Source organism: Amycolatopsis sp. NPDC004625 (genome assembly GCF_040609695.1).
GTDB lineage: Bacteria > Actinomycetota > Actinomycetes > Mycobacteriales > Pseudonocardiaceae > Amycolatopsis.
In genome coordinates, this window is record NZ_JBEXKX010000009.1 from 114324 (window position 1) to 229666 (window position 115343).

General features: G+C 73.4%; 75 protein-coding genes and 1 pseudogene (2 of these 76 cut by a window edge). 35 read left to right on the forward strand and 41 right to left on the reverse strand.

From position 1 onward, the window contains the following. Positions 1-289 carry the 3' end of a hypothetical protein gene (locus ABZW17_RS12830; RefSeq protein ID WP_354812716.1) on the forward strand. The gene continues 557 nt to the left of window position 1, outside the view, so the window shows 289 of its 846 coding nt (coding positions 558-846); its start codon lies off the left edge, out of view; its stop codon occupies positions 287-289. A 42-nt stretch (positions 290-331) separates the two neighbouring features. Here the strand turns inward: ABZW17_RS12830 and ABZW17_RS12835 are convergent, their stop codons facing one another. Beyond that, positions 332-3403: a glycoside hydrolase family 2 TIM barrel-domain containing protein gene (locus ABZW17_RS12835; RefSeq protein WP_354812718.1), complete on the reverse strand. Its 3072-nt coding sequence runs from the start codon at positions 3401-3403 to the stop codon at positions 332-334. 237 nt (positions 3404-3640) lie between these two features. Between ABZW17_RS12835 and ABZW17_RS12840 the strand changes: the two are divergent. From ABZW17_RS12840 to ABZW17_RS12850, 3 genes and pseudogenes are all read left to right on the forward strand, one after another. Further along, positions 3641-3715: pseudogene (locus ABZW17_RS12840) on the forward strand (hypothetical protein); the annotation flags it as partial. A gap of 113 nt (positions 3716-3828) precedes the next feature. Continuing rightward, positions 3829-4350, forward strand: a complete 522-nt coding sequence (locus tag ABZW17_RS12845) for an enoyl-CoA hydratase-related protein (protein ID WP_354812720.1) — start codon at positions 3829-3831, stop codon at positions 4348-4350. A 55-nt stretch (positions 4351-4405) separates the two neighbouring features. After that, a complete protein-coding gene (locus ABZW17_RS12850; RefSeq protein WP_354812722.1) occupies positions 4406-4918 on the forward strand; it encodes a dihydrofolate reductase family protein in 513 nt (170 codons plus the stop codon). Positions 4919-4964: 46 nt separating this feature from the next. Here ABZW17_RS12850 and ABZW17_RS12855 read toward each other — a convergent pair whose 3' ends face one another. Beyond that, positions 4965-5735 (reverse strand): SDR family oxidoreductase, encoded by a 771-nt coding sequence (locus ABZW17_RS12855; protein ID WP_354812724.1) that lies wholly within the window; start codon positions 5733-5735, stop codon positions 4965-4967. Next, the gene (locus ABZW17_RS12860; protein WP_354812726.1) at positions 5732-6484 is read right to left on the reverse strand and encodes an SDR family oxidoreductase; all 753 of its coding nucleotides are present in this window, start codon (positions 6482-6484) and stop codon (positions 5732-5734) included. The genes ABZW17_RS12855 and ABZW17_RS12860 overlap by 4 nt, the downstream gene beginning before the upstream one ends. A gap of 175 nt (positions 6485-6659) precedes the next feature. On the opposite strand from ABZW17_RS12860, the gene ABZW17_RS12865 reads away from it, so the two are divergent. Then, positions 6660-7472, forward strand: a complete 813-nt coding sequence (locus ABZW17_RS12865; protein WP_354812728.1) for a hypothetical protein — start codon at positions 6660-6662, stop codon at positions 7470-7472. 2 nt (positions 7473-7474) lie between these two features. Here ABZW17_RS12865 and ABZW17_RS12870 read toward each other — a convergent pair whose 3' ends face one another. Further along, positions 7475-8437: a zinc-binding dehydrogenase gene (locus ABZW17_RS12870; RefSeq protein ID WP_354812730.1), complete on the reverse strand. Its 963-nt coding sequence runs from the start codon at positions 8435-8437 to the stop codon at positions 7475-7477. Positions 8438-8555: 118 nt separating this feature from the next. On the opposite strand from ABZW17_RS12870, the gene ABZW17_RS12875 reads away from it, so the two are divergent. Further along, positions 8556-9164, forward strand: coding sequence for an SGNH/GDSL hydrolase family protein (locus ABZW17_RS12875; RefSeq protein ID WP_354812884.1), 609 nt, complete (start codon positions 8556-8558; stop codon positions 9162-9164). 172 nt (positions 9165-9336) lie between these two features. On the opposite strand, the gene ABZW17_RS12880 is transcribed toward ABZW17_RS12875, so the two are convergent. Genes ABZW17_RS12880 through ABZW17_RS12890 form a run of 3 tightly spaced genes read right to left on the reverse strand, consistent with a single transcriptional unit; the run spans position 9337 to position 11287 of the window. Beyond that, complete coding sequence (locus ABZW17_RS12880) at positions 9337-10068, reverse strand: metallophosphoesterase (RefSeq protein ID WP_354812732.1); 732 nt, start codon at positions 10066-10068, stop codon at positions 9337-9339. Continuing rightward, positions 10065-10874: a BON domain-containing protein gene (locus ABZW17_RS12885; protein WP_354812734.1), complete on the reverse strand. Its 810-nt coding sequence runs from the start codon at positions 10872-10874 to the stop codon at positions 10065-10067. Before ABZW17_RS12885 ends, ABZW17_RS12880 begins: the two co-directional genes overlap by 4 nt. A gap of 41 nt (positions 10875-10915) precedes the next feature. Next, a complete protein-coding gene (locus tag ABZW17_RS12890) occupies positions 10916-11287 on the reverse strand; it encodes an STAS domain-containing protein (protein ID WP_354812736.1) in 372 nt (123 codons plus the stop codon). 113 nt (positions 11288-11400) lie between these two features. Between ABZW17_RS12890 and ABZW17_RS12895 the strand changes: the two genes are divergently transcribed. The 3 genes from ABZW17_RS12895 to ABZW17_RS12905 all read left to right on the forward strand — a co-directional run bounded on the left by ABZW17_RS12895 (position 11401) and on the right by ABZW17_RS12905 (position 13683). Further along, entirely contained in the window at positions 11401-11865 is a 465-nt protein-coding gene (locus ABZW17_RS12895) for an SRPBCC family protein (protein ID WP_354812738.1), read from the forward strand. A gap of 519 nt (positions 11866-12384) precedes the next feature. After that, positions 12385-13041 carry a lytic polysaccharide monooxygenase gene (locus tag ABZW17_RS12900; RefSeq protein ID WP_354812740.1) on the forward strand — a complete coding sequence of 219 codons (657 nt, stop codon included), beginning with the start codon at positions 12385-12387 and terminating at the stop codon, positions 13039-13041. A 51-nt stretch (positions 13042-13092) separates the two neighbouring features. Beyond that, positions 13093-13683 carry an HD domain-containing protein gene (locus ABZW17_RS12905; protein WP_354812742.1) on the forward strand — a complete coding sequence of 197 codons (591 nt, stop codon included), beginning with the start codon at positions 13093-13095 and terminating at the stop codon, positions 13681-13683. 328 nt (positions 13684-14011) lie between these two features. On the opposite strand, the gene ABZW17_RS12910 is transcribed toward ABZW17_RS12905, so the two are convergent. After that, positions 14012-14752, reverse strand: a complete 741-nt coding sequence (locus ABZW17_RS12910) for a hypothetical protein (protein ID WP_354812744.1) — start codon at positions 14750-14752, stop codon at positions 14012-14014. A 100-nt stretch (positions 14753-14852) separates the two neighbouring features. Continuing rightward, the gene (locus tag ABZW17_RS12915) at positions 14853-15377 is read right to left on the reverse strand and encodes an ABATE domain-containing protein (RefSeq protein WP_354812746.1); all 525 of its coding nucleotides are present in this window, start codon (positions 15375-15377) and stop codon (positions 14853-14855) included. A gap of 67 nt (positions 15378-15444) precedes the next feature. On the opposite strand from ABZW17_RS12915, the gene ABZW17_RS12920 reads away from it, so the two are divergent. After that, positions 15445-16743, forward strand: coding sequence for an MFS transporter (locus tag ABZW17_RS12920; RefSeq protein WP_354812748.1), 1299 nt, complete (start codon positions 15445-15447; stop codon positions 16741-16743). Here ABZW17_RS12920 and ABZW17_RS12925 read toward each other — a convergent pair. The 6 genes from ABZW17_RS12925 to ABZW17_RS12950 form a co-directional block, all read right to left on the reverse strand. Further along, positions 16713-17918 carry a cytochrome P450 gene (locus ABZW17_RS12925; protein WP_354812750.1) on the reverse strand — a complete coding sequence of 402 codons (1206 nt, stop codon included), beginning with the start codon at positions 17916-17918 and terminating at the stop codon, positions 16713-16715. The genes ABZW17_RS12920 and ABZW17_RS12925 overlap by 31 nt on opposite strands. Beyond that, positions 17915-19168, reverse strand: a complete 1254-nt coding sequence (locus ABZW17_RS12930; RefSeq protein WP_354812752.1) for an MFS transporter — start codon at positions 19166-19168, stop codon at positions 17915-17917. The genes ABZW17_RS12925 and ABZW17_RS12930 overlap by 4 nt, the downstream gene beginning before the upstream one ends. After that, entirely contained in the window at positions 19165-38835 is a 19671-nt protein-coding gene (locus ABZW17_RS12935) for a non-ribosomal peptide synthase/polyketide synthase (RefSeq protein ID WP_354812754.1), read from the reverse strand. The genes ABZW17_RS12930 and ABZW17_RS12935 overlap by 4 nt, the downstream gene beginning before the upstream one ends. A gap of 104 nt (positions 38836-38939) precedes the next feature. Continuing rightward, on the reverse strand, positions 38940-40280 hold the full coding sequence (locus ABZW17_RS12940; RefSeq protein WP_354812756.1) for a serine hydrolase domain-containing protein: 1341 nt from the start codon (positions 40278-40280) through the stop codon (positions 38940-38942). A gap of 86 nt (positions 40281-40366) precedes the next feature. Beyond that, a complete protein-coding gene (locus ABZW17_RS12945) occupies positions 40367-40591 on the reverse strand; it encodes an MbtH family NRPS accessory protein (protein ID WP_091309248.1) in 225 nt (74 codons plus the stop codon). A gap of 31 nt (positions 40592-40622) precedes the next feature. Beyond that, positions 40623-58349: a non-ribosomal peptide synthase/polyketide synthase gene (locus tag ABZW17_RS12950; protein WP_354812758.1), complete on the reverse strand. Its 17727-nt coding sequence runs from the start codon at positions 58347-58349 to the stop codon at positions 40623-40625. 1052 nt (positions 58350-59401) lie between these two features. Between ABZW17_RS12950 and ABZW17_RS12955 the strand changes: the two genes are divergently transcribed. Beyond that, positions 59402-60811 carry an alpha/beta hydrolase gene (locus ABZW17_RS12955; RefSeq protein ID WP_354812760.1) on the forward strand — a complete coding sequence of 470 codons (1410 nt, stop codon included), beginning with the start codon at positions 59402-59404 and terminating at the stop codon, positions 60809-60811. Between the two features lie 9 nt (positions 60812-60820). Here the strand turns inward: ABZW17_RS12955 and ABZW17_RS12960 are convergent, their stop codons facing one another. After that, positions 60821-62860 (reverse strand): hypothetical protein, encoded by a 2040-nt coding sequence (locus tag ABZW17_RS12960; RefSeq protein ID WP_354812762.1) that lies wholly within the window; start codon positions 62858-62860, stop codon positions 60821-60823. A 573-nt stretch (positions 62861-63433) separates the two neighbouring features. Between ABZW17_RS12960 and ABZW17_RS12965 the strand changes: the two genes are divergently transcribed. Continuing rightward, the gene (locus ABZW17_RS12965) at positions 63434-65059 is read left to right on the forward strand and encodes a CotH kinase family protein (protein ID WP_354812764.1); all 1626 of its coding nucleotides are present in this window, start codon (positions 63434-63436) and stop codon (positions 65057-65059) included. Here ABZW17_RS12965 and ABZW17_RS12970 read toward each other — a convergent pair whose 3' ends face one another. Beyond that, positions 65060-65956: a DUF3616 domain-containing protein gene (locus tag ABZW17_RS12970; protein WP_354812766.1), complete on the reverse strand. Its 897-nt coding sequence runs from the start codon at positions 65954-65956 to the stop codon at positions 65060-65062. An 83-nt stretch (positions 65957-66039) separates the two neighbouring features. After that, positions 66040-66897, reverse strand: a complete 858-nt coding sequence (locus tag ABZW17_RS12975) for a helix-turn-helix domain-containing protein (protein WP_354812768.1) — start codon at positions 66895-66897, stop codon at positions 66040-66042. 154 nt (positions 66898-67051) lie between these two features. Here ABZW17_RS12975 and ABZW17_RS12980 point away from each other — a divergent pair, with 154 nt between their 5' ends. The 6 genes from ABZW17_RS12980 to ABZW17_RS13005 all read left to right on the forward strand — a co-directional run bounded on the left by ABZW17_RS12980 (position 67052) and on the right by ABZW17_RS13005 (position 74858). Continuing rightward, the gene (locus ABZW17_RS12980; protein WP_354812770.1) at positions 67052-67858 is read left to right on the forward strand and encodes an MBL fold metallo-hydrolase; all 807 of its coding nucleotides are present in this window, start codon (positions 67052-67054) and stop codon (positions 67856-67858) included. A gap of 87 nt (positions 67859-67945) precedes the next feature. Further along, positions 67946-68902: an Lrp/AsnC family transcriptional regulator gene (locus tag ABZW17_RS12985; protein ID WP_354812772.1), complete on the forward strand. Its 957-nt coding sequence runs from the start codon at positions 67946-67948 to the stop codon at positions 68900-68902. Between the two features lie 108 nt (positions 68903-69010). Then, positions 69011-69841 carry an LLM class flavin-dependent oxidoreductase gene (locus tag ABZW17_RS12990; RefSeq protein WP_354812774.1) on the forward strand — a complete coding sequence of 277 codons (831 nt, stop codon included), beginning with the start codon at positions 69011-69013 and terminating at the stop codon, positions 69839-69841. 258 nt (positions 69842-70099) lie between these two features. Next, positions 70100-71491, forward strand: a complete 1392-nt coding sequence (locus ABZW17_RS12995) for an endo-1,4-beta-xylanase (protein WP_354812776.1) — start codon at positions 70100-70102, stop codon at positions 71489-71491. Next, positions 71476-72831 (forward strand): glycoside hydrolase family 43 protein, encoded by a 1356-nt coding sequence (locus ABZW17_RS13000; RefSeq protein WP_354812778.1) that lies wholly within the window; start codon positions 71476-71478, stop codon positions 72829-72831. The genes ABZW17_RS12995 and ABZW17_RS13000 overlap by 16 nt, the downstream gene beginning before the upstream one ends. 26 nt (positions 72832-72857) lie before the next feature. Next, the gene (locus tag ABZW17_RS13005; RefSeq protein ID WP_354812886.1) at positions 72858-74858 is read left to right on the forward strand and encodes a family 43 glycosylhydrolase; all 2001 of its coding nucleotides are present in this window, start codon (positions 72858-72860) and stop codon (positions 74856-74858) included. Between the two features lie 171 nt (positions 74859-75029). On the opposite strand, the gene ABZW17_RS13010 is transcribed toward ABZW17_RS13005, so the two are convergent. The 3 genes from ABZW17_RS13010 to ABZW17_RS13020 form a co-directional block, all read right to left on the reverse strand. Then, complete coding sequence (locus ABZW17_RS13010) at positions 75030-75752, reverse strand: trypsin-like peptidase domain-containing protein (protein ID WP_354812780.1); 723 nt, start codon at positions 75750-75752, stop codon at positions 75030-75032. Positions 75753-75778: 26 nt separating this feature from the next. Then, positions 75779-77182 carry a hypothetical protein gene (locus tag ABZW17_RS13015; RefSeq protein ID WP_354812782.1) on the reverse strand — a complete coding sequence of 468 codons (1404 nt, stop codon included), beginning with the start codon at positions 77180-77182 and terminating at the stop codon, positions 75779-75781. Between the two features lie 416 nt (positions 77183-77598). After that, positions 77599-78753, reverse strand: coding sequence for a TetR/AcrR family transcriptional regulator (locus ABZW17_RS13020; RefSeq protein ID WP_354812888.1), 1155 nt, complete (start codon positions 78751-78753; stop codon positions 77599-77601). A 197-nt stretch (positions 78754-78950) separates the two neighbouring features. Between ABZW17_RS13020 and ABZW17_RS13025 the strand changes: the two genes are divergently transcribed. Next, positions 78951-80129 (forward strand): oxygenase MpaB family protein, encoded by a 1179-nt coding sequence (locus ABZW17_RS13025; protein ID WP_354812784.1) that lies wholly within the window; start codon positions 78951-78953, stop codon positions 80127-80129. A gap of 77 nt (positions 80130-80206) precedes the next feature. Beyond that, entirely contained in the window at positions 80207-81412 is a 1206-nt protein-coding gene (locus ABZW17_RS13030) for a histidine kinase (RefSeq protein ID WP_354812786.1), read from the forward strand. Here the strand turns inward: ABZW17_RS13030 and ABZW17_RS13035 are convergent. Both ABZW17_RS13035 and ABZW17_RS13040 read right to left on the reverse strand, forming a co-directional pair. Beyond that, a complete protein-coding gene (locus tag ABZW17_RS13035) occupies positions 81366-81641 on the reverse strand; it encodes an SH3 domain-containing protein (protein ID WP_354812788.1) in 276 nt (91 codons plus the stop codon). The two genes, ABZW17_RS13030 and ABZW17_RS13035, sit on opposite strands and share 47 nt — an antisense overlap. Positions 81642-81658: 17 nt before the next feature. Further along, positions 81659-82321: a hypothetical protein gene (locus ABZW17_RS13040; RefSeq protein WP_354812789.1), complete on the reverse strand. Its 663-nt coding sequence runs from the start codon at positions 82319-82321 to the stop codon at positions 81659-81661. A gap of 182 nt (positions 82322-82503) precedes the next feature. Between ABZW17_RS13040 and ABZW17_RS13045 the strand changes: the two genes are divergently transcribed. The 3 genes from ABZW17_RS13045 to ABZW17_RS13055 all read left to right on the forward strand — a co-directional run bounded on the left by ABZW17_RS13045 (position 82504) and on the right by ABZW17_RS13055 (position 84545). Next, positions 82504-83052: a helix-turn-helix transcriptional regulator gene (locus ABZW17_RS13045; RefSeq protein WP_354812790.1), complete on the forward strand. Its 549-nt coding sequence runs from the start codon at positions 82504-82506 to the stop codon at positions 83050-83052. A 135-nt stretch (positions 83053-83187) separates the two neighbouring features. Next, positions 83188-84027, forward strand: coding sequence for a hypothetical protein (locus ABZW17_RS13050; RefSeq protein WP_354812791.1), 840 nt, complete (start codon positions 83188-83190; stop codon positions 84025-84027). A gap of 14 nt (positions 84028-84041) precedes the next feature. Next, positions 84042-84545 carry a hypothetical protein gene (locus ABZW17_RS13055; RefSeq protein WP_354812793.1) on the forward strand — a complete coding sequence of 168 codons (504 nt, stop codon included), beginning with the start codon at positions 84042-84044 and terminating at the stop codon, positions 84543-84545. Here ABZW17_RS13055 and ABZW17_RS13060 read toward each other — a convergent pair. From ABZW17_RS13060 to ABZW17_RS13095, 8 genes are all read right to left on the reverse strand, one after another. Further along, on the reverse strand, positions 84524-85057 hold the full coding sequence (locus tag ABZW17_RS13060; RefSeq protein ID WP_354812795.1) for a hypothetical protein: 534 nt from the start codon (positions 85055-85057) through the stop codon (positions 84524-84526). The two genes, ABZW17_RS13055 and ABZW17_RS13060, sit on opposite strands and share 22 nt — an antisense overlap. A gap of 12 nt (positions 85058-85069) precedes the next feature. After that, positions 85070-85549 carry a TspO/MBR family protein gene (locus ABZW17_RS13065; RefSeq protein WP_354812797.1) on the reverse strand — a complete coding sequence of 160 codons (480 nt, stop codon included), beginning with the start codon at positions 85547-85549 and terminating at the stop codon, positions 85070-85072. Continuing rightward, complete coding sequence (locus ABZW17_RS13070) at positions 85546-86898, reverse strand: TIGR01777 family oxidoreductase (protein WP_354812799.1); 1353 nt, start codon at positions 86896-86898, stop codon at positions 85546-85548. The genes ABZW17_RS13065 and ABZW17_RS13070 overlap by 4 nt, the downstream gene beginning before the upstream one ends. Positions 86899-87001: 103 nt before the next feature. Next, a complete protein-coding gene (locus tag ABZW17_RS13075; protein WP_354812801.1) occupies positions 87002-88984 on the reverse strand; it encodes a hypothetical protein in 1983 nt (660 codons plus the stop codon). Next, entirely contained in the window at positions 88981-90513 is a 1533-nt protein-coding gene (locus tag ABZW17_RS13080) for a hypothetical protein (protein ID WP_354812803.1), read from the reverse strand. Before ABZW17_RS13080 ends, ABZW17_RS13075 begins: the two co-directional genes overlap by 4 nt. A 390-nt stretch (positions 90514-90903) precedes the next feature. Further along, entirely contained in the window at positions 90904-92697 is a 1794-nt protein-coding gene (locus ABZW17_RS13085; RefSeq protein WP_354812805.1) for an SPFH domain-containing protein, read from the reverse strand. Position 92698: 1 nt separating this feature from the next. Continuing rightward, the gene (locus tag ABZW17_RS13090; protein ID WP_354812807.1) at positions 92699-93877 is read right to left on the reverse strand and encodes a GUN4 domain-containing protein; all 1179 of its coding nucleotides are present in this window, start codon (positions 93875-93877) and stop codon (positions 92699-92701) included. Positions 93878-94111: 234 nt separating this feature from the next. After that, a complete protein-coding gene (locus tag ABZW17_RS13095; protein WP_354812809.1) occupies positions 94112-94552 on the reverse strand; it encodes a MarR family winged helix-turn-helix transcriptional regulator in 441 nt (146 codons plus the stop codon). Positions 94553-94643: 91 nt separating this feature from the next. Between ABZW17_RS13095 and ABZW17_RS13100 the strand changes: the two genes are divergently transcribed. Then, positions 94644-95861 (forward strand): amidohydrolase family protein, encoded by a 1218-nt coding sequence (locus ABZW17_RS13100; protein ID WP_354812811.1) that lies wholly within the window; start codon positions 94644-94646, stop codon positions 95859-95861. A 52-nt stretch (positions 95862-95913) separates the two neighbouring features. Here ABZW17_RS13100 and ABZW17_RS13105 read toward each other — a convergent pair whose 3' ends face one another. Beyond that, a complete protein-coding gene (locus ABZW17_RS13105) occupies positions 95914-97803 on the reverse strand; it encodes a hypothetical protein (RefSeq protein WP_354812813.1) in 1890 nt (629 codons plus the stop codon). Between the two features lie 136 nt (positions 97804-97939). Beyond that, positions 97940-98785 (reverse strand): NAD(P)H-binding protein, encoded by an 846-nt coding sequence (locus ABZW17_RS13110; protein ID WP_354812815.1) that lies wholly within the window; start codon positions 98783-98785, stop codon positions 97940-97942. A 78-nt stretch (positions 98786-98863) separates the two neighbouring features. Between ABZW17_RS13110 and ABZW17_RS13115 the strand changes: the two genes are divergently transcribed. Continuing rightward, the gene (locus ABZW17_RS13115) at positions 98864-99658 is read left to right on the forward strand and encodes a helix-turn-helix transcriptional regulator (RefSeq protein WP_354812817.1); all 795 of its coding nucleotides are present in this window, start codon (positions 98864-98866) and stop codon (positions 99656-99658) included. 70 nt (positions 99659-99728) lie between these two features. Here ABZW17_RS13115 and ABZW17_RS13120 read toward each other — a convergent pair whose 3' ends face one another. Further along, on the reverse strand, positions 99729-100253 hold the full coding sequence (locus ABZW17_RS13120; RefSeq protein ID WP_354812819.1) for a hypothetical protein: 525 nt from the start codon (positions 100251-100253) through the stop codon (positions 99729-99731). A gap of 199 nt (positions 100254-100452) precedes the next feature. On the opposite strand from ABZW17_RS13120, the gene ABZW17_RS13125 reads away from it, so the two are divergent. Together ABZW17_RS13125 and ABZW17_RS13130 are read left to right on the forward strand one after the other, a co-directional pair. Further along, a complete protein-coding gene (locus ABZW17_RS13125) occupies positions 100453-101226 on the forward strand; it encodes a polysaccharide deacetylase family protein (RefSeq protein ID WP_354812821.1) in 774 nt (257 codons plus the stop codon). A 3-nt stretch (positions 101227-101229) separates the two neighbouring features. Further along, on the forward strand, positions 101230-102432 hold the full coding sequence (locus ABZW17_RS13130; protein WP_354812823.1) for a beta-propeller fold lactonase family protein: 1203 nt from the start codon (positions 101230-101232) through the stop codon (positions 102430-102432). 57 nt (positions 102433-102489) lie between these two features. Here the strand turns inward: ABZW17_RS13130 and ABZW17_RS13135 are convergent, their stop codons facing one another. Next, entirely contained in the window at positions 102490-102651 is a 162-nt protein-coding gene (locus ABZW17_RS13135; protein WP_354812825.1) for a hypothetical protein, read from the reverse strand. A 139-nt stretch (positions 102652-102790) separates the two neighbouring features. Between ABZW17_RS13135 and ABZW17_RS13140 the strand changes: the two genes are divergently transcribed. Further along, complete coding sequence (locus ABZW17_RS13140; protein ID WP_354812827.1) at positions 102791-103369, forward strand: DUF3558 domain-containing protein; 579 nt, start codon at positions 102791-102793, stop codon at positions 103367-103369. A 29-nt stretch (positions 103370-103398) separates the two neighbouring features. Here the strand turns inward: ABZW17_RS13140 and ABZW17_RS13145 are convergent, their stop codons facing one another. Further along, positions 103399-103833 (reverse strand): MarR family winged helix-turn-helix transcriptional regulator, encoded by a 435-nt coding sequence (locus tag ABZW17_RS13145; RefSeq protein ID WP_354812829.1) that lies wholly within the window; start codon positions 103831-103833, stop codon positions 103399-103401. An 81-nt stretch (positions 103834-103914) separates the two neighbouring features. Between ABZW17_RS13145 and ABZW17_RS13150 the strand changes: the two genes are divergently transcribed. Together ABZW17_RS13150 and ABZW17_RS13155 are read left to right on the forward strand one after the other, a co-directional pair. Next, positions 103915-104694: an alpha/beta hydrolase gene (locus ABZW17_RS13150; RefSeq protein WP_354812831.1), complete on the forward strand. Its 780-nt coding sequence runs from the start codon at positions 103915-103917 to the stop codon at positions 104692-104694. Between the two features lie 25 nt (positions 104695-104719). After that, the gene (locus tag ABZW17_RS13155; RefSeq protein WP_354812833.1) at positions 104720-105475 is read left to right on the forward strand and encodes an MBL fold metallo-hydrolase; all 756 of its coding nucleotides are present in this window, start codon (positions 104720-104722) and stop codon (positions 105473-105475) included. 172 nt (positions 105476-105647) lie between these two features. On the opposite strand, the gene ABZW17_RS13160 is transcribed toward ABZW17_RS13155, so the two are convergent. Continuing rightward, positions 105648-106517, reverse strand: coding sequence for a dienelactone hydrolase family protein (locus tag ABZW17_RS13160; RefSeq protein WP_354812835.1), 870 nt, complete (start codon positions 106515-106517; stop codon positions 105648-105650). A gap of 480 nt (positions 106518-106997) precedes the next feature. On the opposite strand from ABZW17_RS13160, the gene ABZW17_RS13165 reads away from it, so the two are divergent. Both ABZW17_RS13165 and ABZW17_RS13170 read left to right on the forward strand, forming a co-directional pair. Continuing rightward, complete coding sequence (locus ABZW17_RS13165; protein WP_354812837.1) at positions 106998-107618, forward strand: TetR/AcrR family transcriptional regulator; 621 nt, start codon at positions 106998-107000, stop codon at positions 107616-107618. A gap of 68 nt (positions 107619-107686) precedes the next feature. Continuing rightward, positions 107687-108775 (forward strand): winged helix DNA-binding domain-containing protein, encoded by a 1089-nt coding sequence (locus ABZW17_RS13170; protein WP_354812839.1) that lies wholly within the window; start codon positions 107687-107689, stop codon positions 108773-108775. A 3-nt stretch (positions 108776-108778) separates the two neighbouring features. Here ABZW17_RS13170 and ABZW17_RS13175 read toward each other — a convergent pair whose 3' ends face one another. Beyond that, on the reverse strand, positions 108779-109735 hold the full coding sequence (locus ABZW17_RS13175) for a YafY family protein (RefSeq protein WP_354812841.1): 957 nt from the start codon (positions 109733-109735) through the stop codon (positions 108779-108781). A gap of 111 nt (positions 109736-109846) precedes the next feature. Between ABZW17_RS13175 and ABZW17_RS13180 the strand changes: the two genes are divergently transcribed. Next, positions 109847-110305 carry a nucleoside deaminase gene (locus tag ABZW17_RS13180; RefSeq protein WP_354812843.1) on the forward strand — a complete coding sequence of 153 codons (459 nt, stop codon included), beginning with the start codon at positions 109847-109849 and terminating at the stop codon, positions 110303-110305. A 52-nt stretch (positions 110306-110357) separates the two neighbouring features. Then, positions 110358-111320 (forward strand): 2-oxoglutarate and iron-dependent oxygenase domain-containing protein, encoded by a 963-nt coding sequence (locus ABZW17_RS13185; RefSeq protein WP_354812845.1) that lies wholly within the window; start codon positions 110358-110360, stop codon positions 111318-111320. Here ABZW17_RS13185 and ABZW17_RS13190 read toward each other — a convergent pair. Continuing rightward, positions 111307-112590 carry a GGDEF domain-containing protein gene (locus tag ABZW17_RS13190; RefSeq protein ID WP_354812847.1) on the reverse strand — a complete coding sequence of 428 codons (1284 nt, stop codon included), beginning with the start codon at positions 112588-112590 and terminating at the stop codon, positions 111307-111309. The two genes, ABZW17_RS13185 and ABZW17_RS13190, sit on opposite strands and share 14 nt — an antisense overlap. 215 nt (positions 112591-112805) lie before the next feature. Between ABZW17_RS13190 and ABZW17_RS13195 the strand changes: the two genes are divergently transcribed. Beyond that, positions 112806-113765 carry a chitinase gene (locus tag ABZW17_RS13195; protein ID WP_354812849.1) on the forward strand — a complete coding sequence of 320 codons (960 nt, stop codon included), beginning with the start codon at positions 112806-112808 and terminating at the stop codon, positions 113763-113765. A 71-nt stretch (positions 113766-113836) separates the two neighbouring features. On the opposite strand, the gene ABZW17_RS13200 is transcribed toward ABZW17_RS13195, so the two are convergent. Together ABZW17_RS13200 and murJ are read right to left on the reverse strand one after the other, a co-directional pair. After that, complete coding sequence (locus ABZW17_RS13200) at positions 113837-114331, reverse strand: hypothetical protein (protein ID WP_354812851.1); 495 nt, start codon at positions 114329-114331, stop codon at positions 113837-113839. Positions 114332-114487: 156 nt separating this feature from the next. After that, positions 114488-115343, reverse strand: the 3' end of a protein-coding gene (gene murJ, locus ABZW17_RS13205; protein WP_354812853.1) for a murein biosynthesis integral membrane protein MurJ. The gene runs 926 nt beyond the window's last position; the window shows 856 of its 1782 coding nt (coding positions 927-1782); the start codon falls outside the window, past its right edge; the stop codon is at positions 114488-114490.

A 115343-nucleotide genomic window follows, 5' to 3' on the forward strand; every position in this document is an offset into this window, starting at 1 on the left:
AGTCGGGCAGATCTCCTGCCCCGACGTGGCGAGCAAGCTCCCGGCCATCCCCGCCCAGGCCCAGGCCGAGGTCCAGCGGAACCTCGAACTGCTGAACACCCAGATCTCCGAAGCCAACAACCGCCTGCAGACGACCGTCGGGCAGGGCGGCCCCAACTTCGTGCAGAACGCCATCCTCGGCCCGCTCGAAGACAAGCGCGTCGCGACCATCAACCGGATCGCCACCGCGATCGGCCGCAACGCCGCGAAACCGCAGGGCCTCGACGCCCTCGCGCCCTGTAGCCGGTGACCACCCGGGCCCGGCGGGGGGTGCGCCCCGCCGGGCCCGTGGTCAGCGCGCCAGCAGGGAGCTGATCCGCAGGAACCCCCGCGCGGTCAGCGTCACCCGCACCTCCGTGGTGCCGACCGGATCGAAGGCGAACGTCGTCGGGTCGTCCGCCCCGGTCCCCCACGTGATCCGCAGGTTCGGCACCGGCTCGAAGCCGTGGGCCGTGCGGTAGGCGACTTCGGCGCCGGCCGGGAGCGTCAGCGTCCCGTCCACGACGAAGTTCGCCGTGACGGCCCTGATCTTCTGCGCCGACGGCCAGGCCAGGGACACCCAGTCCCGCGGCCGCGGCCGGCTCACCGCCTTCAGCGTCGCCGTCGCCTGCTTGACGTAGAAGTTCGACCAGCCGGTGGCCGGGTTGCCGTCCAGCATCGCCGACGGCACCGTGTCCGGGGCGCCGGAGTAGCTCGCGTCCGCGGCCGGGGCGGCCGGCACCACCGCCGCCTCGGTCATCCGCGCGCCCGGGCCGTTGCGCTGCCCGGGGTTCGTGCCCGGCAGGGTGAGCGTCCCCGGCGCCAGGCCCGGCGAACCCGCCGTCACGGTGACCGGGCCGCGGCCGCCGGTCGCCGCGACGACGGCGACGGCCAGGCCGTTGAACGCCGGGATGGCCGGCTGCTGGTAGCTCTGGGCGAGTTCCTGCCGCCCGTTGTCCACCCCGGCGATCCGCCCGGGTCCGCGGACACCGAACCGCAGCACCGGTCCGGCACCGGGCACGACGACCCCGTGCGCGTCCACCACGGACGCCGTCACGAACGTCATCGCCCCGGCGACCACGCCGCCGCCGGGGTGTTCGGCGGCCAGGGTGATCGCGTGCGGCGGCCCGGCGGTGACGAGCCGGTCGCGGGCCACCTCGCGGCCGCCGGACCGGGCGATCGCGGTGAGCGTGCCGGGCTCGAACGGCACGGGCCAGGTCAGGTGCAGCTTGCCGGTGCCGCCGTTCGGGCTGACGTAGCTGCCGGACGGGTCGTTCCTGTCGTCGCCGGTGGGTTCGGACGTCTCCAGGTACGGCCGGCCGTCCACAGTGGTCTTCCGGTCGAACTTCTTGATACCCAGCGACTTCCCGTTCAGAACCAGCTCGACGGTGTCCACAGTGGAGTACACCCACACCGCGACGGGCTCGCCGGGGCGGTGGTTCGTCCAGTCCATCGGCATCAGGTGCACCATCGGCGCGGTGGTCCACTGGCTGCGGAACAGGTGGAAGGCGTCCTTCGGCAGGCCCGCGCTGTCGACCGCGCCGAAGAACGACGTCTTGACCGGGAAGACGTCGTACGGCGTCGGCTCGCCGAGGTAGTCCTGGCCGGCCCAGAGGAACTGGCCCTGGCAGAACTTCCGGTCGCGGTCCTTCTTCAGCGAGTACTCGCCGCTGAACGTCCACGACGCCAGGTTGTTGTCGTACGACGAGGTCGCCCGCTTGCCGGGCGTGTGGTTCTCGCCGGTGTTGAGCAGGTCGGGATCCTGGTAGACACCGCGCGTCGAGGTCTCGGACGACGACTCGGACTCGAAGAAGAACTTGTCCGGGTACTGCCGGTGCAGCCCGTCGATCGACTGGGCGGTGTTGTAGTTGACGCCGAGGCCGTCCAGCTGCTTGAGGATGAGGTCCTGCGGCGACCCGGGCGCGGGCACGCCGCGGTAGCGGTCCGAACCCATCACGATCGGCCGGGTGCCGTCGATCGCCCGGACCGCGGCGATCAGCCCCGCCGCGATCTCCGGGCCGCCGGCCATCGACGCGTCCGGTACCTCGTTGCCGATCGACCACAGCACGACCGCGGGCGAGTTCTTGGCCGCGTGCACCATTTCGGCGATGTCGCGGCCGCTCCACTCGTCGAAGTCGCGGTGGTAGTCGTAGGCGAGCTTGCCGGTCCGCCAGCAGTCGAACGCCTCGACCATCATCACGATCCCGAGCCGTTCGCAGACCGTCACCAGCTGCGGGTCCGGCGGGTTGTGCGCGGTCCGCAGCGCGTTGACGCCCATGGCGAGCATCAGCCGCATCTGGTGCTCGAGCGCGGCCGGGTCGATCACCGCGCCGAGCGCGCCCTGGCTCGCGTGCAGGTTGACCCCGCGCAGCTTCGTCGGCACGCCGTTGAGCGAGAACCCGTTGTCCGGGTGGAATTCGGTGTAGCGGAACCCGAAGTCCGCCGTGGTCGTGTCGAGCGCGCGCCCGGCCACGACGACGTCGGTGCGCAGCCGGTAGAGCCGCGGCGCGCCGGGCGCCCACAGCTGGGGACGCTCGACCCGCAGCCCGGACGTCGCGGTCGCGGTCCGCCCGGCGGGCACCGCCACGGTGACCGAACCGTCCGCCACCACGCGGCCCGCCGGATCGGTGACCGTCGTGCGGACCAGTGCCGTCACCGCGGCACCGGAGTCGTTCGCGACGTCCGTGGCGACCCGGACCGTGCCCCGGCCGGCCGCGATGTCCGGGGTGGTGACGAACGTGCCGTGCCGGGCCACGTGCACCGGCTCGGTGACGACCAGGCGGACGCGGCGGAAGATGCCACTGCCGGCGTACCAGCGGCTGCTGGGCAGCGGGTTCGTCGCGCGCACGGCGAGGACGTTCGGGCGCCCGTCGGTGTGCAGGCGTCCGGTGAGGTCGAAGGCGAACCCGGTGTAGGCGTACGGGTGGTGGCCGAGCAGTTCGCCGTTCAGGTACACGTGGGCGTCCGAGTAGACGCCGTCGAACTCGACCGACACGCGGTTGCCGGCGACCGGGGGCGGCAGCGTGAACGTCTTGCGGTACCAGCCGAGGCCGCCGCGGAAGAAGCCGGAACCGCTGTCGGTGCCCTGGGCGGCCGGCGGGAGTTCGATGCTCCAGTCGTGCGGGACGTCGACGAGCTGCCACGCCGAGTCGTCGAAGGCGGGATCCGGGGCGTGGTCGTAGCGGCCGCCGGGGTCGGTGACGCCGTCGGGGTTCGCCAGGACGAACCGCCAGCCGGTCGTGAAATCGCTTTCCCGGGCCGCCCCCGGCGGCGCGACCGCGTCGGCGGCCCGGGCGATCGGCGCGACGGCCGTGGCGGCGACGGCGGCGCCGACCCCGCCCAGGACGACCCGTCTGGGGAGACCACTCGGCTCTCGTTCCGGCATCGGGCAGCCCCTTCCAGCGCGGCGACGTGCGGGCGGAAAGCACTATGGCACAGAGGTTTCCGGACAATCAAAGGGTTCGATAATTTCGAACCCGGCCCTCGACTTCCCGGCAAGCGACCGCTTAGTATGAGGCTCGACCCCGAGGAGGCGGCGATGTCCACTGTGGATGGTGTGCGGTACGAGGCGGCCGGCGCGGTCGCGACGTGCACGTTCGACCGGCCGGACCGCAGCAACGCGATGGACGTCCCGATGCAGGCCCGCTACGGCGCCCTGCTGCGGCAGGCGGACGCCGATCCGGCGATCCGCGCGGTCGTCGTCACGGGGGCGGGCCGGGCCTTCTGCCCCGGCGCCGACCTGGGCCTGCTGGACACACGCTCGCGGACGGCCCGCCCGCCCGGGAGGGCGGGCACGAGAACTTCCGGGACGTGCTGGCGGCGGCGTCGGCCGGCGTGCCGGTGGTCGCGGCGATCAACGGCGGCTGCGCCGGGCTGGGGTTCGTCATCGCCTGCTCGGCCGACGTCCGGTTCGCCGCCGCGGGCGCGAAGTTCACCACCGCCTTCGCCCGCCGCGGCCTGATCGCCGAGTACGGCATCGCGAAGCTGCTGCCGGAGCTGGTCGGCCAGGGCCGGGCCCGCGACCTGCTGCTGTCCGGCCGCACGTTCACCGCGGAGCAGGCGCTGGACTACGGCCTGGTCCAGGAGGTCGTCCCGGCCGGAGAGCTGCCGCTGCGGGCGCACGCGTACGCCACCGAGCTGGCGACCCACAGCGCGCCGCGGTCGATGGCGGTGATGAAGGCGCAGTTCGCGCGCGAAGCCCTGCTGCCGCTGATGGAGGCGGCGCGCGAGGCCACGGAACTGATGATCGACTCGTTCGGCCGCCCCGAGCTGGCCGAGGGCCTGGCGAGCTGGAACGAGCGCCGTCCGCCCCGGTTCCCGCCCGTGCGATGAGTTTCCGCGGTCCCGGCCGTCGGTACCTGCACCCACTGATCCGGAGGTAGGTCCCATGGCCAAACTGCTCTACGCGTTCAGCTGCTCGGTCGACGGCTTCATCGCCGGCCCCGGCGGCGACATGTCGTGGCTGACCCCGTACCTGGGGCCCGACCCGCTGGTCGAGGACCTGATCCCGCGCATCGGCGCGCTGCTGGTGGGCCGCCGCACGTTCGGCGGCGACGACCCGCACAAGGGCGGCGAGGGCGAGGGCAAGGCGTTCGGCGGCGGCTGGGACGGCCCGCAGGTCGTGCTCACCCACCACGCCCCGGCCCCGGTGCCGGGCGTGACGTTCGCCGGGGACCTGACCGAAGCCGTCACCGCGGCGAAGGCGGCGGCCGGCGAGAAGTACGTCAACGTGCTCGGCGCCGACGTCGCCCGGCAATGCCTGGAAGCCGGTGTCCTCGACGAGATCCTGGCGCTGCCGGTGCCGGTGCTGCTCGGCTCCGGGGTCCGGATGTTCGACCGGGCGGGCCCGGCCGTCAAGCTCGAACCCCTGGCCCCGCACTGGTACCGGGTGCTCGGGTAGGCCGCGGCGCCCCGCCGTCGTCGCGGCGGCGGGGCGCCCCTGGCCCTCACTGCGGCCCGAGCGCCTCTTCGACCTTGCGCTGCAGCTTGTTCATCCCGCCCAGCCACCGGTCGGTCTCCGTGGCACGCGCGGCGTAGTAGCCCGCGACCTCCGGGTGCGGCAGCACCAGGAAGCGCTTCTCGTCGATCGCCGCGAACAGCGCGTCCGCCACCTGCTCCGGCTCGATCGCCGACGCGCCCATCAGCAGCTGCCCGGCGGTGCCGGTGCTCTCCAGCATCGCCGTGCGCACGCCCTGCGGGCAGATCGCCTGCACGGTGATGCCGCGGTGCCGGTAGGTCGCCGACAGCCACTCGGCGAACGCCAGCGCGCCGTGCTTGGTCACCGAGTACGGCGCCGAACCCAGGCTCGTCAGCAGGCCGGCGGCCGACACCGTCGCGATGAAGTGCCCCCGGCCGCGCTCGAGCCACGCCGGCAGCAGGAGGTTGGCCGCCCGGACGTGCGCCATGACGTTGACGTCCCAGGTGCGCGCCCACACCTCCTCGGGGCTTTCCGCGCCGCCGAAGGGCGCGATGCCCGCGTTGGCGCAGAAGACGTCGATCCCGCCGAGGGTTTCCCGGGCGCTCTCGACCAGCTTCGCGACGCCTTCGGGGCCGGCGACGTCACCCGCGAAGGCCGTCCCGCCGACCTCCTTCGCCACTTCGGCGGCCTTGTCGCCGTCGAGGTCGGCCACCACGACCCGGGCGCCTTCGGCGGCGAAGCGGCGGGCCAGCGCGGCACCGATGCCGCCCCCGCCGCCGGTGACGACGACGCCGGTCACAGGCCACCGCCGAGGGTCACGCCGCCGTCGAGGACCACGGTCTGCCCGGTGATCCAGCCCGCGTCGTCGGACAGCAGGAAGGCGACCGCGCCCGCGATGTCGGCCGGGACGCCGAGCCGCTTCATCGGGTACGCCGCGGCGACCTCCTCCTCGCGACCCTCGTACAGCGCCGTCGCGAACTTCGTCTTGACCACGGCCGGGGCGACGGCGTTGACGCGGATCTTCGGCCCGAGCTCGGCACCGAGTTCGACGGTCAGCCGGATCAGCGCGGCCTTGCTGACGCCGTACATGCCGATGCCCGGCGAAGCGCCGAGGCCGGCGACGGAAGCGACGTTGACGACGGCGCCGCCGTGCTCCCCCATCCACGCGTCGCGGGCGCGCTTGGTCCAGCCCAGCGGCGCGAGCACGTTGACGCCGAGGATCTTCGCCGCGGCGGCGGGGTCGATGTCCAGCGTGGGGCCGTAGGCGGGGTTGATGCCGGTGTTGTTGACCAGGTAGTCCAGCCGCCCGAAGGTCTCGATCGTCTTGGCGACCGTCTCGTCCTGGTGGTCGGTGTCGTCGGCCTTGCCGGCCACGAACATCGCGACGTCCGGGCCGCCGAGCGAGCTGACGGCCTCCTCCAGGGCCTCCGGCTTGCGCGCGGTGAGGCACACCTTGGCGCCCCGCTCGACGAGCGTCTTCGCGATCCCGAGGCCGATGCCCCGGCTGGCCCCGGTGACGATCGCGACGCGATCCTTGAACGAGTTCACGGGTCTCCTTCGGCTGTGGTGCCCGGCACATACCAAGCAGTCGGTCAGGGGTCATTATGCGCGATGCGCCCCGGGTCTCAAGGCGGACACACGTCACACCCGCCGCCGCGACGATGTCCGGAACGTGACCTTCTTCCGATAACTTCCGCGGATCACCCGACACCGAGGGGGCGCCGTGCGCAAGGCCGGCTTGTCGATCGCCACCGCCGCGCTGGTCCTGGCCGCCTGTGACCCCGGCCCGGTCCCGCCGCCGGTTCCCTCGGCGCTCACGGCTCCGGTCACCGACGTCGCCCAGCTCGTCGCGGCCGCGCGCGCCGGCATCGCCGAAGCGCCGTCCGCGGCCTTCGGCATGGCCGCCGTGCTCGGCACGGACACGACGGAGTCGACCGGCTCGCTGAGCTTCGACGGCAGCACGAGCAGCCTGACGATGGTGCTCGACGGCCACGAGGTTCGCGTCATCGGCCGGAAGACCTTCACCCACTCGCCGGCGGGGCTGCCGGGCAAGGAGTGGATCGGCACCGATCCGGACAGCGCCGACCCGGTCCTGCGGGCGGCCGGCGGGGCGGTGCCGGTGATCGTGAAGCTGCCCGACCTCGGCCGGGCACTGGCCGAGATCGAGCGGACCGGCCGGCTCGTCTCGGCGGAGCCGACGCGGCTCGAAGCCGGGCCGGTCAACCACTACGTCCTGGAGCTCGACACCGCCAAGGCACCGGAGTTGTTCCCCGAGCTCGCGGCGCCGTCGCCGGACGGCAAGCCGGTCCGGACAGCGATCGCCAAGGTGCCGGCCGAGCTGTGGCTCGACGCGGCGCGGCGGCCCGTGCGGTTCGCCGTCGACTTCACGGCCGGGGCCCCGGCGGGGGCGCACGGGGACCCGACTCTGCGCGCCACCACCGACTACCGCGACTGGGGCAAGCCGGTGGACATCCGGCAACCGCCCGCCGACCAGGTCGTCGACCTCGGCGAGCTGATGAAGAAGATGGGGACCTGAGGTCACCGCACGCGGAGCACGAGCTTCCCCGTCGTCGAGCCCGATTCGAGGCGGCGGTGCGCCACCACGGCGTCGGCCAGCGGCAGCGGTTCGACGTCGACGCGCAGGGTGCCGTCCGCGACGGCCGCCACGGCGCGCCGCAGGGCCCGGCCCACGGTTTCCGGCGCGACGGCGGACAGCGCGGCGAGGTTGAAGCCGGCCACGGTCCTGTTCGTGAACCACAGTTCGTTGGCCGAGATGCCGGCGTCTTCGGCGCCCGAGGCGTTGCCCATGACCACCAGGCGGCCCAGCGGGGCCAGCCGGTCGAGGCTCGCGCGGCGCATGGGGCCGCCGACCATGTCCACCACGACGTCGAACTCGCCGGTGCCGCCCACCTCGTCGCGCAGGACGACCTCGTCGTAGCCGTAGGCCCGCGCCGCGGCGATCTTCGCCGCGCTGCCGACGGTGCCCACCACCCGGCCGGCGCCGAGCAGCCGGGCGACCTGCCCGAGCTGGCTGCCCACCCCGCCGGCGGCGGCGTGCACCAGCACGCGCTCGCCGCGCTTCAGCCCGGCCACGAGCTCCAGCACGAGGAAGGCGGTGGTGCTGTTGGACGGCACCGCCGCCGCCACGACCGGATCGGTCCCGCCCAGCGGGGCGACGAGCCCGGCGGCGGTGGTGACGACCTCGGCGTAGCCACCGCCCGCCACGATCGTCAGCGCGGCCACCGGCTCGCCCACGGCCAGGCCGGTCACGCCTTCGCCGAGCGCACGGATCCGCCCGGAGACCTCGATGCCGGGAACGAACGGGAGCGGGACGTCGACGACGCCCTGCCGGTAGAGGATCTCGGCGAAGTTGGCGCCGGCGTGGGCGACGTCGATCGAGACCTCGCCCGGTCCGGGCTCCGGGACGGGCACGGACGCGAGCCGCAGGACCTCGGCCGCGCCGAACTCGGGGATGGTGACCGCCTTCATGCTGTTCGTCATGCGGCCCAGCCTGCGGCGCCCGCGGGGGCCGGGCCAGGCCCGGCTCGACCTGGGTCCGCCAGGACCAGGCTCGGGGCACCCGGGAAACAACCGAGGCCGGGCCACGTTGTACCCGGTGATGACCGCACCCTTGAGATTCTGCGTCCTCGGCGACTCCCTGGCCGCGGGCGTCGGCTGCACCCGCGAGGACGACACCCTCGGCCACCGCCTCACCCGGCGGCTGCGCGACGCGGGCCACACCGTCCGCCTGCGGGGTCTCGGCGTGCCCGGCGCCCGCTCGGCCGACCTCGCACGCCAGGTCGGCGTCGCCCTCGCGCAGGGCGTGGACCTGGCGCTGATCGTGATCGGCGCGAACGACCTCGCCGGCTTCGTCTCCCCGGCGGTCGGCGCGGGCCAGCTGCACGACGCCGTGACGCGGCTGGTCCGCGCGGGCGCCCGGGTGATCGTGGTGCCGGCGCCGGACCTGGGCATCGTGGCCCGCGTGCCAGGCCCGTACCGGGCACTGGTCTCCGCGGCCAGCGGCCACTACGCCCAGGCCCAGGCGGAAGCGGCCATCCGGGCCGGCGGCGCGGTGGCCACCGCGGGGCCCGAGCTCGCCGCGCGCTTCGCCGCGGACCCCGCGCTGTTTTCGGCCGACCGGTTCCACCCGTCGTCCGCCGGGTACGCGGTGATCGCGGACGGGCTGGCGCCCCACGTGCTGGCCGCGGCCGAGCAGCTCGCCGCCTGAGGTCGGCGGCGCGCGGGTTTCCCCGGTGTTCGGCGGCTCCCGGACCGTCACGGGTGGCAGACAGGACTTTCGGCCGCCGGAACGCTCGCCGGCGCGGCACCGCGCACGCCCAGTCCTCTCTCGCGCCCCGCCGTCCGGGGAGGCGGCCGCACGGTGGACAGGAGCAGGCGGGTCAGCGGCGCGCGGACAGCTCCGCCGGGTGCAGCTCGTACAGCGCGTACGCCTTCCGGATCACCGGCTGGGCCACGTTCCGCACCCGCACCCCGCCCGGGGTCACGCCCTGCTCGCAGCCGAAGTGGGCGTGGCCGTGCAGGGCCAGGTCCGCGCCGGCCTCGTCGATCGGCTCGCACAGCAGGTACGACCCGAGGAACGGGTGGATCTCCGGGGGCTCGCCGTGCAGCGTGCCGGGGATCGGTGCGTAGTGCGTCAACGCGACGACGACGTCCGTCTCCAGGCTTTGCAACGCTTTGCGCAACGAATTGGCCGACGCCATCGTGTGCTCGACGAAGTCCTTCATCTCGCGCTCGCCGAACCGGCTGGCGCACTTGCCGGCGAACCCGCCGCCGAAGCCCTTGACGCCCGCGACGCCCAGGGAGCCGTCGGGCAGGTCGAACCGGACCGCGTCGCCTTCGAGGACCGCCACCCCCGTTTCGCGCAGGAGGTTCGAGATCGGTTCGGCGGCGTCGCTGTGGTGGTCGTGGTTGCCGAGCACCGCGGCGACCGGCACGCCGAGGCCGGCGACCTCCTCCGCCACCACGCGGGCTTCCTCGAGGGTGCCGTGCCGGGTGAGGTCCCCGGCCAGCAGCAGGACGTCGGCCGTGCCCGCGAGGTGTTCCAGGGCCGGCCGGAGCAGGCCGCGGGAGTCCTCGCCCAGGTGCACGTCCCCGACCGCGGCGATCCTCATCGGCCGATCTCCTCCGCGCTCGCCGGTTCGCGGACGTCCGCCACGCGGATGTCGTTGTGCACCAGCTCTCCGGTCAGGTACTCGCCGACCACGGCGTCCACCTCCGCCTTCCGCGCGGGGCAGGTCACCTCGCCGGTCAGGTGGACGTGCTCGCCCCGCACGGTCACGTGCACGCCGAGTTCGGCGGTGCGGGGGTCTTCGGCGAGGGCCCGGCTGAGCCGGGCGACGAGGTACTGCGGTGCTTCGGGCACGAGAGCCTCCTTCGGGTCGATCACGGCCAGGTCGCCGAGCAGCGCCAGGAACGCCCGGGCGTAGGGGGACGCCGACACCTGCACGGCGACGTCGGTCCAGCCGACCTGTTCGCGCAGGTCGCGGGCGATCCGCAGGAGCGGCGCGAAGTCGCAGCGGTGCGCGCTCAGCACGAGCAGCTTGTCCACCAGCAGGTCGGTGCCGCAGACGACCGGCGCCGCGGTCGACCCGATCCGCATCAGCGCGGCGCGGTCGAGCAGCTCGTCGGTCACCGGCCGGTGGTTGGGGCCGTGGATCAGGTCGACCAGGATTTCGCCGTCGTAGACCTTCGTCAGCCAGTCCTCCGGCGGGTGCACGCGGCGCAGGCCCGCGGCGGTGAGCGCCTCCGCGGCCCGGTCCGCGTCGCCGGGTTTGAGGAACAGGTCGACGTCGTGGTCCGACGGCGGGCCACCCCTGGCGTACACGGCCAGGCCACCGGCCACGGCGAACCGGATGCCGGTGCCGTCGAGCGCGGTCACCACGCGGGTCAGGCTCTGCAGCAGCGCCTCCGCTTCCATGGCGGAGGACTACCCGCGCGTGCGCCGGCCCTAACCGTCGGTCACGCGGCCAGCTCCCGGATCCACGCGCGGGCCTCCTCGACCGTCGGGTGCAGCGCCAGTGTCTCGTCCAGCCGGGTGACCTGCAGGGACCGCAGCACCGGGCGGCCGTCGGCGACCACCGCGAACGGCAGCCGCCCGGCCTCGGCCGTCGAGACGAGCTCGGCGATGACCTGCAGGCCCGCGGAGCCGCAGAAGGTGACCGCGCCGAGGTCCACGATGAGCGCCGGGGGTCGTCCCGCCAGCGCCTCCCGCGCACCCGCCCGCAGCGCCGGTGCGGAGCCGAGGTCCAGGTCGCCGCCCACCGCGACGACGACGGCTTCGGGCACGGTGCGGATGCGCACCGTCAGCGCGGGCGCCGGATCGTCGGGCACGCTGCCTCCTCTTCGTCGGATGCCCGAACCCTAGAACGGTTGCATCGTTTTGTCATCGATTTGCCGGGTAACCGGACCGGACGATCCCGACCCCGGCGAAAGGACAGGCCAGGATGAGCACCGTCACCGAATCCGTCGACGTCGAGACCGACGTCACCACCGTCTACAACCAGTGGACGCAGTTCGAGTCGTTCCCGCGGTTCATGGAGGGCGTCGACGAGATCCGGCAGCTCGACGACACCCACACCCACTGGCGGATCAGCGTCGGCGGGCAGACCCGGGAGTTCGACGCCACGATCACCGAGCAGCACCCCGACGAGCGCGTCGCCTGGAAGTCGGTCTCCGGGCCGACGCACGCCGGCGTCGTCACGTTCCACCGCCTCGACGACCGGCGCACCCGGGTCACCGCCCAGCTCGACATCGACCCGGACGGCTTCGTCGAGAACGTCGCCGACAAGCTGGGCATCCTCGACCGCCGCGTCAAGGGCGACCTCGGCCGGTTCAAGACGTTCATCGAGGACCGCGACGGCCGGGAGACCGGCGCCTGGCGCGGCGACGTCGACCGCCCGGGGAACTGATTCCAGCGTGCGACCGCCCCCGCCGTCACCGGACGGCGGGGGCGGTCGCGCGAATGCCGGGGCGGCGAGGTCGCGCAGACAGCCGGTTGTTCCGCGGCCGACGCTGTCGGCGACGCACTGGCTTGGCGCGCAGGGCAACCCGCTGGCCTGATCGCCTTCGGCTGGCTCGTGTCGTCCCTGCTGCCCGGCCGAGGTTTCCCGATGACCTCGTTCGTCCCGACGCTACGACGACGAGCTGAATTCCTGTCGCCGTGACTCGCTAGTGGGAATTTTTCCGGATGCACCCGGGCGGAGCAACCAGCCGGGCCCGCGTTCACCGGGCGTTCGCCGACCCGGGACCGATCGGGCGGCCCGGCGGCCGCGGGTTTCCGCCGTTCAGGAACCGTTCAGTCCGCCTCCGTGCCGGAAACCACTGCGCCGCAAGGGTTTCCGGAGTTCGGGTGGTGGCCGGTGGGGGCGTCGCCACGTAGGGTCGCCCCGGGAGCGCTCCCCTATCCGGCCCCGACGAAGGAGGACAGCGTGGTTCCCCGGACAACCTTGCTCTCCCTGGTGGTCACCGTGGTGACCGCCGTACTGCTGGGCGGCGTGCTCACCGGCGTCGCCGACGCGCACGGGTCCGCCACCGACCCGCCGTCGCGCAACTACGGCTGCTGGAACCGCTGGGGCAGCGACTTCCAGAACCCCACGATGGCGCAGAAGGACCCGATGTGCTGGCAGGCCTGGCAGGCCGACCCGAACGCGATGTGGAACTGGAACGGGCTCTACCGCGAAGGCGTCAAGGGCAACCACCAGGGCGCGATCCCGGACGGCACGCTGTGCAGCGGCGGCCGCACGCAGGCGCCCCGGTACAACGCGCTCGACACGGTCGGCGCGTGGCAGATGGCGAACAAGGACAATCGGTTCACCCTCACCATCACCGACCAGGCCCACCACGGCGCCGACTACCTGCTGGTGTACATCACCAAGCAGGGCTTCGACCCCGCGACGCAGCCGCTGGGCTGGGGCAACCTCGAACTGGTCGCCCAGACGGGCCGCTACGCGCCGGCGGGGCAGTACCAGGTCGCGGTGAACGCGGGCACCCGGACGGGGCGGCACGTCGTCTACACGATCTGGCAGGCGAGCCACCTCGACCAGTCGTACTACTTCTGCAGCGACGTGAACTTCTCCGGTCGCTGACGCGGGATCCGGGCCGCGGGTTCGCCCGCGGCCCGGCCGTAGGCTGCGGGGATGGAACTCACCCTGCCGGGCGGTCCGGCGTGCGGGCACGCCACCGAAGTCGCGATGGCCTATTCGGCACCGTCGCTGTTCAACCACTCGATGCGGGTGTACGCCTGGGCGAGCGCGCTCGGTGACATCCACGACGTCCCCTTCGACGCGGAGCTGCTGTACGTCGCGGCGATGCTCCACGACCTCGGGCTGGCCGCGGAGTTCGACAGCCACACGAAGCCGTTCGAGGTGGCGGGCGGTCACGTGGCGTGGGTGTTCGCCGCCGGCGCGGGCTGGCCCCCCGAGCGCCGGGCGCGCCTGGAGGAAGTGATCGTCCGGCACATGTGGGCGGAGGTCGACCCGGCCGCGGACCCGGAGGGTTTCCTGCTCTCGAGGGCGGCGGCGGCCGACATCGCCGGACGGGACGTGGCGGACCTGCCCGCGGGGTTCCGCGCGGAGGTGCTCGGCCGTTACCCGCGGCTGGACCTGGTGGAGGAGTTCCTCCGCTGTTTTGAGGACCAGGCGGTCCGGAAGCCGGAGAGCGCGGCGGGGGCCGCGATGCGCAACGACCTCGCCGGCCGGATGGCGGCCAACCCGCTCGAGCGAGGCTGACCGGACAGGCCGGGGTGGAGGGCCCCGCCCGCCTCTGCCGCGCCGGGGCTGAGTAAGCGCTTTCCGAGGCACCGCCGACCGGCGGTGGTCGGGCCGGTTTGGGATGGACGCGGCCGACGGTTTTCCTCGCCGCGGCAAGGCAAGCGCACCGCGCACCGACATTTTCACCGGCGGGTCTTCCGAGCCGCAGCGCAGCCTCGCCGTGCACGGAGGCGGCACATCCAGGCCGACGGTCCTCCTCGCCCGCAGCCCGCAGCCCCTGCCCTCGCGCCCGGGCATGGCGGTGCCCGCACCCGTGATCACTCGGGTGCGGGCACCACGCTCCGGCCTAGTGGGTCTTGTTCTGGCCGCGGCCCGCCGGGGCCCGGCCGTTCGCGCCCTCCGGGTTGACTGCCTGCGTCGCCTTTTCGCCGGATGCCGGGGGCTTCGGTGCCGCCGGCTTCTCGCCCGGCTTCGGCGCCACGGGCTCGGCCGGCTTGACCGCGGGCTTCTCGGTGGGCAGGGTTGCCGCGTTGTCCGCCGGCTTCGGCGTGGCTTCCGGCTCCGCCAGCGGGTTCGACCGGCGGACCTTGGCCACCGCCACGACCGCCGCCGCGAGGGCGGCCGCCGCCAGGAGCCACGGCCAGCGCGTCCGCTTGGTGCGCTCGCCGCGGGCCACGCTCTTGGCTTCCTGCAGCGCCACCGCCAGGTCGCGCTTCGCCGCCGCCACCGTCTTGCGGCGGCGACGGCCGGACTCGCCGCCCGAACTCACCACCGTGGCCACCGCCTGCGCCGCCTTGCGGCCCGGGTCGCGCATCTTCGCCGCCCGGGCCAGCACCTCGTCGCGGGCGGCACCGGTGTGGGTCAGCACGTCACGGCGGGAGGACCGGGTGCTCTTGTCGAGGTCCTTCGTCGCCGCGCGGCCCACCTTCGCGAGTTCGTCCTTGCTCTCGGTCAGCTTCCGGTCGGTGATTTCGACCGCCCGCGCGGCCGCGGCCGCACCCACCCGCGCGGCCTCCGCGGCGAGATCCCGTACGCCGGCCGCCGCCGTCTTCACCGATCGCCCGACCGGGGCGTCGCCCTGGCTCATGTGATCACCTCTCACTCGTCGCAGCAGGCATGGCCTGCTCAGCTCACACCCATGGGCTACCCAGTGAAGGGCCGTCCGGAACCTCGGCCACCCGACGGCGTCACGAAGCCCCGCCGCGGCGCCGCCGGTAGTCCGCGGATTTGGCCTTCGTCCCGCAGGCGGTCATGTCGCACCACCGGCGACGGCCGGCGTGGGACGCGTCGAGGAAAAGCCGGCTGCAGTCCGGGTGCGCGCACTCGCGGATCCGGGTCGCGTGCGGGCCGGCGAGCAGGTCGATGGCGTCGCGGGCGAGGGTGGCGAGCGCCTGCCCGAGGTCGCCGCGGTACTCGACGGCCGCGCCCGTCCAGTGCGGCACCAGCGGAGGCCGCGCGGCGAAGGCGTTCAGCTCCTCCCGGTCGGTGTCACGGGCGGTTTTGCGGCACAGGCGGTCGACGGTCTCACGAAGGGCGACGGTCCGGCGGAGCCCGGCCTCGTCGACGGCGATGTCCGCGCCGAAGCCGGCCTCGGCCAGCCAGCGCGTGACGTCGGCGGGGGATTTCAGCAGCTCACGGGGGTGCTCGCGGTGCCGGACCTGCAGCGTGGTCGTCAGGTCCAGGCAGGGGCGGCCGCCGAGGAAGGGGAACACGTCACCATATTGACCGGTGACGCGGTCGCCTGCCAAGCTGGCGTCACCGGACAGTGGGGTGACGGGGGTGACGGGGGGTGCGATGGCGGGCCTGGCGCGGTACCTGACGGCGGCGGTCCTGGTCCGCGGCGCCGACAGCGGGGCAACGGTGGGCCTCCTGCTCCTGGCCGCCGACCGCCACCAGTCCGCGGCGGCGGGCGGCCTGCTGGTCGCGGCGCTCAACGCACCCCACCTGGCGGGCCCGTGGCTGGCTGCGCGCCTCGACCGGGCGGGCGACCGGCGACGCCTCCTCGCGGCGGCGTACGTGGTTTACGGCGTGGCGCTGGCCGTGGGCGCGCTGACGCTCGGCCGGCTCCCGACGGTGGTCCCGATCGCGGCGGTGGCGCTCGCCGGAGCCTGCGGACCGCTGCTGACAGGCGGGCTGAGCAGCGTCCTGGGCGACCTGGGTCCGGGCCGGGCCACGCCGGCCGGCCGCTTCGGGGCCGGCATCCGGCACTCGGCCTGCGTGTGCCACGGCACCTGCTCGCCGATCTTCGCCCCCAGCCGCACCGGCGTCCTCACCGCGAGCGCCGGCACCACCGCCGACCGGCGGCGCCGGGGGTGGGACGCGCTCACCTACGGTGTCGGCAACACCGCCGGCCCCGCCGTCGCGGCCGGTCTCACCGTGGTCTCCGGTCCCCTCGCCGCCGTCCTCGTCCTGACCGCTGCCGCCGCCGTCGCCGGGGTTCTCGTCCTCACCGTGCCCCTCGCCGGCCGAGCCGAAGCGGCCGACACCGTCAGCCTGCGGGCCGGCCTCGCGGTCCTCGTCCGCCACCCGCCCCTGCGGCGGGTCACCGTCCTCACCCTGCTCGGCGCGGTCGAACTCGGCGCCTTGCCCGTCATCGCCGTGCGGTTCGGCGAGGAACTCCACGGGAGCGCCGCCGCCGGGGCCGCCCTCACCGTCGCCTACGGGGCCGGGAGCCTCCTCGGCTCCGCCCTCGTCACCGTCCGGCCGCTCGAAGGCGAACCCGAAGTGCTCGCCGTCCGGCTCTTCGCCGCCATGGCGTTCGCCACCGCCCTCTGCGCGCTCCTCCCCCAGTACGCGATCGCCGGGTTCGGGGTGCTCGGACTGCTGAACGCCACCTCCTTCACCGCCACCCTCGCCGCCCGTGGCGCCTACGCGCCCGCCGGGGCCCAGGCGCAGGTCTTCGTCACCAGCGCCGGGCTCAAGGTCGCCATGGCGGCCGCCGGGGCCGCGCTCGCCGGGGCTCTCGGCGAAAGCGGCCCGGTCCTCCTGCTCGGCGCCGCCGCGACCACCGGACTCGCGGTGGTCGCGGCCCGGCTGGACGCCCGGCGTCAGGCCGGCCGCACGTCCAGCGGCAGGTGACGGACACTCACGATCACCGACGGGTTCTGGAACACCACCGGCGCGTCCGTCGCCACCGCCAGGTCCCGGTACCGCTCGAACAGCACCTCGAACGCGATCCGGCCCTCCAGCCGGGCCAGGGGCGCGCCGAAGCAGAAGTGGATCCCGTGCCCGAACGTCAGGTGCGGGTTCGGCGTGCGCTCCGGGTCGAACGCGTCCGGGCGGGCGAACACCGCCGGGTCGCGGTTGGCTGCCGCCAGGTCCGCCATCAGGATCGCGTTCGCGGGGATCCGGTGGCCGCCCAGCTCGACCTCCGCCGTCGTGCGGCGGCCCAGCTCCGGGAACGGCGGCAGCAGCCGCAGCACCTCCTCCAGCGCCGCCGGCAGGCCCGCCGGGGCCGCGCGCAACGCCGTCGCGATCGCCGGGTTCCGGTCGAACGTCACCACCGCGTTGCCCAGCAGCGCCGTCGTGGTGATGTGCCCGGCGATCAGCAGCAGCGCCACGAACCCGACGATCTCCTGGTCCTCGAGCCGCTCGCCGTTGAACTCGGCCTCGACCAGCCGGCTCGTCAGGCCGGGGCCGGGGTGGGCGCGGTGGTGGCGGATGTGGTCGAGGATGTAGCCGTTCATCTCGCGGATCGTCGGCGCGATCGCGTCGAGCGCGCGCTGGATGTCCTCCATGTCCGCCGTCTCGCCCAGCTGGTCGCCGCTGAACAGCACCTGGGCCCAGCGGGTGAACAGCGGGCGGTCCGCCACCGGGACGCCGAGCAGCTCCGCGATGACGATGATCGGCAGCGGGTAGGCGAGCGCGTCCACCACGTCGAAGCGGGACTGCCCGGCGACCTCGTCCAGCAGTTCACCGGCGATGACGCGGATCCGGGGTTCCAGGCCGGCCACCACGCGCGGGGTGAACGCCTGGCTGACCAGGGTCCGCAGCTTGCGGTGGTCCGGCGGGTCCATCCCGACGAAGTTGCCCTTCCGGAACGTCTCGAAGTCCTCCTGGACCGGGGTGAGCCCGCTGAAGTCCGACGAGAACGTCGCCGGGTCGGACAGCACCCGCGAGACGGACGCGTGGTCGAGCACCCGCCACAGGCCGCGCTCCTCGTCGTGGTGGACCGGACCGCGTCGGCGCAGCTCGGCCGCCCGCGCCAGCAGCTCCTCGAAAGCGAAGGAGAGGCCGGATTCCTGGGTTGTCATGGGGTTTTCTCCTCGGTCGTGGTGGGCTCGGGTGCGGGGACGAGGGTGTCGGCGCGCGGGAACCGGCGCAGGGTGGGGCTGACCGTGACGACCAGCGTCACCAGGGCGATCCCGGCGGCGCACAGCAGCACGGCGTCGGTGCCGGGGAACGCCTGCACGACCAGGCCGCCGAAGGCGGGCCCGGTCGCCGCGGACACCCCGCCGATCACGCCCATCACGCTGGTCAGCCGGCCGCGCAGCCGGTCGGGGGTGAGCAGCAGCTGGTAGGTGCCGATCGTCGTGTTGGCGGTCGGCGGGAGCAGGGCCATCGCGACGAACAGGGCGCCCAGCAGGTAGCCGTCGTGGATGGCGGCCGCCAGCGGGGTCAGCAGGGTCAGCACCCAGAACACGCTGACGATCGAGACGTAGGGCCGCAGCCGCCGCTGCAGGTACGGCGCGATCAGCGACCCCACCACCCCGCCGACGCCGAGCATCGCGGCCATCACGCCGATCTCGCCCGAGGTGACGCCGCGTTCCTTGGCCAGCACGATGATCACGATGTAGTAGGCGCTGAAGAAGAAGTTCAGGCTCACCGCGCACGTCACCGTGACGCGCACGTGCCGTTCGCTCCACACCCAGCGCAGCCCCTCGGCCATCTCCCGGCCGAGGTGCCCGCCGCCGGCCGGCGCGGCCTCGGGGCGCGGCGCCCGGACGAACAGCAGCGCCACCAGCGAAACGAGGTGGACGAGCACGTCGAAGGCGAACGGGACTGCTCGCCCGAGCCCGTAGAGGAACCCGCCCGTCGCGGTGCCCGACAGCTGGCCGAGCGCGCCGCGCGCGGAGTTCATCGCCACCGCCGTGGGCAGCTGGGCCGAGGGCACGACGCCGGCCAGCATCGCGCCTTCGGCCGGGCCGAACAGCGACCGGCAGCAGCCCATCACCGCCGCCACCGCGACGAGGTGGGGGACGCCCACGACGTCCCACCAGATCGCCGCCGCCAGGCTGCCGACCGCCAGCGCGTAGACCGCCTCGCAGCCGAGCAGGATCTTCTTGCGGTCCCAGCGGTCGGCCAGCGCGCCCGCGGGCAGCCCCGCGACCAGCTGGGCCATCGCGTCGACGCCGAGCACCAGCCCCGACAGCGCCGGCGAGCCGGTCACCGTCAGCACCAGCAGCGGCAACGCGATCATCGACGCGCTGAACCCGGCCTCCGACAGCGCCTGGCTGCCCCACAGCAGCTGGTAGTTCCGGTTCCGCGAAAGGCGCGTGGTCACCGCCGCTCCTTCCGGTGGGCCGGGGCCTGGGCGTCGGCGGCGATCCGCCGCAGGGCGGTGGCGAAGTCGCCGGCCACCGCTTCGACGGTCCGCCGGTCGTGCCGGCCGGGCTGGTAGATCAGGGAGAACACGAGTTCGCCGTCCTGCACCGCGCCGACCAGGTCGAGCAGGTGCGGGTGGTGCTCGGCCGGGTCGTGGTCGCGGCCGAGCGACCCGCTGACGGCGGCGTACAGGCTCTCGGACGCCGTCGTGACGGCCCCGGCACCGTCCCACTGGCCGAGGTAGTTGAACGAGATCTGCGGATCGGTTCCGGCGAGCCGCTCCCGCACCTCGGGGCCGGCGAGGTGGCGGAGGGCGCCGAAGCCGAACCCGTTGCCGGGCACGGCCCGCAGCTGCTTGCGGACGGACTTGACGAGCGTCCGCCAGTCCGGCCCGTCGGTGTCCGGTATGGACAGTGCGACCGGGAACAGCGTGGTGAACCAGCCGACCGTCCGGTTGAGGTCGACGCCGTCGAGGACGTCCTCGCGGCCGTGACCCTCCAGCGCGATCGCCACGTCCGGGCGCCCGGTCCACCGGGCCAGTGCCCAGGCCAGTGCGGTGAGCAGGACGTCGTTGACGCGCGTGCGGTAGGCCGCGGGCGCCGAGCGCAGCAGGGCGTTCGTGTCGTCGGCGTCGAGCGTCACGACGACCTCCGCGGTGCCGGTGACCGCGGTGTCGTGGTCCACCGGCAGCTCGCCGGCCGGTGGCAGGCCGGTCCAGTACGCCAGTTCGTCGTCGAACCCGCCGGCGCGGACGTGCTCGCGCAGCCGGTGCGCCCAGTCCCGGAACGACGTCGTCCGCGGGCCGAGGTCGACCGGGACGTCCCGGGCGGCCTGCCGGTAGGCGGTGTCGAGGTCGTCGAGCAGGATGCGCCAGGAGACGGCGTCGACCACGACGTGGTGCGCGGCCAGGAACAGCCGCGGCCGCCACGCCGGATCGGCGGTGACCAGGACGGCGGCCAGCAGCGGCCCTTCGGTGAGGTCGAAGCCGGCGTGGACGGCGTCGGCGATCCGTTCGAGCGCGCCCGCCCGGTCGGCCTCCGGCACGGCGGTCAGGTCCTCGTGCCGCAACCGGGGTCCCGGCTCGACGTCGGCGTTGTGCTGCTGCCAGCCCGCTTCCGTGCGGGTGAACCGCATGCGGAGGGCGTCGTGGTGGGTCCACACGACCGCCAGCGCCCGTTCGAGCGCGCCGGCGTCGAAGCCGTCGGCCAGCTCGAGGAGCATCGACTGGTTGAAGTGGTGCGGGTTGACGGTGTGGGTGGCGAAGAACCAGTCCTGGATCGGGGTCAGCGGCACGTCGCCGACGACCGGCCCGTCCGCCGCCGCCTCCTCGGTCACCGCGCCGGCTTCGGGAGCCAAAGCGGCAACGGTCTGGTGCAGGAAAATGTCCTTTGTGGACACCCGCAGGCCGGCCTGCCGGGCCCGGGACACGACCTGCATGCTGAGGATGGAATCCCCGCCCAGCTCGAAGAAGTTGTCCGCGGTGCCGACCCGGTCCAGGCCGAGCACCTGGGCCCAGATCTCGCACAGCACCCGCTCGGCCGGGGTCACCGGCTCGACGTGGCGGGTGGCGGGCTCGGCCGCGGCGGCGACCACGGGCAGGGCGCGGCGGTCGACCTTGCCGCTCGGGCCGAGCGGCAGCGCGGGCAGCTCCAGCAGCGCCGAGGGCACCAGGTGCCCGGGCAGCGACCGGCTCAGGAACTCGCGCAGGTCGGCGGGGCCGACCGGGTCCGTGCCCGGCGCGGTGACGAAGCAGGCGACCAGCCGCTTGTGTCCCGAGGCGTCCTGCTGGACCGCGGCGACGGCGGCGGCCACCCGCTCGTGCCGGGTCAGCGCCGCCTCCACCTCGCCGAGTTCGATCCGGAATCCGCGGACCTTGACCTGGTCGTCGGCCCGGCCGGTGAACTCCAGCTGCCCGGCCGCGGTCCACCGGACGACGTCGCCGGTGCGGTACATCCGCTCCCCCGGCGCGCCGAACGGGCTCGCGGTGAACCGGTCGGCGGTGAGGCCGGGCCGGTCGAGGTAGCCGCGGGCCAGGCTCGGCCCGGCGACGTACAGCTCGCCCGCCACGCCGATCGGCACCGGCTGGAGGGCGGCGTCGAGCACGTAGGCGCGGGTGTTCGGGATGGGCCGGCCGATCGGCGGCGGCGTCCCCGGGACCAGTGGTTCGCTCCAGGTCGCGACGACGGTCGACTCGGTGGGGCCGTACGCGTTGACCATCCGCCGTCCCGGCGCCCACCGGTCGACGAGCTCCGGCGAGCAGGCGTCCCCGCCGACGACGAGCGTGCGCAGGTCCGGCAGGTCGGCCGCCGGCACGGTGGCCAGCGCGGCGGGCGGGATCAGCGTGTGGGTGATCCGGTGGGCGGCGAGGAACTCGGCGAGGGGTTCGCCGAGCAGCGGCTCGGGCGGGACGACGACGAGCGCGGCGCCCGACGGCAACGCCAGGCACAGCTCCAGGATCGACGCGTCGAAGCTCGGCGAGGAGTAGGCCAGCACGCGATCGCCTTCGGCGACCCGGAGGTGCTCGGCTTCGGCGGCGGCGAACCCGGCCAACCCGGCGTGGGTGACGACGACGCCCTTCGGCCGGCCGGTCGAGCCGGAGGTGTAGATGACGTAGGCGGGGTGCTCCGGCCGGACCTCGACCGGCTCGGCGGGCTCGCCGTCGAACAGCGCCGGGTCGTCCAGGGTCAGCACTTCGACGCCGTCGGGCACCGGGGGCGCCAGGTCCGCCAGGGTCAGGACCAGCGCCGGGCGGGCGTCGGCCAGCATGAACGTGATGCGCTCGACCGGGTAGGTCGGGTCGACCGGGACGAACGCCGCCCCGGCCTGCCACACCGCCAGCTGCGCCACCACGATCTCCACCGACCGCGGCAACGCCAGGGCCACGATCCGCTCCGGGCCGATGCCGCGCGCCCCGAGCACCCGCGCCAGCCGGGACGCGCGGGACTGCAGTTCGGCGTAGGTCAGGGACTCGCCCGCGATCACCGCCGGCGCGTCCGGTGTCCGGCGGGCGCGGGCCGCCACCAGCTCGGGCAGCGTCTCCGGCCCGACCGGGCGGCCCGTCTCGTTCCACGTGCCCAGCACCAGGTCGCGCTCGGCCGGGCCGATCAGCGGCTGCCGCGAAACCGGCCGCTCCGGGTCGGCCGCGACACCGGCGAGCAGGACGCCCAGGTGCGCGGCCAGGCGGTCGATCGTGGCGGCGTCGAACAGGTCCGTGTTGTACGTCAGGGCCGCTCGCAGCACCCCGCCGTCCGGCTGGAACTCCAGCGTGAGGTCGAAGTTCGCCGCCGTCGCGGGCTGCGGGAGCTCCTCCGTCTCCAGACCGGGCAGGTGGGCCGCCTCGCCGGGGCTGTTCTGCAGCACCACCATCACCTGGAACAGCGGCGTGCGGCTCGGGTCGCGGCCCGGCTGGACCGCGTCGACGACCCGGTCGAACGGCAGGTCCTGGTGGTCGAACGCCTCGCGGACGCCCGCGGCGACCTCGTCGAGGAACGCCGTGAAGGCCGCCTCCGGGCGGACCCGAGACCGCAGCACCAGCGTGTTGACGAAGAACCCGACCAGACCCTCCAGTTCGGGCCGCTCCCGGCCGGAGGTGACCGTGCCGACGGCGACGTCGTCCTGGCCCGCCCAGCGGCCGAGCAGCACCTGGCAGGCGGCGACGAGCGTGGCGAACAGGGTCGTCTCGCGCTGCCGGCTCACCTGCTCGAGCCGCGCGGTCACCGCGGCCGGGACGAGAAGCTCGTGCGTCGCGCCGCGGGTGGTGCGCACCGGCGGGCGGGGCCGGTCCGTGGGCAGCTCCAGCGGGCTGAGGTCGCGCAGGCGCTCGGTCCAGTACTCGGTCTGGCCGGCCAGGACGCGCTCGGCGAGCCGGCCGCGTTGCCAGGCCGCGAAGTCCGCGTACTGGACCGGCAGCGGTGCCAGATCGGCCGCTTCGCCGCGCAGAGCCGCCGCGTAGAACGCGCCGACCTCTTCGGCGATGAGCCCGTTCGACCAGCCGTCGGTGACGATGTGGTGCACGGCCACGGTGAGCACGTGCTCCTGCGGCGCGAGCCGGATCAGCTTCGCCCGCAGCAACGGGCCTTCGCTGAGGTCGAAGGGCTGTTCGCCGTCCGCGCGCAGGATGTCGGCGAGGTCCTCCTCGCGGGCGTCGACGACCGGCAGCGGCACCGGCGATGGCGGGTGCACGACCTGGACGCCGTGGCCGTCGGCGGAGCCGAACGTGGTGCGCAGCGGTTCGTGCCGGGCGACCAGCGCGGTGAACGCCCCGGCGAGGGCGTCGACGTCGAGTTCGCCGCGCAGGCGCACGGCGGAGCTGGTGACGTACTCGGTGCCGCCCGGCTCGAACTCGTCGAGGAACCACAGCCGCTGCTGGGCGAAGGACTGCGGCAGCTCGGCGTCGCGGGGCACCGCCGGGATCGGGTCGCGGTCGGTGGTGCCGACCGTTTCGATGGCGGCGGCGAGCCGGGACACCGTCGGGTGGGCGAACACCGCCCGCGGCGACAGCGACACGCCGCATTCGGCCAGCAGCCGGGAAACCAGCCGGATGCTGAGGATCGAATCGCCGCCGAGCTCGAAGAAGTTGTCCTGCGCGCCGACCCGTTCGACACCGAGCAGCCGCTGCCAGATCCCGGCGACGGCCCGCTGGGTCGGGGTGGCCGGCTCGGCGTAGGGCCGCCGGGACGGCAGCGGGCCGTCCGGCGCGGGCAGCGCCCGGCGGTCGACCTTTCCGTTGCGGTTCAACGGAAGCTCGGGCAGCACCAGGACGACGGCGGGGACCATGTACTCGGGCAGCGCCGCCGCGGCGTGCGCGCGCAGCTCGCCGGGTTCCGCGGCGCGTTCGAGGACGACGTGGGCGAGCAGCCGCCGGGTACCGGAGGGGTCGGTGTGCACGGTCGCCACGGCCTGGGCGACCGCCGGGTGCGCGGCCAGCACGGCCTCGACCTCGGCGAGCTCGATCCGGAACCCGCGCAGCTTGACCTGGTCGTCGGAGCGGCCGAGGAACACGAGGTCCCCGCCGGGGCCGCGCCGGACGACGTCACCGGTGCGGTACATCCGCTCCCCCGGTGCGCCGAACGGGTCGGCGACGAACCGCTCGGCGGTCAGGCCGGGCCGGCCGAGGTAGCCGCGGGCCAGGCCCGCACCGGCCAGGCACAGCTCGCCGGGCGCCCCGGCGGGCAGCGGGCGCAGGTCCGCGTCCAGCACGTACGCGCGCATGCCGTCGAGCGGGCGGCCGATCGGCACCGGCTCGGGCACGGAGTCGCCGGGGATCCGGAAGGAGGTGGCGAAGGTGGTGGTTTCGGTGGGGCCGTAGCCGTCGACCACGACCAGGCCGGGGCAGGCGGCCTGGACCGCCCGCACCACGGCGGGCGGGACGACGTCGCCGCCGGTCCACACCTCGCGCAGGCCGCGCAGGGCGTCCGGGGCGTCCTGCGCGAGCAGCCGGAAGAGCCCGGCGGTCAGCCACGCCGACGTGACGTCGTGCGCGGAAACCGCGCGCCGCAGGGATTCCACCGTGAGGTCGGGCCCGCCGGGCAGGACCGTCGCGCCGCCGGTGAGCAGCGGCACCCACAGTTCGTAGGTGGAGGCGTCGAAGGCCAGCGGCGAGTGGGCCAGGACCCGCGAGTGGGCACCGCCGGCGAACCGGCCGTCCTGGGCCAGAGCGGTGATGTCGCGGTGGCGCACGGCGACGCCCTTGGGGACGCCGGTGGAGCCGGACGTGTACATCACGTAGGCGAGGTTTTCCGGTGCCACCGGGGATTCCGGCGCGGTCGTCGACCGCTGCTCGCCGACCGTCAGTACCGGTCCACTGTGGACGGCTTCGGCGGCCGGCACCCGGCTGTCGCCGGCCACCACGACCGAAACCCCGGCTTCGGCGAGCACGGCCCGCAGCCGCTCGTGCGGCGCCCGGGTGTCCAGGGGCACGTAGGCCGCGCCGGCCTTGAGCACGGCCAGTTCGGCGACGACGTGGTCCACCGACGGCTCGAGCAGCAACCCGATCCGGTCCTCGGCCGCGACACCGAGCCCGGCCAGCCGCCCGGCCAGGTGGTTCGCCCGCTCGTCCAGTTCGGTGTAGGTCAGCGTCCGGTCGCCGGCCAGCACGGCGGGGGCGTCCGGGTGCCGCCGCACCTGGTCGGCGAACAGCACGGGCACGGTGGACGGCGTCCCGGCGGCACTGCGGCCGTGCGCGTCGGCGAGCACCCGGGCCCGCTCGGCCGCGTCGGTCCACGGCACCCGCGCCAGGAGCCGCCCGGCGTCCGCGGTGACGGCGTCGAGCAGCAGCACGAGCCGGTCGGTCATGGCCGTGACGGTGGCGGCGTCGAACAGCGCCGGGTCGTAGGCGAGGTCGAGGGCCAGGCTCTCCTCCAGGGACGCCCGCAGGCACAGCGGGAAGTTCGTGGCGTCGGCCGAGGCGACCTCGACGACCCGCGGCGCGCCCGCGGTGGCGGGTTCGCTGATCGGGTAGTTCTCGAACACGACCATGCTGGCGAACAGGTTCTGCCCCGCGGCGACGTCGCTGAGGGGGCGCAGCCGGGCCAGCGAAACGAAGTCGTGGTCGCGGGCCTCGCTCTGGGCGGCCTGCAGCTGCCCGAGCCACTGCGCGACCGGCCGGCTGCCGTCGACGCGGACGCGGGTCGGGATGGTGTTGATGAACAGCCCGATCATGGTCTCGACGCCGGTCAGGTCGGCCGGGCGCCCGGAGACCGTGGTGCCGAAGACGACGTCCCGATCGCCGGAGTGCAGGGCCAGCAGCAGCGCCCAGACGCCCTGGACGACCGTGTTCACGGTGAGGCCGTGCGTCCGGGCGAACTCCCGCAGCCGCAGCGTCGCGGCGGGGGCCAGCTCGGTCCGGACCGAGTCGGTGGAGCGCGACTGGTGGGCCTCGGCCGGCGGGCGGTCGTAGGGCAGCGCCGTCGGGGCTTCGAAGCCGGCCAGGGTGTCCCGCCAGAACGCGTCCGCCGCGGCCTGGTCGCGTCCGGCCAGCCAGCCGAGGTAGTCCCGGTAGGGGCGGCGGGTGACGAGGGCGGGCTGCACGCCGGCGCTCGTGGCGGCGTACTGCTCGCAGGCTTCGGCGAAGACCTGCGCGGAGCTCCAGCCGTCGAACAGGACGTGGTGGGAGGTCCACACCAGGTCGACCTCGTCGCCGGGGAGGGCGGCGATCGTCAGCCGGGTCAGCGGCGCCCGCGTCAGGTCGAACGGGACCGCGCGGTCGGCGGCCAAGGCCTGCTCCAGGGCGGTTTCGCGGTCCGCCGGGCCCAGGTCCCGCCAGTCGTGGTGGGTGACCGGCAGGGTCGCGGTGCGCTCGACCACCTGGACCGGCTCCTCGACCCCGGTCCAGACGAGCCGGGTGCGCAGCACCGGGGTCCGGTCGACGACCCGCTGCCAGGCCGCGGCGAGCGCGGCGGGGTCGGCGACCCCGGCGAGGCGGATGCGGACCTGCTCGAAGTAGGCCGGGGAGCCGTCGTCGAGCAGCGTGTGGAACACCATCCCGGCCTGCAGCGGGGTGAGCGGGTAGACGTCCTCGACCGCGCGGCCGTCGCCGGCCACGGTGTCCAGTTCGGCCGCGCTCAGCCGGGCCAGCGGGAAGTCCGACGGCGTGCGGCCGCCGGCCCCCGGGGTGGCGCAGTGCCCGACGATCTCGCGCAGGGCCGTGAGGACCTGGTCGGCGAGCCCGCGCACGGTGTCTTCGCGGTGGATGCCGGGGGCGTAGGTCCAGGCGAGTTCGAGCTGTCCGCCGTCGACGATGCCGACGACGTCGAGCAGCGCGGTCCGCGGCCGCCGCGGGTCGACGTCGTCGCCGAGGTCGCCGCCCCAGCCGCGGTACAGGCCGTCGGCGTCGCCGCCGGTGGACCATTGTCCGTGGTAGTTCAGGGAAATCTGCGGCACCGGGTCGTCGTGCCGCCGCAGCGAGCCGTAGCCGAGGCCCTTGCCCGGGATGGCCCGCAGCTGCTCCTTGACGGCCTTCAGGGTCGGTCCCCAGTCGCCGGCCGCCGGGACGGTGAGCGCGACCGGGTACTCGGCGGTGAACCAGCCGACCGTGCGGGAGAGGTCGAGGTCGGCGAAGATCTCCTCGCGGCCGTGGCCCTCCAGCGAGATGAGCACGCGGTCGCGGCCGGTCCAGCGGGCCAGCACCCGGCCGAGGGCGCTGAGCAGGACGTCGTTGATCTGCGTGCGGTAGACCTCCGGCACCTGGCGCAGCAGGGCATCGGTTGTTTCGGGGTCCAGGCGGACGGTGACCGTGCGGGCGCTTCCGGCGGTGTTCTCCCCCGCCGCGTCCACCGGCAGGGTGGGGTCGACGCCGTCGAGTGCTCCGGTCCAGTACGGCAGCTCGGCGTCGAAGCTGTGCCCGGCGAGGCGGTCCGCCCAGCGGAGGTAGCTGACCGGCGCCGGGCCGAGGTCGACCGGCTGTCCGGCGGTGACCTGACGATAGGCGGTTTCCAGCTCTTCGAACAGGATCCGCCAGGACACGCCGTCGATGACCAGGTGGTGGACGACCAGCAGCAGCCGCGGTGGCTGTCCGGGAGTGGTGATCAGCACGGGCGCGACGAGCGGGCCGTCCGCGATCCTCAGCGTGGCGCGGGCTTCGGCCGCGACCGCGCTGACGTCCGCATCGGACACGTGCCGCAGAGCCGGAAGTGCGGCGCCGGGCCGGAAATCCTGCCGTCCGTCGCCGGTGAACCGGGTGCGCAGGGCGTCGTGGCGGGCCAGTACCACGCCCACCGCGGTTTCCAGCGCCGGGAGGTCCACGCCGGGGTCGAGTTCGGCGAGCGTGGACATGGTGAAGTGGTCGTGGGCGCCGGTCTCGAAGAACCACCGCTGGATCGGGGTGAGCGGCGCCGCGCCGGTGAACCCGGCTTCCGGCTCCGCGGCTTCCGTGCCCGCGACGAGCGCGAGCTCGGCGATGCTCTGGTGGCGGAAGACGTCCCGCGAGGTCAGCCGCAGGCCGCGGCGCCGGGCCCGGGAGACGACCTGGATGCTGAGGATGGAATCCCCGCCGAGGGCGAAGAAGTTGTCGTCCACCCCCGGCTCGCCGGTGCCGAGGACGTCGGCCCAGATCTGCGCGAGCAGCCGCTCGGTCCCGGTGCGCGGGGCGGTCCGGCCCTCGGCCGGCGTCGCCTGGACGGCGGGCGCGGGCAGCGCCCGGCGGTCGACCTTGCCGCTGGTGGCCAGCGGCAGCCGCTCCAGGGGAACGAACACCGTCGGCACCAGGTGGTCGGGCAGGGTCGCCTTGCACGCCGTCCGCAATCGTGACAGGTCCGGCGTGCCGTCCGCGGGGACGACGTAGGCGACCAGCCGGGCGTGGCCGTCGTCGTGGCGGGCGACGACGACGGTGTCGGCGACCTCGGGCAGCGCGCGCAGGGCCGCCTCGACCTCACCGGGCTCGATCCGGAAGCCGCGGATCTTGACCTGGTCGTCGACCCGGCCGAGGTACTCCAGGCGGCCTTCGGCGGTCCAGCGGACGCGGTCGCCGGTGGCGTACATCCGGCTGCCGGGCGGGCCGAAGGGGTTGGCGCGGAAGCGGTCCGCGGTCAGCCCGGGCCGGTTCAGGTAGCCGCGGGCCAGCTGGACGCCGGACAGGTGCAGTTCGCCGGGGACGCCGATCGGCGCCGGGCGCAGCCGGTCGTCGAGGACGTGGGCCCGCACGTTCCCGAGCGGACGGCCGATCGTCTCGCGCGGGCTCTCGCCGATCCGGCACAGGGTCGCGTCGACCGTGCTTTCCGTGGGGCCGTAGAGGTTGAACGCCGTGACGCCGTCGAGGCCGCCCAGCTCGCGCCACAGCGCCTCGCCGACGGCTTCGCCGCCGACCAGCAGCACGGACGGCCGGTGGTCCCCGAACCCGGCGTCCAGGAGGTGCCGGACGAACGACGGCGTCGAGTTGACCAGGTCGATCCGGTGCTCGGCGACGTAGCCGGCGAGCACGGCCGGGTCGAGCCGGGTGTCGCCGTCGATCACGTGCAGCTCGTGCCCGGCGGTGAGCATGAGCAGCACGGTTTCCCAGGACGCGTCGAAGGTGAACGCGGCGGTCAGCGCCACCCGCAGCCGGTCCTTCCCGGCGGCGGCGGTGAACTCCGCCGCGTGGTCGACGGCGAAGTTGGCCAGGGCGCGGTGGGTGACGAGGACACCCTTCGGCGTGCCGGTGGAGCCGGAGGTGTAGATCGCGTAGGCGGCGTGGCCGGGGGTGAGCGGCGCGAGCCGGTCGGCGTCGGTGAGGTTCGTGTCCGGCCCGTCGGCGGTCACCGGTTCGGTGAGCACCAGCACCGGCCGGGCGTCGGCCAGCAGCGCTTCCCGCCGCCGGGTGGGCAGCTCCGGGTCCAGGGGCAGGTGCACCGCACCCGCCTTGAGGACGGCGAGGATGGTGACCACGAATTCCGCGGACCGGGGCAGGGCGACGGCGACCGGGCGCTCAGGCCCGGCACCGCGGGCGACGAGCACCCGCGCGATCCGGTTGGCCCGGGCGTTCAGCTCCGCGAAGGTCAGCGTCGTGCCGCCGCAGACCAGGGCGGTCGCGTGCGGGGTCCGGGCGGCCAGGGCCTCGAACAGCTCGACGACCGTGGTCTCCGGCACCGGCCGGTCGGTGGCGTTCCACGTCTCCACGACGAGGTCGTGTTCGGCCGCGGGCAGCGGCAGCGTGTCGACGGCCCGGTCCGGGTCGGCGACGACGGCGGTGAGCAGGACCGTGAGGTGCTCGGCGAACCGCGCCATGGTGGCCGCGTCGAACAGGTCGGTGTTGTAGTTCAGCAGCCCGCGCAGGCCGTCCGGGCGCTCCTCGAACTCGACGCTGAGGTCGAACCCGGCGGTGGTCATCGGCAGGGTCAGTTCGCTCGCCGTGAGCCCGGCGAGGGCGGGCAGGCGGTTGCCGGCGTTCTGCAGCGTGACCAGGACCTCGAACAGCGGGGTGCGGCTGGGGTCGCGGTCGGGGCTGAGCTCGTCGACGATCCGCTCGAACGGCACCTCCTGGTGCGCGAACGCGTCCAGGACGGTCCGGCGGACGCGGCTCAGCAACTCGCCGAAGCTGCGCTGTCCGTCCACTTGGGACCGAAGCACGACGGTGTTGACGAAGAGGCCCACGAGGTCCTGGACCTCCGGGTGGTCACGTCCGGAGGTCACCGTGCCGACGGCGACGTCGTCCTGGCCGGACCAGCGCCGCAGCACCAGCTGGCAGGCGGCGGCCAGCGCCGTGAACAGGGTGGTGTCCCGGTCGCGGCTCAGCCGGCGCAGCCCGGCGAGGGCCTCGGCGCCGAGGGTGAACTCGAGCTCGGCGCCGTTCGACGTCCGGGTCGCCGGGCGCGGGCGGTCGGTCGGCAGGTCCAGCGGGCGGAGGCCGTTGAGCTCGTGGCGCCAGAAGCCGAGCTGCCCGTCGAGGAAGTCGCCGGTGAGGCGTTCGCGCTGCCACGCGGCGAAGTCCGCGTACTGGACGGGCAACGGCGGCAGCTCGGCCCGCTCGTCGCCGTAGCGGGTGGCCAGCTCGCCGACCAGGACACCCATCGACCAGCCGTCGGTGATGCTGTGGTGCAGGGCCAGGACGAGGACGTGCTCGGCCGGGGCCAGGCGGACGAGCCGGGCGCGCAGCAGCGGGCCGCGGGCGAGGTCGAACGGCCGCGCGAGGTCCTCGGCCAGCAGCCGCCGCAGGTCCTCCTCGCCGGCGACCTCGGTGACCGGCAGCGCGAGCTGCCACGGCTCCCCCACCTCCTGGCGGGGCCGTCCGTCGGTGGCCGGGAACGTGGTGCGCAACGACTCGTGCCGGGCGATCAGCGTGGTGAGGGCGCGGGCGAGCGCGTCCGGGCGCAGTTCGCCGTGCAGCCGCACGCCGAACACCGTGACGTGGTCGGTGCTGCCGGGGGCGAAGTCGTCGAGGAACCACAGGCGCTGCTGGGCGAACGACAGCGGCAGCTCGCCGTCGCGGTCCACCGGCGTGATCGCCGCGGTCACCGGGGCCGCGGACGCGGCGGGCAGGGCCGCCGCCAGGGCTTCGACCGTCGGGTGGTCGAACACCGTCCGCGGGGACACCTCGACGCCGAAGGCTTCGCGCAGCGCGGAGCTGAACCGGATGCTGAGGATGGAATCGCCGCCCAGCTCGAAGAAGTTGTCCCCGGCGCCGGCGCGCTCCAGGCCGAGCGTGGCGGCCAGGACGGCCGCGACCGTGCGTTCGGTCCCGGTGCGCGGTTCGACGAACCCGGCGCTTTCCGGGCCGGTCGCGGCGGGCGCCGGCAGGGCCCGCTGGTCGAGTTTCCCGTTGCGGGTCAACGGGAGTTCGCCGAGCAGCACGAACGCCGAGGGCACCATGTAGTCCGGCAGGGTCCGGGCCAGGTGCTCGCGCAGCCGGGCCGTGCCGGGCGGGGTGTCCGGCGTCGCGGGGACGACGTAGGCGACCAGCCGCTTGCGGCCGGGTTCGTCCTCACGGGCCAGCACCGCCGCCGAACCGACCTCCGGCAGGGTGAGCAGGGTGGCCTCGATCTCGCCCGGTTCGATCCGGAAACCGCGGATCTTGACCTGCTGGTCGGCGCGGCCGTGGTAGCGCAGGGCGCCGTCGCGGGTGCGGGACACGCGGTCGCCGGACCGGTACATGCGGGAGCCGAGCGCGCCGGACGGGTCGGCGACGAACCGGGCGGCGGTCAGCCCCGGCCGGCCGAGGTAGCCGCGGGCGAGGCCGTCGCCGGCCACGTAGAGCTCGCCGGGCACCCCGGCCGGGACCGGGTTCAGGTCCGTGTCGAGGACGTACCCGGCCAGGTCGGGCAGCACGGTGCCGACGACTCCCGGAGTGTCCCTGTCGGACGTGAGGTCGTGGTGGGTGACGTGCACGGTGGTCTCGGTGATGCCGTACATGTTCACCAGCCGCGGCGCGCGGTCGCCGTGGCGGGCGAACCAGCCGGCCAGCCGGCGCGTGTCCAGGGCCTCGCCGCCGAAGATCACGTACCGCAGCGCGAGCCGGGCGCCGGGATCGTCTTCGTCGGCCCGGATGAGCTGGTAGAACGCCGACGGCGTCTGGTTGAGCACGGTGACGCCCTCGTCGGCCAGCAGGTGCAGGAACTCCCGCGGCGACCGGGACACCGCGTGCGGCACGACGACGAGCCGGCCGCCGTGCAGCAGCGGCCCCCAGATCTCCCACACCGAGAAGTCGAACGCGTAGGAGTGGAACAGCGTCCAGACGTCGTCGGCGCCGAACCCGAACCGGGCGTCGGTCGCGGCGAACAGGCGGGTGACGTTGCGGTGCGGGATCACCACGCCCTTGGGCAGCCCGGTCGAGCCGGAGGTGTAGATGACGTAGGCGGGGTGCTCCGGCGTGCAGCGCGGCGGCGGGTCGGTGTCCGGGCCGGTCTCGACGTCGACGTCTCCGGGGGCGAGGACGGCGACCGGGGCGGTGTCGGCGAGCATCCGCTCGACGCGTTCCGCGGGCGTCGCCGGGTCGATCGGCAGGTAGGCGGCCCCGGCCTTGAGCACGGCGAGGATCGCGACGACCTGCGCCGCCGAGCGCGGCAGGCGCAGCGCGACGAACCGTTCCGGGCCGGCGCCGAGCGCGATCAGCCGGTGCGCCAGGCGGTTCGCCCGCGCGTTGAGCTCGGCGTAGGTGAGCCGGGTGCCGTCGCCGGTGAGCGCGACCGCGTCCGGGCGGGCGGCGACCTGGGCGGCGAACAGCTCGGTGAGGGTCGGCGCGGGCAGCGACGGGAGCGGCTCGTCCGTGAGCCGGGCGCGGTCGGCGGCCGACAGCCACGGCAGCCGCGCGATCGGGCGGTCCGGGTCCTCGGCCATCCCCAGCAGCAGGGTCTCCAGCCGGGCGGCCAGCGCGGCCGCGGTGTCGTCGTCGAACAAGGCCGGGTCGGTGGCGAGTTCGAAGCCCAGCTGCCGGTCGACGTAGGCGCGCAGGGTGACCGGGAACGTCGTGGCGTCGAGCGCGGTCACCTCCCGCAGGGTGACGCCCGCCTGCGCGGCGGCGTTCTCGTCGAAGGGGTAGTTCTCGAACGCGACCATGCTGTCGAACAGGTTCTCCCCCGCCGGGACGTCGCTCAGGGCGCGCAGTTTCCCGAGGGCGAGGAAGTCGTAGCGGCGGGCCTGGTTCTGCTCGTCCTGCAGCCGCTGCAGCCACGGCAGCAGCGCGTCGCCACTGTCGATCCGCGTGCGCGTCGGGACGGTGTTGATGAACATCCCGATCATGTTCTCGACGCCGGGCAGGTCGTCGGGCCGGCCGGAGACGGTGGTCCCGAACACGACGTCGGCCTCGCCGCTGGAGTGGGCCAGCAGCAGCGCCCACGCGCCCTGCACGAGTGTGTTGACGGTCAGGCCGTGGCGCCGGGCCACGTCCCGCAGCCGGGAAGTGTCCTCCGTGGACAGTGACGTCCGGACCGTGCGCGAGGAACGGGTCCGGTGGGCCTGGGCCGGGGACCGGTCCCCCGGCAGCGGGGTCGGGGCGGCGAACCCGGACAGCACCGTGCGCCAGTGGTCTTCGGCGGCGGTGACGTCCTGGGCGGCGAGCCAGCCGAGGTAGTCGCGGAACGGCCGGTGCGCGGGCACGCGCGGGATCCGGTGCTCGGTGATCGCGGCGTACTGCTCGCACACCTCGGTGAAGATCTGGGCGAGGCTCCAGCCGTCGAGCACGATGTGGTGGGACGTCCACATCAGCAGCACCCGGTCGTGGGTCAGCGCGACGATGCCCAGCCGCATCAGCGGCGCGGTGGTGAGGTCGAGCCCGGTGGCGGCGTCCTCGGCCGAGAGCCGCTCCAGCTGTCCGGCCTGCTCGGCTTCGGACAGCCCGCGCCAGTCGTGCCGGGTGACCGGCACGACGGCCCGGCGCCGCACGACCTGCAGGGGTTCCTCGACGCCGTCCCAGACCAGCTGGGTGCGCAGGACCGGGGTGCGGTCGGCGACCTGCTGCCAGGCCTGGGCGAAGGCGTCGGGGTCGCGGACGCCGTCCAGGAGCATCCGGGCCTGGTCGACGTAGGCGTCGGCGGTGGGGTCCAAGAGGCTGTGGAAGAGCATGCCCGCCTGCAGCGGGGTCAGCGGGTAGATGTCGTCGACGTCCCGGCCGTCGCCGGCCAGGCGGTCCACTGTCGACTGATCGAGGCGGGCCAGCGGGAAGTCCGACGGCGTGCGGCCGCCGCTGCCGGGCTGCGCGCAGTGGGCGACGATCTCGCGCAGGCCGGTGAGCATCGCCTCGGCCAGGTCCCGGACGGTGGCTTCGTCGTTGACCTGGTCCGAATAGGACCACGTCAGCGACAGCTCGCCGGACTCGACGACCCCGGTCACGTCCAGCTGGTAGGTGCTCGCCTCCTCGGGGGCGATGTCCTGGCCGGGGCTGTCGTGCCGGCCGCGGAACAGGCCGTCGGCACCGGCCTGGGCGTCCCAGCGGCCGTGGTAGTTGAAGCAGATCTGCGGCAGCGGGAACGCCTGCAGGGCGTGCCCCGGCGCGCCGGGGCCGCCGAGGTAGCGCAGCGCCTCGTAGCTCAGGCCGCGGCGGGGAACCGCGCGCAGCTGTTCCTTGACCGCCTTGAGCGTGGCACCCCAGTCCCCCGGCTCCGGCAGGTCCAGGGCCACCGGGAACTGCGTGGTGAACCAGCCGACCGTGCGGGACAGGTCGACGCCGTCGAGGACGTCTTCGCGGCCGTGGCCCTCCAGGGCGATGAGGACGCCGTCTTCGTGGGTGCGGTCGGCCAGGGCGCGGCCGAGGGCGCTCAGCAGCACGTCGTTGACCTGGGTCCGGTAGGTCGCGGGCACCTGGTGCAGCAGCGCGCCGGTGGCGTCGGCGTCGAGGGTCACGGTCAGCGTGCGGGTCGAGCCGGTGGTGCCCGCACCCGCGTGGTCGGACGGCAGCGCCGCCGGGACCCGCCGCGCGACCCGCGTCCAGTGCCCGAGGTCGTCGTCGAACCCGCCGGCCCGGACGTGCTGCTCCAGCAGGTGCGCCCACTGGGTGAACGGCGTGGCGGTGGCCGCGAGCCGGACCGGCGCCCCGGCGGCGACCTGGCCGTAGGCGGTTTCGAGGTCGCCGAGCAGCAGCCGCAGCGTCACGCCGTCGGCCACCAGGTGGTGCACGGCCAGGAACAGCAGCGGCGGCCGGGTGCCGCGGGCGAGCAGCGCCGCGCCGACCAGGGTGCCGGTGGCGAGGTCGAGGCCGGCGCGCACCTGCGCGGCGGCGGCCTCGATGCCCGCGCGCTGCCCGGCGTCGCCGAGCGTGGCCAGGTCCCGGATCCGCAGGATCCCGGTGGGCGGCGCCGGGGTGACCTCCTGCCGCCACTGGCCGTCGACGGTGAAGAACCGGGTCCGGAGGGCCTCGTGGTGGGCGACGACGGCGTCGAGCGCGGTCCGCAGGGCCTGCGGGTCGACGTCGGCGGGCAGCTCCAGCAGCTGCGACATGGTGAAGTGGGCCAGGGGCCCGTGCGTGGCGAAGAACCACTGCTGGATCGGGGTGAGCGGGGCCGGCCCGGCGACCGGGGCCGCCGCGGCCGGGGCGAGCGCCGTGGTGGCCTGCACCGCGGTCGCCAGCCCGGCGATGGTCTGGTGCAGGAAGATGTCGCGCGAGGTGAGCCGCAGGCCGGCCTGCCGCGCCTGGGCGACGACCTGGATGCTGAGGATCGAGTCGCCGCCGAGGCCGAAGAAGTTGTCCTCGACGCCGACGCGGTCGTTGCCGAGCACCTCGGACCAGATGGCGACCAGCTGGTGTTCGACGGCGGTCCGGGCGGGCACGTACGTCTGGCCGCCGTCGGCCGGTGCGTCGGGCGCCGGGAGGGCCCGGCGGTCGACTTTGCCCTGGGGTGTCAGCGGAATCGCGTCGATCGGGACGAACGCCGAGGGCACCAGGTAGTCGGGCAGCGTGGCCCGCAGCGCCGTGCGCAGGCCGTCCGGCGTGACCTCGCCGGTGGCGACGACGTAGGCGACCAGCCGGGCGTGCCCGCCGTCGGGCCGGTTGGCCACGACGACCGCCGCGGAGACCTCGGGCAGGCGCACCAGCGCGGCCTCGACCTCACCGGGCTCGACGCGGAACCCGCGGATCTTCACCTGGTCGTCCAGGCGGCCCAGGTACTCCAGCTGCCCGTCGGCCGTCCAGCGGACGCGGTCGCCGGTGCGGTACATCCGCTCCCCCGGCTCGCCGAACGGGTTGGCGACGAAGCTGCCGGCGGTCCGGCCCGGCCGGCCGAGGTAGCCGCGGGCGAGCTGCGCGCCGGCGAGGCAGAGTTCGCCGGGCACGCCGGCGGGCACCGGCCGCAGGTCCTGGTCGAGGACGTAGGCACGGGTGTTGGCCAGCGGGCGGCCCAGCACGGGCCGGGCCGACTCGCCGACCCGGCACGAGACGGCGTCCACTGTGTACTCGGTCGGCCCGTAGAAGTTGTGCGCCACCGTGACTTCCGCGCCGGCCAGTTCCCGCCAGAGCGTGTCGTCGAGGGCTTCACCGCCGAGCATGAGGATCTTCGGCCGGTGCCGCGGGTCGGTCAGCAGGCCGGCGGGGACCAGCCGGCGCAGGTAGGTCGGGGTGAGGTCGAGGAAGTCGATCCGGCGCTCGGCGATGTAGCCGACCAGCGCGTCCGGGTCGAGCCGGACGTCTTCGCCGATCAGGTGCAGCTCGTGGCCGTCGGCCATGAGCAGCGGGCCTTCCAGGGACGTGTCGAAGGACAGGGTCGCCGTCAGCGCCACCCGGAGCCGCCGTCCGGGGGCGGCGAAGTCGGTGCGGTGGTTGAAGAGCAGGTTCGTCAGGTTGCGGTGCGGGACGGCCACGCCCTTCGGCCGGCCGGTCGACCCGGAGGTGTAGATGACGTAGGCGGTGTTGTCCGGCCGCAGCGGCGCGACGCGGTCGGCGTCGGTGAGGTCGGTGGCGGCGTGGTCGTGCTGCGCGATGTCGGCCGGCCCGAGGACCAGTTCGGCACCGGAGTCCCGCAGCAGCAGCTCTTTCCGGTCGGCGGGCAGGGCCGGGTCGATCGGCAGGTACACCGCACCGGCCTTCAGCACGGCGAGGAAGCCGACGATCGCGTCGGCGGTGCGCGGGAGGGCGAGCGCCACGACCCGCTCGGGGCCGGCGCCCAGCGTCACGAGGTGGCGGGCCAGCCGGTTGGCCATCGCGTTGAGCTCGGCGAAGCTGAGCGCGATGTCCCCGGCCACCAGCGCGGTCTCGTCCGGGCTGCGCTGGGCCTGCGATTCGAACAGCTCGACGACGGTCGCCTGCGGGACGTCCAGCGCGGTGTCGTTCCACTCGGTGAGCAGCCGGGTTTCCTCGACGGCGGTGAGCAGCGGCAGTTCCCCGGCCGGACGCCGCGCGTCGGCGGCGATCGCGGTGAGCAGCACGGTGAGGTGCTCGCCCAGCGCGACGGCGGTCCGTTCGTCGAACAGGTCGGTGTTGTACTCCAGCGAGCCTTCGAGCGCGTCGGCGGACGGCTGGAACTCGACGGTGAGGTCGAAGTTCGCGGCGCGGCGGGCCACCTCGACCGGCTCGGCCGTCAACCCGGCGAAGTCCACCGGCCCGCCCTGGCTCCCGTGCAGCAGCACCATCGCGTCGAACAGCGGGGTGCGGCTGGGATCGCGCTCGAGCCGCAGTGCTTCGACGAGCTTTTCGAACGGCGCTTCGGCGTGCTCGAACGACTCCAGGACCGTCGTGCGGACGGCGTCGAGCAGCGCGCCGAACGGGGCCGACATGTCCACAGTGGACCGGATGACGACGGTGTCGACGAAGAACCCGACCGTCCGCTGCAGCTCGGGCCGGTTCCGGCCGGACACCACGGTGCCCACGGCGATGTCGGTGCGGCCGGTGTAGCGGGCGAAGAGGACCTGGCAGGCCGCGACCAGGACGGTGTACAGCGTGGTGTCGTGGGCCCGGGCCAGCTCGGCCAGCGCGGTGGCCGCCCCGGCCGGGACGCGGAAGTGGTGGACGGCTCCGGCGGTCGTGCGCACGGCGGGCCGCGGCCGGTCGGACGGCAGGTCGAGCGGTTCGACGCCGGCGAGCTGCGTCGTCCAGTAGGCGAGGTGCCGGTCGAGGGCGGGGCCGGCCAGGCGGTTCCGTTGCCACACGGCGAAGTCGGCGTACTGGACGGCGGGTTCGGGCAGGTCCGCGGGCTCACCGCGGACGGCGGCCGCGTAGAGCGTGCCGAGTTCGCCGACGAGGATGCCCATCGATTCGCCGTCGGTGACGATGTGGTGGGCGGTGACCAGCAGGACGTGGTGCTCGGCGGCCACCCGCACGAGCAGCACCCGCACCAGCGGCCCGCGGCGGAGGTCGAACGACCGGCTGTACTCGGTCCCGAGCACTTCGTCGAGGTCGGCGGGCCGCAGCGCGGGATCGGTGGTGAGGTCGACGGTCCGCACCGGGATCTCCGGCTCGGCGTGGACGACCTGCACCGGGGTGCCGCCGGCGTCGTCGATGGTCGTGCGCAGCGATTCGTGCCGGGCCACCAGGGTTCGCACCGCGCCGGTGAGGGCGCCCGGGTCGAGCGGCCCGGTCAGCCGCAGCGCGACGGCGCTGTTGTATTCGGCGTCCCCGGGCCGGAACTCGTCGAGGAACCACAGCCGCTGCTGGGCGAACGACAGCGGCAGGGCGGTCTCCCGCGGCGCCCGGCCGATGACGTCGGACCGCTCCGCCCGCCCGGCCAGCCGGCGCTTGAGCGTCTCCCGCAGCTCCGCGGGCAGCGCGTCGATGCGGCTCTTCCTCGAGGTGGTCATCGCTTTCGTTTCCTCACAAGCGCAGTCGGGTGGTCCGGGGGTCGTGAGTGGTAAGGCGCGTTAGAACTCGCCTCGCCACTCACGACGAGGTGCGGCGGCAGGGGTCAGGAGGCGCGGCGGCGGCGCCGGGCGACGCGGCCGCCGGCCTGCATCGCGCTGACCGTTCCGGTGGCCGGGTCGGTCAGGAACCGGCCGCCGATGATCCGGCGGCCGGTGGCCGGCTCGCGGACCGAGAACGAGCCGTCGCGCAGCAACGCCAGCTCCGGGTACACCTCGCCGTCGACGACGAGGACCGCGCCGCCGTCCGCGCGCACGTCCACCTGGTACTCCAGGTCGCCGTTGGTGTAGTGCCCCGTCAGGTCGGCGGCCGGGCGCGCGGCCCGGTCGAGGCCGCTCGGCAGTTCGTAGTCCCCCACCGGCAGGCCCTCGGCGCGCAGCGCCGCGACCAGGTCCGTCCACAGGGCCGCACCCGTGTTCCCGGTGGTGGTCAGCGCGACGACCCGGCCGTGCCCGGCGTCGATCCGCAGGTGGCAGGACGTGCCGTCCGCGGTGCCGTCGTGGCCGGTCCAGTCCGCGTCCGCGCCGCGGTAGCCCGCGAGCCCGAGCCCCCAGCTGTCGGCCAGGCCGAACGGTTCCGCGCCCGGGACCGGGCGGCCCATGCGCTCGGCCAGGTCCGCCGGCAGCGGGCCGTCGCCGCCGCAGAACATGCTCCCGAACGCGGCCAGGTCCTCGGCGCTCAGCGCGAGCGCCCCGGCCGCGGCTTCGGCGGCCGTGAGGGTTTGCGCGACCGGCCGGGCGCGGCCGGTCGCCGCGTGCACAGCGTGCCCGCTGACGTGCGCGCCGGCCCGGCGCCGCGCTCCCGGCTCCACGACGAACGCGGCGTCGATGCCGAGCTCGTCGAGCAGCAGCGTCTCCACCGCCTCCCACCAGCTCATCCCGGTGATGGCCTCGACCACGTACCCGGTCAGCACGTACCCGACGTTGGAGTACGAAAAGCCCACGCCGGGCGGCTGGACGAGCCCGGCGTCGCGGCACGCCCGCAGGTAGCGGCGGGCCGACCCGCCGTCGGCGGCGGCGCCGAGCGCGGCCGGCAGCCCGCCGGTGTGGCTGAGCACCTGCGCCACGGTCGGTCTGCCGACCTGCGGGCCGAGGCCGTCCAGGTGCTCGCCGAGCGGGTCGTCCGGGTCGAGGTCGCCGTCGGCGACGAGCAGCATCGCCACGGCCGCGGTGAACGCCTTGGTGATGGAGCCGGCCGGGACCTTCGCGGCGGCGGTGATCTCACCGGCGGTGACGGAGTCCGTCCGGCCGCCGTCGGTGACGACCAGCTGGGCGGCCGGTACGCCGTGCTGGTGGACCAGGCCGGCGAGCAGCCGCTGCAACCGCCCGTCGGCCGCGGGTATGGGAACCCGCAGGGTGGACTGGGTGAGCGTGGTGGGAGTGGGCATGGGGTGGAGACCTTCCGCGTCGGGTCGAGGCCACGGCACCTGCCGCAGCCGGTCGTGAGTGAAAAGGCGAGTTCTAACCCGCCTTCTCACTCACGACGAGCCGCGGCGGGCTCGGCGTCGGCGGCCATCTGCCGCTGCAGGCTCAGCGGCCGCATGTCGGTCCAGACCTCGTCGACGTGGTCCATGCACTCCTGCCGGCCGCCGCGGAAGCCGTCGGCGCGCCAGCCCGCGGGTACCTCGTTCGCCACCGGCCACAGCGAGTACTGGCCCTCGTCGTTGACCAGTACCTGGAACTCGGCGTCGTCCTGCATCGGTTTCACCTTTCCTGTAAGGGGTTTTCGGTCAGTTCTCGTGGCCGGCGGCGAGCCGCTCGAGGTCGGCCAGCACCCGTTCTTCGACGAGCTCGGCCAGCGCCAGCACCGTGCCGGCGGTGAGCACGTCCTTCGGCGTGAGCTCGACGTCGAAGGCGGACTTCGTCATCGAGGTGATCCGCAGGCTGCGCAGCGAATCGCCGCCGAGGGCGTAGAAGTTGTCCTCGACGCCGACCCGGTCGAGGCCGAGTGCCTCGGCCCAGATCGCGGCGAGCACCTCTTCGGTCTCGGTTTCCGGGGCCGCGTACTCCGCGCTTTCGGCCGGCGCGGCCGGCGCCGGCAGCGCCCGCCGGTCGAGCTTTCCGTTGGCGGTCAACGGGAGCGCGTCGAGCCGGACGAACGCGGCGGGTACGAAGTGGGCGGGCAGGGTCGCGGCGACGTGCTCCCGCAGCCCGGTCTCGGCACCCGGATCGGCCACCACGTAGGCGATCAGCCGCTGGTCGGCGGCCACGACGGCGGCGTCGCGGATTCCCGGGTGCTTGCGCAGCACCGCCACGATCTCGCCGGGCTCGATCCGGAACCCGCGGATCTTGACCTGGTCGTCGGCGCGGCCGAGGAAGTCCAGGGTGCCGTCGGCCGTCCACCGCACCAGGTCGCCGGTGCGGTACATCCGCTCCCCCGGCGCCCCGAACGGGTCGGCGAGGAACCGGGTGGCGGTCAGCCCCGGCCGGTCGAGGTAGCCGCGGGCGAGCCCGGCCCCGGAGACGTACAGCTCCCCCGCGACGCCGATCGGCACCGGCCGCAGGGCGCTGTCGAGGACGCGGGCGCGGGTGTTGCGGATCGGGCGGCCGATCGGCGGCGTGACCCCGGGTTCGAGCGGGTCGCTCCAGGTGGCCACGACGGTGGTTTCGGTGGGCCCGTAGGCGTTGATCATCCGGCGGCCCGGCGCCCAGCGGGCCACCAGGTCGGCCGGGCACGCCTCGCCGCCGACCACCAGCGTGCGGAACGCGGGCAGCTCGACGTCCGGCACGCTCGCCATCGCCACCGGCGGGACCAGCGCGTGCGTGACGCGTTCGTCGCGCAGCACGGCGGCCAGGTGCTCGCCGAGCAGCGGCCCGGGCGGCGGCACGACCAGCGCGGCCCCCGCCGGCAGCGACATGCACAGCTCCAGCACCGAAGCGTCGAAACTCGGCGAAGAGAACTGCAGCACGCGGTCGCCCGGCCGGACGTCGAAGTGGGCGATCTCGGCGCTCGCGAAGCTCGCCAGGCCGGCGTGGGTGACGACGACGCCCTTGGGCGTGCCGGTCGAGCCCGAGGTGTAGATGACGTACGCGGGCGCGGTCAGGGCCACCGTGCGGCCGAGCGGACCGGCCGGGCCGCGGGCCTCCGAGCCGTCGAGGACGAGCACGTCGGCCACCGGCAGCGGCGTTCCCGGTTTCGTCACCACGACGACGGGTTTCGCGTCGGCGAGCATGAAGGCGATCCGCTCGGCCGGGTAGTCCGGGTCGACCGGCAGGTAGGCGGCGCCGGTCTTCAGCACGGCCAGCTGCGCCACGACGATCTCCACCGACCGCGGCAGGGCGAGCGCGACGATCCGCTCCGGCCCGGCCCCGCGGGCGGCCAGCAGCCGGGCCAGCCGGTCGGCGCGCGTGTCGAGCTCGGCGAAGGTGAGCTGTTCTTCGCGCGAGACGACGGCGACGGCGTCGGGGGTGCGGGCCGCCTGGGCCTCGATCAGCTCGGTGAGGGTGACCGGCGGGACCTCGTGCCGCGTGTCGTTGAACGCCACCAGGACCCGGTCGCGTTCGGCGGCGGTGAGGACGTCGATGGCCCGCAGCGGCCGGGCCGGGTCCCCGGCGATCTCGTCGAGGAGGTGTTCGAGCTGCCCGGCCAGCCGCTCGATCGTCGGCTCGTCGAACAGCGCCGGGTCGTAGCCCAGGCCGAGCGACAGACGCGGGCCGGGGGCGGCCACGACGCTGAGCGGGTAGTTGGTCGTCTCCATCGCCTGCAGGTCGCGCAGCCGCACGCCGTGTGAAGCGACGTCATCGGCGGTCACCGGGTAGTTCTCGAACACGACGAGGCTGTCGAACAGGTTCCGGCCGCCGCCGACCCCGCTCCACGCCTGCACCGCGGTCAGCGGGACGTGCTCGAACCGGCGCGATTCCGCCTGCGCGGCCTGCAGGTCGCGCAGCCAGCCGGCGACCGGGGCCGCCGGGTCGGCGGTGACCCGCACCGGCAGGGTGTTGATGAAGATGCCGGTGATGTCGTCGACGCCGGCCAGCCCGGCCGGGCGGCCGGAGACGGTGGCGCCGAAGCAGACGTCGGTCTCGCCGCTGTGCCGGGCCAGCAGCAGCGCCCAGGCGCCCTGCACGACGGCGTTGAGGGTGAGCCGCTCGCGGCGGGCGAACGCGGCCAGCCGGCCGGTCGCCGCCTCGCCGAGGTCGCGGCTGACCCACGTCGACGAGCTCGAATCGTGCGCCCCGGCCGGGATCCGGTCGTAGGGCAGCGGTGTCGGCTCGGTGACGTCGCCGAGTTCGCGGCGCCAGTACTCCTCGGCGCCCTCGGCGCTCTGGTGGCGCAGCCAGGTGACGTAGTCGGCGAACGGACGGCGGTGCGGCAGCGCGGGTGCGGAGCCGTCGCGCAGGGCCGCGTACGCGGTGCAGACGTCGGAAAGCACCTGGAAGACGCTCCAGCCGTCCAGCAGGACGTGGTGGAAGGTCCAGAGCAGCTGGACGGCCTCGCCCGGCAGGCGGGCGAGGGTGACCCGCAGCAGCGGCGCGGCCGTCAGGTCGAACGGCACGTCGCGGTCGCGGGCGAGCAGCTCGCGCAGGGCCTCTTCGCGGTCGCGGTGCCGCCAGTCGAGCTCGGTGACCGGCACCCGCGCCTCGCGGTGGACCACCAGCAGCGGCTCGGGGACGTCCTCCCACACGACGCTGCCGCGCAGCACCGGCGTCCGGTCGACCACGTGCTGCCAGGCTTCGGCCAGCAGCCGCGGCTCGGCGACGCCGTCCAGGACGGCGGTGACCTGTTCGAAGTAGACGCCCTGGGCCTCCTGGGACAGGCCGTGGAAGACCATGCCGGCCTGCATCGGGGTCAGCGGGTGGACGTCGGTGACCGCGCGGCCGTCGCCGGCGATCCGGTCGACCTGCCGCTGGTCCAGCCCGGCCAGCGGGAAGTCGCTCGGGGTGCGGCCGCCCGCGCCCGGCTCCGCGCAGTGCGCGACGGCTTCGCGCAGGGCGGCCACCAGGTCCGCGGCCAGCTTTTCGACCGTGGCGCCGGTGTGCGTGTCGCGGTAGTAGGACCAGGTCAGTTCCAGGGCATCCCGGTCCACCCGGCCGACGACGTCGAGCAGGTGCGCCCGGCCGGCGCCCTCGCCGACCGCCGAGTCCAGGCTGCCGGCCGCGCCGTCGAGCCGGCCCAGGTAGTTGAAGCTGATCTGCGGCGCGAGCGCGGGCGCGGTCCCGGTCAGGTACCGCAGGGCGCCGTAGCCGACGCCCCGGCGGGGCACCGCGCGCAGCTGTTCCTTCACCGACTTGAGCAGGGCACCCCAGTCGCCGCCGATCCGCAGCGCGACCGGGTACAGCGAGGTGAACCAGCCGACCGTGCGGGACAGGTCGACGTCGTCGAACAGGTCCTCGCGGCCGTGGCCCTCCAGGTCGACCAGCACGCCGTCGCGGCCGGTCCAGCGGGCCAGCACCCGGCCCAGCGCGGCCAGCAGCACGTCGTTGACCTGCGTCCGGTAGGCGCCGGGGACGTCCTGGAGCAGCGCCCGGGTCAGCTCGGGATCGAGCCGCGTGGTGACCGTGCCGGTGCCTTCCCCGGCCGCGTTCCCGTCGACCGGCAGGGTCGCGTCGACGGCGAGGGCTTCGCGCCAGTACGGCAGTTCGTCGTCGAACCCGCCTGCCCCGGCGTGCGCGGCGAGCCGGTTGGCCCAGTCTCGGAACGCCGTCGTCTTCGGCGGCAGCGGGCCGCCGCGGTAGGCGGTTTCCAGGTCCTCCAGCAGGATCCGCCACGAGACGCCGTCGACGACGAGGTGGTGGACCGTCAGCCGCAGGACCGCGGGCTCGAGGAGTTCGGCGGTGAGCAGCGGCCCGTGGGTCACGTCGATGGCCGCACCGAAGAGCTCGGCCGGTTCGACGGCGGCGTTCTCCTGGCCGCCGCCGGTGAACCGCATCCGCAGGGCGTCGTGGTGCCCGGTCAGGGTGACCAGCGCGGCGCGCAGGGCTTCGGCGTCGAACGGTTCACCCCGCTCGATCCGCACCGACTGCGTGAACCCGTCCGGGTCGCCGAAGTCACCGGCGAAGAACCAGTGCTGGATCGGCGTCAGCGCGGCGGGACCGGTGACCGGCCCCTGCTCGGCCACGGTGACCGCGGCCGAGCCGGCCGCGACGGCCAGCGCGGCGACGGTCTGGTGGGCGAACAGGTCCCGCGGGGTGAGCGCGAGGCCGTGGCGCCGGGCCCGGGACACGACCTGGATGGACAGGATCGAATCCCCGCCGAGCTCGAAGAAGTTGTCCTCGACCCCGACGCCGGGCACGCCGAGCACCTCGGCCCAGACCTCGGCGAGCACGCGTTCGGTCTCCGTGCGCGGCGGCACGTACCCGGCCATCGGCGCCGCGGCGGGTTCCGGGAGCGCCCTGCGGTCGACCTTCCCGTTGGCGCTCAACGGAAGCGCGTCGAGCGTCACGAAGGCCGACGGCACCATGTAGTCGGGCAGGTCCTGCTGCAGCCACGCGCGCAGGTCCGGCTTCCCGGTGGTGACGACGTAGGCGACCAGCCGCCGGTCGCGGGCGATGACGACGGCCTCGGTGACGTCCGGGTGGGCGGCCAGTGCGGTCTCGATCTCGCCCAGCTCGATCCGGAAGCCGCGGATCTTGACCTGGTCGTCGGCGCGGCCGACGAACTCCAGCACGCCGTCGCCGGTCCAGCGGACGACGTCACCGGTGCGGTACATCCGCTCCCCCGGCGCGCCGAACGGGTCGGCCACGAACCGTTCCGCGGTCAGGCCCGGCCGGCCGAGGTAGCCGCGGGACACGCCGGTCCCGGCGATGAACAGCTCGCCGGTCACGCCCGGCGGGACCGGCCGCAGCCCTTCGTCCAGGACGTAGGTGGCCATGTTGTCCAGGGGCTGCCCGATCGGCATCGCGTCCGGCACGGCGGCTTCGGGCGCCAGGAAGTACCGGCTGGCGAAGGTGGTCGTCTCGGTGGGGCCGTAGCCGTCGACGACGGTCAGCCCGGGGCAGGCGGCCCGCACCTGGCGGACGGCGGCGGCCGGGACGACGTCGCCGCCGGTCCACACCTCGCCGGCCCCGCGCAGGCACGCGGGATCCTCCTGCGCCAGCAGGCGGAACAGGCCGGCGGTCAGCCACAGCGCGGTGACGCCCTGCCGCGTGACGACGTCCCGCAGCACCTCGGCGTCGACGTCGCCGGGCGGGGCGACGACCACTCGGCCGCCGTTGAGCAGCGGCACCCACACTTCGTACGTCGAGGCGTCGAACGCCTGCGGCGAGTGCAGCAGCACGGTCCGGTGCGCTTCGCCCGCGAACGAGCGGTCCGAGGCCAGCCCGACGATGTCGCGGTGGGTCACCGCCACGCCCTTCGGCTGGCCCGTCGACCCGGACGTGTACATCACGTACGCCAGGTTTCCCGGCTGGACGGCGACATCCGGCCCGCCCTCCGGCCCGGTCTCGTCCACCCCGACCACCGGTCCATTGTGGACGTCCTGATAGGACTCCCCGGCGATGACCACGGAGACACCCGCCTCGGCCAGGACGAGGCGCATCCGGCTCGCCGGGGCCCGGAGGTCGACCGGAACGTAGGCGGCACCGGCCTTGAGCACGGCCAGTTCGGCTACGACGAGCTCCGGAGAGCGCTCCAGCAGCAGCCCGACGCGGTCCTCGACCCCGACGCCGAGTTCGAGCAACCGGGACGCGAGCCGAGCGGCGCGCGTGTCGAGTTCGGCGTAGGTCAGGCCGTCGACCGCCGGGGCGTCCGGCGTCCGGCGGACCTGCTCGGCGAACCGGCTCACCACCGTCGCCTCGGGCACCGGGCAGGCCGTGGCGTTGAACGTCCGCAGGACGAGCTCGCGGTCGGCGTCGGTCAGCAGGTCGAGCTCGCCGACCCGCCGGTCGGGGCCGGCCGCGATGCGTTCGAGGGCCAGCGCGAGGTGGGCGGCGAGCCGCTCGATCGTGGCCCGGTCGAACAGGTCCGGGTCGTGGTCGAACGACACCGACAGCTGCTCGCCCGGTGTGACGACCACGCTGAGCGGGTAGTTGGTCGGCTGCAGGTCGCCTTCCTCGTGCAGGCCGATCCCGTGCGCGGCCAGCGCGTCGGCGTCGAACGGGTAGTTCTCGAACACGAGGATGCTGTCGAACAGCGTGCTGCCGCCCGCCCAGCCCTGCAGCTGGGCCAAGGACACGAAGTCGAACTGGCGCGAGCGGGCCTGCGCCGCTTGGAGGTCCCGCAGCCACGCCGCCACGGTCTGTCCGTCGTGGACGGTGACCGGCGCGGGCAGGGTGTTGATGAACAGCCCGACCATCGATTCGACGCCCGGCAGGTCGGCGGGGCGCCCGGACACCGTGGTGCCGAAGACGACGTCGGCTTCCCCGCTGTGGCGGGACAGCACGAGCCCCCAGGCGCCCTGCACGATCGTGTTGAGCGTGAGACCGGCGCGCCGCGCCAGCTCGCGCAGCCCGCCGGCGGGCACCGACACGTGGACCGAGGCCGCGGACCGCGCGCGGTGCGCCTCCACCGGGCGGCGGTCGTACGGCAGCGGCGTCGGCGTCCGCAGCCCGGAAAGCTGCTCGCGCCAATGGATTTCGGCCGCGGTGGGGTCCTGGTCGCCGAGCCAGCGCAGGTACTCGCGGAACGGCGGGCGGTGCCCCGGCGCGGAGCTGCCCGCGTACCGGGCGCAGACCTCGCCGAACACCTGCGCGGCGCTCCAGCCGTCGAGGAGCACGTGGTGGAACGTCCACACGACCAGCACGTCCCCGCCGGGCAGCCGGGCGAACGCCAGCCGCATCAGCGGCGCGGCCGCCAGGTCGAAGCCCCGCTCGCGGTCGGCCGCCAAGAACCGCTCCTGCTCGCGTTCGCGCTCGTCGCCGGCCAGGTCCGTCCAGTCGAGGTGGACGACCGGGACCCCGGCGGTGCGGTCGACGACCTGCACCGGTTCGTCGAGGCCGTCCCAGACGACGCGGCTGCGCAGCACCGGCGTGTCCGCGACGACCCGCTGCCACGCGCGGGCGAGGCGGGCGGGGTCGTCGATGCCGGACAGCCGCAGCCGCACCTGGTTGAGGTAGGTCCCGGCGGCGCCGTCGACGAGGCTGTGGAAGACCATGCCCGACTGCATCGGGGTGAGCGGGTAGATGTCCTCGACCCCGCGGCCGTCACCGGCCAGCCGGTCCACTGTGGATTGATCGAGCCGGGCCAGCGGGAAGTCCGACGGCGTGCGGCCGCCGGCGTCCGGCCGGGCACAGTGCCCGACGATCCCGGCGAGCGCCTCGAGGAAGGCGTCGGCCAGCCGGCGCACGGTGGCCCCGGTGTGCACGCCCGTCGAGTAGTGCCAGGTCAGCTCCAGCTCGTCGCCGACGACCGCGCCGACGACGTCCAGCTGGTGCGGCCGGGTCTGCGCGGGGTGCGCCGCGCCGCCGAGGCCGCCGCCGTGGTCGAAGCGGCCCAGGTAGTTGAAGCTGATCCGCGGGTCGAGCCGCGGGGCGGTGCCGGTGAGGTAGCGCAGGACGCCGTAGCCGATCCCGCGGCGCGGAACCGCGCGGAGCTGCTCCTTCGTCGCCTTGAGCGCGTCACCCCAGTCGCCGCCGGCCGCGGTCAGCGCGACCGGGAAGATCGAGGTGAACCAGCCGACCGTGCGGGAGAGGTCGATGCCCGGGTACAGGTCCTCCCGGCCGTGGCCTTCGAGGTCGACCAGCACGCGGTCGCGGCCGGTCCAGTCCCGCAGGACCCGGCCGAGCGCGGCCAGCAGGACGTCGTTGACCTGCGTCCGGTACGCCCCCGGCACGTCGTGCAGCACCGCCCGGGTCGCGTCGGCGGGCAGCCGCACGACCACGGACTCCGCCGAGCCGTAGGTGTTCTCGCCGGTCCCGTCGACCGGCAGCGCGGGGTCGGCGTCGATCGCCGCCCAGTGGGCGAGTTCGTCGTCGAACCCGCCGTCGGCCGCGTGACCGGCGAGCGTGCGGGCCCAGTCGCCGAAGGACGTCGTCCGGGGCGGGAGTTCGCCGCCGGCCAGCAGGGTGTCCAGGTCCTCCAGCAGGATCCGCCACGACACGCCGTCGACGACCAGGTGGTGCGCGGCGAGGGTCAGCGTCGTGCCGGACAGCTCCGCCCGCAGCAACGGCCCGTTTTCGAGGTCGATGGTGGCGTCGAGGACGTCCTCGACGGCCTCGGCCGCGTAGTGCTGGCCGTCGGCGGTGAACCGCAGGCGCAGGGCGTCGTGGTGGCGCTGGAGGTCCCGCAGCGCGCGGCGCAGCACGGCCGGGTCGGGCGGCTCGGGCAGTTCCACCGAGACGGACTGGGCGAACTGCTCCGGGTGCACCGGCCGCGGGTCGAGGTACCAGTGCTGCACCGGCGTCAGCGGCACCTCGCCGGTCATCGGGTCGTCGTGCGCCACAACGGGCGCGGCCGGGGTGGCGGCCAGCGCGAGCGCGGCGACGGTCGGGTGGTCGAACACCTGGCCGGGCATCAGGTCGAGCCCGGCGCGGCGGGCGCGGGAGACGACCTGGATGGACAGGATCGAGTCGCCGCCGAGCTCGAAGAAGTTGTCGTCGGCACCGACCCGCGGCAGCCGCAGGACCTCGGCCCAGATGCCGGCCAGCAGCCGCTCGGCGTCCGTGGCGGGCTCGCGGTACCCGGGCGAGGACACGAAGTCCGGCGCGGGCAGCGCCCGGCGGTCGACCTTCCCGTTTTCGTTGAGCGGCAGGGTGCCGAGCGGGACGAACACGGCCGGCACGAGGTAGTCCGGCAGCGACCGGAGCAGGAACTCGCGCAGGTCCGGCGTCCCGTCCGCGACGACGTAGGCGACGAGCCGTTTGGTCCCGGCGGTTTCCGCCGCGACGACGACGGCCTCGGCGACGTCCGGGTGCGCGGTCAGGGCGGTCTCGATCTCGCCGAGTTCGACGCGGAAACCGCGGATCTTCACCTGGTCGTCGGCACGCCCGACGAACTCCAGCACGCCGTGTTTACCGGGGCTTCGCCCCGAGCCGGGGGCTTCGCCACCCGGACCCCCTGAAAGCGGGCGGCGGGTCCAGCGGACATGGTCGCCGGTGCGGTACATCCGCTCCCCCGGCGCGCCGAACGGGTTCGCCAGGAACCGCTCGGCGGTCAGCCCCGGCTGCCCGAGGTAGCCGCGGGCCAGCCCGGTGCCGGCCAGGTACAGCTCGCCGACCGCCCCCGGCGGCACCGGCCGCAGCCCGTGGTCGAGGACGTGGGCCGCCATGTCGTCCAGGGGCCGCCCGATCGGCACCACGTCCGGCACGACGTCTTCGGGCGCCAGCACGAACCGGCTGGCGAAGGTGGTCGTCTCGGTCGGGCCGTAGCCGTCGGCGACGGTCAGGCCCGGGCAGGCGGCCCGCACCTGGCGGATCGCCTCGCCGGGGACGACGTCGCCGCCGGTCCACACCTCGGCCACCCCGGCCAGGCAGGCCGGGTCCTCCTGGGCCAGCAGGCGGAACAGCCCGGCGGTCAGCCACAACGCGGTGACGCCGTGCGCGCCGATCAGCCGGCGCAGCACGTCCGCGTCGAGGTCCCCCGGCGGCGCGACGACCACGCGGCCGCCGGTGAGCAGCGGCACCCACACCTCGTACGTCGAGGCGTCGAACGCCAGCGGGGAGTGCATGAGCACGGTCCGGTGCGCCGGGCCCGCGAAGCTGCGGTCACGCGCCAGGCCGGTGATGTCCCGGTGGCTGACGGCCACGCCCTTGGGCGTTCCGGTCGAACCCGACGTGTACATGACGTACGCCAGGTTCGCGGGCCGCACCAGCACGTCGGGGGCCTCGGCCGGGCCGTCGCCGAGGTCGCCGAACGACACGGTGTGTCCATTGTGGACGCTCTCGGCGAGCGTACGGCCGGCGTCGTCGGTCACCAGCACGCGCACGCCCTCGAGCAGCGCCGTCAGCCGCTCGCGGGGCGCGCGGGCGTCCAGCGGCAGGTACGCGCCACCGGCCTTGAGCACCGCCAGTTCGGCCACGACGACGTCGGCCGAGCGGCCGAGCAGCAGCGCGACCAGGTCGTCCCGCCGCGCCCCGAGGTCGAGCAGCCGGCGGGCCAGCCGGTTCGCCCGCGCGTCCAGTTCCGCGTAGGTCAGGGTTTCCTCGCCGGTCACGGCGATCGCGTCGGGCGTGCGCCGGACCTGCGCCGCGAACAGCTCGGGCACGGTCGCGGCCGGATGGTCCTGCGCGGTGTCGTTCCACCGCGCCAGGTCGTGCTGCTCGGCCTCGGTGAGCATGCGCAGCCGGGAGACCGGCTCGTCCGGCCGCGTCGCGAGCTCGGCCAGCAGGGTTTCCAGGTGCCCGGCGAACCCGGCGACCGTCTCGGCGTCGAAGAGCTCGGGGTCGTAGCCGAACAGGAGCTCCAGGCGGTCCTCGCCGGGGTAGGCGACGACGCTGAGCGGGTAGTTGGTCGTCTCCACGCCCCGCAGGTCGCGCAGGCCGAGTTCCGCGGTCACCGGGTAGTTCTCGAAGACCAGCAGCGTGTCGAACTCGCCTCCCCAGCTCTGCAGCCGCGCCAGGGACAGGTGGTCGAACCGGCGGGCCTCGGCCTGCGCGGTCTGGAGGTCCCGCAGCCAGTCGGCGACGCGGGCCTGCTCGCCGACGTCGGCGACGACCGGCAGGGTGGTGATGAACATGCCGGTGATCTCGTCGGCGCCGGGCAGTTCGGCGGGCCGTCCGGACACCGTGGTGCCGAAGCAGACCTCCGGCCGGCCGCCGTGGCGGGCCAGCAGCACCGCCCAGGCGCCCTGGACGAGCGTGTTGAGGGTCAGCCCGTGCCGTTGCGCGGCGCTGCGCAGCGGGCCCGCGGGCAGCTCGACCCGCAGCGACGCCGTCGACTCGACCGCGTGGCCGTCGGGGGTGCGGTCGGTGCGCAGCCGGACCGCCTCGGGCCGGCCGGTGAGCTGCCCGCGCCAGAACCGTTCCGCCGCCGCCTGGTCCTGCCCGGCCAGCCACCGGAGGTGGTCGGCGAACGGGCGGCGGGCCGGCAGCGGGCGCCCGGCGTGCGCGGCCGAGACGTCCGAGAGCACCTGGAACAGGCTCCAGCCGTCGAGCAGCAGGTGGTGGAACGTCCAGACCACGCGGACCTCGGTCGCCGAGACCTTGGCCAGCAGCAGCCGCATCAGCGGGACGGACCCGAGGTCGAGCCCGGCGGCGCGGTCGGCGGCCAGCACGGCTTCCGGGTCTTCCGGCGCGGTGGTCCAGTCGCGGTACTCGATCGGCAGGGCGACCTGCCGGTGCACCACCTGCACCGGCTGGTCGACGCCGTCCCAGACCACCTGGCTGCGCAGGACCGGCGTCCGGTCCGCCACCCGCTGCCAGGCGCGGCCCAGCGCCGCCGGGTCGGGGACGTCGCTCATCACGAACGTCACCTGCTGGAGGTAGGCGTGCCGGCCGCCGCCGGTGAGGCGGTGGAACAGCATGCCGGCCTGGGCCGGGGTGAGCGGATAGATGTCCTCGACGTCGCGGCCGTCGCCGGCCAGCCGGTCCACTCCTGCCTGGTCGAGGCCGGCCAGCGGGAAGTCCGACGGCGTGCGCCCGCCCGCGCCCGGTTCCGTGCAGTGCGCGACGATCCCGGCCAGGCCCCGGACGAGGTCGTCGGCGACCGTGCGGATGGTGGCCTCGTCGTGGAGCCGGTCCGAGTAGAACCAGGTGATCTCCAGGCGGCCTTCGCTGACCCGGGCGACGACGTCGACGGCGTGCGCGCGCTCGTCCGCCGGGTTCTGGGACAGCTCGAGGTCCCGCTCGAGGCCCCGGTACAGCTCACCCTCGGCCTCGAAGCGGCCGAGGTAGTTGAAGCTGAGCCGGGGCCTCACCGCGGGAGCGGACCCGGAGAGGTGGCGCAGCACGCCGTAGGACAGGCCGCGGGCCGGGATCGCGCGCAGCTGTTCCTTGACGGACTTGAGCAGGGTGGCGACGCCGGCGTCGGGGACGTCGAGCGCCACCGGGAACATCGACGTGAACCAGCCGACCGTGCGGGACAGGTCGACGTCGTCGAACAGGTCCTCGCGGCCGTGGCCTTCGAGGTCGATCAGGACGCGGTCGCCGCCGGTCCAGCGGCGCAGGGCCCCGCCGAGCGCGGTCAGGAGGACGTCGTTGACCTGCGTCCGGTAGGCGCCCGGGACGTCCTGCAGCAGCGCCCGGGTCAGCTCGGCGTCCAGGCGCGTGGTGACCGTGCGGGTGCTCGCCACCGGGCCGGTGCCGTCGGTGTCCTGGGGGATCTGGGCGCCCTCGACCGCCTGCCAGTACGGGAGGTCGCCGTCGAAGCCGTGCCCGGCGAGCCGGTTCGCCCACTCCTGGAAGGACGTCGTCCGGGCGCCGGGTTCGCGTCCGTGGTAGACGTGGTCGACGTCCTCCAGGAGGATCCGCCACGAGACGCCGTCCACCACCAGGTGGTGCACGGCCAGGCGCAGGGTCGTGCCGGTGAGCTCCGCGCTGACCAGCGGACCGTGCTCGATGTCGATTTCCGCGCCGAAGACGTCGACCTCGCCGGGTTCGGCGTGGTGCTGCGTCCAGCCGCCGGCCGTCCTGCGGAAGCGCAGCCGCAGGGCGTCGTGGTGGGCGGCGACGGTGTTCACCGCCGCCCGCAGCCGGTCCTCGTCGACGTCTTCGGCGAGCCGGACGCTCAGCTGCTGGACGAAGTGGTCCGGGTCGGCCGGGTCGGTGTCGAGGAACCAGTGCTGGATCGGGGTGACGAGCACCTCGCCGGTCGCCGCGGGCCGCTCGGCCACCGGCGCGGCCACCCCGGCCGCGGCGGCGAGCGCGGCGATCGTCTGGTGCCGGAAGACGTCCTTGGTGGTGATCCGCAGGCCGGCCTTGGCCGCCTCGGACACCAGGCGGATGCTCAGGATCGAGTCGCCGCCGAGTTCGAAGAAGTTGTCCTCGACGCCGACCTCGGGCAGGCCGAGGGCGTCGGCCCAGATGGCCGCGAGGAGCCGTTCGGTTTCGGTGCGCGGCGCGACGCGGGTGGCGCCGCCGGTGAAGTCGGGGGCGGGCAGGGCGCGGCGGTCGAGCTTGCCGCTCGGGTTGAGCGGCAGCTTTCCGAGGGGCACGAACGCCGACGGCACCAGGTGCGCGGGCAGCGAGGCGCCGAGGAACTCCCGCAGGTCCGCGGGCGCTTCGGGGACGACGTAGGCGACCAGGCGCTGGTGCCCGGCGTCGGTGCGCGCGACCACCACCGCCTCGGTGACGCCGGGGTGCTGCCGCAGCGCGGTCTCCACCTCGCCGGGCTCGATCCGGAAGCCGCGGATCTTCACCTGGTCGTCGGCGCGGCCCAGGTACTCCAGCTCGCCGCGGGCGGTCCAGCGCACGACGTCGCCGGTGCGGTACATCCGCATCCCCGGCTCGCCGAAGGGGTCGGCGACGAACCGGCCGGCGGTCAGGCCGGGCCGGCCGAGGTAGCCGCGGGCCACGCCGGCGCCGCCGAGGTGCAGTTCGCCGGGCACGCCGACGGGGACCGGCCGCATGCCGGGGTCGAGGACCTGCGCGCGGATGCCGGCGATCGGGCGGCCGATCGGCGGGGTGCGGTCGGTGTCGTGGTACCACGCGGTGGCGTACACAGTGGACTCGGTCGGCCCGTAGATGTTCGCGATCCGGCTGCCGGGCAACGCTTTCCGGATGTCGTGCAGCGCGTGCAGCGTCAGCGCCTCACCGGCCAGGACCACAGTGGACGGCCGGACCGACACCGCACCCTGGGCCAGCAGCTGCGCGAACGCCGAGGGCACGCCGCTGACCAGGCCGACCGGCCGGCCGGTGTCCTCGCCCTCGCCGAGCGCGAGCACGTCCCGGACGACTTCGACGGTGGCGCCGGTCATCAGCGGCGCGAAGACCTCGAACACCGAGACGTCGAAGTTCAGCGACGTCGAGGCGACCACTGTGGATCCCGGCCGGAAGACGTCCGCGAAGTCGGTTCCCGCCCAGGCCATCAGGTTCGCGGCGCTGCGGTGGGCGACCACGACGCCCTTGGGGCGGCCGGTCGAGCCGGAGGTGTGGATCACGTAGGCCGGGTGGTCGGGGTTGGTGGCGCGGCCGAGCGGCTCGCCGGAGAAGCCGTCCAGGAGGCCGGGGTCGTCGAACGCCAAGGTGGGCACGGCGCCGGGGCCGCGGCCGTCCGGTGTGAGCAGCAGGGCCGGGGCGGCGTCTTCGAGGATCAGTTCCTTGCGGTCGGCCGGGTAGGCCGGGTCGACCGGGAGGTAGGCGGCGCCGGACTTCAGGACGCCGAGCAGCGCCACCAGGATCCGTTCGGTGCGCGGCAGGGAGACGGCGACGAACCGTTCGGGGGCGGCGCCCCGGCCGGCCAGGACCCGGGCCAGCCGGTTGGCCTGCTCGTCGAGTTCGGCGTAGGTGAGCGAGCGGTCCTCGCAGACGACCGCGACCGCGTCCGGCGTGCGGGCCGCCTGGGCCTCGAACAGTTGCGGCAGCGTGGCTTCCGGCGCGTCGAGCACCGGCCCGCGCGAGAGCTCGCGGAGGTGGGCCAGCTCGGCGTCGTCCATGATCGGCAGCCCGGCCACCGGCCGGTGCGGCTCGGCGACCACGGCCGCGGCCAGCGCCCGCAGGTGCCCGGCGAGCCGGTCGATGGTCGTGGCGTCGAACAGCGCGGTGTCGTACTCGATCGCGAAGCTGCGGCCCTGCGGCCGGAACTCCAGCACCAGGTCGAACCGGGCCCGGGGGCGGGGCAGATCGTGCTCGCCCAGGTGGAGGGCGCCCGCCTCCCGGGGCCGGACGAGGTCCTGCTGCAGCACCAGCAGCACCTGCACCAGCGGGGTCCGGCTCGGGTCACGGGCCGGCCGCAGGTCGTCGACGACCTGGTCGAAGGGCACTTCCCCGGCGGCGAAGGCCGCCAGTGTCGTTTCCTTGACGCGGTCGAGAAAACTGTCGAACGGTTCTCCCCGGTCGATCGCGGACCGCAGGACGAGGGTGTTGACGAAGAACCCGGCGAGCCGTTCGAGCTGGTCGTGGTCGCGGCCGGACACCGCAGTGCCGACGGCGACGTCGTCCTGCCCGGTGTAGCGGGCCAGCAGCACTTGGACGAGCGCGGTCAGCGTGGTGAACAGCGTCGCGCCGGTGTCGTGGGCCAGCTCGGCGAGGCCGGGAGGCAGCTCGTACCGCCGGATCGCGCCCTCGGTGGCGCGGACGGGCGGGCGCGGCCGGTCGGTGGGCAGGTCCAGGGGCTCGAGCCCGGCGAGCTGCGTCCGCCAGTAGGCCAGCTGCCGGTCGCGCAGCGGGCCGGCCAGCCGCTCGTGGTGCCAGCGGGAGAAGTCGCGGTAGCCGATCTCCAGGGGGTCGAGCTTCTCCCCCGCGTACAGCGCGGCGAGCTCGTCGACGAGCAGGCCGACCGACCAGCCGTCGGTGATGATGTGGTGCTGGCTCAGCAGGAGCACGTGGTCCCGCGCGCCCCGACGGAGCAGCAGGGCCCGCGTGAGCGGCCCGGTGACCAGGTCGAACGGGCGGTCCAGTTCGGCGGCGAGCTGCGCGTCCAGGTCGGCTTCGGCGGCGGCCTCGCGCAGCGGGATCGTCCCCTCGTCGGCGATGACCTGGACGCCTTCGCCGTCGACGGTCCGGAACGTCGTCCGCAGCGACTCGTGCCGCGCGGCCAAAGCGTCGAGGGCGGCGCGCAGGGCGTCGAGGTCCAGCGGGCCGGAGAGGGTGAGGCCGACGCCGGCGTTGTATTCGGTGCTGCCGGGGCTCTGCCGGTCGAGCACCCAGAGGCGGCGCTGGACCGGCGACAGCGGCACCACGGCGTCGTGCTCCGCGGGCTCGATCCGGCCGGCGGCCGGGACGTCGCCGTCGGGCAGCAGCTCGGCGAGTTTCGCGATGGTGCGGGCGTCGAACACCACCCGCGGGGACAGGTCGGCGCCGAAGCGGGCGCGGATCCGGGCGAGCGCGCGGGCGCCGAGGATCGAGTCGCCGCCGAGCTCGAAGAAGTCCGCGTCGACGCCGATGTCCGGCACGCCCAGCACGTCGGCCCAGATTTCGGCCAGCGCCGCCTCGGCCGGGGTCCGGGGCGCGGTGTGCGCGGCGCGGACCTGGGCCTGCCAGTCGGGTTCGGGCAGCGCGTCGCGGTCGAGTTTGCCGTGGTGGGTCAGCGGCATCGCGGCCAGCACGACGAAGGCGGCCGGGACCATGTACGGCGGCAGCCGGTCGGCGGTGGCGGCGCGCAGCTCCGCCGGATCGGCGTCCCCGACGACGTAGGCGACCAGGCGCTTCACGCCGGGCTGGTCCTCGCGGGCGACGACGACCGCTTCCCGGACGTCCGCGCGGCCCAGCAGCAGCGCTTCGATCTCGCCGGGCTCGATCCGGAAGCCGCGGATCTTCACCTGGTGGTCCGCGCGGCCGACGAACTCCAGCTCGCCGGCCTCGGTGTGGCGGACGACGTCGCCGGTCCGGTACATCCGCGCACCGGGACCGCCGAACGGGTCGGCCACGAACCGGCTCGCGGTCAGCCCGGGCCGGTCGAGGTAGCCCCGGGCCAGTTTCGGGCCGGCGAGGTAGAGCTCGCCGGTGGCGGCCGGGCGCAGGGATTCGTCGAGGACGTAGGTGGTGGCGTCCGGCAGCGGGCGGCCGATCGGGGGCGGGCCGCCGGGCACGAGCGGGTCGCTCCAGGTCGCCACGACGGTGAACTCGGTGGGGCCGTAGGAGTTGATCATCCGGCGGCCGGGCGCCCAGGTCCGGACCAGTTCGGGCGGGCAGGCGTCGCCGCCGACGATCACCGTCCGGAAGTCCGGCAGCGCGGCGGCGTGCTCGGCGGTCAGCGTCGCCAGCGCGACCGGCGGGATCAGGGCGTGGGTGACGCCTTCGTCGCGCAGCACGGCGGCGAGGTGGTCGCCGAGCAGCGGGCCGGGCGGCGGCACGACCAGGGCCGCGCCCGTCGGGAGCGCCATGCACAGTTCGAGGATCGAGGCGTCGAAGCTCGGTGAGGAGAATTCGAGGACCCGGTCGCCGGGCCGCACGTCGTAGCGCTCCCGCATCGCGGCGGCGAACCCGGCCAGGCCGCGGTGGGTGACGAGGACGCCCTTGGGCACGCCGGTCGAGCCCGACGTGTAGATGAGGTACGCCGGGTGGTCGACGTGCCGGGGGCGCGTCCGGTCGGCGTCGGTGAGGTCGCTGTCCGCCAGCCCGTCGAGCAGGCCGGGTTCGGCCAGGTCCAGGGCCGGGCCGGCGGTTTCGGACGAGCGCGTCACCACCAGCACCGGCCGTGCGTCGGCCAGCACGAAGGCGATCCGCTCGGCGGGCTGGTCGGGGTCGACGGGCAGGAAGGCCACCCCGGCCTTGGCCGCCGCCAGCTGCGCCACGACGAGGTCGGCCGAGCGCGGCAGGACGAGCGCGACGACGCCTTCCGGGCCGCCGCCGCGGGCGACCAGCAGCCGGGCCAGCCGGTTCGCCCGCGCGTTGACCGCCGCGTAGCTCATGGTGCCGCCGGCACCGGCCAGCGCGGGCGCCCCGGGAGTGCGGGCGACCTGCGCCTCGAACAGCTCGGCGAGGGTGCGCACGGGCACCGGTCTGTCGTCGTCGGCAGCCGGAACCGAGACGTCGTATCGCGGCATTTTGCGGAAACCTTTCGAGCACGGGGTGACGTCAGCGCAGGGGGCCGTCCAGGCGCTGGGGAGGGCACACGCAGATCGGGCCTGCGACCAGGTGATTCACGAAATGCGCTGGTGCATCGGGCGCGTTCCGGCTACGACCCCCCGGGGTCGGCGTCGCCGGGAACCGCCCGCTTCGGTTCTTTTTGCCACTCGTTCAACAAATCGCCCCGGCGTGCCACCCGCCGGACGAACCCGCTGGAACGAGCGCAAGACACAGTGATCCTTTCCACCCGGACAGCCACGGCGAGCTCCGGAAACAGTTCCGAAATCGGCGGCCACCCCCGCGGTGCCGATGGGCACCAGCGGCCGCCGAACGCACGCGACAACCGGCGTTCTTCGTGCAACTGGTCGGTCACCCGGCCGTCAAGTACCCCCAAGACCAGCCGGATTGGCATCACGCTACCCAGAGAACGCTCTACTCGTACCGCCGAACGGAGCATTGGCGAAAATGTCCAAAAATCGCGCCGCTTAGTCCGGACTGCGCGTAGTTCGTCGTTGGTTTTTGTTCACTCTTCTGCCGGAAAATGTTACCTCGATTGGGAGGTTTGACTTTGCGGCAGTGCGCCTACCAGCAGCGATCCGGCGTCACTCGGGTGACGAGTGAGTGGATACGCCCGCAGAAGCGGGTATCAAAAGACGTGGCCCACGTTACGGGACGTCACCCGATTGGCGGGTAACACGGAGATCCGCGAAATGATCGATCGGGACGACGGCTCACCACAGATCGTCAAGCGGACAAACTTCACGCCGGAATGGTGTGGCCGCTGATTGCGGCGCCCCGGCCCCGCGGCGGACGGGGCGGCCCCGAATTGGGCGGTGCAGGCGGCCCGGGACCCCCGGCCGCGCGGTCGGCGTGCCCGGTTCGCGAGCGGCCGTGCCGGGTGATCGAAATTCGGCGGTGGGCGGACATCCTCCGGTCGTCCCCACCGCCCAGCGGCCACACCCTCCGGTCGGCGCCTTGCGGCCCGCAGCCGCGAAGCCCTACCGTCGGCGGGTCGACAAGGGGAGGCGGCGTGCGGGTGTTCGGAGCGGTCCTGGGAACCCTGCTCGTCCTGACCGGCGGCACACCCGCCGCGGCCGCGGCCGGCCCCGGGTGGGCGCCCTCGCCGATTGTCTGGACCACCTGTCCCGACGATCCCGACAGCCCCAGCCCGCCCGACGGCGAGTGCGGCACGCTGCGGGTGCCGCTGGACTGGGCGCGGCCGTCGGGGCCGTCGATCAGCCTCGCCGTGGCGCGGCACCGGGCGTCCGATCCCGCGCACCGGCTCGGCGTGCTGCTGGCCGATCTCGGCGGTCCCGGGTCGTCGAACGCGGAGTTCGCGGTGAGCCCGGGCCTTTTCAGCCCGGAAGTCCAAGCCCGGTTCGACGTCGTCGGCTTCGACGTGCGCGGCACCGGCCGCAGCGAGTTCATCAGGTGCGACAGCACCACCGCGCCGCCGGACGGCGAGCCGGCCGATCGCGCGCAGTTCGACGCCTTGCGCGAGTACAGCGAAGAATCGGTCGCTGCCTGCCGCGCGCGCAACCTGCCCGTCTTCGACCACGCCGACACCGGCGTCAACGCCGAGGACATGGACGCCGTCCGCCGGGCGCTCGGCGAAAGCCGGATCAGCTTCCTAGGCATCTCCTACGGCACGCTGCTCGGCCAGCAGTACGCCGAAAAGCACGGCGACCGGGTGCGGGCGCTGGTGCTCGACAGCTCGATCGACCACAGCGCCGGCATCGAGCGCTTCCTCGGCGACCGGGCCACCGCCGCGGACGAACTGTTCCGCCAGTTCGCCGCCTGGTGCGACCGGACGACGACCTGCGCGCTGCACGGCCGGGACGTCGTGGCGCTCTGGCCGCGTGCCCTGGCGATCGCCGACGCGCTGCCCGCGCAGCACAACCGGCTGCGCGACCGGGTCTTCAAGGACATGTACGGCCCCGACTGGGACGACGCGGCCCGGGTCATCGCCGACACCCTCGCCGGGCAGGCGCCGGTGACCGCGCAGTTCGAGTACAACTACGACTCGATCCGCCTGGCCGTCGTCTGCCAGGACTTCGACCTCCGGATCCGGGATTACGCGCGGTACCGGGCATTGCACGCCGAAGAGCTGCGCCGCGGGCCGCTCATGCGGGGCAGCATGCTGGGCCACGACGAGGCGATGGCGTGCCTGGGCGTCCCCGGCCCGCCGGCCAACCCGCCGCACCGGCTGGACCTCGCGCGGGCGCCGCAGGTCCTGCTGCTGAACTCCCGCTACGACCCGGCGACCCCGTACTCCTGGGCCCTCGCCATCCACCGCCAGGCGCCGGCGAACACCACCCTGCTGACGTACGAGGGCTCGGGCCACGGCGTCTACCCGCGCACGGCCTGCACCCGGTCGGCGGTGGACCGCTACCTGCTGACGCTGCAGCCACCGCGCCACGACGTCAGCTGCCCGGCCTGACGCACCCCGTCAGGCCGGGAACCGGCTGCGGCCGGAGACGAAAGCCGTCACCGTCCACGGAGTTCCCCGCGGCGGCAGCAGCCCGGCGTCCGACTGGTGGCAGCCCAGCAGCTCGGCGGCCGAGCACACGGCACCGAAGACGTCGAGCCCGGCCGCTTCGGCCCAGGCGGCGGTGAGCGCCTTCCGGTGCGCCGCATTCGCCCAGGCGGCCTGCCGGTCCAGCTCCGCGGCGTCGCCCGCCAGCCCGGCCGGCACCTCGGGCGGGATGTCGATCGCCCGCCCGAGGCGCCGCCGCAACAACGACCGCCGCCGTTCGAGGAGCCCGTCGACCGGGGTGCCGAGCCGGGCGAGCAGCGCGTCCACGCGCCCCCGTTCGTCGCCGGAGAGCGGCTTCCCTTCGAGGAGGCGCTCGGCCGTCCAACGGCACTCCTCCGCGAGCGGGAGGTCGGCGTGCTCCGCCAGGCCGGTGAGTTCCCGGGTCAGGCTCGCCCGGCGGCTTTCCCATTCCTGCCGCACGGGAGCCCGCTGCACCCACCAAGCCAGCTCCCGGGCGGCCTCTTCGCGCCGCCGCGCCTCCGCCAGCGCGTCCCGCAGCTGGCCGAGGTCCGGCTGCAGCGCGGACTTCACCCGCCGCAGGAGTTCGTACACCCCGGCGCCGCGGCCCAGCTCGACCACGACCACCCGCCGGGCCGCGGTGCACACCACGGCCAGGCAGGGCAGCATCGGCTCGCCGATGCCGAAGTGCTCCTGCAGTTCCGAAGCCACCAGGGAAACCGCGTCCGCGTGCCGGTCGAGCGACAGCGGCAGCCGGGGTGCGTAGTTCGGCTGGAGCCGCCGCCAGTCGGCGACGTCGATGAGGCGGGCGCCGGAATCACCGGCGAGCCGGAAGCCGCGGATGCCCGCCGAAGCCTGGTCGTCGACGGTCTCCCAGTGGCGGGGATCGGGGGTGATCACCGCGAGGTGACGGCCGGTGACGTCGTGGACGCTCGCCCAGTCGGCCAGGTGCCCGGTGTGCACCTCCGCCGAGGCCCCGGCCCGGCTCACGACGAAGGCCAAGGCCGCGTACCCACCCCGGTCCGGCGGCAGGGGCACCTCCAGCAACGCCCGCACCGGAACGTCCACCACGTACCCCATCCCGTTCCCCCTCCTGCCTGGCGGGCCGGCCCCCGGCGTCCGCGGACGTGGTCGATCACCTGCCACGAGATGCGCGGATCGACCGCCGGCTGCCGCCGGGCGTGGACGAGGCTGTCGATCCCGCCCGCCTCGTGCGTCAACGCCCGCGGGGCCGGCCTCGTCCAGGCCGTTGCCGAACGACTCGGTCAGCGTCGCGTACCAGTACAACAGGCCCGCGGCCTCCCAGCGGAACCGGTGCAGCCCCTCCGGGCGGACACCCGCGTCCGGCGGGGCCAGTTTCCGGCTCAGCTCGAGCAGCGCCCCCGGGCGGACGTCCCGGCCCGCCCAGGACAGCAGCTCCCCGCGGACCAGCTGCTCCACCACCACCGCCAGGCTCGGCGGCCCGGAGGCGGGCGAGCGGGCGATGTCGTACATCCGGATCGCGACGCGCTCCAGGTCGCGGGGCAGGCCGGCCGAAAGGCAGTGGCACAGGCAGACGAACGGCTCGGGGATCCCGATCGTCCGGCGCGCGAGCCACTGCCGGGACTCGTCGAGGGTGAACGGGTCGATCGGCACCACCGTCGTGAACGCCGAGTCGAACGCGTCCCGCACCGGGACACCGCTGCGGTGGAAGGAAACCAGCGCGTCTTCGGACACCGAGACGAGGAAGCGGCAGCCGGCGACCCCGCCGATGTCCGCCGGGCGCAGCACCGCCGGCACCCGCTCCACGAACCGGCGGTAGTCGTCGACGATCTCCGGGTGGGTGACCGGCCGTTCGGCCGGCGCGACCGACCGGGCCGGGGCGAACTCGAACAGGCTGCCGCCGCTGATCTTGCCCGACCAGGTGCTCCTGCGCGCCGCAGCGTGCCGAGGCCGGAGGCGTCGCGCAACTTCAGCACCGTCGAGTACGACGGTTTCGCGTGCCGGTTGATCCATTCCCGGACGTAGGAGTGCACGACCTCGTCGCGGTTGGTGCGCCGCCACGCGACCAGCTGGTCCACCCGCCGGTAGGACATGCGCACGCCGGCGGCCCACCACGCGCACCGGGCCGCCACCATCGGCGGCAGGCCCGCCCGGACGGCCACGACCACCCCGGCGAGGACGAGGGCGAACGCCAGCACGGCAACGGCGGCCGCGCTGTCGCCGAAGGTGCCGGGCGAAGTCAGGGCCCAGCCGCAGACGGCCACGGTGAGCACCAAACCCAGCCACGACAACGCGGCGGCGTACCCGGGCGCCAGGCCCGGTCCCACCAGGCCGGCCGCTGCAACCGGTGCGCCTCCTGCCGCCGCCGGACGCTCAGCACGGTCTTGTACTCGGCCATCGCCCGGTCGATCAGGCTGCGGTCGGCGGCCACACAGACGCCACCCGGGTGAACGCCGTTACACCCCGGCGCTCCCCCACCGCCCGTTCCGGCAATGGGTGAAACACCAACGGAAACGAGATCCGCGCCGGGATTTTCGCCGCAATTCCGTCGCCGGTTCCGCGCGAATTCCGCCGTACAATGTCCGGATGAGCAGTCAGGAACAGCACGCCCTCGATGCGCTCTACGACGTCGACAACGTGCTCACGATCGATATCGTGCTGCCGCAGGCGGACTGGGACGCCGTGCGCACCGAGCAGCCCGCCGGCGGGGTGTGCAACTTCGACTGGGCCGGCGGAAGCCGTTACACCTGGCGGAAGGCGACGTCGGTCGAGATCTCCGGGACGAAGTTCCCGGCGCGGACGTCGTTCGCCGACGTCGGGATCAAGAAGAAATCCTTCTGCGGTTCGATCGACAGCGACAAACCGTGCCTGCACATCGACTTTGGCAAGTTCCTCGACGCGAACAAGGCGCCCGTCCAGCAGCTGATCGGCTCGCGGTACCTGACGCTCAACAACTCCGTCCAGGACCTCTCCTACACGCGGCAGCTGCTCGGGTACAAACTGTTCGAACTCGCCGGTCTCCCCCATTCACGGGCCAACTACGCGCGGGTGCTCGTGAACGGCACGCCGATCGGGCAGGGCGTGGCCCGGGTCGACAGCCCCGGGGTGTTCGTCAACGTCGAGCCGGTCATGCCCCGGTACATCGAGCGCAACTTCGGCACCCACAAGGGGAACCTGTACGAGATCGAGCACAAGGACGACTTCGTCGACGGCCGGTTCGCCTTCGTCGGCGTGGAACCGCTGTCGAAGTTCGACGACAAGGCCGACCTGCGGTTCGCCATCGACCACCTCGCCGCGCACGGGCTCGCCGGGGCGGCCGACGTCTTCGACCTCGACCAGTTCGCCCGGCTGTACGCGATGGAGTTCTTCCTCAAGCACTGGGACGGCTATTCGCGCAACACCAACAACACCTACGTGTACAACGACGTGGAGGCCGTCGCCCAGCCGGGCGTCGACGACATCGACTTCAAGCTGATCCCGTGGGGCCTCGACCAGACCCTCCAGCCCGCCCGCCACTTCCGGCTCGACACGGCCGGGTTGCTCGCCAAGCTGGTGCGCGACGACCCCGGGCGGCGCGCGCAGGTGCTCGACCGGATCCGCGAGTACCGCGAGACCGTGTTCGGCTACCGGACCCAGCAGGAGGTGCTCCGGCCGCTGCTCGACCGGATGGCGGCGGCCCTGACCGGGCTCGGCGTCCCCGGCGTGCCCGCCCAGCTCACGATCGTGCGCAAGCAGCTGCGGCTGGCCACGTCCGCCGGCTACCTCTGCGGCGGCCTGCCGGGCGCCGAGGGCGCGTACGTCCGCGAAGACGTCACCAACGAATGCATGCACGCCAGCGCCTCCGAAGCCGTCGCGGACGGGTTCGAGGTCACCCACCGGCTCCGGCCGGCGAACGTGGACGACGCGGATCTGTGGTGCTTCGCCGCTTCGGGCGGCGGGCAGTCGGTGCGCAGCAAGGCCTCCGGCCGGTTCCTCCACGCGACCGCGACGACGTCGGCCCAGGGGCACCAGCTGCTCGCCACGGAGGCCGCGGAAGACGCCTTCTCGGTCGTCCCGGTCGACCCGCCGGACGACGAATTCACCTACAGCGGCCATTTCACGCTGACGAACACCGGCACCGGGTTGGGCGCGGCGTTCGGCGCCGACCCGACACCGGCCGGGAAACCCCGCGTGTACCAGGATCCCGCGCCCGCGCAGCTGTACTTCTCCTGATCAGAGCACCGCGTACCCACCGGCGTCGTCGACGACGAGGATCCGCTCCTCGCCGTCGGCCGAGAAGGCCGTGACGCCTTCCGGCTTCGCGCTCCGGTGGAAGGTGACGTCGAACAGCTCGACCCGGCCGCGGCCGCGGTGCCAGGTGCCGAGCCGGAACGGCGCGTCCCCGTCGCCGGCCGACCGCCCGAGCAGCACCAGCAGGTCCCCGGACCCGGACAGGTCCCGGATCCCCCAGGGCACGGCCGGGTCCGGCAGGGCGACCGGAACCACCTCGGGCGCCCCGAGGACGGCGGTCGTCCACCGCGCCGCCCCGACGTCGGCCGGGATCCGGAGGACCGTGGCCACGCCGGGCGCGGCCGGCCCCCGCAGGCCGAACAGCAGGGCGCCGGCGTCCCAGGCGAGGCCCTCGACGTTCAGCCCGCCCGCGTCCGGCTCCAGCCGGGCGGCCGCGGCGAACTCCGGGAGGCGCTCGAGGAGCCAGCCGCGGAAACCGGCCATCGGCTCGGCGGGCAGGTCGCCGTCGCGCCGGTAGCGGACGCGCACGAGGCCGTCGCTGACCCGGTGCCCGCCCTCGACGCACAGGGACGACGTCACGACGAGGAAGGTTTCCCCGGCCACGTCCGCGCGCGTGAGCCCTTCGGGATCACGGAGGGCGTCCTTGCCCAGCCCGGCCAGCCGCCGCCGGTGGATCCGCTCGACGGTCGTGACGTGGGCGTCGAAGGCCAGCTCGAAGAGGGCGGAAGGATCCTTGTTGTCGACGAAGACGAAGTGCCGCGTGCCGACCCGGACCACGCCGGAGGCGTTGAACGGCACGGTGCCGTTCTGCTCGGGGAAGGGAATCGGCCTGACCTTCACGACGGCCCCGGTCAGGAACGTCCGAGCCGGGTGCCGCACCAGCGGCCGAACGATCGTGCGGCCATCGCACCTCCCCGGACCGGCGTCCGACACCAGCTGAGTCGCGGGCCCCGGCCGGGCCGTTACGGCTGCCGCACGCGCTCGCGGAAGGCGGCCGGGGTCGTTCCGGTGCGCTGGCGGAAGTACTTGGAGAAGTTGGACGCGTCGTCGAAGCCGAGGTCGGCGGCGATCCGGGCCACCGGGTCGCCGCCGTGGGCCAGGCGGCGCCGGGCCTCCAGCACGATGCGTTCGTCGATGAGCTGCTTGGCGCTCAGGCCAGTGTTCTCGCGGGCCAGCCGGTTGAGGGTGCGCGCCGAGTAGCCCAGCCGGGCCGCGTAGGCGGCGACCTGGTGGCGGGTGGCGAAGCGCTGCTCGAGCTCCTCGCGGAACCAGACGAACGCCTGGTGCGTCGGCGGACGGCGGCCGCTGCCCTCCGGGACGGCCAGCACGAGCAGCAGCAGCGCCGCGGCCAGGGCGCGGGCGAGCGCGGCGTCCCGGAGGGTCGCGCCCGGGGCCGCGGCGGTGGCGTGCGCGGCGGCCAGGGCGGCCGCCGCGGGGGTGCCCGCGACCGTCCCGGCGGCCCAGTGGCCGGGGGTGGCCACCCCCGCGGCGCCGATCAGCTCCCAGGTGGCGTCGTCGATCGCGGACGGCGTGAAAAGCACCACCGGCCCTTCGATGGCCTCGACGGCACCCCACTGCTGCACCTGACCGGCGCGCACCCAGAGCAGGTCGCCGGGCCCGAGCGGGTGGCCGGTGAAGTCGACGGTGTGCACGGCGTGGCCGGACTCGATCGCGATCAGCAGGTCGAAGCCGAGCCGCTGCGGGGCGACGAACTCCGCCGGCCCGCCGCGCGCCCGCATGCGCGCCAGCGACGTGAGCTCGATCTCGCCGGTCACCCCGGGCGGCGGCTCGTAGCGGACCGGCCGGATGCGTTGTCCCATTTTCACCATGGTAGGTCCCGTTCACACCGTGAAAAGCCCAGGTCGGGTTCCTAGCCTGGGGTCGTACCCGGGAAATTGACCCAGGTGCGGGGCCGGTCGCCCGGCCGACCGGTGCCTCGCTCCCGTTTCCGCCCGACCCCGAAAGGAAAACCCCGTGAGCACCCTCGACTACCGGATCATCGACGCGGCTGACAGCTCGCTGAACAAGACCAGCGTGCTGGTGACCGGCGAAACCGAGGCCGTCGTCGTCGACGCGGCCTTCACCCGGGCCGACGGGCACCGGATCGTCGCCGAAGTCCTCGACGCCGGCCGGCGCCTCACCACCGTGCTGGTCACGGCGGGCGACCCCGACTTCTACTTCGGCGCGGAGGTCGTCGCGGACGCCTTCCCCGAGGCGCGGTTCCTGGCGCCGGCCGACGTCATCGAGCACATCCGCGAGACCTACGAAGGAAAGCTGGCCGCGTGGGCGCACCTGGGCGCCAACCTGCCCACCCGGCTGGTGGACCTCGCGCCGCTGACCACGCCTTCGGTCGCGGTGGACGGGGTCGCGCTCGAAGTCCGCCGCGGCAGCACGGTGCTGGGCGACCGCGCCTGGTACGTCTTCGAACCGGCCGGGCGCGCCCTGCTCGGCGGGGTGCTCCTGTTCGAGGGCCTGCACGTCTGGACCGCCGACAGCGCGACCACCGAGCTGCGCACCGAGTGGCTCCGCGTCCTCGACGACCTCGAAGCGCTCGAACCGGCCTTCGTGGTGGCCGGGCACCGCGTCGCCGGCGCGCCCACCGACCGGACGGCGATCCGCCACACCGCCGAGTACCTGCGGTTCTTCGAGAAGACCGTCGCCGAGTCCGCCGACGCGGCCGCGGCCGAGGAGCGGTTGCTGGCCGCCTGGCCCGACGCCGGGCTGAAGATCGCCGCGTCGCTCGGCACCCAGGTCGCCAAGGGGGAACTTACGTGGGGCTGACCTGAGCCACGCCGGCCGCCCCGCGACAGCAATCGATTTCGGCGCCAACCGGCCCCGGACGCGGTGATCGCCGATTATCGTTCCGGGGTGGACCGAGTGGAACTGGGATTGCTGCAGGCGCTGCAGATCTACGGGCGGGTGCCGTTCAGCCAGGTCGCCGAGGTGCTCGGCGTGTCGGATCAGACCGTCGCCCGGCGGTACCAGGCGTTGCGCGCCGCCGGCGCCGTCCGGGTCGTGGGGCTGACCCCGCCGGAGGCCGTCGGGGAGGAGTCCTGGCTGGTCCGGGTCGCCTGCACGCCGGGCGCGGCCGACGGGCTCGCCCGGGCGCTGGCCACCCGGCCGGAGACGTCGTGGGTGCACATCGCCTCCGGCGGCTCGGAGATCGTCTGCATGGTGCGCACCCCGGCCCGGGCGGCGACGTCGTCGGTGCTCGCCCGGCTGCCCCGCACGCCGCCGGTGACCCAGGTCAGCGCGCACTGCGTCGTGCACGTCTTCTTCGGCGGCCCCACCAGCATGCTGACCAAGGCCGGTCCGCTGTCGCCGGGCCAGATCGAGCAGTTCCGGCCGCCGGCCGCCGATCCGGTGTCGCCGGACGAGCCGGTCGAGCTGACCGACGGCGACCGGGCGCTGCTGGCGGAGCTGCGCCGCGACGGCCGCACCGGCTTCCGCGAGCTCGCCACGGCCACGGGCTGGTCGCAGACGACGGTCCGGCGGCGGCTCGGCGAGCTGCGGGACGTGGGGGCGCTGTACTTCGACGTCGATTTCGCGCCGGCCCTGCTGGGGTTGCGGACCGCCGCGTCGCTGTGGCTTTCGGTGGCTCCCCGGCACCTCGAGGCCGCCGGCGCCGCCCTCGCCGGGCACGCCGAGGTGGGCTTCGCCGCGGCCACGACCGGGCCGGCGAACCTGTACGTCAGCGTCCTGTGCCGCCACCCCGGCGCGCTCTACGGCTACCTCACCGGGCCGCTGGCCGCCCTGCCCGGTGTGTCCGCCGTGGAGACCGCACCGGTCATGCGCACGGTCAAACAGTCGGAAATCGCCGGTTGATCGTTCTGCTTGGAAGTTAACACCGAAGTCGGCCTCCTTTCTGGGGTTGACCCGGGTACGGCGGTGACAGTGGGGCCGTCCTGGTTCCCCCTCCGATCGGAGACCCCCATGTCACTCGGCCTCGGCCTGCCCGTCGCCCGCCCCGAACGGCTGCTCGACTGGGCGAAGCGCGCCGACGACGGCCCGTTCCGCAGCCTCGGCCTGGCGGACCGGCTCCTCTGGGACAACCCCGAGCCGCTGGTCACCCTGGCCGCGCTGGCCGGCGCGACGAGCCGGATCCGGCTGCAGACCGAAGTCCTGCTCGCCCCGCTGCGCGAACCGGCGTTGCTGGCGAAGCAGGCGGCGACCCTGGACCGGCTCTCCGGCGGCCGGTTCACCCTCGGCCTCGGCGTGGGCGGCCGCGCGGACGAGTTCGACCTCGTCGGCGTGGACCTGCGCACCCGCGGCCGCCGGTTCGACGAGCAGCTGAAGCTCATGCGCGACATCTGGTCCGGCGGCCCGATCGGCCCGGCCCCGGCCCGACCCGGCGGGCCCGAGGTGCTGATCGGCGGCTTCGCCGAACCGGCCCTCGACCGCGTGGCCCGGTTCGCCGACGGGTTGCTGTGCGCCACCGCGCTTTCGGCGGCGGGCCGGCAGTTCGAGTACGTCGAAGCATCCTGGACCCGCGCCGGACGGCCGGGACGCCCGCGGCTGGTGGGGCAGGTGACCGTCGCACTGGGCCCGGAGTCCACTGTGGAGGAAGCGCGGCAGCAGATCCTGGCTTACTACGCCTTCGACCCGCAGCTGGCGGCCGCGACGGCCGGCCGCCTGCTGACCACCCCGGCGACGATCCGGGCCGCGGTCGCGGAGTTCACCGCCCTCGGCGCCGACGAAGTCGTGTGCTACTGCTGGTCACCGGACACCGACCAGGTGGACCGCCTGGCCGACGTCCTCGGCTGAGGACGGGTGCGGCCCGGTGACCGGGCGCCGATTCCGCATTCCCCGTGAAATTTTCATTCGGGTACCCGGCCTTTCGGCCGCACGGTTCCGCGGATCCGGGCCGCCCCTTGTGAGCGTGAACATCCGATGCGACACTGCGTTCACCGTGACCCAGGAAAGGCGGCTCCCGGAAGTTCCGTGCCGAATGGTGCACCGGCTCTCGGAATGCATTCACCGGGCCTCAGCCCGCACCCGTACCCACGAAACGAAGGTGTGACCATGAAGAAGAAAGCGCGGTCGTTCTCCCGAGCCGCGGCGGCTTCCGCTTTCCTGGCGACGTCGCTCGGGGTCTCGCTGGTGCTCGCCTCCACGGCCGCCGGCTCGGCCGCCACGCTCGGGGCCGCGGCCGCCCAGACCGGCCGGTACTTCGGCACCGCCGTTTCGGCCGGGAAACTCGGCGACTCCACCTACGTGAACATCCTGAACCGCGAGTTCAGCATGATCACCCCGGAAAACGAAATGAAGTGGGACGCCACCGAACCCAACCGGGGGCAGTTCAACTACAGCGGCGGCGACCGGATCCTCAACCAGGCGGTCAGCACCGGCAAGCGCGTGCGCGGGCACGCGCTGCTGTGGTACCAGCAGGAACCGGGCTGGGCGCAGCGCATGGAAGGCTCCGACCTGCGCTCCGCCATGATGAACCACGTCACCCAGGTCGCCACCCACTACAAGGGCAAGGTCTACGCCTGGGACGTCGTCAACGAGGCGTTCGCCGACGGCGGCAGCGGCGGCCGGCGCGACTCCAACCTGCAGCGCACCGGCAACGACTGGATCGAAGCGGCCTTCCGCGCCGCGCGCGCCGCCGACCCGGGCGCGAAGCTCTGCTACAACGACTACAACACCGACGGCGTCAACGCCAAGAGCACCGGCATCTACAACATGGTGCGCGACTTCAAGTCCCGCGGCGTCCCGATCGACTGCGTCGGCTTCCAGTCGCACCTGTCCGGCAACCCGCCCGGTGACTACCAGGCCAACCTGCAGCGCTTCGCCGACCTCGGCGTCGAAGTCCAGATCACCGAACTCGACATCGCCGGGTCGAGCCAGGCCGCGGCCTACAGCACCGTCACCCGCGCCTGCCTGGCCGTCGCCCGGTGCGCCGGGATCACCGTGTGGGGCATCCGCGACAGCGACTCCTGGCGCACCGGCCAGAACCCGCTGCTGTTCGACAACAACGGGAACAAGAAGGCCGCGTACAACAGCGTCCTCGACGCGTTGAACGCCGGTGGCCCGACCGTGCCCACCACCCCGACCACGCCGACGACGCCCACCACCCCGACGACCCCGACCACGCCCACCACGACGACGACCACTCCGGTCCCGGGCGGCTGCAGCGCGTCGGTCTCCCTGAACCAGTGGAACGGCGGGTTCGTCGCGACCGTCAAGGTCACCGCGGGCGAAGCGGGCCTCACCGGCTGGCGCGTGACGACGAACCTGCCCGCCGGCGCGGCCGTCACCAGCTCCTGGAGCGCCGGCAACACCGGCACCACGGGCAGCGTCACGTGGGCCAACGTCAGCTACAACGGCACCGTCGCGGCCGGGCAGTCCACGGAATTCGGTTTCCAGGGCACCGGAAGCGCCGAAGGGGTGACGGCTTCGTGCGCCGCAAACTGACCTGCCTGCTCGCCGCCGTCGTGGCCGCGCTCGCCGTCGTGCCCGGCAGCGCGCACGCCGACAACCCGATCGTGCAGCACATCTACACCGCGGACCCGGCTCCGCTGGTGCACGACGGCCGGGTCTACCTCTACACCGGACACGACGAAGACGGCTCGACCTACTTCACCATGAAGGAGTGGCGCGTCTGGTCCTCTTCGGACATGGTCAACTGGACCGACCACGGCTCGCCGATGAGCCTTTCGACGTTCAGCTGGGCCAAGCAGGACGCCTGGGCCGGGCAGGCGATCGAGCGCAACGGGAAGTTCTACTGGTACGTCCCGGTGGTCAACCGCGCCACCGGCCGGATGGCCATCGGCGTCGGTGTCGCGGACAGCCCCACCGGGCCGTTCCACGACGCCATCGGCCGCCCGCTCGTCGAGAACGGCGAAATCGACCCCACGGTGTTCATCGACGACAACGGCCAGGCGTACCTCTACTGGGGCAATCCGAACCTCTGGTACGTGCGGCTGAACGCCGACATGACGTCGTTCTCGGGCGGGGTCAACCAGATCCCGCTCACCACGGCCGGGTTCGGCACCCGCCCGAACGGGGGCAGCCGCCCGACGATGTACGAGGAAGGCCCCTGGGTCTACAAGCGCAACGGCACGTACTACAACGTGTTCGCGGCCAAGTGCTGTTCGGAGTTCATCGGCTACTCCACCGCGCCCGGCCCGACCGGCCCGTGGACCTACCGCGGCACGGTGATGCCCACGCAGGGCAGCAGTTTCACCAACCACCCGGGCCTCGTGGACTTCAAGGGCGGCTCGTACTTCTTCTACCACAACGGCGCGCTGCCCGGCGGGGGCGGCTACACGCGCTCGGTGGCGGTGGAGAAGTTCGCCTACAACGCCGACGGAAGCATTCCCACCATCAACATGACCACCGGCGGCGCCCCGCCGGCCGACACGCTCAACCCGTTCACCCGGCAGGAAGCGGAAACGATCGCCTGGGGCTCCGGCATCGAAACCGAACCCGCTTCCGAAGGCGGCATGAACGTCGGGTGGATCGAGAACGGCGACAGCATCAAGGTCCGCAACGTCGCCTTCGGCGCGGGCGCGAAGTCGTTCACCGCCCGGGTCGCCTCCGCGGCCGCCGGCGGGACGATCGAGCTGCGCCTGGGCAGCGCCACCGGCACCGTCGTCGGCCGCTGCACGGTGGCCGGCACCGGCGGCTGGCAGACGTGGACGTCGGTGTCCTGCCCGGTCACCGGGGCCACCGGCACCCAGGACCTGGTCCTGCGCTTCACCGGCGGCAGCGGCTACCTGTTCAACGTCAACTGGTGGCAGTTCGCCGCCTGATCCGCCTCCTCCAGCGAAGGAAGATCATGTCGTTGCGTTCGTCGGCCCTCCGGCCGGTCCTGGCGGCGGCCACCGCGGTCGTCGCCGGGACGGCCGCGGCCCTGCTCGCGGTGTCCGTCCCGGCGGTGGCCGCTTCCGGCTGCTCGGTCAGCTACACGAAGACGTCGGAGTGGCAGGGCGGCTTCGGCGCGTCCGTCTCGGTCACCAACCTCGGCGACGCGGTCGACGGGTGGACGCTCGAGTGGTCGTTCGCCGCCGGCCAGCAGGTGGGCCAGTACTGGAACGCCACGATCACCCAGAGCGGCACGCAGGTCGCCGCGAAGAACGTCGCCTACAACGCCGCCATCCCCACCGGCGGCAAGGCGGAGTTCGGGTTCAACGGCACCTTCTCGTCGGCCGACCCGGTTCCGGCGTCGTTCCGGCTCAACGGCGTCACGTGCACCGGCGGCGTCGACACGCCCACGACGACACCGACGACACCGACCACCCCCAGCACCCCGACCACCACGACGACGCCACCGAACCAGCCGGGAACCTTCACTAACCCGGTGGTGTGGCAGGACTTCGCGGACGGCGACATCATCCGCGTCGGCGACACCTACTACTACTCGGCCTCCACGATGCACTACTCGCCGGGCGCGCCGATCCTGCGCTCCTACGACCTGGTGAACTGGGAGTACGCCGGGCATTCGGTGCCGAAGCTGGACTTCGGCGCCAAGTACGACCTGAACGGCGGACGCGGCTACGTCCGCGGTATCTGGGCGTCGTTCCTGAACCACCGGGCCAGCAACAACACCTTCTACTGGGGCGGCTGCATCGACTTCGCCAAAACCTACATCTACACCGCCACCGCGGTGGACGGCACGTGGTCGAAGCACACGACGATCGACAAGTGCTACTACGACGCCGGGATGCTCATCGACGACAACGACACGATGTACGTCGCCTACGGCAACACCACCCTCAGCGTCGCCCAGCTGTCCCCCGACGGGAAGACGGAAGTGCGCTCGCAGCAGGTGTTCCAGACGCCGTCGAACATCGGCACCCTGGAGGGTTCGCGGTTCTACAAGCGCAACGGCAGCTACTACATCTTCGCCACGCGCCCGGCCAACGGCCAGTACGTCCTGAAGGCCAGCAACCCGTTCGGCCCCTACACCGTGCAGCAGGTGCTGCTGGACCTGCCGGGCCCGATCCAGGGCGGCGGCGTGCCGCACCAGGGCGGGCTGGTGCAGACCCAGAACGGCGACTGGTACTACATGGCGTTCGTCGACGCCTACCCCGGCGGGCGCGTCCCGGTGCTGGCGCCGATCACCTGGACGGCCGACGGCTGGCCGCGGCTGCAGACGGTCAACGGGCGCTGGGGCGTCACGTACCCGAAGCCGAACCTGCCGCCGCCACCCCGCCAGGTCGAACCGATGACCGGCACGGACACCTTCCAGGGGACCACGCTCGGGCCGCAGTGGGAGTGGAACCACAATCCCGACACGACGAAGTTCTCCGTCGGCAACGGGCTGAAGCTGTCCACCGCCACGGTCACGAACGACCTGTATTCCGCCCGCAACACGCTGACCCGCCGCATCCAGGGCCCGACCTCCACGGCGACGGCCACGCTGGACCTGACGTCGATGCGGGACGGCGACCGGACCGGGCTGGCGATGCTGCGCGACTCGTCGGCGTGGATCGGCGTCAAACGCGACGGCGGCCGCAACCGCGTCGTCATGGTCACCGGCCTGACCATGGACGGGAACTGGAACACGACCGGCACCGGGACCGAGGTCGCGGCCGCGGACCTGCCGGGCACGAAGATCTGGCTGCGCGCCAACGCCGACATCCGCCCCGGCACCGGACGGCAGGCCCGGTTCTCCTACAGCACCGACGGAACGACGTTCACGCCGCTGGGCAGCGCGTTCACGCTGAACAACGCGTGGCAGTTCTTCATGGGCTACCGGTTCGCCGTCTTCGACTACGCGAGCCAGTCCCTCGGCGGCGCGGTCACCCTGCAGCGGTTCGACCTGACCACGCCGTAACCCGTTCGGCGGTAAACCGGACGCCCCGGGATTTCCACCGGCCTGCACCACGGACCCGCCGCCCGCGCGGTGGTTCACTGGTCACCGGAGCCGACCCCCAGGGCTCCCGGCCGCCGGGCCGCACGCCACGAAGGTGGCCGCCGCACCGGTCCGGCGGCCACCCCCGGCGGGCTACTTCCAGGACTCGATCTCGGCGATCACCTCCCGGGTCAGCCGCACCGCTTCGTTGGACTTCTTGTCCGGCGCCACCCCGACGTGGATGCCCACGGCGGCCGGCGAGCGCTCCTCGAGGTACGGCGACACCGGGGCCCCGCTCTCCCCGCCGGAGGTGGAGATCCGGTAGTTCAGGATGCGGGTGCCCGGCGGGCTGAGCAGCTTGCCGCTGTCGTACCACATCGAGTACTCCGGCGCCTTGTCCTCCGGGTAGCCGGCGACCTGCCAGGTCGTGCCTTCCAGCGCGGCGTCCGAGGCCGGGAGCAGCTGGTACAGCGTCACCTCCGGCGGCAGCGGCGTCCCCAGCCGGAGCAGGCAGTAGTCGTACGGCCGGCCGCCGGACGGGTACTGCCCCGGGTAGTTCCACGCGGTCGCCTTGACCACGCCGAACGGCGTCCGGGTGGCGTCCCGGGCGGCCTGGAACGTGACCGCGACGGCCCGGCCGCCGTGGTCCTGCTTGAAGACGGCGTGGGCCGCGGTCACCACGTACTGCGGGGCGATGGCGAACCCGGTCGACTCCAGCACTTCGCCGTCGGGCATCGTCGCCGACACCAGGCCGAGGCCCGACCAGGGCGGCTGGGTGGTCTGCTGCACCCGCTCCCGGCCGTCGGGGTGGAACGGGATGCCGACCTGGGCGTGGGCGCGGACCGGCTGGTGGAACACGGGCAGGGTGGTCGTCATGGCAGTCCTCCTGTGGGGTTTCGCGGTCAGACCTTGACTCGCCGCGGTGCGGCCGAACGGCTCACGCGCGGGGCCGGCACCAGGCCGCCGGTCACCGCTTCCTCGACGCGCGCCAGCACGCGGTCGACCTCTTCCGGCGACGCCGCGGTGATCTCCGGGCTGCCGTCTTCGCGGATCGCGCCCACCGACGCGAATTCGGTGAGCGTCTGGGTGTTCAGGTACGCGACCATCGTCGAGTACTGCTGCGGCGTCCACTCCCCGGATTCGACCTTGGCCATGTAGAGGAGCAGTTTCTGCCGCTTGGCCTCCTTTTCGGTGGCGATCCGCTGCTGCAGCCCGTCGTGCTTGGCCGGGGTGACACAGCCCTCCTTCATCAGCTGGAGGTCGTAGAAGCGGCCCTGGGTCGTCGCCGAGCACGGCACCGCGAGCGCCATCGAGCTGTTGAACCGGACCGGCATCATCCCCTCGAACGTCACCGTCTGGTCGAAGGTGATTTCCTGGTTGAAGAAGTTGCTGACGTACCCGACGTTGATCGACGTGGTGAACGGCAGCAGTTTCGACGCCCACTTCTCGTCTTTCGTGGGTTCCTGCGGGGTCGGGTTCGGTTCGAACTTGAACATCCCTTCGCCGGCCGTGATCTGCTTGTTGATCGCCTCGAACAGCGTTTTCGTGCTGTTGAGCATCTGCCAGCCGAACTCGTTGCCGCCGCCGCCCTGGACGTACCGGATGTCGACGATGTTGTTCGTGATCAGGTCCTGGGTGATCTTGTCGATGCTGGTGCCGAGGTTGAACCAGCCGATGTTCAGCCCGACGTCGACCTTCGTGCGCGTGTACTCCCAGACCCGCCGGAGGTCGGCGTGGATCTCCGCCACCCACGGGTCGGCGTACAGCTCGGCCTCGCCGGAAAGGTTGATCGCGAAGTCCGGCCGCGGTTCCGAATTGTCCTGCTCGCTGCCCACCAGTTCGGCGAACAGGCTGTTGCCGCTGCCGATCTGGTAGCCGGTACTGGCGCCCAGCGACATCTCGTTGGGGAAGGTGGCCGAGCCACCGGTGCCCATGTCCACGATGTGCTTGGCGAAGATCGGCTGCACGGTGACGTTGTTCAGCACCAGCGGCACCAGGTTCGGCTTCTTGACGCCGTAGACGTCGCCGATCACCTTGGTGATGTTGGCCCGCTGGGCCGTGGTGATCTCGGGCACGGCGGTCCCGGACAGGTTCCCGCCGACGCAGCTCTGGTAGTCACCGTTGCCCATGTCGACCCAGTAGGGCGCGGCGTTCACGCCGTAGTAGTCGACCTTGAAGCTGCGCAACGTCTCGCCGAGGACCGAGTCGATCCGCAGCGGGAAGTAGTGGAACATGTCCTGCTTGTCCTTGTCCTGGTACGCGACGACGCCATCCGCCGCGGCGGGACGGTTCAGCCTTCCGGCCATGGGAACTCCAGAAAAGGGAAGGAACAAAGGGTGGGTGGAAACGTGCTTCGGCGGCCGCCGTTATTCACGCCTTGGCCACGTTACGCAGATTCCCCGCCGATCCATCAGTCCACGAACTGATGACCTTCATTCACCGCGGGTCACAACGGCTTCCCGATCGACCCGGATTTCCCCCGGTCCGGCAGAATCGTGCCGCCAAGCGGACCGCTTTCCCGCGCCGGCCGCCGCCCGCTCCCCCGGCGCGCGACCGGAAACCCGTTGCCCTCAGCGTGAAAACGCCGAGTGAGCGCGGCTGCTCCAGCCGGGGGAAACGCTTCCCGTCGTGACGGGATCACCGGCGAAGCGGATCAGCTGTCCGCGGTCCGGTTGGGCCACCCGGAGGACCGGCCGTCGATCGAACCGGGCGGATTCCGGGTTCAGAGCCCGAGGGCGCTCGCGAACAGGGCCGCGATGGCCGCGCGGTGCTCGGGCCGGTCCGCCCACCGCAGCGACCGCCCGGCCTCGACCACCACGCCGAACCCCGCGTGCACCAGGACCCGCGCCTGCCGCGCGTCCAGCTCCGGGCGGGCCTCGCGCAGGTGCTGCTCCCACACCGCGATGTGCTCGCGCTGCGCCGCCACCACCGGGCGGCGCAGGGCCGGTGGCAGGCCCGCGATTTCGGCGTCGGCCACGCTGGTGAGCGCGTGGTGTTCGAAGCTGTAGGCCACGTACGCCGCGGTCAGGGCGGCCAGGGCGTCGTGCGGGCCGGCCGTCCCGCGCAGGTTGTGCTCGACCGCCTGGGCCAGCAGGCCCGCGGCCTGCAGGCACGCCGCGGCCAGGATGTCGGCCTTGCCGGGGAAGTACCGGTAGAGGGCGGACGGCACCAGGCCCACCGCCTCGGCGATCCGGCCGTTCGTGACCGTGGCGAAGCCGTCGCGCTCGAACAGCGGGACCGCGGCCGCGAGGATCTCCGACCGGCGGGTGCGGGGCACCGGCGCGGCCGGGAGCTCGACGACCCGGCCGTGCGCCGCCGGGGCCGTCGCGGCCACGCGCAGCGCCGCGTCCTGCAGCAGGGTTTCGGCGCGCCGCTGGGCGATCGACGTGTGGTGCATCGTGACGGACCCGATCGCCCCGAGCGCGGCCACCGCCCGCAGCTGCTCGCCGGGCCACGGGTGCGCGCGCCGCACGGCGTCCGCGACGCGGCCGACCACCGACGTGAACTTCGCCCGCAGCAGCCCGCGGTCGGCGCGTTCGAGGTAGCGGGCTTCCCACCGGTACACGCCACCGGACGCGCGGTGGGCGACGGTCACCCGCGTGACGGCGGCGAGGACGTCCGGCAGCCCGGCGTCCTCGGGGACGTCGCCGAGCGCCGCGACCAGCCGGTCCGCCATCACGTTCGCGCACTCGGCGAACAGCGCGTACTTGTTCGGGAAGTGCCGGTACAGCGCGGCCGCGGTGATGCCCACGCGCGCCGCGATCTCCTCCATCGAGGCCGCGTGGTACCCGCGCTCGCTGAACAGCGTGGCCCCCGCCTCGACGATGAGCTGCCGCCGGTTGCGCGGCCGGACCGCCGCGGCCGGCCCGGCCGTCACCGCGGCCGCCGGGGCGGGGTGCGCGGACACGGGGCCATGGCGCCATCCAACCACAGGACGCACGGGTCTTGCCGACGCGCGAGTCACCTCCTATGTTAATGAGGAATCTCCTCACGACGTCCGTGTCACACGACGGATCACCACCGCTGATACCGGTCCGACCGGCCTACTGCCTACCACGGAAGCTAGGTAAGTAAATGAGCAATCTCAGCAGGAGGAACGTTCTCACGCTCGGTGTCGCGCTCGGCCTGGTGAGCGCGGCGAGCGTCGTCCCCGCCTGGGCGGCCGGTGGCGCCGACCCGTGGTGGGTCTGGGACGACGAGGTGGACCGCCTGGTCGCGGGCCTCGTCGACGGTGGCGGAGTACCCGCGGTGAACACCGCGCTGCGGTCGTGGGGGAACAACGGCGACCCGCTGCCCGCCGGGCTGCCGGCCGACCTGGCCGGCTGGCTCGGGCGGGTGAACGGGCTGCCGGCCTGGGCCGACGCCGCGAAGCTGCGCCGCGCCGCCGACTTCAACCGCCGCAAGGACACCTACCTGTTCATGCTCTACGGCCTCGGCAGCGGCATCATGAGCACGGTCATCCCGCGGGAGGCCCGGTCGGTCTACTGGTCGGCGGGCGGGGCGAACATGCAGGACCGCGCGGCCAAGACGTTCACCTTCGGCTACGACCTCAGCGACCTGAACGCGTTCGAGCCCAGCGGCCAGTTCGTGGTCACGGCCACCAAGACCCGGCTGGTGCACGCCGCGGTCCGGCACCTGCTGCCGCAGTCACCGCACTGGCGGGCGGTCAGCGACGAGCAGGTGCCGATCAGCAACGGCGACATCCTGGTCACCTTCCACAGCCTCGGCACCTTCGTGCACCGGAAGCTGCGCGAATGGCACGTCCCGATGTCCGCCGCGGACGAGGACGCCTTCCTGCACCAGTGGCAGGTCGCCATCCACCTGCTCGGCGTGCGCGACGAGTTCATCCCGAAGACGTGGGCGGAGGCCGACGCGCAGTCGGCCCAGGTGCTCACCCCGCTGCTCGCCCCGACGACCGAAGGCAAGGAGCTGGCCGAGGACCTGCTCGGGCTGACCGCGCAGATCGACCTCGGCGTCACGCGCGGGTTCCTCAACGAATTCGTGCGGTACGTGCTCAGCGACGAGGTGGGCGACTGGCTCGGGCTGCGGCGCGACTACGCGGCGGCCGCGCTGGTCCGCACCGGGTGGCCCGCCTACATCGCGTTCCGCGAGGGCCTGCTGCCGATCGCCCCCGCCGGGTTCTACCTGTTCGACCAGTTCCTGCGCGCGATCGCCATGCTGTTCCTGAACAAGGCGTCGTCGCCGACGAGCACGCCCATCACGATCCCGACCGGCAACCGGCCCGGGGCGTGAGGGTCCTCCTTCCGGAGGAGGCGATCGGGCACCGAGGATGACGCGGTGAGCGCCGTCGCCCGGATACGTTCCGGAGCATGCAGCGGCTCGTGGTCCGGGCGCGGCGGCACTCCGGGACGGTGTCGCTCTGCGCGGTGTTCCTCTTCTTCACCCCGACCTGGCTCGCGGGCGAGGGCTGGGTGGTGCGCGCGGTCCCGACGCTGTTCTTCCTCCCGCTGCTGGCCCGCAAGCGCTTCCCGCGCACGGTCGCGGTGCTCGCGGTCGTGGCGACGGCCGCGCAGTACCTGACGGCGGTCTGGGCCCACGACCCCGGCCGCGGCGAGCTGGCGATCGCGGTGGCGCTGTTCACCCTGGTCAGGCTGGGCGAGCGCCGGTTCGGCGCGGTGATCACCGCGTGCCTGCTGGCGCTGTCCGCGTTCTGGGCGGTCGCCTGGGCACCGGATTCGGCGAGCCCGGTGGTCGCGCTGGCCGGCACGCTCCCGCTGCCGGTGACCGCGTGGGCGCTGGGCGAGTTCTGCCGCGCCCGCCGCGAACTCGCCGAGGAGGAGGCGCTGCGGGCGCGGCTGGCGGTGTCCGAAGCCGCGGCGCTGGCCCGCGCGGCGGCCGCGGAAGAACGCACGCGCATCGCCCGCGAGCTGCACGACGTCCTGGCGCACAGCATGAGCGTGATCGTGCTCAACGCCGACGGCGCGCGGATCGCCCGCCACCGCGAACCGGAGGTCGTGGACCGCACCCTGGCCACGATCGGCGCCACCGGCCGCGAAGCCCTCGCCGAGCTGCGCCGGCTGCTGGAGGTGCTGCACGCGGGCCAGGCGGCGCGCAGCCCCCAGCCGACGGTCACCGACCTGCAGGCCCTCGTCGCGCAGACCGGCCGCCCGATCGAGCTCGCCGTCACGGGCGAGCCGGACGGCCTCCCGCCGGGCGCGGCCCTGCAGGCGTACCGGATCGTCCAGGAGGCGGTCACGAACCTGATCAAGCACGCCCCCGCCGACGCCACCGGCCGGGTGGCGATCGCCTTCCGGCCGGGGCAGGTCGCCATCGAGGTGACGAACACCGGCGGCGACGCCCCGGCGACGCGGCTGCCGTCTTCGGGCCGCGGCCTCGCGGGCATGGCCCAGCGCGTGGCGATGTACCACGGGGAGCTGGAAACGGGTCCGCTGCCCGGCGGCGGCTACCGCGTGGCCGCGACGCTGCTGCTGGAGGGGCGACCCGCGGAACCGGACCGCCCCCGCGACGTCAGCAGAAGTACTGCGCCAGGACCCAACCACCGTACGGCGAATTGATGTGCCACCACACGTTGTCGTTGTAGTCGATGACGTTCACCCGGATGCCGTAGCCGATGGTCTCGCCCGGGATGGCCGGGCCGCCCGCGTAGGAGCGGACCGTGACGCTGTCCGCGCCGCACTGCCAGCGAACCTCGTCCGCCGAGCTGCCACTGGCGCCCGCGATCCCCGGGGCACCCAGGCAGATCGCCGCGGCCACGAGCACACCCGTTCCGATGACGTTCTTCACGTTCGTTCCCTTCCGGTTCAGTCGTTGTCGTTGTAGAGCGAGGCCGGCCGCTGGACGCAGCCGATCGGCAGGAATCCCCAGCCGAGCACGGTGTCGCGCACCACGGCCGCCTGGCCGTCGCGCGTGGTGAAGCGGTAGCGGACGCTGCCCTGCGGCGCACCCGCCGCCGTCGCCCAGTGACCGCCGTTCGACGCGAAGTCGGTTCCGTAGAAGTAGTTGAAGTACAGCGTGCAGGCCGGGTTGGCCGGCACCGAGCTGCCGTCGGTCGCCTGGTGGGCCGGGGCGTTGTAGTCGCGGCCCACGGTCAGGCGGTGCGAGATCGTGTCCTGGGTGGCGGCGGAACAGCTGTCCGCCACCGGGCCGGCGTCGGCGCCCATCGAGCCCGGCAGGACCCAGCCGCACATGTTCACCGTCGGCTGCGCCCGGCCGAAGTGCCAGTTGGCGCTCGTGGTGACCTCGTCGTCGAAGGTGTCCCCCGGCATCGCGCGGCCGACGTAGTACCCGCTCGGCTTATTGACGATCCAGCTCCCGCCCCCGTCGATCGGGGCCCCGGTGCTCGGCGACGGCGCGGTCCTGATCCGGTGCACCTCCCCGGCATCCGCGGCGGGCACCGCCATCAGCAGCGCCAACCCGGCCGGGACGGCCGCGGCCAGAACGGCCCGCAATCGCAGTTTCCCCATCGCACCTCCTTTCGTTCGGTAATCGGTGACCTCACCGAATGGATCCTGGTGAACGGCCGACATCGGCGGCTAGGGTTCGGGACGCACCCGGACGGATCCGGATGGGAAACGGGGAGAAGATGCCGACCGGAACGACGACGCAATTGATCGACGATCTGCACGGGATCCGCCGGAGAAACGGCATGCCGAGCTTCGCGGAACTGGCCCGAAGAACTGGGTTCCCCCGCAGCACGCTGCACGACGCGCTCCGGGGTGACCGCCTGCCGGCCTGCGACCTGGTGGTGGCGGTGGCCGAGGCGTGCGGCGAACCGGGGCCGGCCTGGAAGGAGCGCTGGATCGCCGCGTCGGCCGCCGAGGGCGACGGCCATCCGGCGCCGTCCGGCGGCCGTCCGAACGCGTCCGAACCGCCGCCGACCAGGCGGATCAGCGTCCGGACGGCCCTGGCGGTGAGCGCGGCGGCGGCGTTGACCGGCGCCGGCGTGGCCCTGCTCGGCACGGCGGACGAACCGTGCGTGCCGGCCCGCGACTACCGGGTCACCCGCGCCGGAGCGGTCCTCGACGCGGCGGGCAGCCCGATCGGCGAGGTCCGCACCGCCGACGTCGTCGAGGTCCGCACGCTGACCCACGACCGCTACCCGCACCGCTACTTCGGCACGGTCGCCCGCACCGGGATCAGCGGGTACGTCGACGAGGCCAAGCTGGCGTTCACCGCACCCGGCTGCACATCCTGACCGCGACCGGAAAAGCTGTTGCGGGTGCCGTAGGATCGGCTTTCTTCTCGGGGGAAGCGGCGATCTTGGGGGCGTTCGATGACCGGTGGCGGTGACGGTTCTTCGAAGAACAGCCTGCACGGAAATGCCACTCACGTGCTGCAGACGCACACCGTCAACGGCGACGTCTACGTCGGCCGGCGGCGCCTCCGGCCGCGGTGGCTGCTCGTCGGCGCGGCCGTGGTCCTGCTCGCCGGCACCGGCGCGGTCGTCTGGCTGCGGCCGTCCGGACCGGCGGAACTGCGCGTGACCGCGGACCTGTCGGCCAACGACGCCGGGCCGTGGGGCTACGCGAGCGAAGACCCCGGGTTTCCCGGCCCCGAGCTGGCCGCCCGGCTCGCCCGCCCGGGCGCCGGCACGGACGGGGCCGTGGCGCACGACGTCCGGGTCTCCGGTGCCGCGAGCCTGGAGCAGCAGGTCGTCCGGCTGCACCTCGAAGGCCCGCGGAGCGGGCAGGTCGTCGTCACCGACATCCGGCCGGTGATCCGCAAGCGCGTGCCGCCGTTGGGCGGCGGTCTCGTGTGGTCCCCGTCGCAGGGCAGCGAGGATTCGGCGCAGACGCTGCTCGAGCTGGACGACCGGTTCCCCGTCCTGCAGGCGGTCGTCCGCGACCCGGGCGGCAACCGGAACTTCCCGGCGGGCCCGTACTTCCCGGCGCACACGATCAAGCTCACCGACGGCGAAACCGGCGAGGTGGTCGTGACCGCGTCGGCGGCCAAAGGCGCCTACGACTACGACCTCGCCGTGTTCTCCCAGTCCGGGACGGAAATCAAGCAGACGATCGTCGACGACGGCGGGAAACCGTTCCGGGTGACCGGGTTCGCCTGCAGCGGACCCCACGAGGCCGCCTACCACGTCGTCTATTTCGCCGACGGCGATTTCAGCCTTCCCCGTGATCCGCACCCGGAACGCTTCGGCACCCTGCCCTACTGCTGATCATGGGGGAATCCGTGCGAAGAAGGACTCGCCTGCTCGTCGCCGGGGCGGTGCTCCTGCTGCTGCTCGCCGGCACCGCATGGCTGCTGACCCGCCGGACCGAGCCGGAAGCCGCCGCACCGGCCGCGCCGGCGTGCGGGACGGTCACGACGGCCGATCTGACCGGGCAGCCTCTGGACGAAGGGCAACTCGGCCCGGTGCGTGCGGTGCACGACGCCGCCTGCCACCGCGACTACGCGGCGCTGGCCCGGCTGATGGACGACCCGTTCGGCACCCGCAGCCCGGACGCGGCCCTGGCCGAGCTGCGCGCGAACGACGGCGCCCCGCTGACGATCCTCGCCCAGACCCTCGAAGTCGCGGCGCTCGCCGACCAGGGCGGTCTCACCTACTGCCACCCGCACGGAGCCATCGCGGTCTTCGCCAGGGGCACCCCGGACCACCAGGGCAAACTGACCGACTTCACGCTCACCGGCACCAACCCCATGGCCGAGGCCTGTTACGAAGCCAACCCCCGGTAGGCCGGAGCCGGGTTCCGCCGCACCGGCGCGGTCCACGGTGTGCGGCCCCAGGGCTTGGCGACCGAAAGCCACGTCATGAACAGGAAAGCCACGAGGTTGAGCGCCGCACCGTAGGCCAGCGGCCCGGCCGCCGGGCTCTCCAGCCCGCCCGCGGCCCGGTTCTCCTCCACCCAGACGCCCAGGCCGAACGTGCTGTAGCCGATGACGGCCACGGTGAGCACCAGCTTCACCAGCACCCACCAGTAGCGGGCGACACCCCACTTGGTGACCACGCACAGCACGAGACCGCCGACGAGGCTGGCGAACGCCGCCGGGATCACCACGAAGTCGTCGATCTTCTCGATCATCAGATAGCACACGATCCGCACGTCCGGCCGGTCCGTGTAGCCGGCCGTCATGGCCAGGACGACGTTCGCGGCGCCGGCCCCCAGCCAGCCGACCGACACGGCCACGTGGACGAACACCAGCAGCTGCCGCAGGCGCTTGCCCGCGGTCCGGCCCCGGAACACCATCCGCGTCCCCCCTCAGGGATTGAGCACGACGATCGCCGCGTTGAGCGCCGTGGCGAACAGCGTCCACGCCAGGTACGGCAGCTGCAGCGCGGCGGCCGGCTTCGAGCGCCGCCGGAACACCAGCAGCGTTCCGGCGACCACCACGTCGAGCACGACGATCTCCACCAGCGCCAGGGTGTACGCGCCGGCCGCGAAGAACAACGGCGTCCACGCCGCGTTGAGCACCAGGCCGACCGCGTACCAGGCGAATTCACCGCGAGTCCCCGAGGCGCGCCAGAACAGCCAGCCCGACACCGCGATCAACACGTAGAGCACCGTCCACACCGGACCGAACAGCCAGGACGGCGGCGCCCACGCGGGCTGCACGAGTCCGTTGTAGACAGTGCGTGACTGCGTCGCGGCCAGGCTGCCGACGACGGCCACCGCGGCGACGGCGGCGAGGAAACCCACCAGCGCCAGCGGAGAACGAGCGGATCGGGGCAACGTCGTCATGCCGGGTCTCCCGCGGTCGTAGGAACGGGGGCGGGCGCGGTACCGAGCAGGTGGGCGAGCGCGTCCGCCGGCCGGGGGTGGCGGAACTCGTGCCCGGCGTCGAGCAGCCGCCGCGGCTCGGCCCGCTGGCCGGCCAGCGCGAGTTCCCGGGCGCCGTCGGCGCCCAGCAGCAGCCGCGGGCCGAGCGCGGGCACCTTCAGCAGCGTCGGCCGCTTCAGCACCTTGCCCAGGACCCGGGTGTACTCGGCGTTGCGCACCGGCTCCGGGCTCACCGCGTTGACCGCCCCGCTCAGGCCCGGATCGGTCACCGCGCGCAGGTAGACGTCGGCCAGGTCGTCGATGCCGATCCACGGCATCCACTGCCGCCCGTCGCCGAGCGGGCCGCCCAGGCCGGCGGAGAACAGCGGGTACTGCAGCCGCAGCAGGCCGCCGCGGGGGCTGAGGACCAGACCGGTGCGCACCAGCACCACCCGGTGCCCCGCCACCAGCGCCGGCTCGGTCGCCGCTTCCCAGTCGGCGACCACGTCGGCGAGAAACCCCTGTCCCCGCCCGCTGTCTTCGGTCAGGACCTCGTCGCCGCGGTCGGGCCCGTAGTAGCCGACCGCGGACGCCGAGACGAACACCTTGGGCCCGTCGGCGGTCCGTGCGGCCAGCGCGGCGAGCGCCCGCGTCGGCCCGATGCGGCTGTCGCGGACGGCCCGCCGGTGCCGTTCGTCGAACCGGCCGGCCACCGAGGCCCCGGCCAGGTGCACGACGGCGTCGACGCCGTCGAGCAGGTCCGCGGCGGGTTCCTCCGGCCGCCACTCCCGCTCGCCGGCCGCCGCGGCGGGCCGCCGCACCAACCGGACGACCTGGTGGCCGCCGGTGGTCAACAGGGCCGTCAACGCGGTCCCGACCAGCCCGCTCGCCCCGGTCACCGCCACGGTCAGCGGCTCGTGCCGGTACCGCCGGTGCGCGGCCAGGTCGGCGGCCAGCTGCCGGTGCCGGTAGGCGAACATGGCCCGCAGGAAGGCTTCCGGGACCGGGGTGTCGACCTGGTCGGTGACTTCCGTCCGGTCGGGCCCGGCCGCCTCGAACCGGTGCGTGTGACGCCACTTGAGCAGCGGACTGGCAAGCCGGTCGACGAACTGCCGCGGCGGTTCGTAGCCCGCCGCGTCGTGCGCGGCGATCCACGGCACCCCACCGGGCAGCACCAGCTTCGCCGTGCCGTCACGCAGGGAACCGGCTTCGGCGCCGACCCGCACGGGCTGCCACGGCGGCGTCAGCCGCGTGATGGCGCCGGGCCGGGCGTGCCAGGCGAAGACGTCGTCGACCGCCGACCGGACGACCGACCGGAACACCTTGACCACGGCCACCCCTCGATGCACAGACGCTGCAATGCCCCGAAGTCTAGGGCGATTCAGGACAACTTGCGCGCCGAGGCCGCGAGATACGATTCAGATTCGATGCAGATCAGCTTTCGGCCCGCTGGGTGACGATCGTGGTCGGGGTCAGCTGCGCGGGCCGGCCGGACATCGCGGTGGTCACCGCACCGACGCTGACGTCGAGGGCGAACGCCCAGGTGAACACCACCAGGATGTCGCCGAGGGTGCCGGTCCAGGTCGGTTCCAGCCACCGGTAGGCGATGAGGGACAGCACGAAGCTGAGCACCGTGAACCGCGTCAGCCCCACGGCCCAGCCGACCCCGGCCGCGAGGACCTGGCGCCGGCCCAGCGAAACCCGCGAGCGCGCCACCGCGCGCCGCGCCGGAACGTGCGGTGCGGGGCGCACGATCGCCCCGGTGACCCCGGCGGCGGTCTTTTCCGCCTCCGACGAGCGGCCGAGCTCGGTCTTGGCCAGCGCCAGCAACCCGGGCAGCCGATCGGCCGCCGCGGAAAGGGGCAGGGACGCGCCCAGCGCCGTGCGGACCTCCGCGGCGCGCGCCGCCGCCTCCGGTGTGCGAAGGGCGACGGCGAATTCGTCGACGGCCTGCCCGAGCCGCGTGACGAGTTCGCCCTGCTCGTGCCCGGCGTCGTACGCGGCGCTCAGCACGGCGAGCGGCTCGGCGTCGGCCGCGGGCGGAACCAGCGTCGCCAGCCGGCGGGCCCGGCCGGCGACCGGGCCGAACGCGGGAACGGGCCGGGCGGCGAGGACCGGCCCGAGCCGCCCCGCGCCCTCGATGACGTCGGCCACGTACCGGCGCGCGGATCCGGCGATCAGGCCGACGTCGTTTTCGAGGTTGTCGAGCGCGGTCCGCGCCCGGGTGAGGTCCCCGCGGTTCAGCAGCGCGTCGAGCTCGTCGAGGCACCCCCGCGCCTCGGCCAGGACGCCCGCCCACGGCACGGTGCCGGGCACCGTCCAATCCGGACGGATCACCTTTTCCTGCTCCGGCAGGGCCGCGGCCACCGCGGCCAAGCCGGCGTCGAGTTCCTCGAGGAGTTCGTTGGCCTTGGCCTCGGCCGCGGTGACGGCCGCGTCCAGGCCGGCCACCGGGCGCAGCAGCCACCGGCCGGACTTCGCGTCGAGGCCGGTGAGCAGCTTGCCGATCTCCTCGCGGAACGGGCCGTCCGCACGGCCGGCGATCAGCTCTTCGAGCCGGGCGGCGAGCTCGGTGGCGCGGCCGACGGCCGCGGCGCGGTCCTGGACGGCCACCAGGGTCCGGCGGACGAGCACCCCGGCGAACAGCCCCAGCAGGGCGAAGATCACGATCAGCGCCGGATCGCGCCGCGTGGTCACCCGGAACTGCACGGTCAGCGGCCGGGTCAGCTGGGCGGAGTCGATCTGCACGGTGCGCGTCACGGTCCCCAGCGGCGGCGTCCCGGCGATCGCGTACCCCAGCGTCTGCGCCGACCGGCCGGACATCGGGGTTGCCGGTGCGGTGACCTCGATCCGGTCGGTGCTGCTGTCCAGCCCGGTCACGAAGAACTGCGTGATCCGCGTGTCCGGCCCGGCCACGAGGTGCAGGTCGGGCCGCTCGTCCCGGGGCCCGCCGATGCCCCACTCCGGGATCCACACGGTCCGCTTGACGTCGATCGTCGCCGTGGCCTGCAGGTCGGCCCCGGGCCGCTTGAGGACGACGTCGACGAGTTCCGAACGGCCGCCGGAGCCGACCGCGACCGTGGCCGTGTAGTCGCCGACGCGCGCCAGGGCGTCGACGCGCACGTCGAAGCGCAGCGCCAGCACGGCGGGCTCGATCCGGACGCCGATCGCCTGCACCGTCTCCGCCGCCACGGGCACGCCGTCCCGCACGACCCGGACGACCCGCGCGGTCAGCCCGGTGACGTCGACCCCGGCGGCGGGGGCGAGCGGCAGGAGGACGATCGCGCCGGCTTCGGCCGGCAGCGTCGCCGACGCCCCGGACGGCAGGTCCACCAGGTCGTCGGCGCTCGCCGGGCCGGCCGTGAGCACCACCGCCGCGATCGCGAACACACCGGCGAGCAGGATCGATCGCCTCATGAGGCCTCCAGGACGACGTCGGCCGAGCCGAACGCGACGAAGGCGAGGGCCGGCACCTGTTCCTCCGCGAGGAGGTGCTGCCGGGCCGCCTGCATGGCGGCACCCACGCTCGCCCCGCTCCCGGCCAGCGTGGCGACCAGGCACCGGGCGAACCGGCGGGCGTGGTCGGTCATGATCACGCATTCGGTCGCGATCACGCCGCTGGCCCCGACCGCGGTCAGCGCCGAGACGTGGTCGGTGAGGTTGCCGGGCAGCATCGCGCCCGAGCCGCAGGCCAGCAGCAGGATCAGCGGCGACGGCGCGGTCCACGACCCGGAGAGGACCCGCTGTTCGGTGATCATGCGCGGGGTCAGCCGGATCTCGGCGGTGCCGCAGTCGATCTCCTGCGTCTTCGTGTCGTGGTGGCCGAGGATGGTGACGACCGGGGCGCGGTCCCCCGGGTCCCACAGCAGGGACAGCAGCCGGTGCTCCTTCCCGAGTTGCCGCGGCGCACCGATCGCGGCGAGGTCCGTCACCAGGCCGGTCACCTCGGCGTCGACGACGCCCAGCGCGAGGTCGACCTTGAGCCGGCCCCGGTGCGGAACGAGGTGGCGGGCCAGGTCACCGGCCCCGTCGAGGCGTTCCTCGACCTGGTGGCGCACGCCCCAGAAACCGCGGACGCAGACCACCCGGCTCTCCCGGTCGTGGCCGCAGCGCGTCTCGGAGCCCGGCGGGTCGAATCCCCAGCACACGGGGCCTTCCTGCGCGTCCACCGGCAGGAGCCAGTCGTACACCAGCGTCCACGGGACGGCGTGGTGCCGTTCCGCGCGGGTGATCTGGATGACCTCGTCGGAGCGGAGGGTCAGCTCGCGAAGCGGCTCCCCGGCCTCGCCGGGCAGGTCCCCGAACAGGGCCGCCCACACCGCCCAGCCGCCCTCGGCGAGGGCACGCAGGGCCGCGGCCGGCCGGAGCTGTCCCCGCGCCGCTTCGGTCATCGTTTCGCGCAGGGCGGGGAGGACCGTCGTCCGCACGTCGTCGTTCACCGGGAAGTGCAGGACCGTTTCGCCGGACTTGACGAACACCCGGTGCCGGCCGTCGGCGACGTCCGCGTTGACGACCAGCGAAACGTACCGCCTCCGGAAGTCGTCCACATTGGTCCACGCCGTCGTCGCGGAGTACTCCAGCCGGGCCGAGGTGACCTCTTCGTCGTACCGCTGCTCCCGTTCGTCCACCCGGGCGACCAGCCGGTAGGTCTGGATCAGGTTGTCCCGGTGCAGGACGTTGACCCGCAGCCACGCCTCGCCGGGCTCGGCGGGCGCACGCAGGTCGAAGACGACGGTCCCGGACGGCCCCGCCGGGGGCAGCCGCAGCGACCGCACCACCGGACCGTCCACGGTGAACCCACCGGCGTACACGACGACTTCCAGTTTGTGTCCCAACGCGGAAACCGGCAGCAGCGGGTCGATGGCCGGCTGCGCCCCGCGTACCACCGACCACGGCGACGGGCCGCCGATCCGGGCGTTCAGCAGGTACTGCCCCCCTGCTTGCACCGCGCACCTGTCACCGACAAAGGGAACCTTCTCCGCCGCCTGGATCCCGGCCCCACGACGCAGAGTCAGCTCGAAGATGCGGGGCGGCTCCGGAGAAATGTCGAAATACCGCCGCCGCAGAACCAGCGGTTCCGCGCCCAGGTATACCGCGCCAAGCAGCACGACGATCGAGATCACCAGGAGCGGCAGCCACACAGAGGCCCGGCCCCCGCCAACCAAGACGAGGACAAGGACGAATGACGACCCGGCGGAGACTCCGGTCAGAGCCTGCGACCAGCGGATGCGCACCGTTCCTCACCTCCCGCCGCACGCGGTCACAAGGATGAGTCGCGCGGGCGCCGGACGGCGTAACGGGTTCGGCCTCACACTTCGATCACGAAAGTGACCGGCCTACGCCCCGGCCTCGCCGTCCCCGTTCTCGAGGGGCTTCGGTGCGTCCTGCCGGGGCAGCGTCTTGGTGCCGTCCCGCTGTGCTCCCCAGTCCTTGAGCACGTCCAGGATCTGCGCCGCCGGCATGACGCGAAGCAGCGCGTCGACGCTGTCGCTGCCGCCTCCGCCGCTGATGATCTGCGGGACCTGCGCCCTGGCGTACTGCGCCAGCACGCGCTCGACGCCGACGTACTCGGGCCCGAGCTGCTCGGCCAGCACCTTCACCTTGACGTACTTGAGCTTCTCGCGCTCCTCCTCCACCTTCACCCGCATCATCTCGATCTCGGCGAGCACCTTCTCGTTCTTCTTCTCCGCTTCGAGTTCGGCGAGCCGGGCGTTCGCCAGGGCGACCGCCTGCTCCTGCAGGGAGACCCGTTTGCGGCGCTCGTTGATCTCCGGGTCGTCGCATTCGAACTCTTCGAGGTTCGTGGTGGTCGCGAGGACGCCGATCGGGGCCAGTGCCTGCCGGACCTCGCCCGTCAGGTCGTTGCAGAGCTCGTTGTACTTGGTGATGAAGTCGAGGATCGTCCGCTCGCCCGAAACGCGCCGGAAGTAACCGTCCACAGTGGAGACCAGGACCTTCTCGACGAGCTGCTTCACGGTGGCGCGCCCGCCGATGTCCTTCGTCGTGCCGAACCGGAGGACCAGCTGCGGAGCCACCTCCCGGGGGATCTGCACGGTCTGCTTCATGTCGAGGCGGACCGTGTGGCCCTGCACGTTCAGCACGATCTGGTCGAGCGAGGCGTCCAGGTTGTCGTCGGACTTCTTGTGCTTCGACCATTCCAGGATCAGCTCGCGCGTCGGGATCCGGACGACGTGGGCGAACCAGGGGTTGAGGGAATAGCGCCCGGAGTCGTGCAGGGTCTCCTGCTGGACGCCCTTCCGGCCCTCGCCGGCCAGGAAGACCCACGGCTCCTGGAAGCTGTTGTGGCCGGGCACCGGCGGCGCCACCGAGGACCGGTTGCCGGGACCTTCGACACCCACGTGCGTGACGACGACACCGGTTTCGGCGACCTCGAGTTCGACGTTGCGCAGGTCCGCGAGGTCGAGGCCCTCCCGCTCGGCCGCTTCGGGCGTCTCGACGGTGATGACCTCGAACATCTCGGTGTTGATGTCGTAGTGGCCGCCGGTGAGGACCTGCTGCTGCGGCCCCTGCTCGCCACCGCCGGCGAGGAAGCTGACACCGTCCCGGAAGAAGTCGCACTCGACGTGCTTGGGCAGCTGGCTGCCGGGCGGGCGGATACCGCCGACCCTGGCCTTGACGACGCCGATCGTCCCGTCCGGCACGTGGATCCGCGGCACGGTGACGACGTCGAACATCTCGGTGTTGATCTCGTAGGTGCCGCTGATGAGGATCTGCTGCTGCGGCCCCCGCTCGCCACCGCCGGCGAGGAACTTGACGCCGTCCCGGAAGTCGTCGCACTCCACGTGCTTGGCCAGGGAGCCTTTGACCCGGCGGTTCCGGCCGACCTTGGCCTTGACGATGCCGACCATCCCGTCCGGCACGTCGATCCGCGGCACGGTCCGGACCTCGTGCACGAACGGCACCAGCCACGTGCGGGTGTTGGCCCTGAGCGTCCGTGCCTGGACGCCCTTTCCGCCGCCGACGCTCACCGCCGCGTCGTCGTCCCCCTCGGTCCGCCGGCCGGATTTCTTCACGACGATCCCGACTTCCCCGGCCGGAACGGTGTGCAGCCCGGCCACCCCGAGGTATCCGGCGGCGGCGAGCAGCACGATCAGAACCACGAATTCCACGTCACCACTCCGATTTCCGCAGCTGCCCGTGCACGGCCATGATCATGGACGCCCACTCGTCGTGCCATTCCGGATACGTTTCGCGCTCCGGGTTGCGCAAGGTCGGGTAGAACGGCCCGCCCGCCGCCGCCCGCCGCGTGAACGCGGGATAACGGGGCGAAACCTCCTCCTGGTCCGCGCGCCAGCCGAGCCGCACGCACACCTGGCGGAATTCGCGGCGCTTGGCCAGGTCGAGGCCGGCCAGCCGCCCGTGCTGGGCGCGGAACCCCCAGGCGCCGCCGGAGGTCTCCGCCCACGCGGCGTCCAGTTCGGTGAGCAGGGCGAGCGGCAGCCGGGCGCCGTCCGAGACGCGCAGCCAGCCGCTGCGGCCGCGGCCCGCCGATTCGGCCAGCGCCAGGGTGGTCAACGCGTCCGCGTGCTCGACTTCGTCGTCTTCGAGCAGTTTCCGGACCTGCCGCACCCGGTCCGTCAGCGCCGGATCCAGTCCGGGTTCGGGCACCTTGGCAAGCGGCGCCGGCGCGGGCTCGGGCACGAGCTCAGGCTCGGGCCGTTTCGGGAACGGGATCCGGAGCGGCTCGGGCGGGCGCTCGTCCGGGCGGTGTGCAGGCGTCGAAACCCCCGGTACGTGGACGTACGCGGTGTCCTGGAATTCCTTGACGCCGATCCGGACCGGCCGGAACTGCCCGGGCCGCAGCCCGCCGAGTCCCGATCCGACGACCTTCCGGTAAACCGGGCCGGAGATGATCTGCGCGAGGTTCGCGCGGGAATTCTCGTCCAAAGCGGCCCGCAGCGGCTTCGAGTCGAGCAGCCGGGCGGTGATGACCGACGCGGGCCCGGCCCAGCCGAGGGGGCCGGCGGTCATGACGTCGCTGTGCATCGCGACGCGCAGCCGGATCCGCATTTCCGGTTCGTGATCTTCGTTGTGGTCCGCGAGCCGGATGTCCAGCTGGTCGACGAACCCGCGGACCACGGCGATCAAATCCACGTCGGGCGGCAGCATCGCCAGTTCGCCGTCACCACCGGGCTGCCGATCCCACCGGCCCCGGTCGATTCCGGCGCCGTCCGCCGCCTCGCCCAGAATCCGATCGAGTTCCCGCTGCAGCACGACGTGCCGGCGCACGGGCCGGTCACTGTACTTCCGGATGTCGATTCCGAGCACGAACCGTTCGAAGAGAGACACGCAACCTCCTGCGCGGCGCCCCGACCGCTCGAACCGACGAGAGTGACCGGCCCGACAATACTCCTCCCGAATACCTGATCTGTGCCGTAAGGCACACAAGCAAGAGTTTTCTTTCCGTTATCGCAGCAGCTTGGGGACAGATTCCCTTAGTCAGCGCAAGCAAATCTTCCTCGGCCTCGATTTCCGGGCCATCCGCACACTCCGATACGGCCGGCGACGCCGCGATGGTGCGGTCTACTCCTCTTTCGCCGCCCGCCGGCGCGACCACTCGCCGGCGTCGGCCGTATAGCGGACGAGCAGCCGCGCGAACTGGAGGCGTTCCTCCGGCGGCCAGCCGGCGGTGATGTCCTCGAACGCCGCGCGCTGGTCGGCGGCGAACCGCGTCCGCTCGGCCTCGCCGCGTTCGGTGAGCTCGAGCACCGTCCGGCGGCCGTCGGCCTGGGACGCCGCCCGCCGCAGCAGGCCGTCGGCGATGCAGGCCGCGACCGTGCGGCTGGCCACCGGCTGCACGACCCCCATCTCCGCGGCCAGGCCGCCGACCGTCAGCTCGCCCGGGGCGTCGGCGACGACGTTCAGCACCAGGTTCCGGGACAGGTCGCGGCTCGAAGCCGGGGTGCGGCGGCGTAGCCGGGACAGCGCCGGGCCGATCTGGTCCAGGGCATCCTCACGGCTCACCCTCCGGATCGTAGTACCTCGCACATCTGCATACCAGTGGTGATATACATAGCAGTAGGTATGCAACTCCGAACGAGAGAGCGAGGCCGCCATGGCCACCACTGCCATCACCGGTGCCCGGGTGTTCGACGGGGAGAAGGCCCTGGGGGTGCAGACCGTCGTCCTCGACGGCCGGAAGATCCACCGGATCGGCGGCGACGTGCCCGAGGGCGCCGACGTCGTCGACGGCCGGGGCGCCACCCTGCTGCCCGGGCTGATCGACGCGCACGTCCACTCCAGCCCCGGTTCCCTGGCGCTGGCCCTGCGGTTCGGCGTCACCACCGAACTGGAGATGCAGGGCCTGCACACGCGCGAAAACCGGGCGCACATCACCGAGGACGACACGGTCGCCGACATCCGGTCGGCGGGGTTCGGCATCACCCCGCCCGGCGGTCACCCCAGCGAGCTGATGCCGGAGGGCTTCCGCCCGGCGGGCGACCTGCCGCCGGTGATGCCGCTGATGCCGTTTTCCACCACGCCGGAGCAGGCCGCCGCCCACGTCCCGCAGCTGCTGGCGCGCGGTTCGGACTACATCAAGTTCATGATCGACGACGGCAGCGTCGAAGGGCACCCGGGCCTGCCGATGCTCGACCAGGCCACGCTGAACGCGGGGGTGGCCGAGGCCAAGAAGCACGGCGCCCTCACGGTGGCCCACACGCTGACCCTCGACGCGACCCGGATGGCCGTCGAAGCCGGCATCGACGGCGTGGTCCACGTGTTCATGGATCGCCCGCACACCACCGAAATCGTCGACCTGGTCGCCGGAGCCGGGATGTTCGTCGTGCCGTGCGTCTGCCTCGACGCGTCGATGATGGGCATCACCGGAGGCCCCCTCGCCGACGACCCGCGCGTGGCCGGCCGCCTCGACGTCAAGTGGGACGAAACCCTGCGCTCGAGCTACAACCGTTACCCGCAGGGCACCCTCGAAGACGTCCTGGCGACGGTGCGGGCCCTGGCCGAGTCCGGTGTGGACATCCTGGCCGGCACGGACGCGTCCATGCCGGAAACGTTCTTCGGCGGCCTGGCCCACGGCGCCAGCCTGCACCAGGAACTGCAGTACCTGGTGGCCGCGGGCCTGACACCCGCACAGGCCCTGCGCGCCGCAACGGCCACGACGGCCCGCCGCTTCGGCCTTTCCGACCGGGGCCGGATCGCCGAGGGCCTCCGCGCCGACCTCCTGCTGGTGGACGGCGACCCGACGACGGACATCGCGGACACGCTGAACACCCGGGCGGTCTGGCGCCGCGGCAGCCGGCTCGGGCAGGCGTGACGACGGCGGCTCGGCCGCCCTCCCGGGCGGCCTCGCCCCCGCGGTCCTCCTCTCAGCCGATGTTCTTGAGGAACAAGGACTTCGCCGTGCTCGTCTTCGAATCGTCGACGCCGTGGCCGTGGGTGTAGTCGCGCTGTTCGTTGTGGGCCCAGTCCGCGATGGGCTTGCCACCGACGTCGAGGTGGTGGAACGCGGAACCGTCCCAGCCGAACTGGTAGATCTTCGTGTGGTCGGCGTAGTACGGCGTGTACGCCGCGCCCGCGGTGAGCTGCTTGGTCATCGTGTTGCCGAAGAAGACGTTGCGCGGGCCCGATGATCCGGACCACTTGACCGCCTTCTGCCCGGTCGACCAGTAGATCGGGAACCACGACGAGTCGTCCGGTGCGTCGCCGCCTTCGTCGCCGCAGTGTGCGGTGCAGTTGCCCGAGCGGTGGGCGTAGGAGACGTTGTTCGTGTTGTTCTCGAACAGGTTGTTGCGCTCGTAGCCGCCGTGGATGTTGAAGTCGGAGTCGATGTCGTTGCCGATCACCACGTTGCCCGAGGCCGACCACTGGAAGGTGAAGTGCCGCAGGTCACGGGTCGTGTTGCCGGCGTAGAGCGAGTCCCACACCCGCGAGCCGCGGAAGTAGCCGTTGCCGCCCTTGCCCTTGTTCCACGAGCCGTCCAGCTCGTTGTTCACGATCTGCAGGTTCTTGGCCTCCTCGGTCACGATCGGGTGCGACCCGGTCATGACCGCGTGGATGCCCCGCACCCACGAGTTCGCGGCCCACTTGAACACGATCCCCTGCATGGCCAGCGACGGGGCCAGGTTCCCGTAGTTGTCCTTGGCCTGCTCCGCCGTCACGCCCGGCGGCGGCGCCTGGGTGAAGGTGAAGTCCTCGAAGCCGACCCCCACGACCGGGTCCACGATCGGCGACGCCTTCGACGCGTACGCCGTGCCGTCGATCGGCGCCGAACCGTCCGAAGTGGAATCGACCGGGACGTCGTACTCGAGCGGCTTGTCGATCGACACCGTGTGGTTCTTCGTGTCGATCGCGGTGATGGTGAACCACTGCTGGCGCATGTGCAGGTTCTGCAGCGGCCAGGTCGTCGGGACCGCGTTCATCGACTGGTAGAACTTCATCGTGTTGGCGGCCCGGATGTTGACGAAGCCGCCCACCTTCATGTTCGTCGTCTTGGCGCTCGTGGCCAGGTAGACGGTCCTGTCGCCGGTGCGGGCGGCGAATCCCTTGTCACCCGGCTTCTCCCGCAGCTTCGCGCCGGCCTTCCAGTGCACGTTGACCGTGCCCTCGAAGATGTCCTTCCGGTTGGCCGGCGCGGACTTGTACTGACTGGCGTAACTGGGATCGACACCGCGCGACTGCACGCGGAACAGGCCGCGGCCCGGCCATAGCCAGCCACCGGAGCCGTCCTCGTAGTTCATCTCGTGCTGGTCCCACTGGTCGCCGTCGGGGGTCACCACGTCGTATTCGGTGTTCTTGTCGGGCCGGTAGACGAACTTCGTGCGGTCCGCGCCGGCGCCGCGCAGGATCAGGTAGCTGGCGTCGACGTGGATTTCGTGCGTGACGTCGAGCGTGCCGGCCGGGAACGTGATCAGGCTCAGCTTGCCGTAGCCCGCCGACGGCGTGCACGAGGTGTGGATCTTGTCGATGGCCGCCTGGATGCCGGCGGTGTCGTCGACGCCGTCGTCCGGCTTGACCTGGTAGGTGGTGGCGAGCTGGGCCGCGGTGATCCGGCAGTTCGCGCTCGGGTTGACCGCGTCGGCGCCGGGCAGGTCCTGCCCGCCGCGGAAACCGGCCTTGCTCCAGTCGTAAAGGCCCGGCACCGGGGCCGCGCGGTTGCCCGCCGACGTGTCGAGGGTGGTCAGCGCGCCCGGGCCGGGTGCGGCGACCGCGGCCGGGCCGAGGCCGGCCGCGACGCACACGGCCGCGATCAGGGGCACAGCTTTTTTCTTGTGGGACAACGAAACCTCCGCCGTAGCTGGCTGGTTTGCACCAGGACTGCTTGCAGGCGGCGGTAACCCGACCATACAACCGCATCCCCCGTTAGTAAAGTACCTTTCTAAATGGGGACCCGGTTCAGCGGAAGGCACCGGCGTGGTCCGCGGCCCACTCGGCGAAGCCCCGCGCCGGGCGGCCGGTGACGGCCCGGACCGTCTCCGTCGTCGGCTGCGGCCGGTCCACCAGCGCCGCCAGCCGCCGGATCCGGGCTTCGATCACCTCGGCCGACCCGGTGCTGCCGAGCCCGCGGGCCGCGAACGCCGCGGTGAGCTCACGGCGGTAGTCGTCGAGGTCCTGGGTCTCGACGCGGACCGGACGCCCGGCGGCGCGGCCGATCAGCGACGCCTGGTCCCGCACCGTCAGCGACTCGGGCCCGGTCAGCTCGTACACCGCGCCGAGGTGCCCTTCCGTGAGCGCGCACGCGGCGACGGCGGCGATGTCGGCTTCGTGGATCAACGCCGAGTGCGAGTCCGGGAACGGGTCGCGCACCACCCCGCCGCGGAGGGAGGCCGCCCACAGCAGCCGGTTGGCCGCGAACCCGCCGGGGCGCAGGAACGTCCACGGGATCCCCGCATCGCGCACCGCCTGCTCGGCTTCGCCGTGGGCGCGGGTGATCGCGTCTTCCGACGCCGCGTCCGCGCCCAGGGCCGAGAGCAGCACCACCTGCTCCAGCTCGCCCGCCCGGGCCAGGAACCCGTCGAGGCCGGCCGTGCCCGCGTAGACGAACGCCTTCGTGACGCCGTCGAGCGCCGCGGCCCAGCCCTCGGGCCGGGCCAGGTCGGCCGCGGCCACCTCGACTCCGGCGGGCAGCCGGGCCCGCCCGGGGTCGCGGCCGGCCGCCCGGACCTCGTGTCCGTGGTCGAGCAGGTGTCCCACCAGCGCGCGGGCGACGTTCCCGCGGGCGCCGGTCACCAAGATCGTCATGCCCCGAGCCTGGCCGACGTGACGGCGAACGGGGTAGGCACCGGCGGTACCACCCCGGCGCCGGGTGATGATGGGAGCGTGGACAGGATCGAGCTGGGCGGGTTCCTGCGCAGCCGGCGTGCGCGGCTGCAGCCCGCCGACGTCGGCCTCGAACCCGGCCCGAGACGGCAGACCCCCGGGTTGCGGCGCACCGAAGTCGCCCTGCTCGCCGGGATTTCCCCCGACTACTACGTCCGGCTCGAGCAGGGCCGGGGACCGCACCCGTCGGACCAGGTGCTCACCGCGCTCGGGCGGGCGTTGCGGCTGACCGGCGACGAACACGCGTACCTGCTGCGGCTGGCCCGCCCGGCTCCGCCGCCCCGGCCGCACCCGGTGCCCGCCAACGTCCTGCGGCTCCTCGACCGCCTCGGCGACGTCCCGGCCATGGTCCTCGACGCGGCCTACGACCTGGTGGCCTGGAACGGGATGCTGGCCGCCCTGATCGGCGACCCCGCCACCTGGCCACCGCGGAAGCGCAACCGCCTGCGCCGCCTGTTCGACCCGGCCGACACGATCACCGGCAACCGCCTGGAGCTGGCCCGGCTGTGCGTCGCGGACCTGCGCGCGGGCGGCCGCTACCCGGCCGACCCGGCGGTCCGCGAGCTGGTCGACGAACTCCTCGGGGAGAGCCCGGAGTTCGCCCGGCTGTGGGCGGAACGGGAGGTCGTGGTGCCGCGCACGCTGACCAAGCGGACGACCCACCCGATCGCCGGGCCGCTCGAGCTCGACTGCGAGATCCTGGCCATCCCGGGCCACGAACACCGGCTGCTGATCTACACGGCAGCACCGGGGACAGCGTCGGCGGAAGGCCTGCGGCGGCTGCGCGCGGGGTGAGCGCCCAGGGCCGGGCCGCCGCGACCGGCCGCGGCTTCCACGGCTGACCGGTCACGATCGGCCTTCCGGGTCAGCCGATTCCCAGCACGGATTCCGCCGTCGTCCAGTCGGTGAGCATCGCCTGCTGCGCGTCGTCGAGGGTGACCCGGCGAGCGCAGACCGCCTTCTTGACCGCGTTCTCGACGGAGTCCTTGCTGTAGGAGTTCTCGCTGCCCGCGTGCGGTTCCGGCCAGAGGTTGGCCGGATCCTTCGGGGCGCCCCCGAGTTCCAGGGGCAGGAAGTGGTCTTCCTCGTAGTCGGACAGGCTCGTGTCGGCGTAGCCGTAGTCGATGATCCCCTGCCGCTTGAGGGCGTTGGTGTAGCTGGTCGACGGGCGGATCGTCGCGGTCCACCCGGACACGCAGATGGTCGACCCGATGGTGGCCTGGGTGACGTCCGGGTTCAGCGCGCCCGGCGTGCACGCGGGGTCGGGCAGCGGGAGGTCGGCCCGCGAGCACGAGGCGGCCGGCGTGGCGGCGTGTGCGGGAGACGGCACGGCGCAGGCGGCGAGCAGGGCGGCGGCGGGCAGCACGAACCGCAAACAGGGGACGGACAAGGGAATCCTCCGGACGGTGGGGACCGAGACGCCCGCCAGCGTCCCGGCGCGCCCGTCCGGGCGGCACCTACCTCGGTCGGGAGAATGTTCGCGAACGACCGGCAAAGCGGCCAACGGGTCGAACCGGCCCGGCCCGGCTCTCAGCGTTTTCACAGCGGGTTTGCGAAAGGGTCGCGCCGTCCGTGGAGTTGGAGGTTTCGTGCCAGACCCGCTCACCCGGCGCCGCCTGTTCGGGGTGGCGCTGGGCGCCGCCGCATTGACCGCGTGCTCGGCGCCTGAGCAGCAGCAGCAGGCCCCCGCCGGTCCGGCGCCCACGACCGCGGCCCCGCCGTCGGCGAGTCCACCCCCGCCGGCACCGTCCCCGCTGCCGACGGGTCCGGCCACCGAGGTCGTCCGCTCCGCCTCGGGACGGCCGCAGGTCGCGCTGACCTTCCACGGCGCGGGCGATGTCCAGGTGACCCGCCAGGTGCTGGACGTCGTGCACCAGCACGGCGCGCACATCACCGTGCTGGCGGTGGGCACGTGGCTCGCCGAGCACCCGGACGCCGCCCGGATGATCCGCGACGGCGGGCACGAGCTGGGCAACCACACCTGGAGCCACCCCGCGCTCTCGGGCTACGCGGCGGAGCCGATGTACGCGGAGATCCAGCGCTGCCGGGACAAACTGGCCGAACTGACCGGGTCGCCGGGCGCCTTCTTCCGGCAGTCGCAGGGCCAGCACGCCACGCGGGAGGAACTGGTCGAAGCGGGCAAAGCGGGGTACTCGCGGGTGCTGTCCTACGACGTCGATTCCCTGGACTGGAAGGACCCCGGGCCGGCCGCCATCCGCGCCGCGGTGGCGAAGGCCCGTGCCGGCAGCGTGGTCAGCATGCACCTCGGGCACCCCGGCACGGTGGCGGCGCTCCCCGGCATCCTGACCGCCCTGGCGGACCGCGGCCTCACCCCGGTCACCGCGTCGGACCTGCTGGCGTAACGGATGCGCGTCCGGCTGACCGCCGTGGTCTTCAGTCTCGCCCTCGCCGCCGGCTGCTCCTCGGGCGGCGGTTCCGCCGGCCCGGACATGTCCGGGATGCCGGGTATGTCCGGCGGCCCGGGCACGGCCGTGCCGCACCTGCCCACGCCGCCGGCCCCGGCGCCGAACCCGCTGCCCGGCATGCCCGGCGTCCCGGACCCGCACGACGTCGACGCGGCGGCGGGCGCCGGGATGCTCTCACCCGCGGTCGCCGGCGACAAGCCGCTGGTCTACGTGCCGCACAGCGGCTCGGGCGACGTCTGGGTGATCGACCCGGCCACGTTCAAGGTCGTCGCGAAGTACCCGGCGGGCAAGGAACTGCAGCACGTGGTGCCGTCCTGGGACCTGCGCACGCTCTACGCCACCGACGACCGCGGCGACCACGTGCTGCCGTTCGACCCGAAGACCGGGTTGCCGGGCAAGGCGTTCCCGGTCGTGGACCCGTACAACATGTACTTCAGCCCGGACGGCCGGTACGCGATCTCGGTGGCCGAACGGCTGCGCAAGCTCGTCTGGTACGACCCGCACACCTGGCAGGCCCACGACGAAACCCCGGTCCCGGAGTGCGCGGGCGTCGACCACGCGGACTTCTCCCCCGACGGCCGCACGGCGGTCTTCACGTGCGAGTTCGCCGGCCGGGTCGCGGTGGTCGACGTCGCTTCGCACCACCTGCTGCGGATGATCGACATGCCGCACCGCAACACGCGGATGGGCCCGCAGGACATCAAGCTCGCCCCGGACGGCTCGGTCTACTACATCGCCGACTCGGACGCGAACGGCCTCTGGGTCCTCGACGGAGCGGCGACGAAGGTGCTTCGCTTCATCCCCACCGGCCGGGGCGCGCACGGGCTCTACCTGTCGCGGGACGCGAAGCAGCTGTACGTGACCAACCGCCACGAAGGAAGCGTCAGCGTGCTCGACGCGTACACCGGCGCACCGGTGACGGTGTGGCACATCCCGGGCGGCGGCAGCCCGGACATGGGCAACGTGACCGCCGACGGCACGCAGCTCTGGCTGTCCGGGCGGTACGACCGCGTGGTGTACGTCCTGTCCACAAAGGACGGAAAACTGCTGGCCGAGATCCCGGCCGGCAACGAGCCGCACGGCCTGTGCGTGTGGCCGCAGCCGGGCCGGTACTCCCTCGGCCACACGGGCATCACCCGCTGACGGGTCCACCTCGGACGCGGTCCGCGCCGGGCACCCGGCCCGGCGCGGACCCCGCGATCAGCCGCGTCCGCCGACGGCCTTGCGCCGCACGAACCCGATCACCCCGGTGGCGACGAACAGCACCGCGCCCACGATGATCAGCCAGAACAACCCCTTGATGGCGATCCCGAGTACCACCAGAACCGCCCAGACCACCAGCAATCCGACCAGCAGGGCCATATCCGCACCTCTTTCCGCTCGTTCCGACCGGAGCGACAGGTACCCCGCCGCCGGGCATCTCACGCATCCGGCTCTCAGCGTCCCCTCAACCGGTTCGTTCTAGCCTCGACCGGAAACCCGGTGCGGCGAGAGGACGCCGATGGACCGCCCTCCCGTTCGCCGCCCGCTGCCCCCGGGCGTTCCTTCCCGACGGAGGCGAGCGGCGTTCCTCCTCGGCGCAGCGGCCGTCCTCACCGCGTGCACGGCGGCCCCCACCGGGCCGCAGCGGCTGTCCCCGGAACTCGCCGCCGACCCCCTCGACCTGACGCCCTTCGCGGCCGCGCCGTGCCACTTGCTCGACCGGCCCCAGCTCGCCCGCTACTTCGTCACCACCGACGGCACGCCGGAACCCCCGGGCTGCCGCTGGACACCCGCGGACACCGCCAAGCTGACGTACCGAGCCGCGGTTGACCTCACCACCGGCGGCCTGGAAGCCCGCTACCGCCAACGCCCGACGATCCCCGGCTTCACCCCGGCGCAGGTGCACAGCTACCCGGCGATCCTTCGCGACCTGGACGTCGGCCGTTGCACGGTCGAAACCGGCGTCGCGAACGACACCCTCCTCGTCGTCACCGTCGACGCACCCGACCGTGCGCTGAGCGCCCACGCGGATCCGTGCACGGAGGCCGAACGGTTCGCGGGCACGATCATCGGCTACCAAGGTCACCGAAAGCCCTGAGTTTCGCACTGCAAAAACGAGGCGTGCGGTCACCGCTGCCCGGCGGCCTTGAGCAGCAATTCGTGCAGGACGGCCCGCTCGGCGTCGGTCAGCGTGCCGACCGTCTCGGCCAAGACGGCCTCGAGGACGAGCGATCCGGCCTCGAAGGCGCGCCGGCCTTCGCCGGTCAGCACGTGGCGGGTGGCCCGGCCGGGCCCGTCGGCCCGTTCGAGGAGACCTCGCTCGATCATGCGCTTGGCGAGGGCGCCCATCGACTGGTCGGTCTGGAACGTCAGTTCCGCCAGCGTGTGCAGCGTGGCGTCCGGCTGCTGGTGCAGATGCCGGAGAACGTCCCACTGCACCAGGGAAAGCCCGTGTCCGGCCAGCCGGCGGTTGGCCTCGCGGTGGTGGCGCCACTGCAGCCGCTTCACAGCGAGCCCGATCTCCTGAAGCGACGGCGACACCAACGCAGCGTAACCCACCACCGGAGGCCTCCTCACCCTTGGCAAAGTAAGTATATTTATATAAGGTTGCTTAGACAGCATAGCCCACGAAGGAGCGATTCCATGCGCAACTCGGTCCCCGCCGGCACCCTCCGGCCCACCCGCACCTTCACCGCGCCCACCACCGGCGGCGGCGTGGTCACCGTCGAAGACCGCGACCACACCCGGCCCTTCCTGCTCCTGCACGGCGGTGGCGGCCCGGCGACGGTGGCCGGTTTCGCCGACCTGCTCGCGCAGCGCACGCACTCCCGCGTGCTGACCCCGACCCACCCCGGCTTCGCCGGCACCCCGCGGGTGCCCGGCCTGGACTCGACCCGCGCGCTCGCGGCGGCCTACGTCGGCCTGCTCGACGAGCTCGGCCTCGCCGACGTCACCGTGATCGGCAACTCCTTCGGCGGCTGGCTGGCCGCCGAGATCGCCCTGCTGGGCAGCCCGCGGGTCAGCGGCGCGGTGATCGTCGACGGCATCGGGATCGAGGTCGAAGCACACCCCGTGACCAGCGTCGCCGGCCTCACGCCCGCCGAACTGAGCAAGCTGTCCTACCACGACCCGAGCAAGGCGCCGGCCGCCGGCGGCGGAACCGGGCCCGGCCCGGACATCCAGGCCCTGGTCTCCTACACCGGCCCGGCCATGGCCGACCCGACCCTGCTGGACCGGCTCCGCACGCTCGACGACCTGCCCGTCCACGTCGTCTGGGGCGAAAGCGACGGGATCGTCAGCACCGAATACGGCAAGGCCTACGCCGCGGCGATCCCGACGGCGAAGTTCACCGTGCTCCCCCGGTCCGGCCACCTGCCGCAGATCGAAACACCCGAAGAACTCCTCGGAGCCATCACCGACTGACCGTTCCCGGAAAGGAACACCCGGCATGAAGACACCCCTCGCGGTCACCCGGATCGCCCACGCGTGCCAGCTGATCGAACTCGGCGACCTGCGAGTCCTCACCGACCCGTGGTTCACCGAAACCGCCACTTACCACCCGGGTGAACGACTTGCCACACCCGTGTCCGCACTCGGCCGGCTCGACGCGGTCGTGATCAGCCACGAGCACTACGACCACTGCGACCTCGACGCCCTCCTCGCCGGCGGCCTCGACCCGGGCACCCCGCTCATCGGGCCGGGCACCGTGACCGCCCTCGCGCGGGAGAAGGGCTTCCGCACCCTGCACACCATCGAGGCATGGGAATCGGCACGAGTCGGCGACCTCACGGTCACCGCCACCCCCGGCGAGCACGGCGTCCACGAGGTGACATTCGTCCTCCAGGCCGGCGGCCGGACAGTGTTCTTCGGCGGCGACTCACTGCGCGTGCCCGAACTCGACGAAATACCGAGCCGCCTCGGACCGCTCGACCTGACGATCCTGCCCACCAACGGCCTCTGCGTCCGGCCGGCCGGCCTGCGCCAGGTGGTGATGGACGCCGAACAGGCAGCAGAGCTGACCGCAGTACTGCGGCCGGCGCTGGCGATCCCCCACCACTACGCGTTCCACAGCGGCTACCTCGGCGACCGCATGATCACCAAAGCCGACCAGGACCCCCGCCACTACGCCGACGCCGTCGCCCGCCTCGCCCCGGACATCGAGGTGCGCATCCCCCTGCCCGGCGTCCGGGTGGTCGTCCCGTAACCGTCCGGGGGACCCGGCTGATCGCGGAACACGGGAAAGCGGGTGGCAGACCGGGCCTGCCACCCGCCGCCGTGCGGCCCGATCGGCGGCGCTGACCCCGGCTTCACCGCCGACGACCTCTCTCCGGGGGTTCCCGCCCCGGCACCGGCGAAAGTTCCGCCCGATCGTCCCTCTACAGTGGACAGCTACTGCGGTACATCGAGATCCCCGTCGCGTCCGCCACCGTCGGGCACAGGAACCTCTCGTAGCGCGTGTCCCGGTCGAGGGCCAGCTTCAGCCACGGGATCAGCGTGCGCATCTCGACCGTGTTCGGCCGGGTCGCGAACAGGTGGTCCACGCCCGTGATCTGCACGTAGGCCTTCTTCAACGCCGCCGGCATCGTGACGTACAGCTTGTCGAGGTACGCCGGGGTGACGACGGGGTCGCGCTGCCCGGCGATGAACATCGTCGGCACCTGGTCACCGGCCAGGTCCAGGTTGCCCACCGGTGATCCCGGGGCCAGCCCGACCGCGGACTTCAGCGACGGGCGCCGCAGCGCTGCGAGCAGGGCACCCGCGCCACCCGCCGAATGGCCGACGACGCCCAGCCTGCTCGCGTCCACCCGGGTGCGGACCGGGCTCTTCTGCGTCAGGTAGTCGAGCGCCGCGAGCAGCTGCGTGGCGCGGGCGTCGGCGCTGTCGGTGCGGCTGGTGGTCTCGATGCCGAGGACGACGAAGCCGAAGGACGCCAGCCGCGGGCCCATCCACGCCTCTTCGTCGGCGAACAGGGCGGAGTAGCCGGGCACGATCGCGACCGCGCCCCACGTGCCCGGGCCGGTGTCGGCCGGGTAGTAGACGTAGCCGCCGTTGAACCCGTTGCCGGGCGGGACTTTCGCCTGTGCCGTCGCGAACGGCCCGTACGGTGCCGCCACGCTCGCCGGGGTGGGATCCGGTCCCCGCTGGTAGGGGTTGGCCGCGGCGGATGCCGTCGGGGCGACCGCCGCCGTGACCAAGCCCAGGACCACCGCGGCCGTGGCGGCGGCTCGGGAGAGAACGCGTCGCATTGCCTTACCTCCTCGGGTGACTACGAACGCGACAGGCCGAAGCCGGTTGTGCCACCTCGAGCGGCCCGCGGGTCCCGCGAGACGACCGGCGCGTGGCGAACCACGCTTCGGTCACGCGGAAGTCGAAGGAGCGGTGCCAGGCCCTGCCGGACGTCGGCTCGTGTGCGCGGACGACGCTAGTGTCACCGGCGCGAACGCGACAACTCGTCCGCGCCGCCGGCCGCGCCGATTCCGACGGATCGGCCAGTTCACAGCCCACGCACCACCCTGTTCCGAGGGCTGAAAGTTACGTGTGGGGAGCAGCAGCCGGGCCTTCGGGGCCGTCGACGCGATTGCCGGACCGCCTGCCCGGCGCCGGCCGCACGGGGCACCTCGGCCCGCATCCCCGGATTCGCTGACAAAGCAACCGCTTACAATGACGCGGACCGGGCCGGCCGTCGGGGCCGCCGTTCGGGCGGGCCTATCTGGGAGGATCAGCGGATGACGATGTCGCTGTCGGCCGAACTGTGGCCGGACGTGCAGCCCGAGACCGCCCGGCGGCTCATGCTCGCCGGGGTCGAGGCCTTCGCCAAGCGCGGGTACCACGCCACCACCACGCGGGACATCGCCGGAGCCGCCGGGATGTCGCCCGCCGCGCTCTACGTGCACTTTCCGTCCAAGGCCGCGCTGCTGTTCGCCATCAGCCGGTACGGGCACGAGCAGACCCTCGCGCTCGTCGAGAACGTCGTCGCCAAGGAAACCGACCCCGTCGCCCGGATCCGGCTCATCGTCGAGGACTTCGTGGCCTGGCACGCCCGGCGGCACACCGTCGCCCGGGTCGTGCAGTACGAGCTGCAGGCCCTTCCCGAGCAGGAGTTCGAGGTGGTCGCCGAGCTGCGGCGGCGGATCGAGCGGATCGTGCGGGAAGTCATCGCCGAAGGCGCCGCGAACGGCGTGTTCACCGTGTCCGACCCGCACGTCGCCGCCCGGGCGGTCCTCTCGCTCGGTGTCGACGTCGCCCGCTGGTACACCGAGCGGGCGCGGCAGACGCCGACCGCGCTGGGCCAGGAGTACGGCGGGCTCGTGCTGCGCATGCTCGGCGTGACGCCCGTCACAGACTGAGCGGTCGTTCAACCTCCCGACGCAGTAGCGGTCACATCCTGTCCGCTTTCTCTGCCACAGTGACTCCCGTGCCGAAACTGGACACGCGCGCCCTCAACCGCGCCACGCTCGCCCGGCAACTGCTGCTCGAACGGGCCACACTGCCCGTGCCCGACGCCGTCGCGCACCTCGGCGGCCTGCAGGCGCAGGAGCCGCAGGAACCGTTCACCGGGCTGTGGTCACGGCTGCGGGGCTTCGCTCCCCACGCCCTCGACGACCTGCTGACCGGCCGCCACGTCGTGCGGACCCACCTCATGCGCCGGACCGTGCACCTGCTCACGGCCGCCGACGTGCTCGCCTGGCGGACCCGCTTCGACGCGATGCTGCGCCAGCGCGTCCTCGGCACCTACCGCCGCGAACTCGAAGACGTCGACCTCGACGAACTCGCCGCACGAGGCCGGGAAGTCCTGGCCGACGGCGAGCCGCGCTCGATGGGCGAGCTCGCCCGGGCCGTCGCCGGCCACTGGCCTGACGCGGGGCCGCGGCCGCTCGGCGAAATGCTGGTCGCCGCGCTGATCCCGATGGTCCAGCTGCCGCCGCGGGGGCTGTGGCGCACCAAGGCCGGCGTGCGCAACCTGCCGCTGCCCGCGTGGCTCGGGCGCGACGGCGACCCGCTCGACCCGGCCGACGGCGTCGGGCAGGCCCTGGTGCGCCGCTACCTGGCGGCCTTCGGCCCGGCGGCGACGGCGGACCTGCGCGCGTGGTCCGGCCTGGCCGGGCTGCCGGCGGCGGTGAAGGCGGTGCGCGAGGAGCTGGTGGCGTTCCGCGACGAGCGCGGCCGCGAGCTGCTCGACCTGCCGGACGCCCCGCGCCCCGACCCGGACACCCCGGCCCCGGTCCGGTTCCTGCCGGCGTTCGACAACGCGATCCTCGGCTACGACGACCGCACCCGCATCATCGACGACGCGCACCGCGGGCTGTCCGTGGCGGCCGAGCGGGTGGTGCTGGTGGACGGCCGGGTCGGCGCCACCTGGACGACGGACGGCGACGCCGTGGCGGTGCGGCCGCTGCGCCGGCTGACCGGGCAGGAACGCCGCGAGGTCGAAGCCGAAGGAAGCCGGCTGGCCGCCTTCCTGACCGACGGCGAGAGCGACCGGGCGCGGGTCGACCCGGGCTGAGCTTCAGCCGACCGCCCGCGCGAACCGCTCCGCGACCTCCCGCAGCCGCTCGACCAGCCCCGGCGGGGCCTCCTCCACCACGAAGTCGAACCCCCACTGCGCCAGGTAGTACGGCACCGTGTCCAGGGTGTTCGCCCCGGTCCGCACCCGGCAGCTGGCGTCGTCGACCGCCTCCACCGCCCCGGCCGTCGGCGGGATCCGGCGCGCCACGGCCCCGGCCGGCGCGGCCACCCGCAGCACGAACTGGTGCGGGTACGGCGCCGTCGAGAGCTGCCGGGCCACGTACTCGGCCAGGTCCGGCGCCGGTGGTTCGCGCGGGGTGAACCGGAAGCCCGCCGCCGGCACGCCCGTGATCCGGTCGACCCGGAACGTCCGCCACGCGTCGCGGCCGAGGTCGAACGCCACCAGGTACCAGCGCCGTCCGGTGTGGACCAGCCGCAGCGGCTCCACCGACCGCTCCGTCGAGGCCCCCGCGCGGTCGTCGTAGCCGAAGCGGAGCCGCTCGTGGTCGCGGCAGGCCGCGGCGATCACCGTCAGCACCGACGCGTCCACCGTCGGGCCCGCTCCCGGCAGCGAGACCGTCGCGGCGTGCAGGGCGCCGACGCGCGGGCGCAGGCGCGCCGGCAGCACCTGCTCCAGCTTCGCCAGCGCGCGCACCGACGTCTCCTCGATGCCGCTGACCGTGCCGCTCGCCGCCGTGCGCAGGCCGACGGCGACCGCCACCGCTTCGTCGTCGTCCAGCAGCAGCGGGGGCAGCGCCGCGCCCGCGCCGAGCCGGTAGCCGCCGGCCACGCCCGGTGTCGCGTGCACCGGGTAGCCGAGGGACCGCAGCCGCTCGACGTCGCGGCGGATCGTGCGGACGTCGACCTCGAGCCGGGCCGCCAGGTCCGCGCCCGGCCACTCCCGGCGGGCCTGCAGCAGGGACAACAGCCGGAGCAGGCGTTCCGAAGTGCCGTACATGGCACGCAGTGTGCCAGACATCGAGGACAGATCCGGTCCGCGATCCGCCGGATAGTGCAGTCGCCCGGTCAAACACTTGCCAGGCACCGCCCCGGGCGGAAAGAGTGGCGCATGCCGATCGACCCGCACGCCCTGCTCGCCGTCGCCCGCGAAGAAGCCGAGCTGGGCAAGGCCGAAGGCGGCGTGCCGATCGGGGCCGCGCTGTTCGACTCCGCGGGCACGCTGCTCGGCCGTGGGCACAACCGGCGCGTGCAGGACGGCGACCCGTCGATGCACGCCGAGACCGCGGCGTTCCGCAACGCCGGCCGCCGCCCGCACTACCGCGACACGATCATGGTCACGACGCTCTCGCCGTGCTGGTACTGCTCCGGGCTCGTCCGTCAGTTCGGTATCGGGCGCGTGGTCATCGGCGAGGCGGAGACGTTCCACGGCGGTCACGACTGGCTCGCCGAGGCGGGCGTCGGGATCACCGTGCTCGACGATCCCGGCTGCACCGCGCTGATGACGGAGTTCATCGCCGCGCGCCCGGACCTGTGGTTCGAGGACATCGGAGTCGAAAAGTCCGAATAGGACAGTGTTGGACGAACAGCGCCGGCCCGCCGGCGCTGGACGAGGAGCCGGTATGCCGTCATCCGTTCCGCTCGTGGACCTCTCGCCGTGGTTCGCGGGCACGTCCGAAGGCCGCGCCGACGTCGCCGCCCGGATCGACCAGGCGCTGCAGGAGTCCGGCTTCCTGCTGGTCACCGGGCACGGCGTGCCGGACGGCCTGCGCACGCGGACCCGCGAGCTGGCCCGGCGGTTCTTCGCGCTGCCCGAGGACGTCAAGCAGCGCTACGCCGTGACCGTCGGCGGCCGCGGCTGGCTGCCGCCCGGCGTCGAGGCCAACGGCTACGCGGAGGGCACCGAGACCCCGCCGGACCTCAAGGAGTCCTACTCCGCGGGCGCGGACGCCAAGCTCGGCGTCGCCGAGATCGACGGCTTCTGGTTCCAGCCCAACGTCTGGCCGCACGAGGTGCCCGGTCTCGGCGAGGCGGCCACCGAGTACATGCGCCGGATGCGGGCGCTGTCGGACCACCTGCTGGAGATCTTCGCCGCGGCGCTCGGCCTCGCGGAGAGCCACTTCACCCGGCACACCGCCCACCCGACGTACACGTTCAACATCAACTGGTACCCGCCGATGACCCGCGTCGGCCCGCCCGAGCCGGACCAGTTCCGGATCGGCCCGCACACCGACTTCGGCACGGTCACCGTGCTCGACCGCCAGGCCGGGCTCGGCGGGCTGCAGGTCTGCTCGGCCGGCGGCGAGTGGGAGGACGCGCCGTTCCACCCGGACGCGTTCACGGTGAACATCGGCGACCTGATGGCCCGCTGGACCGGCGACCGCTGGCGTTCGACGCGCCACCGCGTCCTGCCGCCGCCGGCGTCGGCCCCGGACGAGGACCTGGTCTCGCTGATCTTCTTCTACGAGACCGACCACGACGCCCGGATCACCTCGCTGGCGCCGCCGCTGGGCACCCGGACCTACCCCGAGGTGATCGCGTCGGAGTACCTGCGGGAGAAGCTCGACGCCATCACGATGAGCTGACGTCCGGTTCGGCGCAGACCGTCCGGTTGCGGCCCGCCGCCTTCGCCCGCAGCAACGCCGTCTCCGCGGCCAGCAGCGCGTCCGCGAGGACACCGCCGGCCGCGCAGTCCGCCACGCCGATCGACACCGTCACCCCGACGAACTGCGGGCCGTCCCCCGACGCCTTCAGCGCCACCAGCGTCGAGGCGATCCGCAGCCGGATCCGTTCGGCGATCGCCATCGCGTCGAAGGCGCCGGTGCCGGGCAGCAGCACCGCGAACTCCTCGCCGCCGGAGCGGCCCACCAGGTCGGCGGCCCGGACCTCGTCACGCAGGGTGCCGGCGACCGCGCGCAGGACGGCGTCGCCGATGCGGGCCCCGTAGCGGTCGTTGAGCAGGCGGAAGTGGTCGAGGTCGAGCAGCAGCACGGCCAAGCCGGGACCGTGGCCGCCGAGCCGGTCCAGGCGGGCCTCGGCGGCGCCGCGCCAGGACGCGGCGGTCAGCACGCCGGTGCCGGGATCGAGGGTGACGTGGTCGCGGCGGCCGGCGCCCAGCCCGCCGCGGTGCAGCACGACCGTGGCGCCGGCCAGCACCGGCACCAGCAGCGGCGCGGCGACGGCGGCCCAGGCCAGCGGCAGCCCGAACGCCGTCATCGCGGCGTCGAAGGCGTGCCCCGGCGCGGCGTCGCGCGGACGGCGGGGCCCGTCGGCGCCGGTCACGAGAGCGGCGTTCACCGCGAGGAAGACCAGCCCGGCGACGGTGAGCAGGCCGACGGTCCGGGAGTCGAGGACCTCGCCGAGCGGCCGGACCCCGGTCGCGGTGAGGAAGGCCCCGGCGGCGAGCCCGGCCAGCGCCGTCGCCGCGGCGCCGAACACCTGCCGGTAGCCGGGTCTTCTGCGGACCCGGAACCACTGGTGCAGCGCGGAGAGCGCGACCAGTGCGACGGCGAGGCCCGGCCGGAGCACGAGCACCCCGGCGAAGATCCACGGCGTGTCGACGCCGGGGCCGAGCAGCGTGTCCTCGCGGTGGCGTTCCACCGGCCGCGCGAGTTCGGCCGAGACCAGCATCCCGGCCGTGAGCAGCGCGAACGGCCCGAGCATCGCGGGCAGCGGCGGGAAGCGGACGGCGGCGAGCACGACGGCGGCGACGGCGAGCGCGTCGACCCCGAGCAGGTAGCAGACCTGGCCGCGGCGCGGCAGCCGCCACAGGGCCCAGCGCTGCAGCAGGAGGGCGGGCAGGAACCGGCCCGGGCGGCGGCCCCCGCCGGCGGCGACCGTGGAATCCCCCACCATCTCGGCAAAGTAGCCGGAATGCGGGCCGGTGTCGATCCGCCTTCAGGGGAATTTGACATCGGTGGTCCGGACGAATCCGTGGGTCATTTTCCGACCGACGGAGGGTTGACACGCAATATTGGTCTAGTCCATTGTGTGGTGGCACACAGCACTCCTCCCGGGTTGATCCCGCCGCCTCAAACCGGAGGTGCTCCACCTGCGTTCGGAGGACCCCCATGAAATCAGTGCGCCGTCTTCTCACCCTCGCAGCGGCGGCTTCGGCCGCGCTCGCGACGACGGTCGGGCTCGCCCCGCAGGCCATGGCCGCGGTCGACCCGGTGCTCGCCTCCCCGTACCTGTACCAGTGGGGCGGCCAGACCAGCCCGACCGCCGCGATGTCCGCGACCGGCGTGAAAGCGTTTACGCTCGCGTTCGTCCTGTCCGACGGGACCTGCAACCCGAAGTGGGACGGCAGCCGCTCGCTGACCGGCTCGGACAAGACGATGATCCAGAACATCCGCAACGCGGGCGGGGACGTCATCCCCTCCTTCGGCGGGTGGTCCGGCACGAAGCTGGGCTCGAAGTGCACGTCGGCCTCGGCGCTGGCCGGCGCGTACCAGAAGGTGATCGACGCCTACGGCCTCAAGGCGATCGACCTCGACATCGAGAACACCGACGAGTTCCAGAACAACACGGTCCAGGACCGCATCCTCAACGCGGTCAAGCTGACCAAGCAGAAGAACCCGAACCTGAAGGTCGTCATCACCATCGGCACGACCACGACCGGCCCCGACTCGTGGGGCAAGCGCCTGATCAACCAGGCCAAGGCGATCGGCGCCCCGGTCGACGTCTGGTCGGTCATGCCGTTCGACTTCTCCAGCGGCGGTGACATGGCCGCGCTGACGAAGTCGGCGGTCGACGGGCTGAAGAACCAGCTCAAGAGCACGTTCGGCTGGAGCGACGACACCGCCTACCGGCACAGCGGCCTCTCCTCGATGAACGGCAAGACCGACAACGCGGGTGAGACGGTCACGGTCGCGAACTTCAACTCCATCCGCGGTTACGCGACGAGCCACCACCTGGCCCGCTTCACGTTCTGGGCCACCAACCGCGACTGCAGCGGCGGCGGCGAGTGCAGCGGCATCAGCCAGGACAAGTACGCGTTCACCAAGGTCGTCGCCGGTTACACCGGCTGACACGGACCCGTAGTGGGGCAGTCGGAGGCCCTCTCACCGGCATCGGGGTCGGTGAGGGGGCCTTCGCGGGTTCAGCGCCGCCAGCCGCCGCAGTAGTACGGGTTGCACGGGTACGGGTTCCACCCGGGGTCCCCTGTGGACGGCGGCTTCGTCGTGACCGCCGGCGGCGGAGGCGGCAGCTCGACGGTGACGGTCGGAGTGGGCGTCGGCGTCCGCCGCGCGTGCATGACGACCGGCGACGGCGTGGTCGTCTCGGTCGGCACGGCCAGCGCGGTCGACGAAGACGGCACGGCGGTGGCCGGCTGCAGCTGCGGGAACTGCGTGGACCCGGGAACGGAATCGGGCCGCGTGGCCAGCACGAGCACGAGCCCCCCGAGCACGACGATCACGGCCGAGGCGAGCGCCATCCGCGCCGCCGCGCTCGGCTCGGGTTCGACGTCCCGGCCGGTCCGGCGCGCCGCCAGCTCGGCCGCCCGCGAACCGGGCTTGCGCGGCCGCGCCCCGGTCTGCCGGAGCAGTTCGTCGACCGTGACCCGATCCCGCCGCCTGCGCGCACTGCGCGTCATGCACGACCTCCACCCGATACCCCCGGCCCCGCACTCGCCCGCGGCGGCCTGATCCCCGGTGGATAGTAGAAACCCTTGCGGCAAAAGTAAACGCGCTGATCGCCGCGGTCTCGTTACCGTTTCGAGACAACCGGATCGCGTTCCCGGCCGTAGCCGTCAACGAGCCGCGAACCGCCGCCACAGGCCGCCCACCCGCCGGGTCACCGGGGTGAACTCCGGCAACCTCAGCACCGCCAGCAACCCGAACGGCACCGCCATCCCCAGCACCCCCTGCACCGGCAGCTTCACCCACGCCCCCGCGATCGCCCCGAGCGACGCCGGCACCGCGTACCCCGCCAGGACCGCCGCCACCACGCCCAGCCCGCTCACCGACAGCGTGATCAGCCCGACCCGCAGCGACCGCTTGCTGCGCAGGTGCCCGAGCCGGACCCACAGCCACACCTGGCCGAGCACCGCGCCGACCACGAACCCGGCGCCGTTCACCAGCATCACGCCGTAGACGATGTGCTCGCCGTCGAGCAGGCCGCGGCACAGCAGCAGCAACGGGATCTTCACCGCCGTCATCACCAGCATGATCAGCGTCGGCGTGCGGGCGTCCTTCATCGCGTAGAACACCCGCAGCTGCAGCATGACCAGCGCGAACGGCAGCAGCCCGACCGCCGACACGGCCAGGGTCTGGCCGAGCCGCTCGGCGTCCTCCAGGGTGCCGCGGCCCCACGTGAAGATCGCGATGCCGACCGGGGTGCCGACCACCGCCAGCACCGCCGAAATGGGCACGAAGAGCACCGTGGACATGCGGGAGGCGAGCGAGAGGTCGCCGACCAGCGACACCGTGTCGCCGTCCGCCGCCGCGCGGCTCATCCGCGGCATCAGGGCCGTCAGCAGCGAGACGCCGAGGATGCCGTACGGCAGCTGGAACAGCAGGGACGCGTAGCTGTAGGCCGTGACGCCGCCGCTGGTGCCGCCGGTCAGCACGCGCGTGGTGATGACGAACCCGACGTGGCTGACCACG

Bases quoted from the DNA above. Each gene is read 5' to 3' on its own strand.
- ABZW17_RS12950 (WP_354812758.1), bottom strand. From the start codon at position 58,349: ATGCCGCGATACGACGTCTCGGTTCCGGCTGCCGACGACGACAGACCG.
- ABZW17_RS13175 (WP_354812841.1), bottom strand. From the start codon at position 109,735: ATGTACGGCACTTCGGAACGCCTGCTCCGGCTGTTGTCCCTGCTGCAG.
- ABZW17_RS13060 (WP_354812795.1), bottom strand. From the start codon at position 85,057: ATGGTGTTCCGGGGCCGGACCGCGGGCAAGCGCCTGCGGCAGCTGCTG.
- ABZW17_RS12875 (WP_354812884.1), top strand. From the start codon at position 8,556: ATGACCGCACCCTTGAGATTCTGCGTCCTCGGCGACTCCCTGGCCGCG.
- ABZW17_RS12835 (WP_354812718.1), bottom strand. From the start codon at position 3,403: ATGCCGGAACGAGAGCCGAGTGGTCTCCCCAGACGGGTCGTCCTGGGC.
- ABZW17_RS13130 (WP_354812823.1), top strand. From the start codon at position 101,230: ATGCGCGTCCGGCTGACCGCCGTGGTCTTCAGTCTCGCCCTCGCCGCC.
- ABZW17_RS12895 (WP_354812738.1), top strand. From the start codon at position 11,401: ATGAGCACCGTCACCGAATCCGTCGACGTCGAGACCGACGTCACCACC.
- ABZW17_RS12990 (WP_354812774.1), top strand. From the start codon at position 69,011: ATGTCACTCGGCCTCGGCCTGCCCGTCGCCCGCCCCGAACGGCTGCTC.
- ABZW17_RS12905 (WP_354812742.1), top strand. From the start codon at position 13,093: ATGGAACTCACCCTGCCGGGCGGTCCGGCGTGCGGGCACGCCACCGAA.
- ABZW17_RS13165 (WP_354812837.1), top strand. From the start codon at position 106,998: ATGACGATGTCGCTGTCGGCCGAACTGTGGCCGGACGTGCAGCCCGAG.
- ABZW17_RS13110 (WP_354812815.1), bottom strand. From the start codon at position 98,785: ATGACGATCTTGGTGACCGGCGCCCGCGGGAACGTCGCCCGCGCGCTG.
- ABZW17_RS13200 (WP_354812851.1), bottom strand. From the start codon at position 114,331: ATGACGCGCAGTGCGCGCAGGCGGCGGGATCGGGTCACGGTCGACGAA.
- ABZW17_RS12940 (WP_354812756.1), bottom strand. From the start codon at position 40,280: ATGCCCACTCCCACCACGCTCACCCAGTCCACCCTGCGGGTTCCCATA.
- ABZW17_RS13185 (WP_354812845.1), top strand. From the start codon at position 110,358: ATGCCGTCATCCGTTCCGCTCGTGGACCTCTCGCCGTGGTTCGCGGGC.
- ABZW17_RS12925 (WP_354812750.1), bottom strand. From the start codon at position 17,918: ATGACAACCCAGGAATCCGGCCTCTCCTTCGCTTTCGAGGAGCTGCTG.
- ABZW17_RS13155 (WP_354812833.1), top strand. From the start codon at position 104,720: ATGAAGACACCCCTCGCGGTCACCCGGATCGCCCACGCGTGCCAGCTG.
- ABZW17_RS12870 (WP_354812730.1), bottom strand. From the start codon at position 8,437: ATGACGAACAGCATGAAGGCGGTCACCATCCCCGAGTTCGGCGCGGCC.
- ABZW17_RS13025 (WP_354812784.1), top strand. From the start codon at position 78,951: ATGAGCAATCTCAGCAGGAGGAACGTTCTCACGCTCGGTGTCGCGCTC.
- ABZW17_RS12975 (WP_354812768.1), bottom strand. From the start codon at position 66,897: ATGGGACAACGCATCCGGCCGGTCCGCTACGAGCCGCCGCCCGGGGTG.
- ABZW17_RS13045 (WP_354812790.1), top strand. From the start codon at position 82,504: ATGCCGAGCTTCGCGGAACTGGCCCGAAGAACTGGGTTCCCCCGCAGC.
- ABZW17_RS13180 (WP_354812843.1), top strand. From the start codon at position 109,847: ATGCCGATCGACCCGCACGCCCTGCTCGCCGTCGCCCGCGAAGAAGCC.
- ABZW17_RS13190 (WP_354812847.1), bottom strand. From the start codon at position 112,590: ATGGTGGGGGATTCCACGGTCGCCGCCGGCGGGGGCCGCCGCCCGGGC.
- ABZW17_RS13135 (WP_354812825.1), bottom strand. From the start codon at position 102,651: ATGGCCCTGCTGGTCGGATTGCTGGTGGTCTGGGCGGTTCTGGTGGTA.
- ABZW17_RS12935 (WP_354812754.1), bottom strand. From the start codon at position 38,835: ATGACCACCTCGAGGAAGAGCCGCATCGACGCGCTGCCCGCGGAGCTG.
- ABZW17_RS12945 (WP_091309248.1), bottom strand. From the start codon at position 40,591: ATGCAGGACGACGCCGAGTTCCAGGTACTGGTCAACGACGAGGGCCAG.
- ABZW17_RS13075 (WP_354812801.1), bottom strand. From the start codon at position 88,984: ATGAGGCGATCGATCCTGCTCGCCGGTGTGTTCGCGATCGCGGCGGTG.
- ABZW17_RS13195 (WP_354812849.1), top strand. From the start codon at position 112,806: ATGAAATCAGTGCGCCGTCTTCTCACCCTCGCAGCGGCGGCTTCGGCC.
- ABZW17_RS12850 (WP_354812722.1), top strand. From the start codon at position 4,406: ATGGCCAAACTGCTCTACGCGTTCAGCTGCTCGGTCGACGGCTTCATC.
- ABZW17_RS12885 (WP_354812734.1), bottom strand. From the start codon at position 10,874: ATGGAAGCGGAGGCGCTGCTGCAGAGCCTGACCCGCGTGGTGACCGCG.
- ABZW17_RS13065 (WP_354812797.1), bottom strand. From the start codon at position 85,549: ATGACGACGTTGCCCCGATCCGCTCGTTCTCCGCTGGCGCTGGTGGGT.
- ABZW17_RS13150 (WP_354812831.1), top strand. From the start codon at position 103,915: ATGCGCAACTCGGTCCCCGCCGGCACCCTCCGGCCCACCCGCACCTTC.
- ABZW17_RS12965 (WP_354812764.1), top strand. From the start codon at position 63,434: ATGAGCAGTCAGGAACAGCACGCCCTCGATGCGCTCTACGACGTCGAC.
- ABZW17_RS13140 (WP_354812827.1), top strand. From the start codon at position 102,791: ATGGACCGCCCTCCCGTTCGCCGCCCGCTGCCCCCGGGCGTTCCTTCC.
- ABZW17_RS13040 (WP_354812789.1), bottom strand. From the start codon at position 82,321: ATGGGGAAACTGCGATTGCGGGCCGTTCTGGCCGCGGCCGTCCCGGCC.
- ABZW17_RS13005 (WP_354812886.1), top strand. From the start codon at position 72,858: ATGTCGTTGCGTTCGTCGGCCCTCCGGCCGGTCCTGGCGGCGGCCACC.
- ABZW17_RS12910 (WP_354812744.1), bottom strand. From the start codon at position 14,752: ATGAGCCAGGGCGACGCCCCGGTCGGGCGATCGGTGAAGACGGCGGCG.
- ABZW17_RS12880 (WP_354812732.1), bottom strand. From the start codon at position 10,068: ATGAGGATCGCCGCGGTCGGGGACGTGCACCTGGGCGAGGACTCCCGC.
- ABZW17_RS13015 (WP_354812782.1), bottom strand. From the start codon at position 77,182: ATGGCCGGAAGGCTGAACCGTCCCGCCGCGGCGGATGGCGTCGTCGCG.
- ABZW17_RS13010 (WP_354812780.1), bottom strand. From the start codon at position 75,752: ATGACGACCACCCTGCCCGTGTTCCACCAGCCGGTCCGCGCCCACGCC.
- ABZW17_RS13160 (WP_354812835.1), bottom strand. From the start codon at position 106,517: ATGCGACGCGTTCTCTCCCGAGCCGCCGCCACGGCCGCGGTGGTCCTG.
- ABZW17_RS13030 (WP_354812786.1), top strand. From the start codon at position 80,207: ATGCAGCGGCTCGTGGTCCGGGCGCGGCGGCACTCCGGGACGGTGTCG.
- ABZW17_RS12995 (WP_354812776.1), top strand. From the start codon at position 70,100: ATGAAGAAGAAAGCGCGGTCGTTCTCCCGAGCCGCGGCGGCTTCCGCT.
- ABZW17_RS13100 (WP_354812811.1), top strand. From the start codon at position 94,644: ATGGCCACCACTGCCATCACCGGTGCCCGGGTGTTCGACGGGGAGAAG.
- ABZW17_RS12960 (WP_354812762.1), bottom strand. From the start codon at position 62,860: ATGGATCAACCGGCACGCGAAACCGTCGTACTCGACGGTGCTGAAGTT.